At 70.0% G+C, this 112,342-nt stretch carries 116 protein-coding genes (2 of these 116 running past the window's edge); 21 read left to right on the top strand and 95 right to left on the bottom strand.

All coding sequences use genetic code 11. The features are described from left to right. The 4 genes in view from LQ757_RS05550 to LQ757_RS05535 are tightly spaced (at most 3 nt apart) and all read left to right on the top strand, a layout consistent with a single transcriptional unit that may run on beyond the window. Positions 1-1,554, top strand: the 3' portion of a protein-coding gene (locus LQ757_RS05550; protein ID WP_231046175.1) for an FtsX-like permease family protein. 1,524 nt of this gene lie to the left of the window's left edge; 1,554 of the gene's 3,078 nt are visible here — the last part of the coding sequence; the start codon falls outside the window, past its left edge; it ends in the stop codon at positions 1,552-1,554. Continuing rightward, positions 1,551-4,352 carry an FtsX-like permease family protein gene (locus LQ757_RS05545; protein ID WP_231046174.1) on the top strand — a complete coding sequence of 934 codons (2,802 nt, stop codon included), beginning with the start codon at positions 1,551-1,553 and terminating at the stop codon, positions 4,350-4,352. The genes LQ757_RS05550 and LQ757_RS05545 overlap by 4 nt, the downstream gene beginning before the upstream one ends. A 3-nt stretch (positions 4,353-4,355) precedes the next feature. After that, entirely contained in the window at positions 4,356-5,456 is a 1,101-nt protein-coding gene (locus LQ757_RS05540) for an ABC transporter ATP-binding protein (protein ID WP_231046173.1), read from the top strand. After that, positions 5,453-6,145 (top strand): ABC transporter ATP-binding protein, encoded by a 693-nt coding sequence (locus LQ757_RS05535; protein WP_231046172.1) that lies wholly within the window; start codon positions 5,453-5,455, stop codon positions 6,143-6,145. Before LQ757_RS05540 ends, LQ757_RS05535 begins: the two co-directional genes overlap by 4 nt. 100 nt (positions 6,146-6,245) lie before the next feature. On the opposite strand, the gene ddaH is transcribed toward LQ757_RS05535, so the two are convergent. The 7 genes from ddaH to LQ757_RS05500 all read right to left on the bottom strand — a co-directional run bounded on the left by ddaH (position 6,246) and on the right by LQ757_RS05500 (position 14,433). Further along, positions 6,246-7,505 carry a dimethylargininase gene (ddaH, locus tag LQ757_RS19300; protein ID WP_304504428.1) on the bottom strand — a complete coding sequence of 420 codons (1,260 nt, stop codon included), beginning with the start codon at positions 7,503-7,505 and terminating at the stop codon, positions 6,246-6,248. A 29-nt stretch (positions 7,506-7,534) separates the two neighbouring features. Continuing rightward, positions 7,535-8,626, bottom strand: coding sequence for a Glu/Leu/Phe/Val dehydrogenase family protein (locus tag LQ757_RS05525; protein ID WP_231046171.1), 1,092 nt, complete (start codon positions 8,624-8,626; stop codon positions 7,535-7,537). A gap of 113 nt (positions 8,627-8,739) precedes the next feature. Further along, positions 8,740-10,350 carry a bifunctional phosphoribosylaminoimidazolecarboxamide formyltransferase/IMP cyclohydrolase gene (purH, locus tag LQ757_RS05520; protein ID WP_231046170.1) on the bottom strand — a complete coding sequence of 537 codons (1,611 nt, stop codon included), beginning with the start codon at positions 10,348-10,350 and terminating at the stop codon, positions 8,740-8,742. Next, positions 10,347-10,940 (bottom strand): phosphoribosylglycinamide formyltransferase, encoded by a 594-nt coding sequence (gene purN / locus LQ757_RS05515; protein WP_231046169.1) that lies wholly within the window; start codon positions 10,938-10,940, stop codon positions 10,347-10,349. Before purN ends, purH begins: the two co-directional genes overlap by 4 nt. Positions 10,941-11,005: 65 nt before the next feature. Beyond that, on the bottom strand, positions 11,006-12,286 hold the full coding sequence (locus LQ757_RS05510) for a cell division protein PerM (protein ID WP_231046168.1): 1,281 nt from the start codon (positions 12,284-12,286) through the stop codon (positions 11,006-11,008). 31 nt (positions 12,287-12,317) lie between these two features. Further along, entirely contained in the window at positions 12,318-13,844 is a 1,527-nt protein-coding gene (locus LQ757_RS05505) for a hypothetical protein (RefSeq protein WP_231046167.1), read from the bottom strand. Positions 13,845-13,899: 55 nt separating this feature from the next. After that, the gene (locus tag LQ757_RS05500; RefSeq protein ID WP_231046166.1) at positions 13,900-14,433 is read right to left on the bottom strand and encodes a hypothetical protein; all 534 of its coding nucleotides are present in this window, start codon (positions 14,431-14,433) and stop codon (positions 13,900-13,902) included. A 374-nt stretch (positions 14,434-14,807) separates the two neighbouring features. Here LQ757_RS05500 and LQ757_RS05495 point away from each other — a divergent pair, with 374 nt between their 5' ends. Next, on the top strand, positions 14,808-16,625 hold the full coding sequence (locus LQ757_RS05495; protein WP_231046165.1) for a hemagglutinin: 1,818 nt from the start codon (positions 14,808-14,810) through the stop codon (positions 16,623-16,625). A 161-nt stretch (positions 16,626-16,786) separates the two neighbouring features. Here the strand turns inward: LQ757_RS05495 and sucD are convergent, their stop codons facing one another. The 7 genes from sucD to LQ757_RS05460 form a co-directional block, all read right to left on the bottom strand. Beyond that, positions 16,787-17,689 (bottom strand): succinate--CoA ligase subunit alpha, encoded by a 903-nt coding sequence (gene sucD, locus LQ757_RS05490; RefSeq protein ID WP_231046164.1) that lies wholly within the window; start codon positions 17,687-17,689, stop codon positions 16,787-16,789. 25 nt (positions 17,690-17,714) lie between these two features. Further along, positions 17,715-18,881 (bottom strand): ADP-forming succinate--CoA ligase subunit beta, encoded by a 1,167-nt coding sequence (gene sucC / locus LQ757_RS05485; RefSeq protein WP_231046163.1) that lies wholly within the window; start codon positions 18,879-18,881, stop codon positions 17,715-17,717. A 149-nt stretch (positions 18,882-19,030) separates the two neighbouring features. Continuing rightward, the gene (locus LQ757_RS05480) at positions 19,031-19,324 is read right to left on the bottom strand and encodes a helix-turn-helix transcriptional regulator (RefSeq protein ID WP_231046162.1); all 294 of its coding nucleotides are present in this window, start codon (positions 19,322-19,324) and stop codon (positions 19,031-19,033) included. After that, positions 19,321-20,175 carry an ABC transporter permease gene (locus LQ757_RS05475; RefSeq protein ID WP_231046161.1) on the bottom strand — a complete coding sequence of 285 codons (855 nt, stop codon included), beginning with the start codon at positions 20,173-20,175 and terminating at the stop codon, positions 19,321-19,323. Before LQ757_RS05475 ends, LQ757_RS05480 begins: the two co-directional genes overlap by 4 nt. Continuing rightward, the gene (locus tag LQ757_RS05470; RefSeq protein ID WP_231046160.1) at positions 20,172-21,089 is read right to left on the bottom strand and encodes an ABC transporter ATP-binding protein; all 918 of its coding nucleotides are present in this window, start codon (positions 21,087-21,089) and stop codon (positions 20,172-20,174) included. The genes LQ757_RS05475 and LQ757_RS05470 overlap by 4 nt, the downstream gene beginning before the upstream one ends. Positions 21,090-21,194: 105 nt before the next feature. Continuing rightward, positions 21,195-23,663 carry an ATP-dependent helicase gene (locus LQ757_RS05465; protein ID WP_231046159.1) on the bottom strand — a complete coding sequence of 823 codons (2,469 nt, stop codon included), beginning with the start codon at positions 23,661-23,663 and terminating at the stop codon, positions 21,195-21,197. 106 nt (positions 23,664-23,769) lie between these two features. Next, positions 23,770-24,837 (bottom strand): glycerophosphodiester phosphodiesterase family protein, encoded by a 1,068-nt coding sequence (locus LQ757_RS05460; protein ID WP_231046158.1) that lies wholly within the window; start codon positions 24,835-24,837, stop codon positions 23,770-23,772. A gap of 155 nt (positions 24,838-24,992) precedes the next feature. Between LQ757_RS05460 and LQ757_RS05455 the strand changes: the two genes are divergently transcribed. Both LQ757_RS05455 and LQ757_RS05450 read left to right on the top strand, forming a co-directional pair. Beyond that, complete coding sequence (locus LQ757_RS05455; protein ID WP_231046157.1) at positions 24,993-25,805, top strand: Bax inhibitor-1/YccA family protein; 813 nt, start codon at positions 24,993-24,995, stop codon at positions 25,803-25,805. Between the two features lie 499 nt (positions 25,806-26,304). Beyond that, entirely contained in the window at positions 26,305-28,188 is a 1,884-nt protein-coding gene (locus LQ757_RS05450) for a cell wall-binding repeat-containing protein (protein WP_231046156.1), read from the top strand. Between the two features lie 84 nt (positions 28,189-28,272). Here LQ757_RS05450 and guaA read toward each other — a convergent pair whose 3' ends face one another. Genes guaA through LQ757_RS05435 form a run of 3 tightly spaced genes read right to left on the bottom strand, consistent with a single transcriptional unit; the run spans position 28,273 to position 30,947 of the window. Next, entirely contained in the window at positions 28,273-29,865 is a 1,593-nt protein-coding gene (guaA, locus tag LQ757_RS05445; RefSeq protein ID WP_231046155.1) for a glutamine-hydrolyzing GMP synthase, read from the bottom strand. After that, on the bottom strand, positions 29,862-30,341 hold the full coding sequence (locus LQ757_RS05440; RefSeq protein WP_231046154.1) for a DUF3817 domain-containing protein: 480 nt from the start codon (positions 30,339-30,341) through the stop codon (positions 29,862-29,864). Before LQ757_RS05440 ends, guaA begins: the two co-directional genes overlap by 4 nt. Before the next feature lie 9 nt (positions 30,342-30,350). Next, the gene (locus LQ757_RS05435; RefSeq protein WP_231046153.1) at positions 30,351-30,947 is read right to left on the bottom strand and encodes a TetR/AcrR family transcriptional regulator; all 597 of its coding nucleotides are present in this window, start codon (positions 30,945-30,947) and stop codon (positions 30,351-30,353) included. Between the two features lie 109 nt (positions 30,948-31,056). Here LQ757_RS05435 and LQ757_RS05430 point away from each other — a divergent pair, with 109 nt between their 5' ends. Continuing rightward, positions 31,057-31,467, top strand: a complete 411-nt coding sequence (locus tag LQ757_RS05430; RefSeq protein ID WP_231046152.1) for a VOC family protein — start codon at positions 31,057-31,059, stop codon at positions 31,465-31,467. Between the two features lie 33 nt (positions 31,468-31,500). On the opposite strand, the gene LQ757_RS05425 is transcribed toward LQ757_RS05430, so the two are convergent. The 6 genes from LQ757_RS05425 to LQ757_RS05400 all read right to left on the bottom strand — a co-directional run bounded on the left by LQ757_RS05425 (position 31,501) and on the right by LQ757_RS05400 (position 38,692). Further along, a complete protein-coding gene (locus LQ757_RS05425; protein WP_231046324.1) occupies positions 31,501-32,367 on the bottom strand; it encodes a S1C family serine protease in 867 nt (288 codons plus the stop codon). Positions 32,368-32,502: 135 nt separating this feature from the next. Next, positions 32,503-33,321, bottom strand: a complete 819-nt coding sequence (locus LQ757_RS05420; protein ID WP_231046151.1) for an SURF1 family protein — start codon at positions 33,319-33,321, stop codon at positions 32,503-32,505. Then, complete coding sequence (locus tag LQ757_RS05415; protein ID WP_231046150.1) at positions 33,321-33,845, bottom strand: cation:proton antiporter regulatory subunit; 525 nt, start codon at positions 33,843-33,845, stop codon at positions 33,321-33,323. The genes LQ757_RS05420 and LQ757_RS05415 overlap by 1 nt, the downstream gene beginning before the upstream one ends. Before the next feature lie 90 nt (positions 33,846-33,935). Beyond that, the gene (locus LQ757_RS05410; protein WP_231046149.1) at positions 33,936-35,666 is read right to left on the bottom strand and encodes a glycerol-3-phosphate dehydrogenase/oxidase; all 1,731 of its coding nucleotides are present in this window, start codon (positions 35,664-35,666) and stop codon (positions 33,936-33,938) included. Between the two features lie 191 nt (positions 35,667-35,857). Continuing rightward, a complete protein-coding gene (locus LQ757_RS05405; RefSeq protein ID WP_231046148.1) occupies positions 35,858-36,982 on the bottom strand; it encodes a GuaB3 family IMP dehydrogenase-related protein in 1,125 nt (374 codons plus the stop codon). A gap of 9 nt (positions 36,983-36,991) precedes the next feature. Further along, complete coding sequence (locus LQ757_RS05400; RefSeq protein ID WP_231046147.1) at positions 36,992-38,692, bottom strand: ABC-F family ATP-binding cassette domain-containing protein; 1,701 nt, start codon at positions 38,690-38,692, stop codon at positions 36,992-36,994. Positions 38,693-38,807: 115 nt separating this feature from the next. On the opposite strand from LQ757_RS05400, the gene LQ757_RS05395 reads away from it, so the two are divergent. Next, positions 38,808-39,968: a MalY/PatB family protein gene (locus LQ757_RS05395; protein WP_231046146.1), complete on the top strand. Its 1,161-nt coding sequence runs from the start codon at positions 38,808-38,810 to the stop codon at positions 39,966-39,968. 223 nt (positions 39,969-40,191) lie between these two features. On the opposite strand, the gene guaB is transcribed toward LQ757_RS05395, so the two are convergent. Beyond that, on the bottom strand, positions 40,192-41,694 hold the full coding sequence (gene guaB / locus LQ757_RS05390) for an IMP dehydrogenase (protein ID WP_231046145.1): 1,503 nt from the start codon (positions 41,692-41,694) through the stop codon (positions 40,192-40,194). 362 nt (positions 41,695-42,056) lie between these two features. Between guaB and LQ757_RS05385 the strand changes: the two genes are divergently transcribed. Genes LQ757_RS05385 through LQ757_RS05370 form a run of 4 tightly spaced genes read left to right on the top strand, consistent with a single transcriptional unit; the run spans position 42,057 to position 45,945 of the window. Then, positions 42,057-43,289, top strand: coding sequence for a branched-chain amino acid ABC transporter permease (locus tag LQ757_RS05385; protein WP_231046144.1), 1,233 nt, complete (start codon positions 42,057-42,059; stop codon positions 43,287-43,289). Positions 43,290-43,300: 11 nt separating this feature from the next. Continuing rightward, a complete protein-coding gene (locus LQ757_RS05380) occupies positions 43,301-44,281 on the top strand; it encodes a branched-chain amino acid ABC transporter permease (protein ID WP_231046143.1) in 981 nt (326 codons plus the stop codon). A gap of 1 nt (position 44,282) precedes the next feature. Beyond that, the gene (locus LQ757_RS05375) at positions 44,283-45,179 is read left to right on the top strand and encodes an ABC transporter ATP-binding protein (RefSeq protein ID WP_372459630.1); all 897 of its coding nucleotides are present in this window, start codon (positions 44,283-44,285) and stop codon (positions 45,177-45,179) included. Further along, entirely contained in the window at positions 45,166-45,945 is a 780-nt protein-coding gene (locus LQ757_RS05370; protein WP_231046141.1) for an ABC transporter ATP-binding protein, read from the top strand. The genes LQ757_RS05375 and LQ757_RS05370 overlap by 14 nt, the downstream gene beginning before the upstream one ends. Before the next feature lie 546 nt (positions 45,946-46,491). Here the strand turns inward: LQ757_RS05370 and LQ757_RS05365 are convergent. The 4 genes from LQ757_RS05365 to groES all read right to left on the bottom strand — a co-directional run bounded on the left by LQ757_RS05365 (position 46,492) and on the right by groES (position 49,501). Further along, positions 46,492-47,796 carry an ABC transporter substrate-binding protein gene (locus LQ757_RS05365; RefSeq protein WP_231046140.1) on the bottom strand — a complete coding sequence of 435 codons (1,305 nt, stop codon included), beginning with the start codon at positions 47,794-47,796 and terminating at the stop codon, positions 46,492-46,494. 266 nt (positions 47,797-48,062) lie between these two features. Further along, positions 48,063-48,983, bottom strand: coding sequence for an EamA family transporter RarD (gene rarD / locus LQ757_RS05360; RefSeq protein ID WP_231046323.1), 921 nt, complete (start codon positions 48,981-48,983; stop codon positions 48,063-48,065). A 51-nt stretch (positions 48,984-49,034) separates the two neighbouring features. Beyond that, a complete protein-coding gene (locus LQ757_RS05355) occupies positions 49,035-49,172 on the bottom strand; it encodes a hypothetical protein (RefSeq protein ID WP_231046139.1) in 138 nt (45 codons plus the stop codon). Between the two features lie 32 nt (positions 49,173-49,204). After that, entirely contained in the window at positions 49,205-49,501 is a 297-nt protein-coding gene (gene groES, locus LQ757_RS05350; protein ID WP_017203655.1) for a co-chaperone GroES, read from the bottom strand. Between the two features lie 147 nt (positions 49,502-49,648). Here groES and LQ757_RS05345 point away from each other — a divergent pair, with 147 nt between their 5' ends. Beyond that, positions 49,649-50,836, top strand: a complete 1,188-nt coding sequence (locus LQ757_RS05345) for a class I SAM-dependent methyltransferase (protein WP_231046138.1) — start codon at positions 49,649-49,651, stop codon at positions 50,834-50,836. A 67-nt stretch (positions 50,837-50,903) separates the two neighbouring features. Here the strand turns inward: LQ757_RS05345 and LQ757_RS05340 are convergent, their stop codons facing one another. From LQ757_RS05340 to glmS, 10 genes are all read right to left on the bottom strand, one after another. After that, positions 50,904-51,398 (bottom strand): hypothetical protein, encoded by a 495-nt coding sequence (locus LQ757_RS05340; protein ID WP_231046137.1) that lies wholly within the window; start codon positions 51,396-51,398, stop codon positions 50,904-50,906. A 17-nt stretch (positions 51,399-51,415) separates the two neighbouring features. Continuing rightward, positions 51,416-52,216 carry a DUF4190 domain-containing protein gene (locus LQ757_RS05335; RefSeq protein WP_231046136.1) on the bottom strand — a complete coding sequence of 267 codons (801 nt, stop codon included), beginning with the start codon at positions 52,214-52,216 and terminating at the stop codon, positions 51,416-51,418. Positions 52,217-52,267: 51 nt separating this feature from the next. Further along, positions 52,268-52,690: a DUF4190 domain-containing protein gene (locus tag LQ757_RS19370; RefSeq protein WP_231046135.1), complete on the bottom strand. Its 423-nt coding sequence runs from the start codon at positions 52,688-52,690 to the stop codon at positions 52,268-52,270. 154 nt (positions 52,691-52,844) lie between these two features. Continuing rightward, positions 52,845-53,900: a tRNA (adenosine(37)-N6)-threonylcarbamoyltransferase complex transferase subunit TsaD gene (gene tsaD / locus LQ757_RS05325; RefSeq protein ID WP_231046134.1), complete on the bottom strand. Its 1,056-nt coding sequence runs from the start codon at positions 53,898-53,900 to the stop codon at positions 52,845-52,847. Next, complete coding sequence (rimI, locus tag LQ757_RS05320) at positions 53,897-54,478, bottom strand: ribosomal protein S18-alanine N-acetyltransferase (RefSeq protein WP_231046133.1); 582 nt, start codon at positions 54,476-54,478, stop codon at positions 53,897-53,899. Before rimI ends, tsaD begins: the two co-directional genes overlap by 4 nt. After that, positions 54,475-55,110 carry a tRNA (adenosine(37)-N6)-threonylcarbamoyltransferase complex dimerization subunit type 1 TsaB gene (gene tsaB, locus LQ757_RS05315; protein ID WP_231046132.1) on the bottom strand — a complete coding sequence of 212 codons (636 nt, stop codon included), beginning with the start codon at positions 55,108-55,110 and terminating at the stop codon, positions 54,475-54,477. The genes rimI and tsaB overlap by 4 nt, the downstream gene beginning before the upstream one ends. A gap of 16 nt (positions 55,111-55,126) precedes the next feature. Continuing rightward, positions 55,127-55,621: a tRNA (adenosine(37)-N6)-threonylcarbamoyltransferase complex ATPase subunit type 1 TsaE gene (gene tsaE, locus LQ757_RS05310; RefSeq protein ID WP_231046131.1), complete on the bottom strand. Its 495-nt coding sequence runs from the start codon at positions 55,619-55,621 to the stop codon at positions 55,127-55,129. Next, positions 55,621-56,769: an alanine racemase gene (gene alr / locus LQ757_RS05305; protein ID WP_231046130.1), complete on the bottom strand. Its 1,149-nt coding sequence runs from the start codon at positions 56,767-56,769 to the stop codon at positions 55,621-55,623. Before alr ends, tsaE begins: the two co-directional genes overlap by 1 nt. Next, entirely contained in the window at positions 56,766-57,134 is a 369-nt protein-coding gene (locus LQ757_RS05300; protein ID WP_231046129.1) for a holo-ACP synthase, read from the bottom strand. The genes alr and LQ757_RS05300 overlap by 4 nt, the downstream gene beginning before the upstream one ends. A 19-nt stretch (positions 57,135-57,153) precedes the next feature. Beyond that, complete coding sequence (glmS, locus tag LQ757_RS05295; RefSeq protein WP_231046128.1) at positions 57,154-59,004, bottom strand: glutamine--fructose-6-phosphate transaminase (isomerizing); 1,851 nt, start codon at positions 59,002-59,004, stop codon at positions 57,154-57,156. 115 nt (positions 59,005-59,119) lie between these two features. On the opposite strand from glmS, the gene coaA reads away from it, so the two are divergent. After that, positions 59,120-60,076: a type I pantothenate kinase gene (coaA, locus tag LQ757_RS05290; protein WP_231046127.1), complete on the top strand. Its 957-nt coding sequence runs from the start codon at positions 59,120-59,122 to the stop codon at positions 60,074-60,076. 53 nt (positions 60,077-60,129) lie between these two features. Here coaA and glmM read toward each other — a convergent pair whose 3' ends face one another. The 16 genes from glmM to LQ757_RS05210 form a co-directional block, all read right to left on the bottom strand. Then, positions 60,130-61,491: a phosphoglucosamine mutase gene (glmM, locus tag LQ757_RS05285; RefSeq protein WP_231046126.1), complete on the bottom strand. Its 1,362-nt coding sequence runs from the start codon at positions 61,489-61,491 to the stop codon at positions 60,130-60,132. A gap of 23 nt (positions 61,492-61,514) precedes the next feature. Beyond that, entirely contained in the window at positions 61,515-62,000 is a 486-nt protein-coding gene (rpsI, locus tag LQ757_RS05280) for a 30S ribosomal protein S9 (RefSeq protein WP_231046125.1), read from the bottom strand. A 43-nt stretch (positions 62,001-62,043) separates the two neighbouring features. Next, the gene (gene rplM / locus LQ757_RS05275) at positions 62,044-62,490 is read right to left on the bottom strand and encodes a 50S ribosomal protein L13 (protein WP_157423236.1); all 447 of its coding nucleotides are present in this window, start codon (positions 62,488-62,490) and stop codon (positions 62,044-62,046) included. Between the two features lie 136 nt (positions 62,491-62,626). Then, positions 62,627-63,571 carry a tRNA pseudouridine(38-40) synthase TruA gene (gene truA / locus LQ757_RS05270; protein WP_231046124.1) on the bottom strand — a complete coding sequence of 315 codons (945 nt, stop codon included), beginning with the start codon at positions 63,569-63,571 and terminating at the stop codon, positions 62,627-62,629. Positions 63,572-63,836: 265 nt separating this feature from the next. Next, positions 63,837-64,373, bottom strand: coding sequence for a 50S ribosomal protein L17 (rplQ, locus tag LQ757_RS05265; protein WP_231046123.1), 537 nt, complete (start codon positions 64,371-64,373; stop codon positions 63,837-63,839). A 43-nt stretch (positions 64,374-64,416) separates the two neighbouring features. Continuing rightward, positions 64,417-65,403: a DNA-directed RNA polymerase subunit alpha gene (locus tag LQ757_RS05260; protein ID WP_231046122.1), complete on the bottom strand. Its 987-nt coding sequence runs from the start codon at positions 65,401-65,403 to the stop codon at positions 64,417-64,419. Positions 65,404-65,535: 132 nt separating this feature from the next. Next, the gene (gene rpsK / locus LQ757_RS05255; protein WP_092668574.1) at positions 65,536-65,934 is read right to left on the bottom strand and encodes a 30S ribosomal protein S11; all 399 of its coding nucleotides are present in this window, start codon (positions 65,932-65,934) and stop codon (positions 65,536-65,538) included. Positions 65,935-65,966: 32 nt separating this feature from the next. Further along, entirely contained in the window at positions 65,967-66,347 is a 381-nt protein-coding gene (rpsM, locus tag LQ757_RS05250; RefSeq protein ID WP_231046121.1) for a 30S ribosomal protein S13, read from the bottom strand. 162 nt (positions 66,348-66,509) lie between these two features. Beyond that, entirely contained in the window at positions 66,510-66,623 is a 114-nt protein-coding gene (rpmJ, locus tag LQ757_RS05245) for a 50S ribosomal protein L36 (protein WP_056734976.1), read from the bottom strand. Positions 66,624-66,692: 69 nt separating this feature from the next. Then, positions 66,693-66,914 carry a translation initiation factor IF-1 gene (gene infA, locus LQ757_RS05240; protein WP_011186713.1) on the bottom strand — a complete coding sequence of 74 codons (222 nt, stop codon included), beginning with the start codon at positions 66,912-66,914 and terminating at the stop codon, positions 66,693-66,695. A gap of 194 nt (positions 66,915-67,108) precedes the next feature. Further along, the gene (locus tag LQ757_RS05235; RefSeq protein WP_231046120.1) at positions 67,109-68,260 is read right to left on the bottom strand and encodes a mannitol-1-phosphate 5-dehydrogenase; all 1,152 of its coding nucleotides are present in this window, start codon (positions 68,258-68,260) and stop codon (positions 67,109-67,111) included. Beyond that, entirely contained in the window at positions 68,257-68,697 is a 441-nt protein-coding gene (locus LQ757_RS05230; protein WP_231046119.1) for a PTS mannitol transporter subunit IIA, read from the bottom strand. The genes LQ757_RS05235 and LQ757_RS05230 overlap by 4 nt, the downstream gene beginning before the upstream one ends. Positions 68,698-68,830: 133 nt before the next feature. After that, on the bottom strand, positions 68,831-70,441 hold the full coding sequence (locus LQ757_RS05225; RefSeq protein WP_231046118.1) for a PTS mannitol transporter subunit IIBC: 1,611 nt from the start codon (positions 70,439-70,441) through the stop codon (positions 68,831-68,833). Between the two features lie 19 nt (positions 70,442-70,460). After that, entirely contained in the window at positions 70,461-72,140 is a 1,680-nt protein-coding gene (gene ptsP / locus LQ757_RS05220) for a phosphoenolpyruvate--protein phosphotransferase (protein WP_231046117.1), read from the bottom strand. Between the two features lie 42 nt (positions 72,141-72,182). After that, on the bottom strand, positions 72,183-72,449 hold the full coding sequence (locus tag LQ757_RS05215) for an HPr family phosphocarrier protein (RefSeq protein WP_231046116.1): 267 nt from the start codon (positions 72,447-72,449) through the stop codon (positions 72,183-72,185). An 88-nt stretch (positions 72,450-72,537) separates the two neighbouring features. Beyond that, positions 72,538-72,849 (bottom strand): PTS sugar transporter subunit IIB, encoded by a 312-nt coding sequence (locus tag LQ757_RS05210; RefSeq protein ID WP_231046115.1) that lies wholly within the window; start codon positions 72,847-72,849, stop codon positions 72,538-72,540. Positions 72,850-73,073: 224 nt separating this feature from the next. On the opposite strand from LQ757_RS05210, the gene LQ757_RS05205 reads away from it, so the two are divergent. Next, complete coding sequence (locus tag LQ757_RS05205) at positions 73,074-74,963, top strand: BglG family transcription antiterminator (protein WP_231046114.1); 1,890 nt, start codon at positions 73,074-73,076, stop codon at positions 74,961-74,963. A 58-nt stretch (positions 74,964-75,021) separates the two neighbouring features. Here LQ757_RS05205 and map read toward each other — a convergent pair whose 3' ends face one another. From map to rpsJ, 23 genes are all read right to left on the bottom strand, one after another. Beyond that, positions 75,022-75,849, bottom strand: a complete 828-nt coding sequence (map, locus tag LQ757_RS05200) for a type I methionyl aminopeptidase (protein WP_308195564.1) — start codon at positions 75,847-75,849, stop codon at positions 75,022-75,024. Positions 75,850-75,854: 5 nt separating this feature from the next. After that, positions 75,855-76,478 (bottom strand): adenylate kinase, encoded by a 624-nt coding sequence (locus LQ757_RS05195; protein ID WP_231046113.1) that lies wholly within the window; start codon positions 76,476-76,478, stop codon positions 75,855-75,857. Beyond that, a complete protein-coding gene (secY, locus tag LQ757_RS05190; protein WP_231046112.1) occupies positions 76,475-77,797 on the bottom strand; it encodes a preprotein translocase subunit SecY in 1,323 nt (440 codons plus the stop codon). Before secY ends, LQ757_RS05195 begins: the two co-directional genes overlap by 4 nt. Positions 77,798-77,913: 116 nt before the next feature. Further along, on the bottom strand, positions 77,914-78,564 hold the full coding sequence (gene rplO / locus LQ757_RS05185; protein ID WP_231046111.1) for a 50S ribosomal protein L15: 651 nt from the start codon (positions 78,562-78,564) through the stop codon (positions 77,914-77,916). After that, complete coding sequence (rpmD, locus tag LQ757_RS05180; protein WP_130353506.1) at positions 78,564-78,749, bottom strand: 50S ribosomal protein L30; 186 nt, start codon at positions 78,747-78,749, stop codon at positions 78,564-78,566. Before rpmD ends, rplO begins: the two co-directional genes overlap by 1 nt. Then, the gene (gene rpsE / locus LQ757_RS05175) at positions 78,749-79,447 is read right to left on the bottom strand and encodes a 30S ribosomal protein S5 (RefSeq protein WP_308195563.1); all 699 of its coding nucleotides are present in this window, start codon (positions 79,445-79,447) and stop codon (positions 78,749-78,751) included. Before rpsE ends, rpmD begins: the two co-directional genes overlap by 1 nt. Next, positions 79,444-79,803, bottom strand: a complete 360-nt coding sequence (rplR, locus tag LQ757_RS05170; protein ID WP_231046110.1) for a 50S ribosomal protein L18 — start codon at positions 79,801-79,803, stop codon at positions 79,444-79,446. The genes rpsE and rplR overlap by 4 nt, the downstream gene beginning before the upstream one ends. Positions 79,804-79,805: 2 nt before the next feature. Next, positions 79,806-80,342, bottom strand: a complete 537-nt coding sequence (rplF, locus tag LQ757_RS05165; protein ID WP_231046109.1) for a 50S ribosomal protein L6 — start codon at positions 80,340-80,342, stop codon at positions 79,806-79,808. A 6-nt stretch (positions 80,343-80,348) separates the two neighbouring features. Further along, a complete protein-coding gene (gene rpsH / locus LQ757_RS05160) occupies positions 80,349-80,747 on the bottom strand; it encodes a 30S ribosomal protein S8 (protein WP_231046108.1) in 399 nt (132 codons plus the stop codon). A 129-nt stretch (positions 80,748-80,876) separates the two neighbouring features. Next, a complete protein-coding gene (gene rplE / locus LQ757_RS05155; protein WP_231046107.1) occupies positions 80,877-81,470 on the bottom strand; it encodes a 50S ribosomal protein L5 in 594 nt (197 codons plus the stop codon). Then, entirely contained in the window at positions 81,470-81,829 is a 360-nt protein-coding gene (rplX, locus tag LQ757_RS05150) for a 50S ribosomal protein L24 (RefSeq protein ID WP_231046106.1), read from the bottom strand. The genes rplE and rplX overlap by 1 nt, the downstream gene beginning before the upstream one ends. A gap of 3 nt (positions 81,830-81,832) precedes the next feature. Then, complete coding sequence (gene rplN / locus LQ757_RS05145; protein WP_156999952.1) at positions 81,833-82,201, bottom strand: 50S ribosomal protein L14; 369 nt, start codon at positions 82,199-82,201, stop codon at positions 81,833-81,835. Between the two features lie 32 nt (positions 82,202-82,233). Further along, complete coding sequence (gene rpsQ, locus LQ757_RS05140; protein ID WP_231046105.1) at positions 82,234-82,539, bottom strand: 30S ribosomal protein S17; 306 nt, start codon at positions 82,537-82,539, stop codon at positions 82,234-82,236. 2 nt (positions 82,540-82,541) lie between these two features. Continuing rightward, positions 82,542-82,871, bottom strand: coding sequence for a 50S ribosomal protein L29 (rpmC, locus tag LQ757_RS05135; RefSeq protein WP_231046104.1), 330 nt, complete (start codon positions 82,869-82,871; stop codon positions 82,542-82,544). Further along, a complete protein-coding gene (gene rplP, locus LQ757_RS05130) occupies positions 82,871-83,290 on the bottom strand; it encodes a 50S ribosomal protein L16 (protein ID WP_022889731.1) in 420 nt (139 codons plus the stop codon). Before rplP ends, rpmC begins: the two co-directional genes overlap by 1 nt. A 2-nt stretch (positions 83,291-83,292) precedes the next feature. Beyond that, entirely contained in the window at positions 83,293-84,045 is a 753-nt protein-coding gene (gene rpsC / locus LQ757_RS05125) for a 30S ribosomal protein S3 (RefSeq protein WP_231046103.1), read from the bottom strand. Next, positions 84,045-84,410, bottom strand: a complete 366-nt coding sequence (gene rplV / locus LQ757_RS05120; protein WP_130353516.1) for a 50S ribosomal protein L22 — start codon at positions 84,408-84,410, stop codon at positions 84,045-84,047. The genes rpsC and rplV overlap by 1 nt, the downstream gene beginning before the upstream one ends. Before the next feature lie 25 nt (positions 84,411-84,435). Continuing rightward, entirely contained in the window at positions 84,436-84,717 is a 282-nt protein-coding gene (gene rpsS, locus LQ757_RS05115; RefSeq protein WP_056734934.1) for a 30S ribosomal protein S19, read from the bottom strand. A 12-nt stretch (positions 84,718-84,729) separates the two neighbouring features. Next, on the bottom strand, positions 84,730-85,569 hold the full coding sequence (gene rplB / locus LQ757_RS05110; RefSeq protein ID WP_231046102.1) for a 50S ribosomal protein L2: 840 nt from the start codon (positions 85,567-85,569) through the stop codon (positions 84,730-84,732). A gap of 17 nt (positions 85,570-85,586) precedes the next feature. Further along, positions 85,587-85,889 carry a 50S ribosomal protein L23 gene (gene rplW, locus LQ757_RS05105; RefSeq protein ID WP_231046101.1) on the bottom strand — a complete coding sequence of 101 codons (303 nt, stop codon included), beginning with the start codon at positions 85,887-85,889 and terminating at the stop codon, positions 85,587-85,589. Beyond that, positions 85,886-86,545, bottom strand: a complete 660-nt coding sequence (gene rplD, locus LQ757_RS05100; RefSeq protein WP_231046100.1) for a 50S ribosomal protein L4 — start codon at positions 86,543-86,545, stop codon at positions 85,886-85,888. The genes rplW and rplD overlap by 4 nt, the downstream gene beginning before the upstream one ends. A 3-nt stretch (positions 86,546-86,548) precedes the next feature. Next, a complete protein-coding gene (rplC, locus tag LQ757_RS05095; protein ID WP_231046099.1) occupies positions 86,549-87,205 on the bottom strand; it encodes a 50S ribosomal protein L3 in 657 nt (218 codons plus the stop codon). Between the two features lie 8 nt (positions 87,206-87,213). Continuing rightward, complete coding sequence (gene rpsJ / locus LQ757_RS05090) at positions 87,214-87,522, bottom strand: 30S ribosomal protein S10 (protein WP_017201594.1); 309 nt, start codon at positions 87,520-87,522, stop codon at positions 87,214-87,216. A gap of 504 nt (positions 87,523-88,026) precedes the next feature. Here rpsJ and LQ757_RS05085 point away from each other — a divergent pair. Next, positions 88,027-88,482 (top strand): OsmC family protein, encoded by a 456-nt coding sequence (locus LQ757_RS05085; RefSeq protein WP_231046098.1) that lies wholly within the window; start codon positions 88,027-88,029, stop codon positions 88,480-88,482. Positions 88,483-88,540: 58 nt separating this feature from the next. Here LQ757_RS05085 and LQ757_RS05080 read toward each other — a convergent pair whose 3' ends face one another. From LQ757_RS05080 to LQ757_RS05050, 7 genes are all read right to left on the bottom strand, one after another. After that, positions 88,541-89,779, bottom strand: coding sequence for an acyltransferase family protein (locus LQ757_RS05080; protein WP_231046097.1), 1,239 nt, complete (start codon positions 89,777-89,779; stop codon positions 88,541-88,543). 260 nt (positions 89,780-90,039) lie between these two features. Continuing rightward, entirely contained in the window at positions 90,040-91,230 is a 1,191-nt protein-coding gene (gene tuf, locus LQ757_RS05075; protein ID WP_231046096.1) for an elongation factor Tu, read from the bottom strand. A 112-nt stretch (positions 91,231-91,342) separates the two neighbouring features. Continuing rightward, entirely contained in the window at positions 91,343-93,457 is a 2,115-nt protein-coding gene (gene fusA / locus LQ757_RS05070; protein ID WP_308195562.1) for an elongation factor G, read from the bottom strand. Between the two features lie 82 nt (positions 93,458-93,539). Then, positions 93,540-94,010, bottom strand: a complete 471-nt coding sequence (gene rpsG / locus LQ757_RS05065) for a 30S ribosomal protein S7 (protein ID WP_231046095.1) — start codon at positions 94,008-94,010, stop codon at positions 93,540-93,542. Continuing rightward, a complete protein-coding gene (rpsL, locus tag LQ757_RS05060) occupies positions 94,010-94,384 on the bottom strand; it encodes a 30S ribosomal protein S12 (RefSeq protein ID WP_022889720.1) in 375 nt (124 codons plus the stop codon). The genes rpsG and rpsL overlap by 1 nt, the downstream gene beginning before the upstream one ends. A 300-nt stretch (positions 94,385-94,684) precedes the next feature. Next, entirely contained in the window at positions 94,685-95,332 is a 648-nt protein-coding gene (locus LQ757_RS05055; protein WP_231046094.1) for a spermidine/putrescine ABC transporter substrate-binding protein, read from the bottom strand. A 75-nt stretch (positions 95,333-95,407) separates the two neighbouring features. Next, positions 95,408-95,884, bottom strand: a complete 477-nt coding sequence (locus LQ757_RS05050) for a DUF6121 family protein (protein ID WP_231046093.1) — start codon at positions 95,882-95,884, stop codon at positions 95,408-95,410. A 121-nt stretch (positions 95,885-96,005) separates the two neighbouring features. Here LQ757_RS05050 and LQ757_RS05045 point away from each other — a divergent pair, with 121 nt between their 5' ends. Further along, complete coding sequence (locus LQ757_RS05045; protein ID WP_231046092.1) at positions 96,006-96,632, top strand: hypothetical protein; 627 nt, start codon at positions 96,006-96,008, stop codon at positions 96,630-96,632. Between the two features lie 3 nt (positions 96,633-96,635). Continuing rightward, on the top strand, positions 96,636-97,382 hold the full coding sequence (locus LQ757_RS05040) for a hypothetical protein (RefSeq protein WP_231046091.1): 747 nt from the start codon (positions 96,636-96,638) through the stop codon (positions 97,380-97,382). Between the two features lie 29 nt (positions 97,383-97,411). Here the strand turns inward: LQ757_RS05040 and LQ757_RS05035 are convergent, their stop codons facing one another. Continuing rightward, positions 97,412-97,744 carry a hypothetical protein gene (locus LQ757_RS05035; protein ID WP_231046090.1) on the bottom strand — a complete coding sequence of 111 codons (333 nt, stop codon included), beginning with the start codon at positions 97,742-97,744 and terminating at the stop codon, positions 97,412-97,414. Next, positions 97,741-98,025, bottom strand: coding sequence for a hypothetical protein (locus tag LQ757_RS05030; protein ID WP_231046089.1), 285 nt, complete (start codon positions 98,023-98,025; stop codon positions 97,741-97,743). Before LQ757_RS05030 ends, LQ757_RS05035 begins: the two co-directional genes overlap by 4 nt. A gap of 160 nt (positions 98,026-98,185) precedes the next feature. Here LQ757_RS05030 and LQ757_RS05025 point away from each other — a divergent pair, with 160 nt between their 5' ends. Then, positions 98,186-98,809 (top strand): TNT domain-containing protein, encoded by a 624-nt coding sequence (locus tag LQ757_RS05025; RefSeq protein WP_231046088.1) that lies wholly within the window; start codon positions 98,186-98,188, stop codon positions 98,807-98,809. 6 nt (positions 98,810-98,815) lie between these two features. On the opposite strand, the gene LQ757_RS05020 is transcribed toward LQ757_RS05025, so the two are convergent. The 9 genes from LQ757_RS05020 to LQ757_RS04980 all read right to left on the bottom strand — a co-directional run bounded on the left by LQ757_RS05020 (position 98,816) and on the right by LQ757_RS04980 (position 112,110). Beyond that, on the bottom strand, positions 98,816-99,331 hold the full coding sequence (locus tag LQ757_RS05020; RefSeq protein WP_231046087.1) for an Imm61 family immunity protein: 516 nt from the start codon (positions 99,329-99,331) through the stop codon (positions 98,816-98,818). Then, positions 99,328-99,972, bottom strand: coding sequence for an immunity protein Imm33 domain-containing protein (locus LQ757_RS05015; protein ID WP_231046086.1), 645 nt, complete (start codon positions 99,970-99,972; stop codon positions 99,328-99,330). The genes LQ757_RS05020 and LQ757_RS05015 overlap by 4 nt, the downstream gene beginning before the upstream one ends. A gap of 56 nt (positions 99,973-100,028) precedes the next feature. After that, positions 100,029-104,519 (bottom strand): glycohydrolase toxin TNT-related protein, encoded by a 4,491-nt coding sequence (locus LQ757_RS19365; protein ID WP_231046085.1) that lies wholly within the window; start codon positions 104,517-104,519, stop codon positions 100,029-100,031. 27 nt (positions 104,520-104,546) lie between these two features. Continuing rightward, positions 104,547-104,858, bottom strand: coding sequence for a WXG100 family type VII secretion target (locus LQ757_RS05005; protein ID WP_231046084.1), 312 nt, complete (start codon positions 104,856-104,858; stop codon positions 104,547-104,549). Continuing rightward, positions 104,851-105,480, bottom strand: coding sequence for a WXG100 family type VII secretion target (locus LQ757_RS05000; protein ID WP_231046083.1), 630 nt, complete (start codon positions 105,478-105,480; stop codon positions 104,851-104,853). The genes LQ757_RS05005 and LQ757_RS05000 overlap by 8 nt, the downstream gene beginning before the upstream one ends. 62 nt (positions 105,481-105,542) lie before the next feature. Then, positions 105,543-105,836: a WXG100 family type VII secretion target gene (locus LQ757_RS04995; protein WP_056010942.1), complete on the bottom strand. Its 294-nt coding sequence runs from the start codon at positions 105,834-105,836 to the stop codon at positions 105,543-105,545. Positions 105,837-105,931: 95 nt separating this feature from the next. Next, complete coding sequence (locus tag LQ757_RS04990) at positions 105,932-106,507, bottom strand: FHA domain-containing protein (protein WP_231046082.1); 576 nt, start codon at positions 106,505-106,507, stop codon at positions 105,932-105,934. Positions 106,508-106,634: 127 nt separating this feature from the next. Next, the gene (locus tag LQ757_RS04985; RefSeq protein ID WP_231046081.1) at positions 106,635-110,978 is read right to left on the bottom strand and encodes a type VII secretion EssC family protein; all 4,344 of its coding nucleotides are present in this window, start codon (positions 110,976-110,978) and stop codon (positions 106,635-106,637) included. A gap of 22 nt (positions 110,979-111,000) precedes the next feature. Continuing rightward, a complete protein-coding gene (locus tag LQ757_RS04980; RefSeq protein ID WP_231046080.1) occupies positions 111,001-112,110 on the bottom strand; it encodes an Ig-like domain-containing protein in 1,110 nt (369 codons plus the stop codon). Between the two features lie 108 nt (positions 112,111-112,218). Here LQ757_RS04980 and LQ757_RS04975 point away from each other — a divergent pair, with 108 nt between their 5' ends. Then, positions 112,219-112,342, top strand: partial view of a hypothetical protein gene (locus tag LQ757_RS04975; RefSeq protein ID WP_231046079.1) — the start only. 428 nt of this gene lie beyond the right edge of the window; 124 of the gene's 552 nt are visible here — the first part of the coding sequence; it begins with the start codon at positions 112,219-112,221; its stop codon lies beyond the right edge, outside the window.

Below are 112,342 nucleotides of genomic sequence, written 5' to 3'. Positions count from 1 at the left end.
GCGCGGCGCGCGGCGCTCTACGCGTCGGCGTCGTTCGTGACGATGCTCGCGGTCGCCGGCCTCACCCTCACCGCGGCCTTCGCGGGCGCGTGGCAGGCGGTCGACCGCCAGATGTCGGCGCTCACCGCTGGCGGCGAGGTGCGAGTGGCGTTCGCCGGCCGCGACCTCGTGCGCGGTCCCGACCCGCTCGCCGTCACCGATCCGTTCGCCGAGGACGACGCCATCACGGCCGACGCCCCGGTGTTCCGCGGCGAGATCCGGCTCGGCTCCGATCCGGCCACGCTCGTCGCGGCGCCGGTCGGCGAGCTCGCGCAGGCGGCGCCCGGCACCGGCGCCGATGCCGTCGGCGACCCGCTCGCGGCGTCGTCGGCGGCGGCGGGCGCCGCACTTCCCGAGGGTGCGTCGAGACTCGCCGTCGACGTCACCGTGCAGGCACCGGCCGGTACCGGCGGGCGGGTTGCGGTGTCGACCTGGGTGCTCACCTCAGACGGCGCCGCGACGCGCCTGCCCGCGGGCGAGATCGAGATCGCCGCGGGCACGGGCACGGTCGAGTCCGAGCTGCCGGATGCCTCGGGGCTGCGCCTCATCGGCCTGCAGGCGTCGCTCGTGGGCGCCCCGGGGGCCGATGACGTGCGCGTCGAGTTCGACGGCATCGCGGTCCACGGCACCGCGGTCGACGGCACGTCCGACGACGGCGTCGCGACCGACCTCGCCGTCGACAGCCCGGTCGCGCTCTCGTCGACCGAGCCCGAGGCCCGTGCGAAGCTGACGACCGGTGGCAGCGACCCGCTGCCCGTCGTGCTCGCCGATGAGCTCGCCACGCGCATCTCGGCCGAGGTCGGCGACCGGTTCGCCTTCCGCGTCGTCACGGGCGGTGCCGAGCTCGAGGCCGTCGTCGCCGGCACGGTGCCCGTCGTGCCGACGGCAGGCACGAACGCCGTGTTCGTGGACCTCGGGGCGCTGAGCCGTGCGGCCTTCGACGAGGGCAGCGGCGTGCCGGCGTTCGGGGAACGGTGGCTCGCGACATCCGACCCCGATCGCGTCGCGAGCACACTCGAAGCCGACCGGCGCACGGCGCTGTCGGCGACGACGCGCGCCGACGTGTCGTCGGCGACCCTGATCGGCCCCGCCGTCACCGCCTTGTGGGTGGGATGTGCCGGTGCGCTCGCCCTGGCGCTGATCGCGCTCGTCGCGCTCGCGAGCGCACTCGGCTCGGCGCGATTCGGCGAGGTCGTCGTGCTGCGCGCACTCGGGGTCCCCGCACGCACCCAATCGCGTTCGAGAGCGGCCGAACTCGCCGTGACGGTCGGCACCGCCATCGCCATCGGAGGCGCCATCGGCGTCGCGACGGCCCTCGTCACCGCGCGGGAACTCGCGCACGCCGCGGTCGCCGGCACCCCGTCCTCGGTCGTGGCGCCGTTCGCGATCGGGTGGGGGCCGTGGCTCGCCGTGCTCGCAGGGTTCGTGGTGCTCGCCGCAGTCGTCATCGTGTTCGCCGCCCGCTCGGTGCGGCGACTCGCCGCCCGCCCCGGCCTCAGGCAGGAGGAACGATGAGCGCGCGACACCACTCCCACCTCTCGTCGCCGGGGCTCATGCGACGGCAGTTCTTCGCGGCGCCGGTCGCGTCGATCCTGCTCGCCCTGCTCGTCCTCGCCGGGGCACTGCTCGCGACCGCGGTACCGCGCGCCGTCGCCGCGATGCACACCGCGGCCCTCGGCGAGCGGCTCGCCGAGTTCCCGGCTCGCGAACTCGACGTGCTCAACTCCACGCGCGCACAGCCCGGGCTCGGCCCGTCGGCGACGGGGACCACCCTGCCCGACGGCGTCGACGCGGTCTGGGGCGGGCAGGAGGAGCACCTGGCGGACATCCGCGCCCGCATGCCCGAGCCGCTCGCCGCGGTCACCGGCGACCCCCTGACGGTGCTGTTCACGGCCCCATCCGATGCCCTGCCCGCAGGCGCGGCCCCCGGGTCGATCTCGTACCAGCTGTCCACGGGGTTCGACCCTCGGCTGCGCGAGCACGTCACGCTCACGAGCGGCGAATGGCCCGCGGTGCTCATCGGTGACGCACCGGCCCCACCCGTGATCGAGGGTGGATTCACCGGCCCGCCCGCACCGGCGCCGACCGATGAGCCGATCGAGATCATGCTCGCCGATCCCGTCGCCGCCGAGATGGCCTGGGAGCTCGATGAGGTGCGCACGGTGCCCGTCGGCGGCGAGCGCCAGGAGGTCCGGCTCGTCGGCACCTTCGCCGCAGTCGACCCCGACGACGGGTTCTGGACCCACGTCCCCGTCGCGCTCGAGCCCTCGGTCGCGTTCTCGGCCGACGGGAACCTGCGCATCACGGGTACGGGGTTCGCCGACCCGAACTCGTGGGCCGCGTACGTGCAGACCCAGCCGCAAACGACGATGGACTCATGGTTCCCGACGCTGGCCGATCGGGTGCGCGCCGACGAATCCGCCGAGCTGCGGGCAGCGATCGACGAATTCACGAGCGAGGCGTACCCGCTCGGCACGGGCTTCGGCGACTTCGCCTTCTCGCCCGTCGGCGAAGTGACGTTCTCGACCGGGCTCGACGATGCGCTGGAGTCGGCGGCGCTCGCGGCCGGCGCCACCGATGCGGTGCTCGCGACGATCGCGTCGGGCCCGATCGGCGTCATGGTGGCGGTGCTCCTGCTCGGTGCGCGCGTGGTGTTCGAGCGGCGGCGCACGGGGCTCGAGCTCGCCGCAGCCCGCGGCGCGTCCGACGGCGCGCTCCGGGGCGTCCTCGCGTTCGAGGGCCTGGTCATCGGCTTGCCCGCCGCGCTCGTCGGCGGCGCCCTCGGAATGCTCCTCGTGCCCGCCGACGCAGGCCCCGCCGGGTGGATCGTCGCCGCGGTGTTCGCACTCACCCCCGCGGCGCTGCTCGTCGCGTCGGTGCCCGCACTCAGCCCCCTCCGGCGCGCTCGCGCCGATGTGCGCGTGCGCGGTGGAGGCCGTCGACGGTGGATCGCCGAGGCGGCGGTGGCGATCATCGCGATCACGGCGGTGGCGCTGCTGCTGCGGCGCGGCCTCGCGACGTCGGCCGCCGAGGTCGGCGTCGACCCGCTGCTCGCGGCCGTGCCGCTGCTGCTCTCGCTGCTCGTGTGCCTCATCGTGCTGCGGCTCTACCCCCTGCCGCTCGCAGCCCTCGTTCGCCGCACGACCCGGAGGCGCGACCTCGTGCCGTTCCTCGGCTCGGCCAGGGCCCTGCGCGACCCCTCGGCGGGCATCGTGCCGGTGCTCACCGTCGTCGTCGGCGTCTCGGTCGCGGTGTTCTCGGCGGTCCTGCTCGGCACCGTGCAGACCGGTGTCGCACGCGCCGCCGACGCCCGGGTCGGTGCCGACGCGGCGGTCACCGGAACGCCGTTCACACTCGAGCAACAGGCCGCGTTCGCCGACGTGCCCGGCGTCGAGGCGATCGCACCGGTGTACTCGACCGCGCCAAGCACGATCGAGATCGACGGCCGCGTGCGCACGACGACGCTCATCGTGGTCGACGCCGACGAGATGCGGCGGGTGCAGGCGGGGCGCGCCGGCGCGACGCCGCTGCCGGACGGGCTCCGCGAGGGCGGCGGGGGTCCCGTGCCCGTCGTGATCTCGCAGTCCGTCGCCGACTCGATCGAGGGCGCCGAGACCGTCGAGCTCGACGGCGAGGAGTTCGAGGCGCTCGCGGTCGTCGACGGCCGCACCGCGTACTCGCCGCGCGCGAGCTGGGTGCTCATGGACCGCTCGCACGCCGACTCGTTCGCCGATTCGTTCGTGCCGCGCACCGTCCTCGTGCGGTTCGCGCCGGGTGCCGATGCCGACGCCGTCACCGCGTCGCTCGTCGAGATCGCAGGCCCTGAGGCGACGGTGACGACCCCGTCGATGCTGCTCGACGACCTGCGCTCGGTCTCGACGACGAGCGGCCTCATGGTCGCGCTCATCGCTGCGATCGTGCTCTCGAGCCTGCTCACCGCCCTCGCGATCGTGCTCACGCTCGTCGTCGGGCGGCCGGCGCGCGAACGTCTGCTGCCACTGCTGGCGACCCTCGGCCTGCGCCGACGCGGCGAGCGTGCGCTCGTCGCGTGGGAGGTCGGGCCCGTCGTCGTCGTCGCGCTCATCGCGGGCGCGCTGCTCGGCGCCGCGCTGCCGTTCGTCGTGCTGCAGGGCGTCGACCTGCGCTCGTTCACCGGCGAGGACGCGCAGCCCACGGTCGTCTTCGACCCCGGGCTCATCACGGCGGTGCTCGCGGGCGCCGTGCTCGTCACGGCCGCCGCCGTGCTGCTCGCGACGCGCATCGGCGGCGACGTGAACGCATCGCGTGCGCTGCGCGCCGAAGAGGAAGGATGAACCATGGCCACCGCATCCGAACCGCACATCCTGTGCACCGACCTCGTTCGCATCTTCACCGCCGATGGCGTCGAAGTGCAGGCGCTGCAGGGCCTGAACCTGCGTGTCGACGCGGGCGAGATGGTCGCGGTGGTCGGCGCGTCGGGTTCGGGAAAGTCGACCCTGCTGACCATCCTCTCGGGTCTCGACACCGCCACAGCGGGTGTCGCCCGCGTCGCGGGCCACGACCTGCTCACCATGGGCTCGCGCGAGCGCGTCGCGTATCGGCGCCGCACCGTGGGCTTCGTGTGGCAGCAGACCTCGCGGAACCTGCTCCCCTACCTCACGGCCGCCGAGAACATCGCGCTCGCGATGAACGTCGCCGGCGGTCGCCGCGGCGCGGCACGGGCGGCCCGCATCGACGACCTGCTCGGCCTGCTCGAGGTCGGCGACGCGCGCGACCGCCGACCCGGCGAACTGTCGGGCGGGCAGCAGCAGCGCGTCGCGATCGCCGTCGCCCTCGCGAACGAACCCCTCGTGCTGCTCGCCGACGAACCGACCGGCGAGCTCGACGAATCGACGTCGGCGGCCGTGCTCGAGGCGATGCGCGGCGTCAACCTCGAGCTCGGGGTGACCACGCTCATCGTCACGCACGACCCCGGAGTGTCGGGTCATGTGCGCCGCACCGTGCAGATCCGCGACGGCCGCACCTCGACCGAGGTGCTGCGCTCGACCCGCGTCGACGAGCACGGGCAGGAGCAGCACATCGCCGAGGAGTTCGCCGTGCTCGACCGCGTCGGCCGGCTGCAGCTGCCGCACGACTTCGTGCAGGCGCTCGAGTTGCGCGACCGGGTCCGCCTCGCGCTCGAGCCCGACCACGTCGGCGTGTGGCCGGGTGACGAGGGGCGAGCGGATGTCCCCCACTCGGCGACCCCGCAGGCCGGGGCCTCCGACACGCCGAGGCGGCGCCCGCGGCACGCGGCCGGGACATCCGATGCCGAACCGGCGGCCGGGACATCCGATGCCGATTCCCGACCCGAGAACGCGGCCGCGGCCGCGACACCCGACACCGAACCGGCGGCCGGGACATCCGATGCCGATTCAGGACCCGAGGAGGAACGATGACCTCATTGCGCGCCGAATCCGTGAGCCGGGTGTTCGAGGGTCGCGGCGGTGCCGTGCATGCCGTCGATGACGTGTCGCTCGAGGTGCGACCGGGCGAGCTGCTCGTCGTCACGGGCCGCTCGGGCGCCGGCAAGACGACGCTCCTGAACCTGCTCGGCGGGCTCGATCGGCCCACGTCGGGCCGGGTGGTGCTCGGCGACGACGAGTTGTCGACGCTCGACGAAGACGCGCTCGCGACCGTGCGACGCGACCGGCTCGGCTATGTGTTCCAGTCGTTCGGACTTATCCCCGTGCTGTCGGCGGCCGAGAACGTCGAGGTGCCGCTGCGGCTCGCACGCATGGACCCGGCCGAGCGCGAGGCGCGGGTCGCCGAATCGCTCGAGCTCGTCGGCCTCGCGGCGCACGCCGCACAGCGCCCCTACGAGCTCTCGGGCGGTCAGCAGCAGCGCGTCGGCATCGCGCGGGCGCTCGCCGCGCGCCCACAGGTGCTGCTCGCCGACGAGCCGACCGGCCAGCTCGACAGCGGCACCGCCGCGACCGTCATGGACCTCATCGGCGAACTCGTGCACGCCCGCGGAGTTTCGGCCGTCGTGACGACCCATGACGCCGCACTCGTCAGCCGCGCCGACCGCGTGCTCGAACTGCACGACGGCCGGGTGCGCGCGCCCGACCGCGGCGCCCCTCGCTGATCGGTTTCGCCGGCGCGGGTCGCAGGATGAACTGAGCGACACGCCGAGTCGCCCCCGGCGAGTCGCTCAGATCATCCTTCAACTCGGCGAGCGCGACCCGTCAGCGCACGCGCACCGACAGGCACGTGACGCAGCCCTCGAGCTTCTCGAACTCGCTGATGTCGACGGTCACGACGCGGTAGCCGAGCGCCGACAGCATCGCCGCCGTCTGCGGTGCCGAGGCCGACATGAGGAGCGACGTGGGGCTGAGTTCGACGACCGCCACGCCCTCGGGCTCGGGCACGGGCATGAAGGTCGCGAACACGCTGGTCACGTCGAGCAGTGCGGGGTCGCCGATGATCGTGCCGTCGGGCAATGCCGTCGCCGCGCTCTTCAGGTGCAGCGCCTTCGTGATCGGCACCGCGACCACCTGGTAGCCGTGCGGCGTGAGCAGCTCGCGCAGCTGCCGGATGCCCTCGGCATTCGTGCGCGACGACGCGCCGACGTAGACGACGGGCCCGACCTTCAGCACGTCACCGCCCTCGAGCGTTCCCGGCGATTCGATGCGCTCGACGGTGATGCCCGCGATCGAGCGCACCGTGCGCTCGACGGCCTCGGTCTCGGGCCTGCGCGACTCGGCGCCCGGGCTCGTGATCACGGCGAGGTCGCCGAACATCACGACGGTGTCCTCGACGAACGCCGAGTCGGCCAGTTCGGGCGCGGCATCGATCTCGAGGGTCTCCCAGCCTTCGGCCGCGAGCGCGGCGCAGTAGTTGTCCCACTGCTCGTCGGCGAGTTCCTGGTCGACGGGACGGCGCTCGAAGTGCGTGAGCTCGCCCTCGTCGAGATTCGACGCGGGGATGCGCACGAGCGCGATGCGGCGCGGCGGCCACTCGGGCGTGTGACCGAGGATGCCCCGCATCACGCGCGGCGCGATGAAGACCTCGGCGAGGATCACCGCGATGATGAAGATCAGGTTGAGGCTCACGAGCGAGCTGACCACGAAGATGAACAACGCCCCCGAGAAGGGGTTGCGCGATGTGGCTCCCACCGTGAACGTCGTCGCGATGAGCGCCGCGAGGCATGCCGACGCGAACCCTGTGAGCAGGGCGAGGAACCACGCGCGCGTCGCGCCGAGTGCGTTCGCGACCACGAGCAGCACCCAGGTGATCGTGGCCGTGAACGCGAAGTGCCCGAAGACCTGCCCGAACACCGTGGGCGCCTGCCCGTTGCCGATGAAGAACGCGAGCACCGCCGCGGCGAGCGCGGTCAGCGCGACCGCCGCGGCGGAGAGCAGCACCGCCACCGTGCGTCGCGCCGGGCTGGCCTCGGGTGTGTACCGGGCAGGGGCGGACGAGGGTGACGGAACGGGGGAGGTCATGGCACGAGCCTACTGGCCGCGCCGGGCCCTCATCGTGCGGCGTCGAGGCGCGCGCGGGCGAGGCGCTCGGCGGCTTCGAGGGTCGTCGCACCGCGCTGCTCGGCGTCGCGCAGCACCGAGGCGACCGTGTCGCCGATGCCCGCGATGCGCGCGTCGAGCGCGGCCTGATCGGCGTCGGGTTCGCTCGCGACATCGAGGTAGATGACCCCGCCGGCGTTCGCGACGAAGTCGGGCGCCCACACGATGCGCCGCTCGGTGAGGAGTCGTGCGACGTCTCGCGAGGCGAGCTGGTTGTTCGCTGCACCGACCACGGCACGCACCCGGAGCTCGTCGACGACTTCGGGCGTCAGCACGCCGCCGAGGCCGCACGGCACGAACACGTCGGCATCGACGCGGTGCGCGTCGGCCGGGTCGACCCACGTGGCGCCGAGCTCGTCGGCGAGCGCACGCTTGTCGACCGCGACATCGGTCACGGTCAATCGCGCGCCGGCGGCCGCGAGGCTGCGCGCGAGGCGACCGCCCACCTGGCCGAGGCCCGAGATGACGAGGTGTCGGCCGGTCGCGTCGGTCGAGCCGAACACGTGGCCGAGGGTGGCGATGATCGAGGCGTGCACGCCCGCGGCGGTGGCGTCGGCGGGCTCGCCGACCCCGCCCTGCTCGGCCGGAAGGCCGCAGACGTGCTCGGTGCGCTCGTGCACCACGGCCATGAGCTCGGCGCTCGTGCCGACGTCTTCGGCGGTCATGTAGGCGCCACCGAGGGACTCGACGGCGTCGCCGAGGTCGAGCATCGCGTCGCGCTTCTGGTTCTCGTCGAGCGTGACGCCCGCGGGGATCGCGACGACCGACTTGCCGCCGCCGCGTGCGAGACCGGCCGCGGCGTTCTTCAAGGTCATCGCCTGCGAGAGGCGCAGGGCGTCGGCGAGGGCGTCGGTCCAGTGGCCGTAACGCCAGAGGCGTGCGCCGCCGAGGGCCTGGCCGAGCCGCGTCGAATGCACGGCCACGACGATCGTGAGGCCCGAGCGAGGGCCGCGGGTGACGAGCACCCGTTCGTGGTCGGGCGCCTCGGTGGGAAGTGCTGCGTTGACCTCGGCTGCAGGGGCCGGGGCGTGTGTGATCGTCATCGATCGTTCTCCTCGAATCATCCGCTTCGTGGGCGGAACCGTGCCCGCGCCTCGTGAGCGCAGGTTCACTTCAAGGGTACCGCCGCGCGCATGCCGCGGCGCGCCTGCGAGCGTCAGTGGAAGAAGTGCCGCTCGCCCGTGAAGTACATCGCGATGCCGGCCTCGCGGGCCGCCGCGATGACCTCGTCGTCGCGCACCGACCCGCCGGGCTGCACGACCGCGCGCACCCCGCCATCGATGAGGATCTGCAGTCCGTCGGCGAACGGGAAGAAGGCGTCGGATGCCGCGACCGAGCCGGCGGCGCGCTCGCCCGCTCGCTCGACCGCGAGCTTGCACGAGTCGACCCGGTTGACCTGCCCCATGCCGACGCCCACCGAGGCCCCGCCCGAGGCGAGCAGGATCGCGTTCGACTTCACGGCCCGGCACGCGGTCCATGCGAACTCGAGGTCGGCGAGGGTGGCGTCGTCGACCGGCTCGCCCGCTGCGAGGGTCCATTCGGACGCCGGTGAGAAGTGGCGGTCGGCCTGCTGCAGGAGCGCACCGCCCGACACCTGACGCAGCTCGACCGCAGTGGGGGTGAACCCCTCGGGCAGCGTGAGCAGTCGGATGTTCTTCTTCTGCGTGAGCAGCTCGACGGCCTCGGCCTCGAACGCGGGAGCCACGAGCACCTCGGTGAAGATCCCCGAGACGGTCTCGGCCATCTCGCGGGTGACCGTGCGGTTGGCGGCGATCACGCCGCCGAACGCGGAGACCGGGTCGCACTCGTGCGCGCGCCGGTGGGCGTCGGCGATGGGGTCGGATGCCCCGAGCGCGGCGATCGCGATGCCGCACGGGTTCGCGTGCTTGATGATCGCGACGGCGGGCTCGTCGAAGTCGAAGGCGGCCCGCACGGCCGCGTCGGCGTCGACGTAGTTGTTGTACGACATCTCTTTGCCGTGCAGCTGCACGGCCTGGGCGATGCCGGGGCGACCGCCCATCGATGAGTAGATCGCGGCCTTCTGGTGCGAGTTCTCGCCGTAACGCAGGTCGGCGTCCTTCGTCCACGTGCCGCCGACCCACGCAGGGAAGGGCGACTCGTCGGCGGGCTGGTCGGGGGCGATGACGCTGCCGATGTACGACGCGACGGCCACGTCGTATGACGCCGTGTGCCGGAACGCCTCGCGGGCCAGCGACGCGCGCTGCGCGAGCGTGGTCCCGCCCTGCTCGACCGCGGCGATGATCTCGTCGTAGCGATCGGGTGAGACGACGACGGCGACGTTGGCGTGGTTCTTCGCCGACGCGCGCACCATGGCGGGGCCGCCGATGTCGATCTGCTCGATGACGGCATCGGGCGCGGCGCCGGCCGCGACGGTCTCGGTGAAGGGGTAGAGGTTCACGACGACGAGTTCGAAGGGCTTGATGCCGAGCTCGGCGAGCTGGCGCTCGTGGTCTTCGAGCCGCAGGTCGGCGAGCAGGCCCGAGTGCACCCCGGGGTGCAGCGTGCGCACGCGACCGTCGAGATGCTCGGGGTATCCGGTGACCTCGGGAACCTGCGTGACCGGCAGGCCGGCCGCCGCGATCGCCGCACCGGTGCCGCCGGTCGAGACGATCTCGACGCCCGCGCCCACGAGTGCGGTCGCGAGCTCGACGAGTCCGCGCTTGTCGCTCACGGCGACGAGCGCACGGCGAACGCGCACGAGGTCGCGTTCGCGGTAGAGGCTCGGGTCGATCGAATGGGTGCTCATGATCGTGCGAGTTCCTTCAGGTCGAGGTGCGAGTTGGCGATGTCGAGCACGGCCTCGATGAGCAGGCGCCGCTCGACGGGCTTGATGCGGTCGTGCAGGGTCGACTCGGTGTCGTCGGGCAGCACGGGGATGCGCTCCTGCGCGATGATCGGGCCGCCGTCGACCGAGTTGTCGACGACGATGAGGCTCGCGCCGGTCTGGTCGACGCCCGCGGCGAGCGCGTCGCGCACGGCGTGCGCACCTGGGAACTCGGGCAGGTAGGCGGGGTGCGTGTTGATGAGGAACGGCGAGAACGCGTCGACGACGGCGGGCGGCACGAGGCGCATGAGGCCCGACAGCACGACGAGGTCGGGCTCCCAGCGGCGCACCTCTTCGATGAGGGCGGCGCCCCAGGAGTCGCGGTCGGGGTACGCGGTGAACGGCACACTGAAGGTCGGGATGCCGAACTCCTCGCCGAGCACGAGGCCGTCGGCCTGCCGGTCGGCGCCGATCGCGACGACCCGGGCCGGGAACTCGGCGTCTTCAGCGGCTTCGAGCAGGGCCCGGAGGTTCGACCCTCCGCCGGAGATCAGCACGACGAGCTTCTGCACCCCTCGAGCCTACCGGCAGCCGTCAGGCCCCGAATGCCGTGGACCACGGCTCCGCCGCGGTCGACCTATCGACGTGGCGCCGTCACGCGCCGACGCGCACTCGGCCCCTTCGTCTGCACTCGGGCCGCGAACCCGCCCGAGATCGAGCCGATGCCCACGGTTGCGGCCGCGATGCCCGCGACCGCCCATACGTCGGGCCCGACGCCGGCGAGCCGCCCCGGGCCGACTGCGCCGCCCGACCACCACGCGAGCAGCCCCATGACGAGCGCCGCGACGAGCGCCGCCCCGGCGCCGACCGCGATCGGGCGCCACCACGGCATTACATCGACCGGCGCCACCGGGCCGGCCCCGGGCCATCCGCTCGGCGGTTCACCAAGCACGAGCCGGGCACCGATGAACGCGGCGAGCACGGGCACGAGCAGCCAGAGCACGCCGAAGACCGGCGCCGCGCCGGGGATCGCCCCGAGCAGCGGAATGCCGGGCACGGGCCCGAGCAGCGTGCCCCCGGGTGCCACGATCGTGCCCGTGCCGAGGGCGAATCCGGGGCCGAGCATCCATGCAGCGGTCCACACGACGAGGTTCGGCAGGAACGCGAGCTCACCGACGACGAGCGCGATGCTGCCGTCGATGCCCGCGCCGAGCGACTGCGAGAGCCCCGCGATCGTCGCATAGTCGAGCGTGATCAGCACCGCCACGAACACGGCCGCGACGCCGAGCAGCGCGAACGCGGCCCCCGCACCGATGCGCACTGCCGCGCCGATCGCGTCGAGGACGCCGGGTGGCAGCTGACTGAGTCGTTCGCGGAGGAATCCGCCCGCGATGTCGGTCGGGGACGGTTCGCGCAGGGTCTCGGCCACCGCGCCGATCGCGACGCCGATCGCCACCGTGAACGCGGGCAGCAGCGTCGCCTGCCCGACCGAGGCGCGCGCGACGTCGGCGCCGGCGACGAGCGCCAGAGCGCAGCCCACCGCTGCGTACACGACGACCGCGGCGACCGACCCCGTGATCGAATGCCCGCCGGCGGCCGACCGGCGGCCGATCCGACGGCCCGCGGCAACCGAGAGCAATGCGAAACCGAGCAGCGCGATCGTGATCGGGAACGGCTCGCCGGCTCCGGGAAGGCCGAGGCCGCCCGCCGTCACCGGGTCGAGCTGCACGGTGAGATCGACGCCGTGGCCGAGCAGCCACACGTCGGCCGCGGCGCGCAGGAACACGGTCGCGTCGACCGCCAACCCGTACTGCACCGCCCAGAGCAGCATGAGCGGGACGAGGGCGATGCCGAGTCCGATGAGCGCCGCGACGGCGGCCTCGAGTGCGGCCAGCAGGGCGATCGTCGTGCGTCTCATTCCTCGGGGAGCCTATCCCGAGGCGGCCGCCTCAGCCGACAGGACGTGCGGGGTCGGCGCGATGCTCGGCGGCTTCCGCCCGGTCGCCGCCGTCGAACACCGCCGTGTCGCCGGGCGCGACAGCGGAATCGGGATCGATGCCGGCGGTGTCGGATGTCGCGACGCCGGCGGTCTCGTCGCGCTCGGCTCGTTCCTGCTCGAGCTCGGCGACCTCGGCCGCCGGCCGGCGGAGCAGCTCGACGAGCAACAGGGCCACGAGCGCCAGGACCACCGTGAGCACGACGGTGCTCGTCGCGAGCGGTCGCGAGAACAGCACGACGACGGCCGCGACCACTGCGATGGCGACGTAGGCGACGGTGCGCCAACGGTCGAGGGCGACGCCGAACGATCCGGTCGTGACCCCGTGCGAGGCAGCCGCGCGACGCGCCGCCGCGAACCCCGACTCGGCGAACCCGCGCGCCGCGCGTGCCGGCCGCCACGGCCCCGAGAACCAGGCGATCACGGCGACGAGCAGCCCGAGCACGAAGAACGCGACGATCGTCGACTGCATGAGCACGATGAGGTCGTCGTAGATCGCTTCGGCGGCATCGGCGGGCATGATCGACGGACTCACCGCCCCGACGAAGTACAGCCGGCCGATGCCGAGCCCGCTCGCCATGAGCAGCATCGTGAGCGCGAGGCCGCCCGCCGTCCACACGATCGCCCGCGATCGGCGCTTGGCCACGAGCACGCCGACGACGAGGAATGCGAGCACGATCCAGGGCAGCCACGTGCCCGCGGCGACCGCGAGCTGGTAGACGGTGCGGACGGTCACCAACGCGTCGGCCTGGGCGACGACGATGCTGCGCTCGATCACCGGGATCTGCGCCGCGAAGTCGACCCCCTGCTCCTCGAGTCGCTGCTTGACCGCCTCGATGATCGGGCCCAGTTGCACCGAGAGCGTGCCGTCGCCGCCGATCTCGAGGGCGGCGTTCGGGTCGCCCTGGATCGCGGCGACCGCCTGTCGGTGCGACGCCCGCAAGGCGGCCGCCCAGATGTCGGCGAACGCGGGCGACGTGATCACCCGGTCGACCACACTGTCGACGAGTGACTGCAACCCCTGGGCGGCGGGTGCCTCGAGGAGGCCCAGCGCCGCCTCGGCGCGCGGCGGCAGGTCGAGGGCTCGGATGCCGTCGAAGACGTCGGAGGTCAACTGCGGGATGTCGACCTGCTCCTCGATCGCCGCCGTGACCTGGTCACTGATGTACGCCTGCACGGCCGGGTCTTCGGCGAGCGGCGCGAACGTGGCCACGAACCGGTCGGTGTCGACGAGTTCGAGCCGCGCCCAGCCGCTGATCACCGCGACCGGCGCGAGCAGCAGGCCCACGACGACGAGCACGATGGCAGCAGCCGTGCGGCCACGGCCACGGCCGCGTCTGGTCGGCGCGGCCGGCTCGGTCGTCGCGGTGAAGTCCTCACCGAGATCGGCCGTGGCGGTGGAATCGGCGCGCAGCCGCGCGTTCTCTGCCTCGAGTAGCGCCACACGCGCCTCGAGTTCGGTCTTGGTCATGGCAGCCATGAGGACCCCCCTCTGCGATGAGGCTAGCGCCCACGGCGGCCTGGGCGCATCACGTTCAATGGATGAATGCCTTGAGTCCGATCATCACGATGCCGAACGCCGCGGTCGCGAGGGCGCCGAGGATCTGCATCGGCCACGGCGAACCGCGCCGCCGGAAGGCGATGAATCCCAGGACGGCCAAGACGACGACGCCGGCCCACAGCGCGACCCAGAGCGCCAGTGCATCGTCGATCGCACGGGTCGCGCCGAGCAGCAGGATGAACAACGGAATGAATGCCGACAGCAGCAGACCGAGCGATCGCCGCAGCGAGGCGGTGAAGGCCTCACGGAGGCCCAGGTCCTCGTGCTCGTCGAGACCGTGGCGCGCGACGGTTCCGGCGTACACGTGCGCCGCCCAGAACACGATGACGGTCGCGAACACCTTCCAGAACACGGGCCAGACGGTCGCCTCGCCGGCGCTGGCCACGACGATCATGCCCGATACGAGGATGACCCCGTACACGGCTTCCTCGGTGATGAACGCGGAACGCACCAGGAACGCGGCCGTCTCATTCCCCGACTTCGATCGCGAGGATCCGTCGACACTCATGACGCCATGGTACTGATCGCATCACCTGGGTTGGCCCCTGTTTTGGGGATACTGAGTTTTACTCGATTTGTTTCGAGCGGCGCCACCCCGGGAGTAACGTGCGGCGTGAGCCCTGAGACTCCTCTCGGGTCCCGATGCGCCCAGTCGATGACCACACCCGAGCCGACTGGGACCGACAGTCACCCGCACGTTCATCGCGCCCGCGCACCGCCGCACCGTCTCCTTCGAGAGGACGCCGTCCGATCCGACCGGATCGGACTATCCCCGATCAGGAGGCGATGATGCCCCACACAACCCGAGCCCGAGCGTCCGAGAAATCCACACGGACGCGACGGACCCTCGCTGCAGGCGCGGCGAGCTGTCTGGCTGCAGCAATGATCATGGTCGCGGGCCCGGCACTCGCGGCGGACGGCCCGTTCGACATCAACGGCGAAGTGCCGGATGCCGGCACCACCGAGATCTCGGATCTGTTCGGAAACGTGAAGGAGCTCGGACCGCTCAACTCGAACACCACCAAGATCGGCGTCATCCACAATGACGCCGTGCCCACTCTGGGCGAGACCAACCCGAACTCGCAGGTCGACCTGCGCCGAGCCTGGCTGGACGTCGAGCGGGAGGCCGTCACCAACGACGATTGGCTGTACTTCGCCTGGGAGCGTGACAAGAACACGGGCAGCGGCTTCATTTCTTACGAATTCATGCAGGAGGAGGCGCCAGCCGCCTGCGACTACGATGGGTCGACCACTGCTGAACTGATCGCCGACTGCAATCCCTGGGCCAACCGTTCCGACGGCGACTTCATGATCCTGTGGGATCAGCAGGGCGGCAGCCTCGATCTGTTCCTGCGGGTCTGGGACGACAGCACGGGCACCCTGCTGCTCGGCGCGCCGACCGCACTCAATGCCACGGTGTCGCAGGCCGCCTACAGCGCGGACGGGTTCCGTGGTGAGGCCGCCGTCAACCTCACGGACACCATCTTCGGCGGGTCCACCGCGTGCCTCTCGTTCGCCAACACCATTCCGAGCACGGTGACCGGAAACTCAGACACCGCGGATTACAAGGACACGATCCTGGCGACGACACCGCCGATCAGCAACTGCACGACGACCACGGTGACCACGCCGAAGACCGGCGCCGGGGGCAACATCCCCGTCGGTGGCCTGTCGATCGGCACCGGCGTCGTGGCGGTGACGGACTCTGCTGAGGTCAGCCTGATCGGGGGCACTGCCACTCCGGCAGGCTCGGTGGCGTTCCACCTGTGCAAGCTGGACGCACCCGCCCTGTGCACCACCGGCGGCACGAGCGTCGGGTCGACGAACCTCACCGGTGCGGCGTATCCGGTGACCGTTTCGTCGCCGACCGCCTACGTGACCTCCGCCGGCCGGTACTGCTGGCGCGCGGAGTTCAGTGGCGACTCCGAGAACGGCATCCCCGGGTCCAGCGACTCGAGAGCGTCGGAGTGCTTCACCGTGAACCCGGTGACGCCGACCCTGGCGACCAGCGCTGGTGCTGATGTCTTCCTCGGCAACGCGGTCACGGACTCGGCCACACTGGGCGGGACGGCCACCCAACCGGCTGACCCGGTCATCAACCTGACCGGCACTGCGGGTCCGGCGGCTGGAGGAACGATCACCTTCGAGCTGTACGGGCCGGATGACTGCACCACGCTGGCCTACACGTCGCCGACGGTGGCAGTCAGCGGTAATGGCACCTACAACTCGCCTGCTCCGCAGTTCGTGCCCACCGCTCCCGGCGAGTACCACTGGGTTGCGGTGTACAGCGGAAGCCCGCCGAACACCAACGGCACCACCCACAACGCCGCGTGCACCGACGTGAACGAGGATGTGGTGGTCAACACCGTGCCCTCGTCACTGACGAGCGCGCAGAGGTGGGTGCCGAACGACTCGGTGACCGTGACGGCCGCCGCGGGCGGCAACCTGGCGGGCAACGTCGACTTCGAGCTGTTCGCAAACGCGACGTGCAGCGGCACCGCCATCTTCTCGCAGCTGAACGTCAGCGTGTCGGGAGCCTCGCCCCAGACGGTATTGACGAACAACACGACGGCTCAGCTGGCGAGTGGATCGTTCTCATGGCGAGTCAACTACGACAGCACCAACCCGGCGCAGGAGGACATCGCCGCCAGCTGCCACGAGACGTCGGTGCTGAGCATCGACAACGACATCAACGATTGATCGGAGGGAGACACCCGTGATCGGGAGGAGGCATCCGCTCGATCGCACCTGACACGGAGGGCCCCGTCGGCATCGCCGACGGGGCCCTCTCATGCGAGCAGCGGATGTCGCGACATCCGTTCGTTCGTTACAGTGCGGCGACAGCGCCCACGCTCCGCCGCTTACAGTGCGGCGTAGACCTCGCGCAGCAGCTGCGCGGTCTCGCTGGGCGTCTTGCCGACCTTGACGCCGGCGGCCTCGAGGGCCTCCTTCTTGGCCTGGGCGGTGCCTGCCGAGCCCGAGACGATCGCGCCCGCGTGGCCCATCGTCTTGCCCTCGGGCGCGGTGAACCCCGCGACGTAGCCGACGACGGGCTTCGTGACGTTGGCCTTGATGAAGTCGGCCGCGCGCTCTTCGGCGTCGCCGCCGATCTCGCCGATCATGACGATCGCCTTCGTCTCGGGGTCGGCCTCGAACGCGGCGAGCGCGTCGATGTGCGTGGTGCCGATGATCGGGTCGCCCCCGATGCCGATGGCGGTCGAGAAACCGAGATCGCGCAGCTCGTACATCATCTGGTAGGTGAGCGTGCCCGACTTCGACACGAGGCCGATCGGGCCCTTGCCGGTGATGTTCGCCGGGGTGATGCCGACGAGCGACTCACCGGGGCTGATGATGCCGGGGCAGTTCGGGCCGATGATGCGGGTCTTCTCGCCCTTCTCCTTGGCGTAGGCCCAGAACTCCGCAGAGTCCTGCACGGGCACGCCCTCGGTGATGATCACGAGGAGGGGGATCTCGGCATCGATGGCCTCGACCACGGCGTCCTTCGTGTACGCCGGGGGAACGAAGGCGATCGAGACATCCGCACCGGTCTTCTCGATAGCCTCGGCGACCGACGCGAAGACGGGCAGCTCGACGGGGTTGCCGTCCTTGTCGGTGTGCAGCACCGTGGTGCCCGCCTTGCGGGCGTTCACGCCGCCGACCACCTGGGTGCCCGCCGCGAGCATGCGCGCGGTGTGCTTCGAGCCCTCGCCGCCGGTGATGCCCTGGACGATGACCTTGTTGTCCTTGTTCAGGAAGATCGTCATTGTTGGAGTCCTGTTCCTCTCGCGACTACGCGGCGTTCGCCAGCTCGGCGGCCTTGTCGGCGCCCTGGTCCATGTTCTCGGCGAGGGTGACGAGCGGGTGCGCCGCCTCCTCGAGGATGCGACGACCCTCTTCGACCTTGTTGCCGTCGAGGCGCACGACGAGGGGCTTGTTCGCCTCCTTGCCGAGCTCGGCCAGTGCGCCGACGATGCCCTTGGCGACCTCGTCGCATGCGGTGATGCCGCCGAACACGTTCACGAACACGCTCTTGACCTGCGGGTCGCCGAGGATGATCGACAGGCCGTTGGCCATGACCTCGGCCGACGCGCCGCCGCCGATGTCGAGGAAGTTCGCGGGCTTGACGCCGCCATGGTTCTCGCCGGCGTAAGCCACGACGTCGAGGGTCGACATGACCAGGCCCGCGCCGTTGCCGATGATGCCGACCTCGCCGTCGAGCTTGACGTAGTTGAGGTCGAGCACCTTGGCCTTCGCCTCGAGCGGGTCGGCCGCCGCCTTGTCCTCGAGCAGCGCGTGGCCGGCGTGACGGAACTCGGCGTTCTCGTCGAGCGAGACCTTGCCGTCGAGGGCGATGATGTTGCCGTCTTCGTCGAGGATGAGGGGGTTGACCTCGACGAGCGTCGCGTCCTCGCCCTTGTACACCTCGTAGAGCTTCACGAAGACGTCGGCGACCGTGTCGACGAGCTCGGCCGGGAAGTTCGCGGCGACCGCGATCTCGCGGGCCTTCTCAACGGTCACGCCCGCGATGGGGTCGACCTCGATGCGCGCGAGCGCCTCGGGCTTCTCGACCGCGAGCTGCTCGATCTCCATGCCGCCCTCGACGCTCGTGAGCGAGAGGTACGAGCGGTTGGCGCGGTCGAGCAGCACCGAGAAGTAGAACTCCTGCGCGATGCGGGCGCCGCCCGCGACCATGACGCGCTTGACGACGTGGCCCTTGATATCCAGCCCGAGGATGGCCTTCGCCGCCTCGTACGCCTCATCGGGGTTCTTCGCGACCTTGACGCCGCCGGCCTTGCCGCGGCCGCCGGTCTTCACCTGGGCCTTGACGACCACGACACCGCCGAGCTTCTCGGCCGCGGCGCGCACCTCATCGGGCGTGTCCGCGATGATGCCCGGGAGCACCGGCACCCCGTAGTGTTCGAACAGGTCTCTGGCCTGGTACTCGTAAAGATCCACGCTCTACTTCCAATCGATCCGCACGCGCGGTCGCGCACAGGGGCTGGTGGGTGATGGACCCGGCCTTGAATCTCTCGAAGTCGAGATACTGCACGGGCCGACGACCATGCTACTCCCCTTGTCGGAAGCCCCGGAATCGAGTGACGTGCCTATCGTCCGAGATGCGCGGGACCGATGCGCGCGAACTCGTCGAGCGAGAAGACGAACTCGACGGGGACCTCGAAGAACCGTGCGATCCGCAGCGCGAGGTGCAGGCTCGGGTTGAACTCGCCGCGCTCGAGATAGCCGACGGTCTGGTAGTGCACGCCGATCGCCTCGGCGAGCTCGCGTCGTGAGACGCGGCGTTCGGCACGCAGCATCGCGACCCGGTTGTGCACGACGTCGGCTCGGTCGGCCCGATCAGGACGACCGCTCGCCCCTCTCTCGTCCCCGGCGACGCTCATACGCGCTGCAGCGCCGCCTGGCGCCGCGCCTCGATCGCCGAACCCGTCTCACGACGGGCGACCCGCCGCAGCAGCACCGGCGCGAGCAGGATTCCGGCGACGGCCCATGCTCCGACGACCGCGAACGCGATCGCGAGTTGCCAGCCGCCGCCGAGCTCGAACGCCCCGGCGCCCTCGGGAAGGAAAGCGCTGCGGAACGCGTGCCCGATCCAGTAGAGCGGAGATCCCTGCCCGATGACCTGCACCCACGCGGGCATCGTGGAGAGCGGCTGGATGAGCCCCGAGACCAAGGCGAGGGCGCCGACCGCGAGGAAGCCCCAACCGCCGACAGACCGGGGGTTTCGGAAGACGGTGCCGATGACGAAGCCGAACGTCGTCAGCGCGATGGTGCCGAGGATCAGCATTCCGGCGATCACCGCGAGTCCCGCGCCGTCGACGCCGAGCGATCCGCCCAGGATGACGGCGGCGATGACGATCGTCAGCACGATCGTCTCGATGAGCTCGCACATCGTGCGCGTGAGGATTCCGGTCGAGTAGGCCCGCAACCCGTTCGGGAGTGAACGGGATCGGATGAGCGTGCCGTCCTCACGTTCGGTCACGACGACGGTGGCGAGGCCGTAGCAGGTGATGAAGAGCAACTGGATCGTGAGGATGCTCGGCACGATGAACGAGGCGACAGCCACGCCGGGCGCGATCTCGGTGTCGCGATTGAGCCACAGGACGACGCCCACGATGGCGAGGCCGATGACCATGAATGCGGTCTCGCTCGGGGTGCGGAGCGAGATCCAGTGCTCGGTGATTCCGCGTCGGATCCCCGCACGTACGGCGTTGGCATTGGCGTTGGTGTTCATGCGGTCTGCACCTCACCCTGCGGGTCTCCGACGGGCACGGCCTCACTGCGGGCGACCATCGCGAGATAGGTCTCTTCGAGCGTCTGCGCACGCACTTGCAGCTCGGTGATGTCGGTGCCGGGTCGGTCGAGCAGCTCGCGCACGAACGGCACGGGATCGGCGGCGCTGTGCACGTGCCGCACTCCATCTTCACGCCACGTGATCTCGCTCGCACCGGCGACCTCGCCCGCGAGTTCCGCGGCGCTGCCGTTGGCGACGATGCGCCCGCCGTCGAGGATCAGGATCCGACCGGCGATCTTCTCGGCCTCGGCGAGGTCGTGTGTGGTGAGCAGCACTGTCGTTTCGTCGAAGTCGCTCAGCCGGTGGATGAGTTCGTGGAACTCGTGCCGGGCGACCGGGTCGAATCCCGACGTCGGCTCGTCGAGGAAGAGCAGTTCGGGCCTGCCGACGATGCCGATCGCCACGTCGAGCCGGCGACGCTGTCCGCCGGAGAGCGACCGCACCTGTGCGTCGCGGTGGGCGGCGAGTCCGACGAGTTCGAGGAGTTCCGCGGCCGGGTACGGACCTGGGCGATCGGATGTCGCGTACGGCTCGTACATCGCACCGAACTGTTGGAGCAACTGTCCGACGCGCCACCGGCCGTGGTCGCGCCACGATTGAAGGACGACGCCGACCTTCGCCCGCCACGCGTCGCCCGCGCGCTCGGGATTCTCGCCGAGCACCGAGACCTCGCCGCCAACCCGCTGGCGGAAGCCCTCGAGGATCTCGATCGTCGTGGTCTTGCCCGCACCGTTCGGACCGAGGAGCGCGACGACCTCGCCGCGATCGATCCGCAGGTCGATGTCGTCGAGCACGGTTCGACCCGAGTACTCCATGCGAAGGCCGCGCACGTCGACGACCGGTTCGGGAGTCATATCGCCCTCGCTCTCCAACAATGGAGCACTATGAGATGTAGCATCAATACTACATTTGTACGCATTCCGGTGCCAGTGATGTCCACAAGATGGACCTCAGTGGATTCAGAGCTTCTCGATCGGCGCGATCTTGATCAGGAGCTTCTTCTGCCCCGCGGTGTCGAAGGTGACGTGCGCGATGCGCTTCGTGCCCTCGCCCGTGACCTGGGTCACCCGGCCCTCACCGAAGTCGGAGTGGCGGATGCGGTCGCCGGCCTCGAGGGTGAGGTCGCCGTTGTCGCGCACGTTGCCGGTGACGCGGTTGGCCCACTCGGCCTTGGGCTTATCGGAGCGGGTGACGCTGAACCGCTCGAGGTCGCGGTCGCGGGTTCCCCACGCTCCGCCCGGCCTGCGCGCGTTGAGCGCCCGCGGCTGCGTGCCGCCCCGGCTCGTGGCCATGCCGGGCGACTGCCGCCAGTCGATGAGCCCTTCGGGGATCTCCTGCAGGTACCGCGACGGCATGGCCACGGCAACCTCGCCGAACTGCGCCCGGCTCATCGCGAGCGAGAGATGCAGCCGCTTGCGCGCGCGGGTGATGCCGACGTAGAAGAGGCGCCGCTCTTCGGCCGGGCCGCCCGGCTCGGAGGCCGACATCTGGTGGGGCAGCAAGCCCTCTTCGAGGCCGGTGAGGAACACCGCGTGGTACTCGAGGCCCTTCGCGGTATGCAGGGTCATGAGCGAGACGGTGCCCGACGCGTCGTCGATCTCGTCGGCGGCGGCGACGAGCGACACCTGGGTGAGGAAGTCGACGAGGGTCGCCCCGGGGTTCTCGCGGTCGAAGTCGCGGGTCTGCGCGACGAGCTCTTCGACGTTCTCGGCCCGGGTCTCGTCTTGCGGGTCGCGGCTGTTGCGCAGGGTCTCGAGCAGGCCCGAACGCTCGACGAGGAACACGAGCACGTCGGAGACCTTCGACGCGCCCTGGTTGGTGCCGGCCGCCATGCCCTCGGCCGACGGAACGAGCATCGCCGCCGCCTCGTCGAGCACCGTGGCGAGCGCCGTGATGGCGCCCGTGACCTTCGGCCCGAGCCCGAGACCCGATGCCTCGCGCATCGCCGCGCGGAAGGACAGCTCGTTCTGCTCGGCGAAGCTCGCGATCGCCGTCTCGGTCGCCGGGCCGATGCCGCGCTTGGGCGTGTTCAGGATGCGCCGCAGCGCGAGCTCGTCGAGCGGATTCGCGACCGCGATGAGGTAGGCCATCGCGTCCTTGATCTCGGCACGCTCGTAGAACTTCGTGCCGCCCACCACGCGGTAGGGCAGCGCTGAGCGCACGAAGATCTCTTCGAGTGCACGTGTCTGTGCGTTGGTGCGGTAGAACACGGCGATGTCGCGGTAGGCGACGCCGGCGCGGTGCAGCGACTCGATCTCGTCGGCCACGAACTGCGCTTCGTCGTGGGCGGTGTACCCCGTGTAGCCGATGATGGGGTCGCCGTCGCCGTCGGCCGTCCACAGCTTCTTGTCTTTGCGGTCGAAGTTGTTCGAGATGACCGCGTTGGCCGCCGACAGGATGTTCTGCGTCGACCGGTAGTTCTGCTCGAGCAGCACGACCTTGGCGCCGGTGAAATCGCGCTCGAACTCGGAGATGTTGCGGATGTCGGCCCCGCGGAACGCGTAGATCGACTGGTCGGAGTCGCCGACGACGGTGAGGCTCGCCCCCGGGATCGCCCCGGAGTCGTCGGTGATGCCCCGCACGAGGATGCCGTGCGCGTCGAGCTCGTCGACGATCTCGCGCGGCACCGGGCGGGTGAGCTCGCGGATGAGCGAGTACTGCGCGTGGTTCGTGTCTTGGTACTCGTCGACGAGGATGTGCCGGAAGCGTCGCTGGTAGAGCGCCGCGACCTTCGGGAACGCACGGAAGAGGTACACGGTCTCGGCGATGAGGTCGTCGAAGTCGAGCGCGCTCGCGTCGCGCAGCCGCCTCGTGTACTGCCGGAAGATCTCGAGGAACATGACCTCTTGCGGGTCGTTCGTGTTCGCGTTGCGCGCGTACGTCTCGACGTCGGCGAGCTCGTTCTTGAGCTTCGAGATCTTGGCCTGCGCGCTCGCGGGCGTGAACCCGAGGGTGTCGGCGTCGAGCTCTTTGATGATGCGCTTGAGGATCGTGCGCTGGTCGGCGGAGTCGTAGATGGTGAACGTCGAGCTGAGCCCGATGGCCTCGGCCTCGCGCCGCAGGATGCGCACGCATGCGGAGTGGAATGTCGAGATCCACATTCCGGATGCCCCTTCGCCGAGCAACTGCTCGACGCGCTCGCGCATCTCGGCGGCGGCCTTGTTGGTGAACGTGATCGCGAGGATCTGGCTCGGCCACGCCTCACGGCTCTCGATGAGGCTCGCGATGCGATGCGTGAGCACGCGGGTCTTGCCCGAGCCCGCGCCCGCGACGATGAGCAGCGCCTGCCCGCGGTACTCGACCGCCTCGCGCTGCTGGGGGTTGAGCCCGTCGGTGAGGCGTGAGCCGGTGGAAGTGGGGGCACCAGCGGATGCCGGCGGCGCCTCGCGCCAGCCGGCCGGGTCGTCGGGGTCGAGGATCAGCGTCATGTCCTGTCAATTCTAGGCGCGGCCGCTGACACCCTCCCTCCGCCGGTCGAGTAGCGCGAAGCGCGTATCGAGACCCGCACTGGTCTCGATACGCTCGCTTCGCTCGCTACTCGACCGGCGGAAGCGCCGCCGCCCGCACGTCGACCCCGAGGTCGGGGTGGTCGACGAAGATGCCGTCGACGCCCGTCGCCAGCACCTCGGCGAACTCGGCTGCCCAATCACCGTAGGCGGCGCGCACGCTGCTGCGGCGGAACCTCGGCTCGAGGAACCGATTCTCGGGGCGGAGGGTCCACGTGTACACCTCGAGGCCGGCGGCGTGCGCGGCCTCGACGAGTCGTGCCCCGGTCAGGGGCCCGGCGTGCGGGTTACCCGCGGCAGGGTCATCCGTCGCCTTCGACGCGGCGACGAGACGCGCCTTGCCGACGCTCACGCCGTCGAACCGCCCGCCGAGGGCCTCGAGCCCGGCGGCGGTGACGAACGCGTCGTACTTCGGCGCCCGGCGGCCCTGGTCGAGCACGAGATCCCACGGGGCCCCGCGGCCCTCGATGAGGAAGACCCGCTTGCCCCGGATGCCCCGAGCCCCGAGCCGGTCGAGCAGGGTCGGTTCGAACGCCTCCATGATGAGCCGGTCGTCGCCCGCGCCCCAGCCGGCGGCGTCGAGTTCGGCCGCGAACAGCTCGTCGAGCGGCAGCCCCAACGCCGCGAAATGGGCGGCGTGCTTGAACTCTGCGACCATGCGGATGAGCCGGCGCTGCTCGTCGGCGGCGGTGTCGATGAGCGCGAACAGCTCTCGTAACCGGATGATCGGGTAGCGCCCGTCGAAGCTCGCGCTCGCCTGCCTGAGGCCGCCGAGGCGCTCGCGTGCGCGCAGCGTCGAGAGCTCGGCCCAGGTGAAGTCCTCGGTGAACCACCCGGTGAGGGCGACGCCGTCGACCTCGCGCGTCGTGCGCCTGCCGGCGAATTCGGGCCGCGTCGCGACATCCGTCGTGCCCGAGATCTCGTTCTCGTGACGCAGGACGAGCACGCCGTCGCGCGTCGCGACGATGTCTGGCTCGACCGCGTCGGCGCCGAGCGCGAACGCGAGTTCGTAGGCCGAGCGGGTGTGCTCGGGACGGTAGCCGGACGCCCCGCGGTGGCCGATGACGAGTGGCGGCACTGCGGGCGTGGGCGGCATGCGCCCAGCGTAGCCAGCGGCGGGGAACGAGCAGGGGAATCCAACGCAAACTCGCGGCGTTGTCCCACCTATCGCGGGTAGATTGTTCTGAACGGCACGGATGCCGCATCCGCGCCGATCCCCCGCACCGAGCCCAGCCGAAAGCAGAGGAACCCATGGCTCTCGACAATCCCGCATTCGCGCGGAACTCCGCCTTCTCGCAGCAGGGAGCCGTGGCCGGAGCGCAAGACCTCTCGGCACAGCAACTGCAGGAGATGTACAACCAGCCCGCCACGCCGCCCGCCGGCGAGACGATGGCCATCGACACGACCATCCAGAAGTCGGTCGCGGGCTTCGGCCTGCTGCTCGTGGGTGCGGCCATCGGCTGGGTCACCGTGCAGTCGCTGCCGTTCCTGTGGATCGGCGCCGGCATCGTGGGCTTCGTGCTCGCCCTCGTGAACACGTTCAAGCGTGAGCCGTCGCCTGCGCTGATCCTCGCCTACGCAGGCGTGCAGGGCGTCTTCGTCGGCGGCATCTCGGCGTGGTACGAGATGTCCTTCGGCGGCGGCATCGTCGCGCAGGCCGTCATCGCCACCCTCGTGGTGGTCGGCGTCACGCTCGCGCTCTTCGCCTCGGGCAAGATCCGCGCGTCGAAGAAGGCCACGAAGATCTTCCTCATCGCCATGGTCGGGTACCTCGTGTTCTCGCTCGTGAACTTCGGCCTCATCCTGTTCGGTGCGACCGACGACCCGTGGGGGCTCCGCGGTCAGGACATCTTCGGTATCCCTCTCGGTCTGATCATCGGCGTCTTCGTCGTCATCATGGCGGCCTACTCGCTCGTGCTCGACTTCGACTTCATCCAGCAGGGCGTGCGCAACCGCGCCCCCAAGAAGTACGAGTGGATGGGCGTGTTCGGCATCATGGTCACGGTCATCTGGCTCTACCTCGAGATCCTGCGCATGCTCGCGATCATGCAGTCGAGCGACTGACTCCCCTCGTCGGTCGAGTAGGCGCGCAGCGCCGTATCGAGACCCGAACGGCCGCCTCCGGGCGGCCGTTCGTCGTTTCCACAGGGCTCTTCGTGCCCGGCACGTTGCTCGCCCGCGCGCCGAGTCGAAGGAGCAGCTGGGCCGACACGCCGGCTCGTGCCTCGACCGACTCGGCGTGTCGCCCGAATCTTCCTGCAATTCGTCATGAGCGGACTCGCTGAACTGGTCGGCGCCGAGCATTCAGCAGAGCCTTCCCAATGCACCCCCGACTGTGATGAGATTCTCGAGGCATCCCGCGGCGTTTCGCTCGGCGGCAGCCCGTCCCCTGCGACCCGAACACCCGGAGACCCGATTGCGCCGCCGCCCTTCACCTCGACCCGCTCTCCGACGCGCAGTTCGACCATTCGCGCTCCGCATTGCCGCGGTCATTGTGGTCGCGCTGGCCCTACCGCCCACGACGGCCGCCGTTGCAACAACCGCCGCACCCTCCGATCCCGAAGTGAGCGCTATCGCCGCCGGGACCGGATCGATCTCCGGAAAGGTCACCCTGAGCGACGGCAGGCCGCTGTCAGGCGGGAGGGTGTGGGCATGGGACCGGGCGAAGGTCTCACCCGTGACTGCGCGCACCGCCTCCGACGGGAGCTACAGCATCACCGGCCTCGCGCCCGGCTCGTACACACTCGAGTTCTCGCTCGGCGACCGCACGGATCTGGTCGACTACGTGCCCGAGTACTGGAAGGACACCTACTTCCAGTCGAAGGCCACATCCTTCTCCTTGGCGGCCGGTCAGGCGCTCACGGGCATGAATGCGCAGCTCGCGCTCGGATCCACGGTGTCGGGCAAGGTTCTCGGACCCGACGGAAAGCCGCCCGCCAGGGCCGACGTCGATGTCGTGGCCCTCGACGGGGAGACCCTCGATCTCGACAACACCGTCGGAAACGTCGCCGCCGATGGGACCTTCACGATCCGCGGCATCCCCGCCGGCACCTGGACGCTGCTGTTCTGGGGCAGGAGTCCAACCGGCGAGCCGTACGTCATCGAATACTGGGGCGACCGGCCGTACCGCTCGCAGGCGACCAGGATCACGTTCACGGCTGGGTCGATGCACACGGGCATGGACGCCAAGCTCGCCCGCGGGGCCACGATCTCAGGGCGCGTGACGGGCCCCCACGGCGAACCCGTCGCGGGTGCCGACGTGAACTTCGAATCCGCCCACTCCTGGGCGACGGGCGTAGCCGCGCAGGAGGCAGACGTCGGGTTCCACCGGACCGACGAGGACGGCTACTACACGATCCAGGGCGTGCCACCGGGCCTCTGGCGTCTCTACTTCTATCCGCCCGAGGGGTCGGGCCTCCGAATCGAATGGTGGAGCGATCGACCGTGGGGAAATCCGAACCCCATCCGAGTGCTTCCGCAGGCAACGGTGACCGGGAGAAACGCGAAGCTCACGTACGAGTCGAAGACGCACCCCTGGGGCAACGTCTCTCGCATCGCCGGCAGCGACCGCTATTCGACCGCGGCCCGGGTCTCCGCGTCGGAGTTCGCTCCCGGGGTTCCCGTGGCGTTCATTGCGAGCGGCGCAACCTTTCCCGACGCCCTCTCAGCCGCGCCGGTTGCGGCGACGTCGGGCGGACCGATCCTGCTCTCGCCCCAGAACTCGTTGCCCGATGTCGTCGCCGACGAACTCCGCCGTCTGAAGCCCAAGCGCATCGTAGTGCTCGGCGGAACCGGCGCGATCAGCGCCGCCGTCGCGATCAAGCTCGCCCTGCTCACCCCGGGCTCCATCACGCGAATCGGTGGCGCTGACCGTTATGCGACCTCTGCCGCCCTCTCGAAGTCGCGATTTGCACCGGGGGTACCAGTCGCCTACCTCACGAGCGGGTCGAAGTTCCCCGACGCCCTCTCCGCTGCACCTCACGCTGCGCTGAGCGACGGGCCGATCCTTCTGACTGGGGACGGCGACCGACTTCCGGCCGCCATTGTCGCCGAGCTGAAGCGTCTGAAACCCGAGTCCATCGAGATCATCGGCGGCGGTGTCGTCGGCCCGAATGCTCATACGCAACTCAATGCGCTCGTTCCCGGCTACACCCTTGGCACCCACGGCCGCGACCGCTACGAGACCTCCGCTCTCCTCTCCGACTGGTTCGACTACGGAGTCTCCGTGGCCTATGTCGCCAACGGCATGGAGTTCCCCGACGCACTCGCGGGCGGGCCGGTCGCCGGCATCAGCAGCGGGCCGGTGCTGCTCACGAGCCGCGACAGCCTGCCGAAGTCCGTCGCCGATGCGCTCAAGCGCCTGCGCCCCGACAAAATCGTGATCCTCGGTGGCACGGGCGCCGTCTCCGCCAAGGTCGAGTCCCAGCTCAAGGCGCTCTCCGGCTGAGCGCAGCGCCCGCGATCCGCGCCCCTCGCACCCTGAAGGGCGCCAGCCACGCGGCCGGCGCCCTTCGCGCACATCAGGGAGCACTCACTCCCACTCGATGGTCCCCGGCGGCTTCGACGTGACGTCGAGCACGACCCGGTTGACCTCGGGCACCTCGTTCGTGATGCGATTGCTGATACGGGCGAGCACGTCGTAGGGCAGCCGCGTCCAGTCCGCGGTCATCGCGTCTTCCGACGAGACCGGCCGCAGCACGATCGGGTGGCCGTAGGTGCGGCCGTCGCCCTGCACGCCCACCGAGCGCACGTCGGCGAGCAGCACGACCGGGCACTGCCAGATCTCGCTGTCCAAGCCTGCGTGAGTCAGCTCTTCACGCGCGATCGCGTCGGCCTGACGGAGCAGATCGAGACGCTCACGGGTAACCTCACCCACGATGCGGATGCCGAGGCCTGGCCCCGGAAACGGCTGGCGGCCGACGATCGCCTCGGGCAGGCCGAGCTCGCGTCCGATGGCGCGCACCTCGTCTTTGAAGAGCGTGCGCAGCGGCTCGACGAGCTCGAACTGCAGGTCTTCGGGCAGGCCGCCCACGTTGTGGTGCGACTTGATGTTCGCGGTGCCCGTGCCGCCGCCCGACTCGACCACGTCGGGGTAGAGCGTGCCCTGCACGAGGAACTTGATCGGCTCCCCCGAGGCGGCGGCCTCGGCGATGAGGTCGCGCTCGGCCTGCTCGAACGCACGGATGAACTCGCGCCCGATGATCTTGCGCTTCTCCTCGGGGTCGCTGACCCCGGCGAGCGCGTCGAGGAAGACATCGGCGGCGTCGACCGTGACGAGTCGCACTCCGGTGGCTGCCACGTAGTCCTGCTGCACCTGCTCGCGCTCGCCCTTGCGCAGGAGCCCGTGGTCGACGAAGACGGCGGTCAGCTGGTCGCCGACGGCCTGCTGCACGAGCGCCGTCGAGACCGCCGAGTCGACCCCGCCCGACAGCGCCGAGATCACGCGCGCCGAGCCCACCTGCTCGCGGATGCGCGCGACCTGCTCGGCGATGACGTTGCCCGAGTTCCAGTCGGCGGGGATGCCGGCGGCGCGGTGCAGGAAGTTCTCGATGACCTGCTGGCCGAACGCCGAGTGCTTCACCTCGGGGTGCCACTGCACGCCGTAGAAGCCCTGCTCGTCGTTCGCGAAGGCCGCGACGGGCGTCGTGGCGGTCGAGGCGAGCACCTCGAATCCCTCGGGCGCCCTCGACACCGAGTCGCCGTGGCTCATCCACACGATCTGCGCCTCGGGCTGGCCCGCGAGCAGCGCGTTGTCGTCGTCGGTGCGCGCGGTGACGGCGGTCGAACCGTACTCGCGGTGGCCGGTGTGCGCGACCTCGCCGCCGAGCTGCTGCGCCATGACCTGGAAGCCGTAGCAGATGCCGAGCGTCGGCACCCCGAGCCGCAGGATGCCCTCGTCGAGCGCGGGCGCGCCTGCCTCGTAGACCGACGACGGCCCGCCCGAGAGCACGATGCCCACCGGGTTCTTGGCCGCGACCTCGGCTGCCGTGATCGTGTGCGGCACGATCTCGGAGTACACGGATGCCTCGCGCACGCGCCGCGCGATGAGCTGGGCGTACTGCGCGCCGAAGTCGACGACGAGCACCGGCCGCTGTTCGGTCGACGGCTGCTGCGGTTCGGTCACTGCTGTGCCTCCACGGATTCGGCGGTGCTGGACGGGACGGCCTGGCTCGCGTCATCCGTTGACGCCTCGGGCTCACGCGACGCGAGGTACGCACGCACCTCGCGCCCGATGCGCGCCTCGAGGAAGAACGAAAGGAACGGGATGATGCCGCCGAGCGCGATGAGGATGAAGCGCGGGAACCGCCAGCGCATGAGGCTCCAGAGGCGGAAGTCGCTGAACAGGTACAGCACGTAGAACCAGCCGTGGGCGATGAGGATGCCGGTCGAGAGGTTGACCGCGGTCACCGTGTCGACCGGCACGAACGCGAGGAACCCCTGCGGCCCGGCGAGCTCGAGCTCGAGCCCGAAGGCGTACTTCATGATCATCTCTGCGCAGAGCAGCAGCAGCATGACACCGGTGATGACCGAGGCGACCTGGTAGAGGCGAAGCGCCCCGCGGATGCGCGGCAGATCGGCGAGTTTGGGCTCGAGGGGCATGCGAACAGTCTACGTGCCGCGTGCGGGCGCGAGACCGCGCAGCATGCGGCGCACCATGTCGACCGCCGCATCGATGCCCCGCTCGGGGTCGTGGGCGCGCGCGTTCACGAGCGCGACCTCGTTGAGCGCGCCCGACAGCAGTGCGGTCACCGTGTCGAGTTCCCGATCCTCGATGACGCCGGCCTCGACGAGTTCGGCCACCCCGGCATCGAGGTGCCGCGCGCTCGTATCGAGGTCGCCGTCGCGCCAGGCATCCCAGCCGAGGACCGCGGGCCCGTCGACGAGCAGGATCCGCCGGACCTCGGGCGCGAGACTCGCCTCGAGGAACGCGCGGCAGCCGGCGAGGAAATCGTCGAGCACGTCGTCGTGCCCGGATGCCGCGTGCTCGACGGCCTCGGCCACCCCCGCCTGCGCCTGCTCGACGACGGCTCGGAACAGCCCCTGCTTGTTGCCGAAGTGGTGGTAGAGGGCTCCTCGCGTGAGCCCGGCTTCGGCGACGAGGTCCTCGAGCGCGACGCCGGCGTAGCCCGACTCCGCGAAGCTGCGTGTCGCGATGCGCACGATCTCGGCGCGAGTGCGGTCGCGCTGTTCGGCCTTCGTCGCCATCGGGACCCTTCTCGAAGCACTTGACATACACACTGTACGTCAGTCAGAGTAGCAATACATACAGACTGTACGTATCTTTACGATGACGTACCGACGAAGGGACCGACCGATGCTCCGCAGCTGCTACCCCGTCCTCTGCACCCCCGATGTCGCCGCGAGCGCGTCGTTCTACCGAGAGCACTTCGGATTCGAGTCGGCGTTCGAGGCTGACTGGTACGTGAGCCTTCGGCACCCCGACTCGGGCGACGAGCTCGCCCTGCTCGACCTCGCTCACCCATCGATGCCGGCCGGCTACGGCGAGGCTGCGCGGGGTGTGCTCGTGAATCTCGAACTCGACGACGTCGACGCCGTCGCGGCCCGGCTCGAGGCGGCCGGCGTACCGGTCGTGCAGCCGCTGCGCAGCGAGCCGTTCGGCCAGCGCCACGTGATCGTCCGCGACCCTGGCGGCGCGCTCGTCGACGTCATCACCGAGATCCCGCCGGCACCCGAATTCGCCGAGGCGTTCGGCATCGACGCCTGAATCCCGCGGTCCGCGAGGCATCCGGTCGACGGATCAGGATGCGTCGACGAGCTCCCGCGGAACGACGAACACGTCCACGAGCGCGCCGTTGCGCCAGACCGTCATCTCGACCTGGCGATCGATCGCGTCCTCGACCATCAGCCGCTGGATCGACGTCGACGTCACCACGTCGTTCCCGTCGAGCGAGACCACGATGTCGCCGCGGTGGATGTCCGCGAGCGCGGCAGGGCTGTCGGGGGCGACGCCCGCCACCTGCAATCCGGTCGGCGAACCGATGCGCGCCGCGAGCTCGGGCGCGAGCTGCACCTTCGCCCCGACGATGCCGAGCCACGCCCGCCGCACGCGGCCGGTGCGCGTGAGTGTGGCGATGATGTCGCGCGTCGCTCGGTTGATCGGCACCGCGAGCCCGAGTCCGATGCCGGCGACGGCGGTGTTGACGCCCACCATGCGGCCTGCACCGTCGGCGAGCACACCACCCGAATTGCCGGGGTTCAGCGCTGCGTCGGTCTGGATCACCTCGTCGATCACGCGGCCCGACGCCGTCGGCAGTGATCGGCCGAGGTTCGAGACGATGCCGGCGGTCACACTGCCCGCGAGGCCCATGGGGTTGCCGAGCGCCACGACGAGCTGCCCCACCCGCAGTCCCGCCGCATCGCCGAGAGGAACCGGACGCGGAACCGGGCCACGCGCGCGCAGCACGGCGAGGTCGGAGAGCACGTCGCGGCCGACCACGTCGACGCCCACGGCGGTCCCGTCGCCGAACGTCGCCTCGGCGGACCGTGCACCCGCGACGACGTGGGCGCTCGTCAGGAGCACCCCGTCGTCGGATATGACGCTCGCGCTCCCGGCGCCCTCGCCCCGCGACGTGCGCACGGCGAGGCTCGCGACGCTCGGCAGCATGGTGCTCGCCACGCGAGTGACGACCGCGGAGTATGCGTCGAGCGGATCCTCGTTGCTCGGGGCTTCGGTGCTCACACGCCAATCATCCGCCCGCAGACCGTCATGTCGGCCGCGGTTCGCCCGAGGCGGAATCGCTCAGGAATCCGCCTTGGGCCCGACCGGTTCGGTTCGCCCGGCTCCGGAGTCGGCTTCGGCCTCGGCCGCCTCCTCACGCTCGCGCTCGACGGCGTCGCGCACGAGCCGGTACCAGAGGTACACGGCGAAGCCGGCGAACACGACCCACTCGACGGCGTAGAAGATGTTGAGCCAGTTCAGCTCGACCGACTGCTCTGGTGGCGGCGAGGAGATCGCGTCGAGCCCCACGACCGGTTCGGCCGAGGTCACGTAACCGAAGTACACCGGACGGTCGTCGTAGTCGGCCCACAGGTTGATGAGCTGCGCGACCGCGACCGTCGTCATGGCGAACGGGTCGCCGCCTTCGTCGGGCACCACCGGCGCCTCGCTCGGCAGGAAGCGCCCGGTCACGGTGACGACCTCGGTGGGGGCGACGCCGGCGTCGAAGCGATCGGCGGCGTCGCGCGCGGTCTGCTCGTCGGCCGCCCAACCGAGGGCGACGGGCAGACCGCCGGCAGGGCCATCCGTCACCTCGAGGTGCGCGACCGGCCAGAATCCGGCGACGCCGTCGTTCAACCGGCCCTCGACGAGGACGGTGTCGCCGGGCACGAACGTGCCCGACACCTCGACCATCTGGCCGGTGGCGGACTGCTCGGTCGGCTTGTCGGGCACCGCGAGACCCGAGAACGGCCGGATGTCTTCGGTGGGCCGCTCCTCGACGGTCGCCTGCACGACCGCACGTTCGACCTGCCACTGGCCGAGCGCCGCGAACGCGGCGGCGATGCCGAGGGCGAGCAGCAGCGCCAGCACCCACCGGGGGCGCAACATCATCTTGAGCATCAGGCGTCGGGACTCTCGTCGGGGCGTTCAGCGGGCCTGACGGCGAGACCGTCGCCGTGACGAACCGCTCGGAACAACGCGTCGATTCCCTGCGCGGGACCCGCCGCCACAATCGTGTCGCCCGCACGGACGACGAAGTCGCCGTTCGGCGACGGGTGCGCGTGGTCGCCGCGCACGAGCGCCACGAGGGCGACCCCGTCGACGGCGGGCACCACGCCGATGGGCCGATCGACGATCGCGTCATGCTCGTCGATCGCGAACCAGTCGATGGGCAGCCCGGGCAGGTCGTCGAGCTCGGCGATGGACTCGACCACGCGGGTGCCGCCGAGCAGTTCGGCGAGGGTGCGGGCCTCGTCTTCGTCGAGGCGCAGGGTCACTGCGTGACGGTCGCCTCGCCCGTGACGGGCGACGAGGTCGCTCGAGCCCGTGCGGTGCGCGACGACCGCGAGCTCGACCCCGTCGACCGTCGCGAACGAATGCATCACGCCGATTCCGGGCAGGGTGACCCGGCGAACCTCGACCATGCCTCCAGTCTAGGCGGGCGGTGCTCCGCCGACCGCCCGCGGGCGCCCTGCCTCGACCCGAGGCGCGGGCGCCGGCGCCGACGGTGCGCCTCAGTCGACCTTGACGATGTCGGGCGCCTCGAGTCGCACGCGGTCGGCCGACTCGTCATCGGGCTGCTCCTGGGAGGCGCGCTCGGCGGCCACGCGCTGCAGGTAGCGCTCGACCTCGAGGGTCTCACGCGCCTTGTCCCACCCGAGCACCCGACCCATGAGCTTCGCCGCGACGGGCGCGGCCGAGACGCCCCGGTCCCATGCCTCGATCGAGATGCGGGTGCGACGTGCGAGCACGTCGTCGAGGTGCAGCGCACCCTCGTGCGATGCCGCGTAGACGACCTCGGCGCCGAGGTAGTCGTCGGCACCCGGCAGCGGTTCGCCGAGCTTCGGATCCGACCGGATGAGGTCGAGCAGCTCGTCGGTGAGCGTGCCGTACCGGTTCAGGAGGTGTTCGATGCGCACCTTGTGCACGTCGAACGCGCGGGCGATCTTTCCGCGCTTGTTCCAGGCGGCCTGGTACCCCTCGGCTCCGAGCAACGGGATGTCCTGCGTGGTCGACGGCGGCACCTTGCCGTCGAGCGCGTCGACGGCGGCGTCGATCGCGTCCTTCGCCATGACCCGGTAGGTCGTCCACTTGCCTCCGGCGATCACGACGAGCCCGGGCACCGTGTGCGCCACGAGGTGTTCGCGCGAGAGCTTCGAGGTCTGGTCGCTCTCACCCGCGAGCAGCGGGCGCAGGCCGGCGAACACGCCCTCGACGTCTTCGCGGGAGAGCGGCACCGCCAGCACCGCGTTCACGTGCTCGAGCAGGTAGTCGATGTCGGCGGCCGTCGCCGCCGGATGGGCCTTATCGAGATTCCAGTCGGTGTCGGTCGTGCCGATGATCCAGTGCCGGCCCCACGGGATGATGAAGAGCACGCTCTTCTCGGTGCGGAAGATCATTCCCATGGCCGACTGGATGCGGTCGCGAGGCACCACGAGGTGGATCCCCTTCGACGCGCGCACCTTGAAGGTGCCGCGCTCGCCGACCATGCGCTGGGTGTCGTCGGTCCAGACTCCGGTGGCGTTCACAACCTGCTTGGCGCGCACCTCGAAGCGCTCGCCGGTCTGCAGGTCGTGCGCCTTCACGCCGACCACGCGCTCGCCGACCTTGAGGAACCCGTCGACCTTCACTCGGCTCGCGACGTGCGCGCCGTAGAACGACGCCGTGCGTGCGAGCGATGCGACATAGCGGGCGTCGTCGACCTGGGCGTCGTAGTACGTGAGCCCGCCGACGAGGGTGTTCGGGGCGAGTGATGGGATCGCCTTGTGCACCTGGCGCCTCGTGAGGTGCCGGTGGTGCGGTACGCCCGGGGGGCGCCCGCCGGTGTAGCTGAAGATGTCGTAGAGCATCATGCCCGCGCCCACGTAGAGCCGCTCGAAGAAGCGCGTCTTCACCGGGTAGAGGAACCGCACGGGCTTGACGAGGTGCGGCGCGAGCCGCTGCAGCAGCAGGCCGCGTTCGATGAGCGCCTCGCGCACGAGCCTGAAGTCGAGCTGTTCGAGGTAGCGGATGCCTCCATGCACGAGCTTCGACGATCGACTCGAGGTTCCGGACGCCCAGTCGCGCGCCTCGAGCAGCCCCGTCGAGAGACCGCGAGTGACCGCGTCGAGCGCCGAGCCGGTGCCGACGATGCCGCCGCCCACCACGAGGATGTCGAGTTCTTTCTCTTTCAGCCGCGCGATCGCGGCCTCGCGCTCGTCGGGCCCGAGCTTGCTCGAACGCGTCACCGACTTCAGTCTCGCCATCGTGCCACCTCATCCCCGCGGCCTCGCGGCCGCGCCGCGTGATCGATTCCCACGCTACCCGAGCTTGTGCGGGTTGAGGAGGCCGCGGAGCGCCGGTCTCGAAACCGGTGGGTTGAGGAGGCCGCGGAGCGCCGGTCTCGAAACCGGTGGGCTGAGGAGGCGCGCAGCGCCGTCTCGAAACCGGCGGGCGCCTACGATCCCAGGTACGGCTCGACGATGACCTCGACGCGCTGGAACTCCTTCAGGTCGGAGTACCCGGTGGTCGCCATCGAGCGGCGCAGCGCGCCCACGAGGTTCGCCGTGCCGTCGGCCGCGGGAGCGGGGCCGTACAGCACCGCTTCGAGCGACGCGACCTGACCGACGTGCACCCGCTTGCCACGAGGCAGCTTCGAGTGGTGCGCCTCGGCGCCCCAGTGGTAGCCGCCGCCGGGCGCATCGGTCGCGCGCGCGAGCGCCGCACCGAGCATGACCGCATCGGCACCGCACGCGATGGCCTTGACGATGTCGCCGGATGCCCCGACCCCGCCGTCGGCGATGACGTGCACGTAGCGCCCGCCCGACTCGTCGAGGTAGTCGCGGCGCGCACCTGCCACGTCGGCGACCGCGGTCGCCATGGGGGCGTGGATGCCGAGCGTGGCCCGCGTGGTCGAGGCCGCTCCCCCGCCGAAGCCGACGAGCACGCCCGCGGCACCCGTGCGCATGAGGTGCAGGGCCGCCGTGTAGGTGGCGGCACCGCCGACGATGACGGGGACGTCGAGCTCGTAGATGAACTTCTTGAGGTTCAGCGGCTCTTGGTTCTTCGACACGTGCTCGGCCGAGACCGTGGTGCCGCGGATGACGAACAGGTCGACGCCCGCGGCGACGACGGTCGCGTAGAGCTCCTGCGTGCGCTGGGGCGAGAGCGCTCCGGCGACCGTGACGCCCGCAGCGCGGATCTCGGCGAGTCGTGCGGTGACGAGCTCGGGCTTGATCGGCTCGGCGTACAGCTGCTGCATGCGCTCGGTCGCCTGCTCAGGCGCGAGGTTGCGGATCTCGGCGAGCACCGGCTCGGGGTCTTCGTACCGCGTCCAGAGACCCTCGAGGTCGAGCACGCCGAGCCCGCCGAGCTTGCCCATCATGATCGCCGTCTGCGGCGAGACCACGGAGTCCATGGGGGCGGCGAGGAACGGGATGTCGAACTGGTAGGCGTCGATCGACCAGCTCACCGAGACGTCTTCGGGGTCGCGGGTGCGACGGCTCGGCACGATCGCGATGTCGTCGAACGCATAGACTCGACGGCCCCGCTTGGAGCGGCCGATCTCGATCTCCTGGGTCACCGTTCAACCCTATCGAACCCGTGCGACGCGCCCCTCGTCCCAGACCGGGACATCCGTCTCGGCGACCTCGCCGTCACTGCGGAACACGACGAACCGATCGAAGCTGCGCGTGAACCAGCGGTCGTGGGTGACCGCGAGCACGGTGCCGTCGAAGCGCAGGAGCGCGTCCTCGAGCGCCTCGGCCGAGACGAGGTCGAGGTTGTCGGTGGGCTCGTCCAGCAGCAGCAGCGTGGCACCCGAGAGCTCGAGGATGAGGATCTGCAGGCGCGCCTGCTGGCCCCCCGAAAGCGACTCGAAGCGCTGCTGCGCCGCTCCCGCGAGCCCATACCGGTCGAGCGCCGAGCTCGCCGCCTCGCGGGCCATGCCGTCGCGGTTGGCGTCGCCGCGATGCAGGATGTCGAGCAGGGTGCGCCCGCGGAACTCGGGATGCTCGTGGTTCTGCGCGAACCACCCGGGCACGACACGCGCCCCGAGCACCGCCCGGCCCTCGTGCGGCACCCGCGTGAGCGTCTCGCCGACGGTCGTGACGTGTCCGAGCGTGCGGTCGGGCTCGGTGCCGCCACCCGCGAGCAGTCGCAGGAAGTGCGACTTGCCCGAACCGTTCGACCCGAGCACCGCCACCCGGTCGCCGTACCAGACCTCGAGGTCGAACGGGCTCATGAGCCCGGTGAGCTCGAGGCCCTCGCACACCACGGAGCGCTTGCCCGTGCGGGCGCCGCGCAGCCGCATCGAGACGGCCTGCGCTGGTGGGCGCTCCTCGGGCGGTCCGGCCTCCTCGAACTTGCGCAACCGGGTGATCGCAGCCTGGTACCGCGATGCCATGCCGTCGTTGTAGGTCGCCTTCACCTTGAGCGTCGCGACGAGCTGCTTGAGCGCCGCGTGCTGCTCGTCCCAGCGTCGGCGCAGCTCGTCGAGCCGCGCGAAGCGGTCGTCGCGGGCCGCATGGTACCCCTCGAAGCTGCCGCCGTGCACCCATGCCGTGTTCCCGGCCGCACCGACCTCGAGCGTCACGATGCGGTCGGCCGCCCGCGCGAGCAGCTCGCGGTCGTGCGAGACGAGCATCACGGTCTTCGCCGTCGCGCGCAGCTGCGCCTCGAGCCAGCGCTTGCCGGGCACGTCGAGCGAGTTGTCGGGCTCATCGAGCAGCAGCACCTGCTCGGGCCCCCGCAGCAGCGCCTCGAGCGCCAGGCGCTTCTGCTCGCCGCCTGACAGCGTGGAGAGCTCGCGCCACTTCGCACGCTCGAATGGGATGCCGAGCGCCGCCATCGTGCAGTGGTCCCAGACGACCTCCTGGTCGTACCCACCGGCCTCGGCGTACTCGGCGAGCGCGGTCGCGTAGCGCATCTGCGTCTCGGTGTCGTCGAATTCGATGAGCGCGTTCTCGGATGCCTCGAGCTCGAGTGCCGCGTCGCGCACGCGTCGCGGCGCCACCGAGACGAGCAGGCCCGCCACGGTCTCGTCGGCGCCCGCGACCGTTCGGCCCGTGCCCACGAACTGGTCCATCACCCCCAGCCCTCCGTCGACCTGCACGCTGCCCTCGTCGGGCCGGAGGTCGCCGCGGATGATGCGCAGCAGCGTCGACTTGCCCGCGCCGTTCGCGCCGATGAGCGCGGTCGTGCGCCCCTCGGTCACGCGGAACGCGAGGTCGGCAAGCAGCGGCCGCCCGTCGGGGAGCGAGAAGGAGACGCCGTTGACGTCGATGAAGCCCATGCGTGTGATTCCGTTCGATTCGCGACATCCGCCGCGGCGCACTGAGGCAGCCGATCAGCCTATCGCGTGGTGCGCCGCCGTGCCACTCCGCTCGCTTCTGCGGCAAGCTGGAGTCATGCATCGCATCGCAGCTGAGCCGCTCGACGTCCTCCGCAACCGCACGAGCGCGAAGTGGCGCAGTTACGCCGACGATGTGCTGCCGCTGCCCGTCGCCGAGATGGACTACCCCCTCGCCGAGCCGATCGCGGCCGCGCTGCAGGCCGCCATCCGGCGCTCCGACACGGGGTACCACGCGGGCAGCCGGCCTGTCGCCGACGCCTTCCAAGGCTTCGCCTCGACCCGGCTCGGCTGGCAGGTCGACCCCGCCCGCGTGACGTGCACCGCCGACGTCAGCATGGGCATCGTCGAGGTGCTGCGACGAGTCACGAGCCCCGGCGACGGGGTGATCATCACGCCGCCCATCTACCCGCCGTTCTTCGATCTCGTCACCGAGGCGTCGGCCGTCGTCGTCGACGTGCCCATGTTCGGCGGCATCGACGAGGGCTGGTCGCTCGACCTCGAGGGCATCGATGCCGCGTTCGCCGCCGGGGCGAAGGCGATGGTGCTGTGCAACCCCCACAACCCGATCGGCCTCGTGCCCTCTGCGTCGCAGCTGGCCTCGCTCGCCGAGATCGCCGCCCGGCACGGGGCGACGATCGTGTCCGACGAGGTGCACGGGCCGCTCGTGCAGCCCGGCGTCGACTACACGCCGTTCCTCATGGTGTCCGACGCGGCCCGCGAGCACGGCGTCGCCATCACGTCGGCGTCGAAGTCGTTCAACATCCCCGGGCTGAAGGCGGCGCTCATCGTCACCGCGAGCGAGCGGGGCGACCGGGTGCGCACGGCCCTGCCGTACGAGGTCGAGTGGCGAATGGGGCAGTTCGGCGCGATCGCCTCGATCGCCGCGTTCACCCAGGGTGGGCGCTGGCTCGACGGCGTGCTCGGCAGCCTCGACGACAACCGGCGTCTGCTCGCCGACCTCATCAGCGAGGAGCTGCCGGGCGTGCGCTACCGCATGCCCGACGCGACGTACCTCGCGTGGCTCGACCTGTCGGCGCTGGGCTGGGGCGACAACCCCGCCAGGTACGCGCTCGAGCACGCGAAGGTGGCGCTCGGCATCGGCACCGAGTTCGGGGCGACCGTCGGCCGCGGACACGTGCGGCTCAACTTCGCGTGCACGCCCGAGGTGCTCGACGAGGCGATCACCCGTCTCGCCGAGGCGAGGACCGAATCGTGACGTCGCGCACTCGAGACTGACCGCGGCACGCTTCGCAACGCTGGCGCGTCGCGAGCGCTACGGCTGCCGCCCTCCTGCAGGAAGCGCGTCGCTCCGCGCCCCGCTGACCTGCAGCGCGCACGCTTCGCAGCGCTGGCGCGCCGCGAGCGCTACGGCTGCCGCCTTTCTGCAGGAAGCGCGTCGCTTCGCGCCCCGCTGACCTGCAGCGCGCCGCTCCGAGTTGCTACCTGGTGTAGTTCGGCGCCTCCACCACGATCTGCACGTCGTGCGGGTGCGACTCCGCGAGACCCGCGGGGGTGATGCGCACGAACTTGCCCTTGGCCTTCAGCTCGGCGATCGTGCGGGCGCCGACGTAGAACATCGACTGGCGCAGCCCGCCGATGAGCTGGTACGCGACCGCCGAGAGGGGACCGCGATAGGGCACCTGCCCCTCGATGCCCTCGGGGATGAGCTTGTCGTCTGACGGGACATCCGCCTGGAAGTAACGGTCCTTCGAGTACGACGTCTTCTGGCCGCGCGTCTGCAGGGCGCCGAGCGATCCCATGCCGCGGTAGGCCTTGAACTGCTTGCCGTTCTGGAAGACGAGCTCGCCGGGGCTCTCGGCCGTGCCCGCGAGCAGTGAGCCGAGCATGACGGTGTCGGCGCCCGCGACGAGCGCCTTCGCGATGTCGCCCGAGTACTGCAGGCCGCCATCGGCGATGAGCGGAACCCCGGCGGGCTTCGTTGCCTTGGATGCCTCGTACACGGCCGTGATCTGCGGAACGCCCACGCCCGCGACGACGCGGGTGGTGCAGATCGAGCCTGGGCCCACGCCCACCTTGACGGCGTCGGCGCCCGCGTCGACGAGGGCCTTCGCGCCCTCGTAGGTCGCGACGTTGCCGCCGATGACGTCGATGTGCGCGAACGTCGGGTCGGACTTCAGGCGACGGATGATGTCGAGCACGCCCGCCGACTCCCCGTTCGCCGTGTCGACGACGAGCACGTCGACCCCTGCGTCGCGCAGCGCCTCGGCGCGCTCCCACGCGTCGCCGAAGAAGCCCATCGCCGCACCGACGCGCAGACGGCCCTCGCTGTCTTTCGTGGCGTTCGGATACTGCTCGGACTTGTCGAAGTCCTTCACGGTGATGAGACCCGTGAGGTACCCTTCGTCGTCGACGAGCGGAAGCTTCTCGACCTTGTGCTCGGCGAAGATGGCGAGCGCCTCATCGGGGTTCATGCCGACGCGCCCCGTGATGAGCGGCATCTTGGTCATGACGTCGCTGACCCTCGTCGTGGACTTCTCGAACTCGGCGACGAATCGCATGTCGCGGTTCGAAATGATGCCGACGAGCTTGCCGTCGCCGTCGACCACGGGCAGGCCGCTCACCCGGTAGGTCGCGCACAGGGCGTCGACATCGGCGACCGTCGAATCGGGAGTCGTCGTCACCGGATTCGAGACCATGCCGGACTCGCTGCGCTTGACGCGGTCGACCATGTCGGCCTGATCGGCGATCGAGAGGTTGCGATGCAGGATGCCGATGCCGCCCTGACGGGCCATGGCGATCGCCATGCGGGCCTCGGTCACGGTGTCCATGGCGGCCGACAGCAGTGGAGTCGCGACCTGGATGCGGCGAGTGAGCTGCGAAGCCGTCTCAGCCTCGCTGGGGATCACGTCGGTGTGACCTGGCAGGAGGAGGACGTCGTCGTATGTGAGTCCCGTGAATCCGAACGGATCTGCCTGATCCATGACTTCCCTTCGTGTCGTGCCCGAGTCGGTGTCGCGCTCGAGAATCGGCGCGATCGAGGTGCAAGGCGGTGCATCAATGTTAAGCGAGTTTGCGTCATGGGCATTCCCCGGATAACAATCGAGGGCTGATTGCGTCATGTGCGAAACACATGAGACATAATCGGCACGTACTGTCGACGACGTTGTCAGCAGTAAGGACCGGTCCCGGAGGTCCACAGGCCTCCGGACCCCTTGGAGGTGCAGTGGAACCCACGCAGTCAGTCGCCAAACGGTCACCCGGGAGGTGGCTCATAGTCCTCGCAGTCCTGTTGTCCGCACTCACCCTGTCCGGCATCGCAGCGTCCCCTGCGATGGCGGAGGATGTGAGTGCGGCATCAGCGACCGAGACACCAGAACCGACTCCGGCTCCCGAAGAGGAATTCGAGTTCCACTTCCGCGGGAACGTGCAGTTCGACGGCGAGCCGCTCGAAGGCGTCGTCATCCGCGTCGAAGGCGGCGGCTTCGAAGCCGACACCGAAACCGGCCCCGACGGCCGCTGGGAGATCGGCGTGCCCGAGAAGGCGACGTACACGGTTTCGCTCGACGAGGACACCCTTCCCGAGGGCGTCGTCGTCGCCGAGGGCGGAGCGAGCCGAGAGGCCGAGTTCGGCCTCACCCGCAACGCGTCGGTGAACTTCTTCCTCGGTGAGGGGGTGCGCACGACGGTCAGCTTCTTCGACCAGTTCCTGCAGCGCACGGTGAACGGCCTGAACTTCGGGCTGCTGCTCGCACTCGCGGCGATCGGCCTCTCGCTCATCTTCGGAACCACCGGCCTGTCGAACTTCGCCCACGCCGAGCTCATCACGTTCGGCGCCCTCATGGTGCTCAGCTTCGGAGTCGACCTCGCGTGGCCGCTGTGGGCCGCGATCGGAATCGCGCTCGTGCTGAGCGCTGCACTCGGCTGGGGGCTCGACGCCGCCATCTGGAAGCCGCTGCGGCGCAAGGGCGTCGGGGTGATCCAGCTCATGATCGTGAGCATCGGTCTCTCGCTCGCCCTGCGCTACACGTACCAGTACTTCTACGGCGGCGCGACGAGGCAGTTGCCGGGCGCGACGCTTCCCTCCGACATCCGGATCGGCCCGATCGCCCTCTCGTGGGTCGACGTCGTGAGCATGGCGGTGAGCGTCGTCGCGATCCTCGCGGTCGCATACTTCCTGCTGCGGACCCGCATCGGCAAGGCGACGCGCGCGGTCTCCGATAACCCGGCGCTTGCCTCCGCGAGCGGCATCGACGTGAACTTCGTGATCCGCATCGTCTGGGTGCTCGGAGCGGGGCTCGCCGGCCTGTCCGGCATCCTCTGGGCGTACTTCCGACCCGGCGTGAGCTGGGACATGGGGTTCCAGATCCTGCTGCTCGTGTTCGCCGCCGTCACGCTCGGCGGGCTCGGCACAGCCTTCGGCGCGCTCGTGGGCGCCGTCATCGTCGGCCTCTTCGTCGAGCTGTCGACGTTGTGGCTGCCCAGTGACATGAAGTACGTGGGGGCGCTGGTCATCATGATCCTCGTGCTCCTGTTCCGGCCGCAGGGAATCCTCGGTCGCCGAGAGAGAATTGGATAGGAGGCCCGCACATGGATTGGGGAGCAATCTTCGGAAACGCGGCCGTCGAGCTGATCAGCCCGACCACCGCTGCCTACGCCCTCGCCGCACTGGGTCTGGCGATCCACTTCGGCTTCACCGGCCTGCTGAACTTCGGCCAGGCGGGATTCATGCTGCTCGGCGCCTACGGCTACGCGATCCCGGCCATCCACCTGGGCTGGCCCTTCTGGGCCTGTGTGCTCACGGCGCTCGTCGCTTCGGTGATCTTCGCGCTCATCCTCGGTATTCCGACACTGCGGTTGCGCGCCGACTACCTGGCGATCGTGACGATCGCCGCGGCCGAGGTGTTGCGGCTCATCTTCACGACGAACGAGTTCGATGCGGTCACCGGCTCGGCGAGCGGGCTCTCGAACTACCAGGGCGACCTGCTCGCGCTCAACCCGTTCCCCGCGGGCCGCTACGGTTTCGGTCCGTTCGTCTTCGACAACCGAGTGTGGTTCTTCCTTCTGCTCGCGTGGATCGTCCTGGCGCTCGCGGCGGTGTTCACCTGGCTCATCATGCGCAGCCCTTGGGGGCGCGTCGTCAAGGGCATCCGTGAAGACGAGGATGCGGTGCGCGCGCTCGGCAAGAACGTGTACTCGTACAAGATCCAGAGCCTCATCCTCGGCGGCGCCCTCGGTACCCTGGCGGGCATCGTCTTCGTCCTACCACGGGCGGTCGTGCCGTCGTACTTCCAGCCGTCGCTGACGTTCTTCATCTACGCCATCCTGCTGCTGGGCGGCGCGGCGACCATCCTCGGACCGATCGTCGGATCGATCGTGTTCTGGGTGCTGCTCTCGTTCTTCTCGGGCTTCATCTCCCGCGCGGTCGAGGCGGGCTGGTTGCCGTTCATGACGCAGGTGCAGGCCGGCCAGCTGCGGTTCATTCTCGTCGGGGTCGCGATCATGTTGATCGTGGTGTTCATGCCGCAAGGCATCCTCGGAAACCGGAAGGAGCTTGCTTTTGTCAAGTGAAATCACCTCCTCGAGGCCCGTGAAGTCCATCGGTCTCCACGTCGGCGACGCCGCTCCGGGCGTCAAGAAGGTCGACCCGATCCTCATCGCCGACGGCGTCAAGCGCACGTTCGGCGGCCTCACGGCCGTCGACGTCGACCACGTCGAGATCCCGCGCGGGGCCATCACGGCCCTCATCGGGCCCAACGGTGCCGGCAAGACCACGTTCTTCAACCTGCTCACGGGCTTCGACAAGCCCGACACCGGCAGCTGGTCGTTCGACGGTCGCTCACTCGCCCACGTCCCGGCCTACCGGGTCGCGCGCATGGGGCTCATCCGCACGTTCCAGCTCACGAAGTCGCTCGCGCTGCTGTCGGTCATGGAGAACATGAAGCTCGGCGCGAAGAACCAGGTCGGCGAGAACCTGTTCCGCTCGCTCATCCCCGCGATCTGGCGCAAGCAGGACACCGAGATCGAGGTCAAGGCCATGGACCTGCTGACCCGATTCAAGCTCGACGCCAAGAAAGACGACTACGCGGCGAGCATGTCGGGCGGGCAGCGCAAGCTGCTCGAGATGGCGCGGGCGCTCATGAGCGATCCCACCCTCGTCATGCTCGATGAGCCGATGGCAGGCGTGAACCCCGCGCTCAAGCAATCGCTGCTCGATCACATCCTGGGCCTGAAGGCCGAGGGCATGACCGTGCTCTTCGTCGAGCACGACATGCACATGGTGCGGCACATCGCCGATTGGGTGATCGTGATGGCAGAAGGGCGTGTGGTCGCCGAGGGCGACCCGCACACGGTGATGGAGGATCCCGCCGTCATCGACGCCTACCTCGGCGCCCACCACGACATCGATCTGGGCGCCGACTCGGAGCACGTCGAAGCACTGAAGGAGCTCATCGATGACGAACAGTAGTCCCACAGCCGCAGCCGCTGTCGCCGAGCCGCCCGCCGAGGACCTCGTCGTCGAGGTGCGGAACGTGATCGCCGGGTACCTTCCCGGGGTGAACATCCTCAACGGGTGTTCGCTGAAAGCCGCGCAAGGTGAGCTCATCGGCATCATCGGCCCGAACGGCGCCGGCAAGTCGACACTCCTGAAGTCGATCTTCGGGCTCGTCAAGGTTCGCGAGGGTGGAATCTACCTCCACGGCGAGGAGATCACGAACCTCAAGGCGAACAAGCTCGTCGGTCAGGGTGTCGGCTTCGTCCCGCAGACGGAGAACGTGTTCCCCTCGCTCACCATCCAGGAGAACCTCGAGATGGGGCTCTACCTGAAGCCGAAGGGGCTCAAGGAGCGTCTCGAGTTCGTGACCGAGATCTTCCCCGAACTCGGCAAGCGGCTCACGCAGCGTGCCGGCTCGCTGTCCGGCGGTGAACGCCAGATGGTGGCCATGTCGCGCGCGCTGATGATGGGCCCGCACGTGATGCTGCTCGACGAGCCATCGGCCGGCCTCTCGCCGGTTCGTCAAGACGAGGCCTTCATGCGCGTCAAGGAGATCAACCGTGCCGGCGTCACGACCATCATGGTCGAGCAGAACGCCCGCCGCTGCTTGGAGATCTGCGACCGTGGGTACGTGCTCGACCAGGGCCGCGACGCGTACCACGGCACCGGCCGCGAGCTCCTGAACGATCCCAAGGTGATCGGCCTCTACCTCGGCACGCTCGGGCAGGACGAGGAGTAGTTCGAAGTACGAAGAGGGGGCGGTCCGCTACGGCGGATCGCCCCCTCTTTCGTGTATCCGCTCCGTTTGCGCAGTGCGCGGCGCACCGCGCGTTCCCCCGTACCCGAGCCTCTGCCGCGCTGCACGGCGTACGCGACGCACCAGGCGACTCCCGGGCTGCTTCGGGACGTCCCAGCCCGCCGAGAGTGCACTCGCGGCCCTCTCATGGGGCGGGGAGTGCACGTTCGACGAGCAGAGGCACGCTGGAGCGTCCCAGCCCACCGAGAGTGCACTCCCCGCCCTCCCATAGGGCGGGGAGTGCACGTTCGACGAGCAGAGAAGGCACGCTGAAGCGTCGCAGACCCACCGAGCGTGCACTCGCGGCCCTCCCATAGGGCGGGGAGTGCACTCTCGATGGATGGGATGCGGGAGACAGGGAGCGACATCCACACGGTGGCAATCGCCGCCTCTTGCGCCCGGTCGGGGCAGCCCGCACCGTCTCGACGCGCGGGCACACGAAAGCGGGGCCCCGGCCGTAGCCGGGGCCCCGCTCACTCACTCAGCGGATCAGCCGTCGCCGATGCGCGAGTAGGTGTTGTCCTCGTTGAACTGGAAGATGCCGATCGTGGCTTCGGTCGGGTCACCGTGCTCGTCGAAGGTGACCGGACCCGAGGGGCCGTCGTAGTCGATCTGCTGGCCCTGTTCGAGCAGCGCGACACCTTCTTCGAAGGTTGTGACCTTCTCGCCTTCACCGCTGCCGCCCGAGACCTGACGCAGGTACTTGGCGATCTCGGCGCCATCGGTGCTGTTGGCCGCGTAGGCCGCGAGCGAGATGAGCGTGACCGCGTCGTACGACTCAGCCGCGTAGCTGTAGTCGGTCAGCGCGGGGTCGACGGTGAGGAGCCGGTCGGTGAAGTCACCGAGGGTTCCGACGTCGAGGCCCGGCAGGGTGCCCTTCGCACCGGTGATGAGACCGGGCGTGAAGTCGGCGCTGTAGTCGGCGAGGTTGCCGTCGACGAAGTAGACCTTGTCGCCGGGGTAGCCCGTGCCGACCAGTGCCGGGGTGATGACCTTGGCCTGGTCGAACGTGATCAGCGCGATCGCGTCGGGGTTGGCCGCCGTGACCTCGGTGATCTGCGCGTCGAAGCTCGAGTCGCCCTCGTTGAAGAGCGCCTCAGCGACGACCTCGCCGCCGGCAGCCTCGAAGGCGTCGCGCGTGAACTGCGCGAGACCCGTTCCGTAGGGGTCGTTCAGCACGATGAGGCCGAGCGTGGCGTTGCCGTCTTCGGCGATCAGGTTGCCGAGCACCTCGCCCTGCAGGACGTCGGACGGTGCCGTGCGCCAGTACAGGTCGTTGTCGTCGTAGTCGGTGAAGTCAGCCGACGTGTTCGCCGGCGAGAACTGCACGACGCCCGCAGCGACGATCTGGTCGATGACGGTCTTCGAAACGCCCGACGAGGCCGCGCCCACGATGGCCGAGACGTCCTGCGAGAGCAGGTCGGTCACCGAGACGGTGGCGATGTCGGTGGTGGTGTCGCCCGAGTCACGGAAGACGACCTCGACGGCGAGGCCGGAGCCGGCGCCGTTCACGTCGTCGGCGCCGAGCTGCACGCCGGCTTCCTCGGGCGGGCCGAGGAACGCGAGCGCACCACTCTGCGGGAGGATCGTACCGAGCTTGAGCGCGAGATCGCGCTCACCCTCGGCGATGGGCAGGGCGTCGCCGGCGTCACCAGTCGGTGTTTCCGTCTCGGCCGGCGGCGTTCCGCCCTGGGCGCACGCAGTGAGGAGGAGGGTGCTGACGCCGGCGATGGCGAGACCCGTCCAGGCTGCGCGAGCCGAGCGCTTGGCCGAGGCCTTCGCGAATACGCTCATGTTGCTCCTTGGGACTGAAGGAAATTGGTACACAATTCAGCGCCGTGGTGACGCCGTTGTTCGACAGTATTCCGGGCATTCGACGGAAACAAGATGCCGCGGTCACAACCGTGTAACACCGTCGGAATCGTTACCTTCTCGACATTCAACTCCCGCTTCGGCGCAGGGATTCGTCGCGAATGCCGCTCGAGACGCGCGGATCGCGCGTCAGGGCCATCGGCGCATCCACCCCCGGAATGGGGGTCATCGGAGACGCCATTCGACGGTCAGACGGGCTCCGCCACGACCCGTCGTGACACCCGCACGCCGCGCAGCAGGTCGACCGTGAGCACGGTGAGCGCGAGCCACACGAGACCGAACCCGATCCACCGCTCGGGCGGCATCGGCTCCTGCAGCACGAACACGCCCACGAGGAACTGGATGAACGGCGCGAAGTACTGGATGAACCCCATGTAGATGAGAGGAAGCCGGCGCGACGCCGCGGCGAACAAGAGCAGCGGCACCGCGGTGACCGCGCCAGCCGACACGAGCAGCACCGTGTGCCAGACGCCCTCGGTGCCGATCGTGAGCCCCGTGGTCATGCCGACGAACACGAGCTGGATGATCGCGAGGGGCGCGAGCCACGCGGTCTCGAGCGTGAGCCCCGACACCGCGTCGACCTTCGGGCCGACGCGCTTCTTGATGAGCCCGTAGATGCCGAACGAGAACGCCAGCACGAGTGCGATCCACGGCAGCTGCCCGTAGCCGATGGCAAGCACGATGACGGCCACGACCGAGATACCCACCGCGACCCACTGCGTCGCGTTCAGTCGCTCGCGAAGCACGATGACCCCGAGCAGCACCGTCACGATCGGGTTGATGAAGTACCCCAATGCCGCTTCGACGACCTGCCCGCTGAGCGTCGCGTAGACGTAGGTCTGCCAGTTGACGAAGATGAGCAGCCCGGCGAGCCCCATGGTGAGCACGACCCGACGGTCGCGCAGGAGCGCCCCGAACGGCCGCCACGCGCGGGTCACTGCGATGAGCAGGGCGCAGAACACGAGCGAGAACAGCACCCGCCACGCGACGATCTCGAACGGCCCGGTGGGCGCGAGGGCGATGAAGTAGATGGGCAGGATGCCCCACAGCCCGTAGGCGCCGATGGCGTAGAGGAGGCCCGACCGGCTGATGCCGCCGACGTGCTTCACCGGCGCGTCGGTCGCGGGCGACGGTGTGGAGGGTGATGACACCAGCACAGACTACGCCCGCCCGCCGACGCCGAGGCGCCCGCCCGGCTGCCGTTCATCGTCGACATCCGGTCGTGCACGGCGCACGATGCGGGTGACGGATGCCGCGACATCCGTCACCCGGAGACGACGAAGCCCGGGCACCCTCACGGGTGCCCGGGCTTCGAGTCGGATCGAGTCGCTCAGCGAACGACGACGGCCAGCACGTCGCGCGCGGAGAGCACGAGGAACTCGTCGGCGCCGAACTTGACCTCGGTGCCGCCGTACTTCGAGTACAGGACGCGGTCGCCGACGGCCACGTCGAGCGGAACGCGGTTGCCGTTGTCATCGATGCGGCCGGGGCCCACAGCCACGACCTCGCCCTCCTGGGGCTTCTCCTTCGCGGTGTCGGGGATGACCAGACCGGAAGCGGTGGTCTGCTCGGCCTCGACCTGCTTGATGACGATGCGATCCTCGAGCGGCTTGATGGAAACCGACACGGTTGACCCCTTTTCTAGAGTTGAGAACTGTCTTGAGGAAGACTTGGGTTAGCAGCCTCAGAGCGAGAGTGCTAAAGCGAGTCTATTCGTGATTTGGCACTCGTGCAACGTGAGTGCCAGCCGGCGGGCGGGTGCTAGCGTGGCCGGGTGGATCGCGCCGAGCTCGTCGAACTGCTCTCGCCCGAAGGCCTGCGGCTGCTCGACGGCCTGCCCGAGTGGGACGTGAAGGCCGACATCGTGAAGACCGTCGCCGAACTGCGCAAGCAGGGCCATCCGCCCGGTCTCGTCGCGACCGTGCTCAGCCAGGCGAAGCTGCGGCACCGCGCCCGGGCCAAGTTCGGCCCGTTCGCCTCGCGCATGCTGTTCACCGAACCCGGGCTCGAGCAGGCGACGCGACTTCAGGTGGCGGCGCTGCACGCCGGCCGCTTCGCTCGTGCCGATATCGGGCACGTCGCCGACCTCGGCTGCGGCATCGGCGGCGACGCCCTCGCGATGGCGGCCATCGACCTCGAGGTGACCGCTGCCGAAGCCGACGAGGTGACCGCCGCGATCGCGGCGTACAACCTCACCCCGTTCCCGCGGGTACGGGTGCTGCACGAACGCGCCGAGCAGGTCGCACTCGGCGGAATCGGGGGCGCCTGGCTCGATCCGGCTCGCCGTACGACCGCGGGCGGCACCACGACGAGGATCGCCGACGCCGCCGACTACTCCCCCAGCCTCGACTTCGCCTTCGGGCTCGCCGACCGCATGGCCGTCGGTGTGAAGCTCGGCCCGGGGACCGACCGAGACGTGATCCCGGCCGGCGCCGAAGCCCAGTGGATCTCGGTCGACGGCGACGTCGTCGAACTGGGGGTGTGGTTCGGCCAGGTGGCCCGGCCGGGAGTCGGCCGCGCCGCCCTCGTCATCCGCGGCGACTCAGCACACGAGCTGACCGCGCCCGCCGATGCCGAAGACGCTCCCGACGGCCCGCTCGGAGACTACCTCTACGAGCCCGACGGTGCGATCATCCGCGCGCGCCTCATCGGCGATCTGGCGCGCGCCAACGGCGCGTGGATGCTGAGCCCGGGCATCGCGTACCTCACCGCCGACACGGCGTTCGACTCGCCGTTCGCGCGCGGGTTCCGCGTCGTCGAACGGATGCCCGCCGACGAGCGGCAGCTGCGCCAGGGCCTGCAGGCGCGCGGCATCGGCACCCTCGAGATCAAGAAGCGCGGCATCGACGTCGACCCGGCGGCGCTGCGCACTCGCCTGAAGCTGCGCGGCGCCGAGCGCGCCACGCTCGTGCTCGCACGCGAGCAGGGCCGGCATGTGGCGTTGCTCGTCGAACGCCTGTAGCCCGAACACCGCTAGCCCGAACGCCGACGGCCGCGGCGACCCGACCGCCGCGGCGACCCGGCCGGGCTCAGTTCGGCAGTGCCCCGAAGACGATCGCGTAGTAGCCGATCCACACCGCCGAGAACACGAGCCCGGCGAGCCCGGTGCCGATGCCGACGAACGAGAGCACGCGGCCCTCCGCTTCGCGACGAAGGCCCAGCACGCCGAAGACGATCGCGGCGATCGAGAGGGGCAACATCCACCCGACGAAGAGCGAGGCGACGGCGCCGATGGTGCCGGCGACGGCGGCCACCCAGCTGTAGACGCGCCGTTGGGTCTGCTCTTCGGCGGCTTCGACCAGATCGCCGCCCGGACGATGCACGATGAGCAGCTGACCGGTCGAGATCCGCTCGAGTTGCCCGGTGTCGAACGGCACGTCGAACTCGCGCACGGCCGGGTTCGCGCGGAGCGTCGGCTCAGCCGGGGCGTCGGCGACCGGCGGCACGGATGACCCGGCCTCGCCCGCCTCGACGCCCCGGCCGGGCTCCCCGCCCTGGGGCGGAACCTGCTCGCGGTCGGTCATGCGTTGTGCTCCAGGATTCAGAACGACGTGCTGCCCATGTTGCTCGCCCCGAGCAGGAGCCCCCACAGGATGAACGAGAGCAGTGCGATGCCGAGGCCGACGAAGCCGAGCACGATGCCGGTGAGCCACATGCCCTTCGCTTCGGACTCTTTGCGCTTGCCGATGAAGCCGAGCACCACGGCCGCGCCGGGGATGAACAGCTGCATGAAGCCGCCGACGAACGGGATGAACACGACGAACGAACCGACGATGCCCACGATTCCCGCGATGAGCGAGATGAGGCTGTAGACCGGCGTCGGCTTGCTCGGTGCCGTGCCGTAGGCCGGCGCGACGTAGCCGGGCGAACCGTAACCGCTGGTCGGAGCCGACGGAGCGCCGTAGCCCGACGGAGTGCCGTAACCCGTCTGCGCCCCTGCCGCGGGCGCTCCGTACGCCGGGGCTGCCGGTGCTGCAGGTGCCCCGTAGGCCGGCGGAGCGGGTGGCGCAGGCGCCGCGGGCGCCCCGGAGCCCGGCGGAGCGGGCGGTGGCGGCGTCGCGGCGCCGTAGCTCGGCGGCGCGGGCGGGGCGGGCGGCTCGGGTGCCGCGGGCGGCTCGGGTGCCGCGGGCGGCTCGGGCGCCGACGGCACGTCGGGCACCGACGGCGCGGACGGGGCTCCCGGGAACTCGGGCTCCGACGGCTCGCCTGGGAGCGTCGGCTCGGGCTCGGAGGGGAACGTCGGCTCCTCGGGAGCCGGCGGAACCACCGGTTCGTCAGGCTCGGTGGGGATCGTGGGCTCCTCGGGAACCTTCGGTGCGTCGGGGTTCTTCGGATCGCTCATGGGCGGGCGCTCCTCTCAATGGTCGCTTGCGGGTTCGGCCGGAAATCGCACTCAGTTGACGTAGAGGTCCGGGTTGGCCGCGACCGCCGCGAAGAAGATCACCACGAAGACGATCGTGAGGATGATCGAGAGCACGATGCCGATGTAGCCGATGATCAGGCCGGCGATCGCCATGCCGCGACCCTGCTCGCCGGTCTTCTTGATCTGGCTGAGCGAGATGTGGCCGCAGACGATGCCCACGATGAACCCGATGCCGGTGAAGATGCCGACGAGCGACGCGACGAGTGAGACGATCGCGAGGGTATTGGTCTTGCCGCCGGGCTGAGCGCCCTGCCCGTAGGCGGGAGCGGCCTCGCCGTATGCGGGGGCCGCGGGCGCACTGTATGCGGGCGCGGCCGGCGCGCCGGCCGGCGGGGCCGGAGGCACGGGCGGAACGCCGCCTGCGGGCTGGTCGGGAAGATTCGGATCGGTCACTGTGGTCCCCTTGATGCACTCAGTGAGCGAACCGCCGGACGGCGGATCGCGCGGGCACGGCGATGCGCCGCGACACCCTTGGTCGTACGACCTCACACTATCGCGCGGCGCCCACCGTGCACAGGGATCGCCTCATTCCCGGGCGCGGCACGCCTCAGGCGACGCGGATCTCGGTCACGGGAAGCGTGGAGTCCGCGCCGAACCCGAGACCCGACGGCGGATGCCCGGCCATGACCAACTGCGACCCGAGCGCCGCGATCATGGCGCCGTTGTCGGTGCAGAGCGAGAGGGGTGGCACGCGAAGGTCGATGCCCGCGGCATCCGTTCGTTCTTCGGCGACCTCGCGCAGCCGCGCGTTCGCGATGACCCCGCCGCCGAGCAGCAGTCGCGGCACGCCGAGGTCGGTGCACGCGGCGATGGCCTTGGTGACGAGCACGTCGACGACCGCCTCGCGGAAGCTCGCGGCGACGTCGGCGAGCGGCACCGGTTCGCCCGCCGCCTCGCGCTGCTCGACCCACCGGGCCACGGCCGTCTTCAGGCCCGAGAAGCTGAAGTCGTAGCGGTGCGCGGCCTGGTCTTTCGGCTGGGTGAGGCCGCGCGGGAACCGGATCGCCTTCGGATCGCCGCCGATGGCTGCGCGGTCGATCTCGGGGCCGCCCGGGTACGGCAGGCCGAGCAGGCGGGCGACCTTGTCGAACGCCTCGCCCGCAGCGTCGTCGATGGTCTCGCCGAGCAGCTCGACGTCGCTGACGAGATCGCGAACGAGCAGCAGCGACGTGTGCCCGCCCGAGACGAGCAGCGCGACGGTCGGGGTCTCGAGGGGATCGGCGGTGTCGAGCAGGTCGGCGCCGACGTGGCCGACGAGGTGGTTGACGGCGTAGATCGGCACGTCGAGCGAGAGCGCGAGCGCCTTCGCTGCGCCGACGCCCACCATGAGGGCACCGGCGAGCCCGGGCCCGCTGGTGACGGCGATCGCGTCGAGGTCGTCGAGCGAGACGGATGCCTCTTCGAGCGCCGCCAGGATCGTGGGACCGAGCGCCTCGAGGTGCGCCCGCGCGGCGACCTCGGGCACGACACCGCCGTATCGGGCGTGCTCGTCCATCGACGAGGCGATGGTGTTGGCCAGCAGTGTCGTGCCGCGCACGATGCCGACACCGGTCTCGTCGCACGAGGTCTCGATGCCGAGGATGAGCGGTTCGGCGCGGTTCATCGGGTCCCCTCGCGTGACGTGCCGCTCGCGCCCGACGCGGCGGCACCCGCACCGCCGGCAGCGCCCGACGCGTCGGCGGGCCGTGCGACCGCGGGCTTCACGACGAGTCGCATCAGCACGGCGTCGACGCCGCCGCGGTAGTACCTCGGCCGCACGCCGATCTGCTCGAAGCCGAGCGAGTCGTAGAGGGCTCGGGCGATGGGATTGTCGGCCCGCACCTCGAGGAACAGCTCGGTGACGTGCCGACGACGCGCCGCCGTGATGAGCGCGTGCATGAGGCCTCGGCCGAGGCCCATGCCGCGGCTGGACGGGTCGACGGCGATGGTCTGGATGTCGCCCTGCTCGCTTCCCGACGGCGCGAGGAGGCCCGCGTACCCGCGCAGGGCGGGGCCCGGCTCATCGGCCGCATCGCTCGCCGTGATCGGCTCGTCGACCGCGACGAGGTAGTAGCCGTGCGGGCTCTCGATCTCGCGCCGCATGGCGTCTTCGGGCCACGCGTCGTCGGTGAACGTCTCGCGTTCGAGGCGCATGATCGCGTCGAGGTCGGAGAGTTTCGCGCGGCGCATGAGCACGCTCACTGGAGCACCCGCTTTCCGGGAGAGGGCGTCACGTCGGGTGCGCGCAGGTAGAGCGGCGCGTCGGCGGCCAGCGGCAGCCGCCCGGCGGCGAACGCGAGCTCGGCGAGCATGCCGACCGCGCCGGCCGAGACGATCGTCGCGTCGAAGCGGATGCCCCGTGCCTCGGGCACTGCGTCGCGGGGGGCGAGTTCGGGGCCGAGCACGCGCACGGGCAGCCCGTCGTCGTCGAGGCCGTCGTACTCGGAGACGGCGAACTCGCGGCGGCGCGCGTCGGTGACGACCTGCAGGGGGCCGGTGTCGCCGGCGCGGTAGCGGCTCCACGCGATCGCATCGTGGCTGACCACCGGCACGAACGGGCGGTCGATGCCGAGGGCGAACGCGTGCGCCGCCGCGATGCCGACGCGGAGGCCCGTGAACGGGCCGGGGCCCATGCCCGCCGTGACGCCCGAGAGCCTGCTGCCGCTGATGCCCGCCACCGCCAGTGCCTCGTGGATGAAGCCGCCGATCACCTCGGCATGGCGCATGGTGTCGTCGGTGCCGGTCTCGGCGAGACAGCGCAGCTCGCCACTGGCACCGTCGCGGCCGACCACCGCGACACTCGTGCCCGTCGAGGTGTCGATCGCGAGGAGCATGAGAGCAAGCCTACGCTCACGCGGCGTAGGGGCCGCCCGCCCAGCGGGGCCCGAATCCGCGCACCGTGATCGTGCGCGGCTCGTCGGCGTCGAGCTCGTCGCTGCTGAGGGGGTCGGCCGCCATGCTCGCGCCCATCGGGCGCTCGATGACGATCTCGAGACGCGAGTCGCTCACGTCGTCGACGAGTCCGGCACCCCACTCGACGACGACGACCGAGCCGGCGAAATCGAGGTCGAGGTCGTCGACGAGGGCGGCATCGCCGAGCCGATAGGCGTCGACGTGCACGAGCGGGGCGCCGCCAGCGAGGTTCGGGTGGGTGCGGGCGAGCACGAAGGTGGGGCTCTGCACGGGGCCGCGTACGCCGAGCCCGGCGCCGATGCCGCGAGTCAGCGTCGTCTTGCCGGCGCCGAGCGCACCCGTGAGCACCACGAGGTCGCCGGCCCGCAACTGCGCGCCGAGCTCACGGCCGAACGCCTCCATGGCGTCGGTGTCGACGACATCGAGCCGCATCAGGCGCCGCCGACGTAGCGGCGCGGTACCCGCGGCCCGATGCGCGTGACGATCTCGTAGCCGATCGTGCCGGAGGCCTCGGCCCACTCGTCGGCCGTCGGGGCGCCGCTCGCCGGGTCGCCGAACACGACGACTTCGTCGCCCACGGCGACGGGCGCGTCTGCGACGTCGACGATGAACTGGTCCATGGCGACCCGTCCGACGACGGGTCGGCGCGCGCCCGCGAGCAGCACCTCGGCGCCGCCGCCCGTCGCATGGCGCGGAATGCCGTCGGCGTATCCGAGCGGAACGAGGGCGAGGGTCGTGGGAGCATCGGCGTGCCAGAGGTGGCCGTAGGAGGCGCCTGTCCCCGCCTCGACATGCCGCACGGCGGCTACGCGCGCCCGCAGCGTCATCGCGGGGGTGAGTCCGAGGTCGGTGCCGGTGGTGCCGTCGCCGAAGGGAGTGAGCCCGTAGGCGGCGATGCCGATGCGCACGAGGTCGAAGCGGGCGCGCGGATCGCGGATCGCCTGCTCCGACGAGGCGAGATGGCGGACGGCGGGAGTCAGGCCGGCCGCCACGGCGTGGGCGAGCGCCCGCTCGAACACCGCGATCTGGGCCGCGTCGACCTCACGCGAGGTGTTGGCGAAGTGACTGAAGACGCCGATCACCGTCAGGCGCCCGTCACCCTCGAGCTCGGCCGCGCGCGCCACCACACCGGGCCAATCGGCTTCGGGCACGCCGTTGCGGCTGAGCCCGGTGTCGACCTTCAGGTGCACCTCGGCGGCCGCGCCCGCCGGCGTGCCCGCGGCGGCGGCCCGCTCGAGCTGGTCGAGGCTCGACACGCCGATCTCGACGCCCGCGCCGACGGCGTCCGCGAAGTCGGCATCGGGATCGTGCAACCACGCGAGGATAGGCGCGTCGATGCCGGCCCGCCGCAGCTCGAAGGCCTCGTCGAGGTCGGCGACGCCGAGCCGTGTCGCGCCGCCCGCGAGCGCCGCCCTCGCGGCTTCGACCGCGCCGTGCCCGTAGGCGTTCGCCTTGACGACGGCCATGACCTCGGTCGGCGCCACGCGCTCGGCGATGGTGCGCACATTGCGGGCGATGGCGTCGAGGTCGACGACCGCCTCGCGGAAGGGCGGGTTGCCGCCGGCGTCGGCGCGGCTCATGGTCGCTCGTCCCCGAGCGACTCGAGCACCACGAACGCGCTCGCGATGCCGGCGTCGTGACTCATCGACAGGTGCACCCGGTCGATGCCGAGGTCGCGAACGTGCCCGGCGAGGCCGCCGGACAGTTCGAAGTCGGGGTTGCCCTCGATGTCCTGGACGATGATCATCTCGTGCCAGCGGATCACGGCGTGACCGCCCAGGGCCTTGATGAGCGCCTCCTTCGCCGCGAAGCGGGCGGCGAGCGAGCGAGCAGGCCGATGCCGTTCGCTCTCAGCGAACAACCGCTCGAGCAGCGCAGGAGTGCGTTCCACCGAGCGCTCGAAGCGCACGATGTCGACCACGTCGATGCCGATGCCGGCGATCACGCCGCGCCCGCCCCCTGCATCACTCGACCGTGACCGACTTCGCGAGGTTGCGCGGCTGGTCGACGTCGAGTCCCTTCGCCTGCGAGAGCTCCATCGCGAAGATCTGCAGCGGGACCACCGCGAGCAGCGGCTCGAACAGCGGAGCCGCGAGCGGAATGCGCAGCACCTCGTCGGCGAACGGCAGCACCGCGGCGTCGCCGGCCTCGGCGATCGCGATGACGCGCGCGCCGCGAGCCCGGATCTCCTGGATGTTCGACACGACCTTCGGGTGCAGGTTCGCCGAACCGCGCGGACTCGGCACGACGACGAACACGGGCTGACCGGGTTCGATGAGGGCGATGGGGCCGTGCTTCAGCTCGCCCGCGGCGAAGCCCTCGGCGTGGATGTACGCGAGCTCCTTGAGCTTCAGCGCACCCTCCATGGCGATCGGGAACCCGACGTGGCGGCCCAGGAAGAGCACCGAGCGTGTGTCGGCCATCCAGTGCGCGAGCTGCTCGACCTTCTCGGACTCGCCGAGCACGGACGCCAGCTTCTCGGGCACCGCCTGCAGCTCGGCGAGCTGCGTCGCGAGCTCGGCGGCCGACAGGGTGCCGCGCACCCGCGCGAGGTGCAGTCCGAAGAGGTAGAGCGCCGCGATCTGCGCCACGAAGGCCTTCGTCGACGCCACCGCGACCTCGGGCCCCGCGTGCGTGTAGACGACCGCGTCGGACTCGCGCGGGATGGTGGCACCCTGCGTGTTGCAGATCGAGATCGTGCGGGCACCCTGCTCGCGGGCGTACTTCACGGCCATGAGCGTATCCATGGTCTCGCCCGACTGGCTGATCGAGACGACGAGCGTGTCTTCGTCGAGCACGGGCTCGCGATAGCGGAACTCGTGGCTCAGCTCGACCTCGACGGGCACTCGCGACCACTGCTCGATCGCGTACTTCGCGACCATGCCGGCATAGGCGGCGGTGCCGCACGCGATGACCGTGATACGACGGATCGAGCGGAGCTCGTCGTCACCGAACGACGCGAGTTCGGGGATGACGACCTGGTCGTCGACGACCCGGCCGCGCAGGGTGTTCGCGACCGCCTCGGGCTGCTCCGACACCTCTTTGCGCATGAACGACGACCATCCGCCCTTCTCGGCGGCCGAGGCATCCCACTCGACGTCGAACGGCTCGACCTCGACCGGCTCGCCCGCGAAATCGGTGACGGCGACCTGGTCGGCGGTGATCTCGACGATCTGGTCCTGGCCGATCGCCACCGCGCGCTTCGTGAACTCGACGAAGGCGGCGACATCGGAGCCGAGGAAGTTCTCGCCGTCGCCGAGCCCGATCACGAGCGGCGAGTTGCGGCGGGCGCCGACGACGACGCCGGGCTCCTCGCGGTGCACCGCGAGGAGCGTGAACGCGCCGTCGAGGCGCGACACCGTGTTGCGGAACGCCTGGCGCAGGTCGCCCGTGGCCCGGTACTCCTTGCCGAGCAGCACGGCGGCGACCTCGGTGTCGGTCTCCGACTCGAACGTGAGGCCCTCGGCGAGCAGCTCGTCCTTCAGCTCGGCGAAGTTCTCGATGATGCCGTTGTGGATGAGCGCGAGGCGGCCCTCGTCGCCGAGGTGCGGGTGCGCGTTGCGGTCGGTGGGGCCGCCGTGGGTCGCCCAGCGGGTGTGGCCGATGCCGGTGCCGCCGCGGTGCAGCGGGTTCGCCTGGAGTTCGTCGGCGAGCACCTGCAGCTTTCCGGCGCGCTTGGCCGTCTCGATGGAGCCGTCGTCATCGACGACGGCCACCCCAGCCGAGTCGTAGCCACGGTATTCGAGGCGGCGCAGGCCACCCATGAGCACGTCGAGGCTGTTGCGCTCTCCGACATATCCGACGATTCCACACATAGGGGCGATTGTAGTGGCGCGAGGCTGTGCACTCGCCCCGTCGGCCGACACCACCCCTGCGCACTCGCCCCGCCGGCCGACGGGGCGGCGCTGCCCGCCGCACTACAGTGGAACGGTGCCCGATCAGCAGAGCCCGTCGTCGCACACGGCGCACCTCTCTCCGTTCGTCGAACTCGATCGAGCCGATTGGGCGGCGCTCGCGCCGTCGATGCCCTCGCCGCTTCGCGAGACCGAAGTCGTGCAGCTCCGCGGCCTCGGCGAGCCCCTCGACCTGCGCGAGGTCTCCGAGGTGTACCTGCCGCTCAGCCGGCTGTTGAACCTCTACGTCGGCGGCACGAAGTCGCTGCACAAGGTCACGAGCGAGTTCCTGCGCGAGCGGTTCGAGTCCACGCCCTTCGTGATCGGCGTCGCGGGCTCGGTCGCGGTCGGCAAGTCGACCATCGCCCGCCTGCTGCGCGAGCTGCTCGCCCGGTGGGAGCACACCCCGCATGTCGAGCTCATCACCACCGACGGGTTCCTCTTCCCGAACGCCGAGCTCGAGCGGCGCGGCCTCATGGCGCGCAAGGGCTTTCCCGAGTCGTACGATCGGCGCGCCCTGCTGCGGTTCGTCAGCGAGGTGAAGGCCGGGGCCGCCGAGGTGCGGTCGCCGTTCTACTCGCACCTGGCCTACGACATCGTCAAGGACGCGCACATCACGGTGCGCCGTCCCGACGTGCTCATCGTCGAGGGCCTCAACGTGCTGCAACCGCCCGGCCCCGGCCACCGCCTCGCGGTGAGCGACCTGTTCGACTTCACCATCTACGTCGATGCCCGTACGAGCGACATCGCCCGCTGGTATGAAGAGCGGTTCCTCAAGCTGCAGCGCGGCGCGTTCGCGAACCCGCGCTCGTACTTCCACCGCTACGCCAGCCTGTCCGACGTCGAGGCGCGGCAGCGCGCACGAGAGATCTGGCAGTCGATCAACGAACCGAACCTGCTGCAGAACATCCGGCCGACCCGCTCACGCGCGTCACTCGTGCTCCGCAAGGGCGCCGACCACGCCGTCTCGAGCGTGCTGCTGCGGAAGCTCTGAAACGACGAGCGGATGCCCCGTGAGGGACATCCGCTCGATCGGAACGCCCGGTCTCAGACGGCGAGGCGCTCGCGCACGACGTCGGCGAGCGTTGCCGCGTGGCGCTCGGCGGTCTGCTGGTCGGATGCCTCGACCATGACCCGCACCATCGGCTCGGTGCCCGAGGGGCGAAGCAGCACCCGGCCCGAGTCGCCGAGTTCGGTCTCGGCCGCAGCGACGGCGGCGGCGATGCCTGCGTCGTCGTGCAGCGAGTGGTGGTCGACGCCGCGCACGTTGACGAGCACCTGGGGGTAGACCGTCATGACCGAAGCGAGATCGGCCAGCGTTCTGCCGGTGCGCGCCATCTCGGCCACGAGGTGCAGCCCGGTGAGCACGCCGTCGCCCGTCGTCGCGTACTCCGACATGATGACGTGACCCGACTGCTCGCCGCCGAGCGCGAGCTTCTCGGCGCTGAGCGCTTCGAGCACGTAGCGGTCGCCCACTTTCGTCTCGACGACGCGGATGCCGTGCTCGGCCATCGCGCGCTTGAGCCCCAGGTTCGACATGACCGTGACGACGAGCGTGTCGTCGGTGAGCTTGCCGCGCTCTTTCATCGAGAGGGCGAGGATCGCCATGATGCGGTCGCCGTCGACGATGTCGCCCGCGGCGTCGACCGCGAGGCAGCGGTCGGCGTCGCCGTCGTGCGCGATGCCCACGTCGGCGCCGTGCTCGAGCACGGCGGCCTGCAGCTTGTCGAGGTGCGTCGAGCCGACGCCGTCGTTGATGTTGATCCCGTCGGGGTCGGCGCCGATGACGACGACCTCTGCGCCGGCGTCCCGGAAGGTCTCGGGCGAGACCCCGGCCGCCGCGCCGTGGGCGCAGTCGAGCACGACCTTGATGCCGTCGAGGCGGTGCGGCAGCGTGCCGAGCAGGTGCACGACGTATCGGTCTTCGGCGTCGGCGAAGCGCTGGATGCGGCCGACGCCGTCGCCGATGGGGGCGAGCTTCTGCTTGCCGAGGTACGACTCGATGCGGTCTTCGACGACGTCGGGCAGCTTGGTGCCGCCGAACGAGAAGAACTTGATGCCGTTGTCGGGCGCCGGGTTGTGCGACGCCGAGATCATCACGCCGAAGTCGGCCTTGATGGAGTCGATGAGGTACGCCGTCGCGGGAGTCGGGATGACCCCGGCATCGAGCACATCGACGCCGGAGCTCGCGAGACCGGCCGACACCGCGGCGGTGAGGAACTCGCCGCTGACGCGCGGGTCGCGCGCGACGACCGCCACGGGGCGGCGGCCCGCCGCGCGGAGTTCGTCGGCGTGGCGCCCCTGGGTAAGGACGGCAGCAGCCGCCTGGGACAGGCCCAGGGCCAGGTCAGCCGTGAGTTCACGGTTGGCCAGGCCCCGGACACCATCGGTTCCGAAAAGCCGAGGCATAGAGGAGAGCCCGGAAGCGCGGGTCAGCGCTTCGAGAACTGCGGAGCCTTGCGCGCCTTCTTGAGACCGGCCTTCTTGCGCTCGATGACGCGAGCGTCACGCGTGAGGAAGCCCGACTTCTTGAGCGTCGGACGGTTGTTCTCACGGTCGATCTCGTTGAGCGCACGCGCGATCGCGAGACGCAGCGCGCCGGCCTGGCCCGAGGGGCCGCCACCGGTGATGCGAGCGATCACGTCGTACGAGCCGGTGAGCTCGAGCACGGTGAACGGGTCGGTGATGAGCTGCTGGTGCAGCTTGTTGGGGAAGTAGTCCGCGAACTCACGGCCGTTGACCGTGATGGTGCCGGCGCCGGGGACGACGCGCACGCGGGCGATGGCCTGCTTGCGACGGCCGACGGCCGCACCCGAGACGTTGAGCACGGGACGGGGGGTGGCCGGAGCCGCCGCCGGGGCGCTCTCGGTCGTGTAGCTCTCGGGAGCCGCTTCGATCTGGTCTGCGATCTTCGCCATTGTGGTGTGAATCCTTATTTCGAGAACGTCGAGGGTGCCGGAATTACTGGGCGACCTGGGTGAGGGTGTACGGCTTGGGCTGCTGGGCCGCGTGCGGGTGCTCGGGGCCGGCGTAGACCTTGAGCTTCTTGAGCTGGGCCCGGCCGAGGGAGTTCTTCGGGAGCATGCCGCGGATCGCCTTCTCGACGGCGCGGACGGGGTTCTTCTCGAGGAGCTCGGCGTAGCCGACGGCCTTGAGCCCGCCCGGGTAGCCCGAGTGGCGGTAGGCCTTCTTCTGCTCGAGCTTCTGGCCGGTGAGGGCCACCTTGTCGGCGTTGACGATGATGACGAAGTCACCGGTGTCGACGTGGTTGGCGAAGATCGCCTTGTGCTTGCCGCGCAGCAGGGCTGCGGAGTGGCTCGCGAGACGACCGAGCACGATGTCGGTCGCGTCGATGACGACCCAGTCGCGCTGGATCTCGTTCGACTTCGGGGTATAGGTGCGCGTCACGGAAGTGCTGCTTTCTGATCGAGTGAGGGGTTCGTGAATCCCACTCCGGGGGGAGTTCGACCGCGACGCGGACGAACGCCCTGGTGGAGGGCTCAACATCGGGCACCGCTGCAGAGAACGGCACCAAAGGGAGAGCTTAGCCGATGAGCCCGTCTACGTGCAATTCGCGTCGTGCCCGCGTCTGCCCGGCGCGTGCCTCGAGTTCGTGGTCGTCGGGGTAGCCGATCTCGGTGAGGGTCAGACCCTTCGCCGGCATCACCTTGAATGCGCTCGTGCGCTCGCCGGCGGCGAGCAGTCCGGCCGGGTCGCCGACCTCGAGCCGCCCCTCCCCCACCGCCACCGCGGCGCCCACGAGCGCGCGCACCATCGAGTGGCAGAACGCGTCGGCCTGCAGCGACGCCACGAGCACGCCGTCGTCGCGCCGCGCCCACCGGTAGTCCTGCAGCGTGCGGATGGTGGTCGCCTCCTCGCGCGGCTTGCAATACGCAGCGAAGTCGTGGAGCCCGCAGAGCCCCCGGGACGCGGCATCCATCGCCTCGACGTCGAGGTCGCGGGGAAACGTGACGGTACGGTGCCGCGCGAGCGGATCACGGCGAGCGGATGCATCGGCCACGCGATACTCGTAACGCCGCCACACGGCCGAGAACCGCGCATCGAAGCCCTCGGGCGCCTGCTCGACGTGCGTGACGACGACGTCGGCGTCGTGGCCCAGGATGCCCGTGAGCCGGCGGGCGAGCACAGCCGCGGGAGCGGAGTCGTGCTCGGGGTGGCCGCGGCGGGCGCGGGTCACCGACGCGAGCGCGTCCACGGGCACGTCGAGGTGCGCCACCTGGCCCAGCGCATGCACGCCGGCGTCGGTACGCCCGGCGACCGTGAGCCTCGGGACCACGCCCGTGCGCCGGAAGAGCGTCGCGAGGGCCTCCTCGAGCACGCCCTGCACCGTGCGCAGGCCGGGCTGCCGGCTCCACCCGCTGAAGTCGGTGCCGTCATAGGCGATGCCGAGTCGCAGCCGTACGACCGGGGCCTCGTCGAGGGCGTGGCCCGCGACATCCGTCGTGTCGATGGGCTCGTTCTCGGGCATGCGTCCAGCCTACGGCGGCCGCACAGCCTCCCTTGGCCTTCTGCGCCGCCGACCCGACCTGCCTCCACCCGCCCTGACCCGCCCGCCGTCCTCTCCGAAATGTCGGATGACGCGGGCGAAGCGGCGCCGACCGGTGGACCCGAGCCGGCGTGTCGGTGTCGCAAGCCGACATCTCGGAGGCAGATCGAGCACCAGCAGAGCGGGCTGCAGGAACGACGAAGGGCCCGGATGCCGCGGCATCCGGGCCCTTCGCGAGGGATCGAGACTACTTGGCCTCGGCGGCCTCGGCCTCTTCGGCGGGCGTCTCGGCGGACTCCTCCGACGCCTCGGCGCCGGCGGCCTCGTCGACCGTGGCCTCGGCCTCGGTCACAACCTCTTCGGCCGGAGCCTCGTCGGCGACGGGCGCCTCGGCGGCGGGCTTGGCAGCGCGCTGCTTCTTCACGACCGGCTCGAGCACGAGCTCGATGACCGCCATGGGCGCGTTGTCGCCCTTGCGGTTGCCGATCTTCGTGATGCGGGTGTAGCCGCCCTCACGGTCGGCGACCTGCGGTGCGATCACGGCGAAGAGCTCGTGCACGACCGACTTGTCGCCGATGACCGCGAGCACGCGACGACGGGCGTGCAGGTCGCCGCGCTTCGCGAAGGTGACGAGACGCTCGGCGAGCGGACGCAGGCGCTTGGCCTTCGTCTCGGTGGTGGTGATGCTCTTGTGGGTGAAGAGCGCAGCCGCGAGGTTCGCGAGCAGCAGCCGCTCGTGCGCGGGTCCGCCTCCGAGGCGGGGGCCCTTGGTGGGCTTCGGCATGGTTCGTTATCTCCAGGTAGTGAGGGGTCGGGCAGGCCGGGGCCTAGTTCTCGTCGTCGAAGCCCGTGTAGAAGTGGGCGCCGTCGAAGCCGGGAACCGAGTCCTTCAGCGACAGGCCCATCTCGGTGAGCTTGTCCTTGACCTCGTCGACCGACTTCTGGCCGAAGTTGCGGATGTTCATGAGCTGCGACTCGCTCAGGGCGACGAGCTCGGACACCGTGTTGATGCCTTCGCGCTTGAGGCAGTTGTAGCTGCGCACCGAGAGGTCGAGGTCTTCGATCGGGATCGAGAGCTCGCTCGAGAGCACGGCGTCGACCGGCGCGGGGCCGATCTCGATGCCCTCGGCCGCGGTGTTCAGCTCGCGTGCGAGACCGAACAGCTCGGTGAGCGTGCGGCCTGCCGAGGCGATCGCGTCGCGCGGCGTGATGGCCGGCTTCGACTCGACGTCGACCACGAGGCGGTCGAAGTCGGTGCGCTCGCCGGCACGGGTGGCCTCGACGCGGTAGGTGACCTTGAGCACCGGCGAGTAGATCGAGTCGACCGGGATCTGGCCGGCCTCGGAGTACTCGTTGCGGTTCTGGCTGGCCGAGACGTAGCCGCGGCCGCGCTCGATCGTGAGCTCGAGTTCGAACTTCGCCGAGTCGTTGAGCGTCGCGATGACCAGGTCGGGGTTGTGCACCTCGACACCGGCGGGGGCCGAGATGTCTGCTGCGGTGACCTCACCGGCGCCCTGCTTGCGCAGGTACGCGGTGATGGGCTCGTCGTGCTCGCTGGAGACGACCAGGTTCTTGATGTTCAGGATGATCTCGGTGACATCCTCCTTCACACCGGGGACCGTCGAGAACTCGTGGAGCACGCCGTCGATGCGGATGCTCGTCACGGCCGCGCCGGGGATCGAGGAGAGGAGGGTGCGGCGAAGCGAGTTACCGAGGGTGTAACCGAAGCCCGGCTCGAGGGGCTCGATCACGAAACGCGAACGGAACTCCGAGATGTTCTCTTCGGTGAGCGTCGGGCGCTGTGCGATCAGCACTGTTGATTCCTTTCGGCAGGGTGTCCGCTATATGACACCTGCGAGGTCGAGGATCTTGAGTTGTGTGAGAACGGATGCCGCGTGGCCGGGCGGGCGCGCATGGCGGCCCGCCCGGCCCGCGGCTCGGAGTGCTTAGACGCGGCGGCGCTTCGGCGGGCGGCAGCCGTTGTGCGCCTGGGGCGTCACGTCGTTGATGCTGCCGACCTCGAGGCCTGCGGCCTGGAGCGAGCGGATCGCGGTCTCACGGCCCGAGCCGGGTCCCTTGACGAACACGTCGACCTTCTTCATGCCGTGCTCCTGCGCCTGGCGGGCTGCCGACTCTGCGGCGAGCTGCGCGGCGAACGGGGTCGACTTGCGCGAGCCCTTGAAGCCGACGCCGCCGGAGGAGGCCCAGCTGATCACGGCACCGGTGGTGTCGGTGATCGAGACGATCGTGTTGTTGAACGTCGACTTGATGTGGGCCTGGCCCACGGCGATGTTCTTCTTTTCCTTCTTGCGCGGCTTGCGAGTAGCCGCCTTGGGTGCTGCCATGTGTGAAATCTCCTAGGTCTGGCGACGAGCGGTTACTTGCGGCCGGGCTTCTTCTTGCCGGCGACGGTGCGCTTCGGGCCCTTGCGGGTGCGAGCGTTGGTCTTGGTGCGCTGGCCGCGGACCGGGAGGCCGCGACGGTGGCGCAGGCCCTCGTAGGATCCGATCTCGACCTTGCGGCGGATGTCGGCGGCCACCTCGCGGCGGAGGTCGCCCTCGACCTTGAAGTTGGCCTCGATGTAGTCGCGCAGGGCGACGAGCTGGTCGTCGCTGAGGTCCTTCACGCGGATGTTGCCGTCGATGCCGGTCTCGGCGAGCGTGGTGAGCGCTCGCGTGCGGCCGACGCCGTAGATGTAAGTCAGTGCGATCTCCACGCGCTTCTCGCGCGGGATGTCGACTCCTGCCAGACGTGCCATGTGTGGCTTCTCCTGTTTCGAAGTGGAGGTGTGGAGCAGTGCCGGTGCCCGGGCCTCCAACCCGAGGTGTCACCCGCGTGAGCGGGTTCTGGCATTGCCGATGCGGTGTTCAGTTGTGGATGTCGCGGGGCACGCACTCGGCGCGCCCCGCACGTCTGGCGACTAGCCCTGGCGCTGCTTGTGGCGCGGGTTCTCGCAGATGACCATCACGCGGCCGTGGCGGCGGATGACCTTGCACTTGTCGCAGATGCGCTTGACGGAGGGGTTGACCTTCATGGTGGTTCCTTGGAATTCGCTGTCCTCGTACCCGCGGGGTGCCGCGGGCCGTTACTTTCCGAGCAGCCCTTACTTGTAGCGGTAGACGATGCGGCCGCGCGTCAGGTCGTATGGGCTCAACTCGACGATCACGCGGTCCTCGGGGAGGATGCGGATGTAGTGCTGGCGCATCTTTCCTGAGATGTGCGCGAGAACCTTGTGCCCGTTCGTGAGTTCCACCCGGAACATCGCGTTGGGGAGAGCCTCGATGACCGAGCCTTCGATCTCGATGACGCCGTCTTTCTTGGCCATAGCCTCACTATCGCTTGGAGTTTGGGATGCTGGTCGTGCGATGATGCTGCATGCGATCGCGTCAGCCCGACGCCGTCTGACCGAGTCGTCAGGCATGCCGAAGCGGGCGTGCAGAACACCAAGGGTCAACTTTAGGCGATTCCGTGCGATTTCGCCAGTCGAGCCGCGAACGCCCCGATTCGCTCGTATCGCGCCTATCGCGAGGCTGCCGCTGCGGCCACCGCTTCGACGAGGCCGTCCTCCAGCGGATGTCCCGGGGCGATGCCCATGACGTCGTGCACGATCTGCACGGGCCCGCGTGTGTGCAGCATGCGGCGCAGCTGCACGCTCTCGGGGTCGGCTGGCACGTCGAACCGCAGCGCCGCACCGACCGCCGCGAGCAACCCGTCGACCGGCGACCCCCGCTCGGCGAGTTCGGCGGCAGGCGCGACGAAGCGCTCCTGACGGCCGAGCTTGCGAAGCGGCTGCCGCCCGACCCGCTCGACGGTGTCGGGGAGGTCGGGGTCGCGGAACCGCTGGAGGATCTTCGCGCGGTAGGCCGCCTGCTCGGCCTCGGTGAACTCGTGCTTGTCGACGATGAGGGCGCTCGTCTCGCCGAGCACGCGTTCGACGGCGGCAGCGACGGCAGGGTCGGCGAGCGCGTCGCTGATGCGCGTATGCCCGGCGAGGAATCCGAAGTACGCCGTGGCGGCGTGCCCGGTGTTCACCGTGAACAGCTTGCGCTCGATGTACGGGGCGAGGTCGTCGACGAAGTGCGCGTCGGGGATCACCGGTGGCGCATCGCCGAACGGCGGCCGTTCGATCGCCCACTCGAAGAACGTCTCGACCGTGACGTCGAGCCCCGCACCGGGCGCCTGGGCAGGCACGATGCGGTCGACCGCGGTGTTCGCGAACACCGCGCGCGCCCCGAGCGTCGTCCAGTCTTCGGCACCGGCGAGTGCGGCGACCTCATCGCGCAGCAGGTCGGTCGCGTTGATCGCGTTCTCGCACGCCATGACCGCGAGGGGCGGCGCGTCGGCGGCACGGGCACGCAGTGCCGCCAGCACGTGGGGGGCGATGAACCTGAGGATGGCAGGACCGACCGCCGTGGTCACGACGTCGGCGGTCGCGAGCTCGCGGGCGAGGCCCGCGGCATCCGTCGCACTGTTCACCGCGCGATAGCTGTCGACGACGCGATCACGCGCGCCGACGCCGACCTCGTGCACCGTGTAGCGATCAGATGCCGCGAGCTCGTCGATCAGCGCACCGTTGACGTCGGCGAACACGACCTCGTACCCGGCGTCGTGCAGGATGAGTCCGACGAAACCGCGCCCGATGTTGCCGGCGCCGAAGTGCACGGCCTTCACGACGCGTTGACCTCGGAGAGCAGCGCGTGCAGCTGCTCGGCGGACGTCGCGTCGACGAGGCGTTGCACCTCGTCGTCGTCCGAGAAGATGATCGCGATCTTCGAGAGGATGTCGAGGTGCTCGTTCTCGATGCCGGCGATGCCGACGACAAAGCGGGCCTCATCGCCGCCCCAGTCGACCGGCTCGTCGTACCGGATGACCGAGAGCGCCGACCGGCGGATCGCGTCCTTCGCCTCGTTCGTGCCGTGCGGGATCGCGAGCAGGTTGCCCATGTAGGTCGAAACCGACTGCTCGCGCTCGAGCATCGAGTCGACGTAGGCGGGGTCGACGGCCCCGGCTTCGACGAGGATCGCGCCCGCCTCGCGGATCGCGTCGTCGCGGCCGGCCGCGCGGGGGGCGAGCCGCACGTTGGCGGCGGGCAGGATCTCTTCGGTCATCGGTTTCCCCTTCTGGTTCGACTGGAACGGCTTCGACTGGAACGGCTTCGACTGGAACCGCCAACGCCGCGGCGGCCTCGGGATCCGAGACTGCCGCGGTGCCGGGTTGCCGCTGCATGCGCGGCGTGATCGATCAGCGCACGCCCTCGCTCTCGAGCAGGTGCACGATCTCGTCGTACTTCGGCGAGTTCATGAAGTTCTCGACCGAGACGTGCAGCGCGCTGGGCGACTGCAGCTTGGCGCGATCCGTCAGGTCCTGGTGGGTGATCACGAGGTCGACATCATCGTTCAGGTTCGCGATCGCCTTGTTCGTGACGTCGACGCTGTCGATTCCCGCCTTCTTGATCTTGTTGCGGAGCACGGTGGCGCCCATCGCGCTCGAGCCCATACCCGCGTCGCATGCGAAGACGATGGTGTGGATGGGCTTGCGTTCGAACGCCGCGGTCTCGCCCTCGTCGAGCAGCGCTCCTCCGGATGCCACGCCGGCGGCGGCGAGGTTGTCGAGCACGCTCGAGGACTTGCCCTTGTTCGCCTCGGTCTGCGCGATCGCCGCACTCAGGTCGCCGGCATCGGCGTTCTCGAGATCGCGCTTCCGGCTCGCCCGGAGGATGATCGACGCGATCAGGAACGAGACCGTCGCGGCGAGCACCACCGACAGGATGACGCCGACGTAGCTGTCGCTGGCGGTCTGGATGATCACGGCGATGATGCTGCCCGGCGCGGCCGGGGCCCGCAAGCCGCTGTTGAATACGACGTTCGTGGCGACACCCGTCATGCCGCCCGCGATCGCAGCGACGATCAGCAGCGGCTTCATGAGCACGTACGGGAAGTAGATCTCGTGGATGCCGCCGAAGAACTGGATCACGATCGCACCCGGGGCACTCGCTCGCGCGAGGCCGACCCCGAAGAACGTGTAGGCAAGCAGGATGCCGAGACCGGGCCCGGGGTTCGCCTCGATGAGGAACAGGATCGACTTACCCGTTTCGAGCGCCTGCTCGGTGCCGATCGGGGTGAACACACCGTGGTTGATGGCGTTGTTGAGGAAGAGCACCTTGGCGGGCTCCACGATGATGCTCAGCAACGGCAGGAGCGACAGCGCGACGAGCCAGTCGACGATCGCACCGAGCGCCTGGCTGACCCAGGACACCGCAGGGCCGAAGCCGAAGAATCCGACGACCGCGAGCAGCATGCCGACGATGCCGGCCGAGAAGTTGTTCACCAGCATCTCGAAGCCGGCCTTGATCTTGTTCTCCCAGATCGAGTCGACCTTCTTCATGATCCACGCGGCGAGCGGACCCATGACCATCGCGCCGAGGAACATCGGGATGTTCGTGCCGACGATGACGCCCACCGTCGCGATCGAGGCGACCACCCCACCGCGTTCGCCGTACACCATGCGACCGCCGGTGTTCGCGATGAGGAGCGGCAGCAGGTAGGTGATCATCGGGCCGACGAGCCCGACGTACTGCTGGAAGGTCACCCCGTCCTCGGTCTGAGCGAGCGCCGTCAATGCGCCGGGCCAGCCGATCTCGTCAGCGCTGCCGAACCCGCCGAGGATCGGCGAAACCGGTTCCCACCAGCCGAGCCAGCCTGCGGGGATGAACAGCGCGGTGATGAACCCCCACGCGATGAACGCCGCGATGTTCGGCATGATCATGCCGCTCAAGAAGGTTCCGAACTTCTGGACTGCGACGCGGGCTCCCCCCGGCCGCTTCGCGTCACTCGACGTCGATGTCGATGTCATGGCGATGCCTCTCTGGTGATCACGGCGCTGCTTGGGGCGCCGTGGTGATCTCGGATGCGACGGCCTGTGCCGCCGCTCGGGCTTCGGCCGCTCCCTCAGCGGCCAGGGCTGCCCCGGCGAGCGACTTCGCATCGTCGGGGCTGTACCGCGCGAGGGAGGCGCGGACATCTGCGAGTGCCGATGGCGACATCGACAGGCTCGTGGCGCCGAGGCCCACGAGCACGACGGCGAGCAGCGGGTCGGCGGCGGCCTCGCCGCAGATGCCGACGGGCTTGCCGAGTTCGGCCCCGGCACGGCCCACGTCGGCGATGAGACGCAGCACGGCGGGATGCCAGGGGTCCTGCAGCTTGGCGACGGTGCCGAGCAGGCGGTCGGCGGCCATCGTGTACTGCGTGAGGTCGTTCGTGCCGATGGAGGCGAAGTCGCACGCGGCGAGCACTCGGTCGGCGATGAGCGCGGCCGACGGCGTCTCGACCATGACGCCGGCGACGCGGATGCCGAGCTCCTTCGCGAGCGCGGTGAAGTACCGCGTCTCGTCGACGGTGGCGACCATCGGCGCCATGACCCAGAGTTCGGCGTCGGTCGCCGCGTCGGCTGCGGCGAGCGCCGTGAGCTGCTCGCGCAGGATCACCTCGGAGTGCCGCAACGCGCGGATGCCCCGGAGCCCGAGTGCCGGGTTCTCCTCGGCGGCATCGTTCAGGAACGAGAGGGGCTTGTCGGCTCCGGCGTCGAGCACGCGGACGACGACCTTCTTCCCGGCGAAGGCGGTCAGCAGCTTCGTGTACTGCGCCTGCTGGTCGGTGACGCTCGGCGCGGTGTCGGCGTCGAGGAAGAGGAACTCGGTGCGGAACAGCCCGACGCCCTCGGCGCCGAGCCGCAGGGCCTCGGGGGCACCGTCGGCGGAGCCGAGGTTCGCGAGCAGGGGCACGGACGTGCCGTCGGCGAGGGCGCCCGGCGTCACGGGTGCCGCCTCGAGCGCCGCGCGCTCCGCGATCCGCGTCGTGGCCGTGGCGATCTCGTCGGGCGACGGGTCGGACACCACGAGGCCGTTGGCCGCGTCGACGATCACGGTGTCGCCGTCGGCGAGGCCCGTGGCATCCGCTGCACCGACGATCGCGACGATCGACTTCTCGCGAGCGAGGATCGCCGTGTGCGAGGTGGGGCCGCCGTCGACCGTCACGAGCCCCAGCACCTTCTCCAGGTCGAGGGTGGCGGTGTCGGCCGGGGCCAGATCGCGGGCGACGAGGACGAACGGATGACCCGGATCGGGCACTCCCGGTGCGGGGAGCTTCAGCAGGTGCGCGATGACGCGCTGCGAGATGTCGTCGAGGTCGGCGGCGCGCTCGGCCATGTACCCGCCCATGCCGGCGAGCAGGTCTCGATACGAGGCGAACGCCTCGAAGACCGCGCGCTCGGCGGTCTTGCCGTTCTCGAGCCGGTTCGCGACCTCGTCGACGAGGCTGGGGTCCTCGGCGATCATCGCCTGCGCCTCGAGCACGTCCTGTGCGGCCCCGCCGGCTTTCGCGCCGCGGCTCATGAGCTCGGCCGCGACGACCGACATCGAGGCCCTCGCCCGCTCCCCCTCGAGCTTCGGGTCGAGGTGGCTCGGCCGGTCGACCGGTTCGGGCAGCGGCTCGGCCATGCGCACGACCGGCCCCACCGCGACCCCTTGGCCGATGCCCGTTCCCGTGATCTGCATCACACGCCCCTTCTCATCGGTTCGGCAGGCGTACGCCCGGCGCTACTCGTCGTGGTCGGTGAGCAGCAGGTCGACGAGCCCGTCGAGCACCGTCTGCTCATCGCCGCCCTCGACGACGAGCGTGACCTCGTCGCCGTGGTCGATGCCCTGCGAGATGACCGCGAGGATGCTCGCCCCGTTGACGGGCTTGCCGCCCGACTTGGTGATCGTGACGGCGGCGCCGGAGGCGGCAGCGGCCTGCGTGAAGAGCTTGGCCGGGCGGGCGTGCAGGCCGTGCGTCGATCCGATTCGTACCGTGCGTTCAACCATGTTCCGCGTCCCCATCGCTGGTGCCGGCTCCCTCGTCCACCGTATCCCCCGGCCACGCGTGAGGGAGCCTGTACAGCCGCGTGGCGGTTCATGATCGGGCACCCGCGGTCGCGAGGGCCAGGTCGAGTGCGTCCTCACCGTCGAGAGCGCTCGACGCGCCCGATGGCAGGATGGCGATCGGCACGGATGCCGCGACCGCGCGTTCGCGCAGGGCGCCGAGCTGCTCGGCGAGGTGTTCGCCCACGAGCAGCACGTCTGCACCCGGGAGGACCTCGTCGAGGGCCGACGCGCTCGATGCCTGCGCGCGTACGGAGAGGCCGCGGGCGGCCGCGGCGCGGCGGATGCGATGCGCGATGAACGTGCTGGAGGCGCCGGCGCCGCAGACCACGATGATGCGCATCGCCTGTGCCTCCTCGCAACCGGCATCCCGGTCGTCGTCGATCGTGTCGGTCGCAGCGTCAGCCGCTTGCGACGATTCTGCTCCTCGAGCGCGCACGACTCCACCAGATCAGCTTCCGCACCCCCGGAAATTCCGTTGCGATCGCCACCGGGCGTCCACGGCGGGTGGTTGACTTGCTGCACCGCCCGGCGCCGTGTGGCTCGGGCAGCGACCCGGGAGCAGTGTTGGCCGAGAAGTGGGAGCGACTCGTCGAGATCCTCGCCGAGTACGGCGGGTGGACGACCGCGGCCGCGCTCGCCGAGCGACTCGACGTCACGCCCCGCACGATCCGCAGCTACGTCACCCGGGCGAACGCCGACGGGGCGACGCTCATCGTCTCGGGCCCGCACGGATACCGGCTCGACCGCGCCGCCTGGGCCGCGCGCGGAGCCTCCCGCGCACCCGACACCACCCCGGCCGCCCGCGCGGCCGCACTCATCCGCTCGCTCGTCGACGCTGACGAGGGCCTCGACGTATACGAGGTCGCACATCGCCTCTACGTGAGCGAGGCGACCGTCGAGGCCGATCTCCGGCGCATCCGCGCCCGCCTCGAGGGCACGGGGCTCACGCTCACCCGCCGCGGCCCGGTGGTGACGATGGCGGGGCCCGAGTCGGCCCGACGGCGGCTGCTCGGCGCGCTGTTCCGCGAGGAGTCCGCGCGCGGGGCGGACGCGTTCGACCGGCTCCGCCGGGAGTTCCCCGAGCTGCCGCAGTTCCGGGCGTCGCTCGTCGCTCGGCTCGCAGAGGCCGGCTACGCCCCCAACGAGTACGGCCTCGGCGACGTGCTGGCGCACATCGCGATCGCCCTCGACCGCGCCGCGCACGACCACCCGATCGACGACGCGACGGCCTCCGCAGCGACATCCGATTCGTCGCGCCTCGAGGACCTGCTCGACTCCCTCATCCGCGAGCACTTCGGACGCGCGATCGGCGACGCCGAGCTCGGGCACCTCGCCCGCCTGCTCGGCACCCGCGCCGCGACGCGACTCGCGACTCCGGGGCGTCGGACTCCGCTCTCGACGCGGGCAGACCTCGTGCAGGCCATCGTGTCGCGCGCGGCCGACGAGTACCTCATCGAACTCGACGACGACGACTTCATCGAGCGGCTCGCGCTGCACGTCGACAACCTCGTGGCGCGGGCGAGCGAGGAGCGCTACTCGCGCAATCCGTTGACGGCGACGATCAAGTCGGCGTACCCGCTCACCTACGACCTCGCCGTGTACATCGCGAGCGAGCTGGCGCAGAGCGAGGGCATCGTCGTGAACGAAGACGAGATCGCGTACATCGCGATGCACGTCGGGGCGTACCTCGAGCAACGGCGCGCCGCACTCGAGCGCGTGCGGGTGGCAGTCGTCGCCCCCGCCTACCACGACGTGCACACCGTGCTCGCCGAACGGGTGCGCGGCGAGTTCGGGCCCGACGTCGAGCTCGTCGAGCTCATCGACCGGTCCGACGTCGACTGGGCGACGGTGCGGGCGGAACTCATCGTGTCGGTGATCGAGCCGACCGCACCCGTCGAGCACCTCGTGCGCATCTCGCCGTTCCCGACCGACGACGACCTCTCCCGTGTCAGGGCCGAGGTCTCACGCATCCGTCGCGCGCGCCGGCAGGCACGTCTCGCGGCGGCCCTCTCGCGCTACATCGCACCCGACCTGTTCGTGCGCGGCATGCGCGGTCACGACCGCGAAGGGGTCATCACGGTGCTCGGCGAGCGCATGATCGCCGCCGGCGTCATCGATCGCGCCTATCTCGAGGGCACCCTCGAACGCGAGCGCATGTCGTCGACCGCGTTCACCGAGCACCTCGCGGTGCCGCACGCCATGACCATGACGGCCACGCGCACCGCGATCGCGATCGCGATCGACGAGGTCCCGATCGACTGGGACGGCGCGCGCGTCAACGTCGTGGCGCTCATCGCCTTCTCGGGGGCCGGCCGAGCCGAGTTCCAGGAGGTGTTCGACCAGTTCGTCGAGACCTTCTCGGAGCGCGACAACGTACAGCGGCTCGTGCACGGCGCCACCGACTACCAGGGGCTGCTCGCCGAGCTGTCGCGGCTCATGGAGCCCGAAGGCTAGCCCGCAGCTGAGGGAGCCCGAGGGAAGGCCAGTCCGTGCGGCGCATGGAGCCCGAGCGTCAGCCGATCGGAACGGGTTCGATGCCGAACGGGGCGAGCCCCGCTGCGCCGCCGTCCTCGGCGGTGAGCACCCAGATGCCGCCCGCGTGCACGGCGACGCTGTGCTCCCAGTGCGCGGCGTCGGCACCGTCGGAGGTCGTCACGGTCCAGTCGTCGTCGCGCACGAACGTGTCGGTCGCACCGGCGACGATCATCGGCTCGATCGCCACCACGAGCCCGGGCTTCACCGCAGGTCCCCTGCGGTCGACGCGATAGTTGAACACCGGCGGCTCCTCGTGCATCGAACGGCCGATGCCGTGCCCCACGTAGTCGGTGAGGATTCCGAAGTCGCCCGCGTCGAGGACGAAGTCCTCGATCGCCCCGCCGACCTCGTTCAGGTGCGATGCGCGAGCGAGCGCCGCGATACCGTGCCACAGCGCGGCCTCGGTCACACCCGAGAGCTGCTCGCGTGCCGCCACCACGTCGGGCCGGGACGGGTCTGGCAACACCACGGTGAATGCGGCGTCGCCGTTCCAACCGCTGACCTCGGCCCCGCCGTCGACCGAGACGATGTCACCTGGGCGGAAGGGGCGGTCGCCGGGAATGCCGTGCACGACGTCGTCGTTCACCGAGACGCACAGCGTGTGGCGGTAGCCGGGGACGAGCGTGAAGTTCGGTACCCCTCCGGCCCCCCGGATGACCTGCTCGGCCACCGCGTCGAGCTCGAGCGGCGTCGCACCGGCGGTGAGGCGTTCGCGTGCCCGCGCGAGCGCGCTCGCGGTTGCGCGCCCGGCATCGACCATCGCGCGGAGTTCGGCCGGGGACTTGTAGGGAGAGCGGCGGAACACCGGAGTCAGGCGGCGGCGCCGGGGTGGCGCGGTGCGAGCCCGCGGGCCGAGAGCGCCTCGAAGATGCGGTGCGTGACCTCGTCGAGCGTGCCGACGCCGTCGATGCGAACGACGACGCCTCGGCTGCGGTACACATCGAGGATCGGTGCCGTCTCGCGCTCATAGATCGCCAGGCGGTTCGCGATGACCTCTTCGGTGTCGTCGGTGCGTCCCTGCTCGATTGCGCGCTGACGCAGGCGGGCGATGCTCTCGTCGCGCGGGACGGCGAGCTCGATAACCGCGTCGAGCGACTCGCCGCGACCCTCGAGGAACGCGTCGAGGTGCTCGACCTGCGTGCGATTGCGGGGGTAGCCGTCGAGCACGAACCCGGCCGCAGCATCGGGCTGGCTCAGGCGGTCGCGCACGAGTTCGCTCGTCAGGTCGTCGGAGACGAGATCGCCCGCCTCGATGATCTCCTGAACGCGCTTGCCGAGCTCGGTGCCGCCCGAGACGTTCGCCCGGAAGATGTCACCGGTCGCGACCTGCGGCACGTCGTAGGCCCCGGCAACGAGCACGCCCTGGGTTCCCTTGCCGGAGCCCTGGGGGCCGACGATCAGGAATCGAGCCGATCCGGTTGCAGGTGCCGTCATCGCAGAAGCCCTTCGTAGTGTCGCTGCTGGAGCTGGGCGTCGATCTGCTTCACCGTCTCGAGGCCGACGCCGACGATGATGAGGATCGAGGCGCCGCCGAAGGGGAAGTTCGCGTTGGCGCCGACGAGGGCGAGCGCGATGAGCGGGATCAGCGCCACGACACCGAGGTAGAGCGAGCCCGGCAGCGTCACTCGCGTGAGCACGTAGTCGAGGTACTCGGCCGTCGGCCGGCCGGCGCGGATGCCGGGGATGAAGCCGCCGTACTTCTTCATGTTCTCGGCCACCTCGTCGGGATTGAAGGTGATCGCCACGTAGAAGTACGTGAAGCCGACGATGAGGAGGAAGTACAGGAGCATGTAGAACGGGTGGTCGCCCTGCGTGAGGTAGTTGCTGATCCAGGTGACCCACGCCTGGGGCTCCTCGCCCGGCGCCGGCTGGTTGAACTGGGCGATGAGGGCCGGCAGGTACAGCAGCGACGAGGCGAAGATGACGGGCACGACGCCGGCCATGTTGACCTTGATCGGGATGTACGTGTTGTTGCCGCCGTACGTGCGCCGGCCGACCATGCGCTTGGCGTACTGCACCGGGATCCGCCGCTGCGACTGCTCGACGAACACGACGGCCACGACGATCAGCAGGCCGATCGCGAGCACCATGGCGAACACGTCCCAGCCGCGCGAGATGCCGATCGCCCAGAGCGAGCCGGGGAAGGTCGCGGCGATCGAGGTGAAGATCAGCAGCGACATGCCGTTGCCGATGCCGCGCTCGGTGATGAGCTCGCCCATCCACATGATGAGGCCGGTGCCCGCCGTCATGGTGATGACCATGAGCAGGATCGCGTACCAGGCGTCGTTGGTGATGAGGGCCGAGCACGCCGGGTCGGTCGACGGGAACAGCGCGCCCGAACGGGCCACGGTGATGAGCGTCGTCGACTGCAGCACGCCGAGGGCGATGGTCAGGTAGCGCGTGTACTGCGTGAGGCGCGCCTGGCCTGCCTGGCCCTCCTTGTAGAGGGTCTCGAAGTGGGGGATCACGACGCGCAGCAGCTGCACGATGATCGACGCGGTGATGTACGGCATGATGCCGAGCGCGAAGACCGAGAGCTGCAGCAACGCGCCACCCGAGAAGAGGTTGACGAGGTCGTAGAGCCCCGAAGCGCCGCCCTGGTTGGCGGCGAGGCACTGCTGCACGTTGCCGAAGTCCACGAACGGCGCCGGAATGAAGGAGCCCAGTCGGAACAGGGCGACGATGCCCAAGGTGAATCCGATCTTGCGGCGAAGATCCGGCGTGCGGAAGATCCGCCCGATGGCGTTGAACACTCGTCCTCCTGTTGCTCCGTCGTGGAGTCAGTCCTTATGCGGCTCGAGCCTGTCGAGACCCCCGTGAATCATACGCGAGGTCCCGACAGGCTCGGGCATTCAGTGCTGCAGCGGTCTCAGTTTACCGAGCCGCCGGCGGCGACGATCTTCTGCTCGGCCGAGCCGGAGACCTTGTCGACGGCGACGTTCAGCTTGACCTGGATGTCACCGTTGCCGAGCACCTTGACGCGCTCGTTCTTACGCACGGCGCCCTTCTCGATGAGGTCGGCGACGGTGACGTCGCCGCCCTTCGGGTAGAGCTCGGCGAGCTTGTCGAGATTCACGACCTGGTACTCGACACGGAACGGGTTCTTGAAGCCACGCAGCTTCGGCGCACGCATGTGGTACGGAAGCTGGCCACCCTCGAAACCGGGGCGGATGTTGTTGCGGGCCTTCGAACCCTTGGTGCCGCGACCGGCCGTCTTGCCCTTCGAACCCTCACCGCGTCCGACGCGGGTCTTGTCCTTCTTGGCGCCGGGAGCGGGGCGAAGGTGGTGGACCTTCAGCACCTGCTCACGCGGCTCCGCGACGTCGGCCTTCTTGGCGGAAGCCTTCTTCGCGGGCGCCTTCTTCGCGGGCGCCTTCTTCGCGGTCGCCTTCTCGCCCGTGGCCTTCGCAGCAGCAGCCTTGGGGGCTGCGGCCTTCTCGGCGGCGGGCTTCGCGGCTGCCTTCTTCGCCGGAGCCTTCTTGGGCTCGGCGGCCTCGGCGGCCTTCTCGTTCTCTGCCATTAGTCGATCTCCTCAACCTTCACGAGGTGGGCGACGGTCTTGACGTAGCCGCGGTTCTGCGGGGTGTCGTCACGAACGACCGAGTCGCCGATGCGCTTGAGTCCGAGGCTGCGCAGCGTGTCGCGCTGGTACTGCTTCTCGCTCACCTTGGACTTGATCTGGGTCACCTTGAGCTGCTTGGCCATCAGGCACCTGCCTTCGCTGCTGCGGCGGCCTCGGCCGCCTGGGCCTCGGCACGCAGGAGACGGGCGGGGGCGACCTCGTCGTAGTCGAGACCACGACGGGCTGCCACTGCGCGCGGCTCCTCGAGCTGCTGCAGGGCCTCGACCGTGGCGTGCACGATGTTGATGGTGTTCGACGAGCCGAGGGACTTCGAGAGCACGTCGTGGATGCCGGCGCACTCGAGCACCGCACGCACCGGACCACCGGCGATGACACCGGTACCGGGCGACGCCGGGCGCAGCAGGACGACACCGGCCGCGGCCTCACCCTGCACGGGGTGCGGGATGGTCGCGCCGACGCGGGGGACGCGGAAGAAGTTCTTCTTCGCCTCCTCGACGCCCTTCGAGATCGCGGTCGGAACCTCGCGCGCCTTGCCGTAGCCGACGCCGACGAGTCCGTTGCCGTCGCCCACGACGACGAGCGCCGTGAAGCTGAAGCGGCGACCGCCCTTGACGACCTTCGACACGCGGTTGATGGTCACGACGCGCTCGAGGAACTGGCTCTTCTCGGCGTCACGACCACCGCGGTCGCGGCCCTGGTTGCGGTCACGGCCGCCGCCGCGACGACCGTCGCGCTCGTTGCGGGCCGGCTCCGAAGCGGCTGCCGTCTCGACGGGTGCCTCTGCGGTCACCTCGGTCTCCTTCGTAATGTTCTCGCTCACAGGTTGAGCCCTGCCTCTCGCGCTCCATCGGCGATCGCTGCGACACGACCGGCGTACTTGCTGCCGCCGCGGTCGAAGACGACGGCCTCGACACCGGCCTGCTTGGCCCGTTCTGCGACGAGCTCGCCGACCTTGCGGGCCTTGGCGGTCTTGTCACCGTCGAACGCGCGGAGGTCTGCCTCCATCGTCGACGCGGAGGCCACGGTGCGGCCCTTCGAGTCGTCGACGACCTGCACGAAGACGTGGCGGGCCGACCGGGTGACGACGAGACGGGGGCGGACCTCCGTGCCGACGATCTTCTTGCGAAGGCGGGTGTGGCGGCGCGCACGCGCAGCCGACTTGGTCTTCACGGCCATGATTACTTACCAGCCTTTCCGGCCTTGCGACGCACGACCTCGCCGGCGTAGCGGATGCCCTTGCCCTTGTAGGGCTCGGGCTTCTTGATCTTGCGGATGTTGGCGGCGGTCTCACCGACGGCCTGCTTGTCGATGCCCGCGACCGTGAGCTTGTTGTTGCCCTCGACCGTGAACGTGATGCCGGCCGGAGCCTCGACCACGACGGGGTGCGAGAAGCCGAGCGCGAACTCGATCGACGAGCCCTTCTGCTGCACGCGGTAACCGGTGCCGACGATCTCGAGGCCCTTGGAGTAGCCCTGGGTCACGCCGATGATCTGGTTCGCGATGAGCGTGCGGGTGAGTCCGTGCAATGAGCGCGAGGCGCGCTCGTCGTCGGGGCGGCTGACGAGAACCTGGTTCTCCTCGACCTTGGCCTCGATCGGGGCGGCGACGACGAGCGAGAGCTCGCCCTTCGGGCCCTTGACCGAAACGGCCTGGCCGTCGATCGTCACGGTGACGCCGGCGGGGATGTCAATGGGGAGTCGTCCAATACGCGACATCAGTTGCTACCACACGTAGGCGAGGACTTCCCCACCCACGCCCTTCTTCTCGGCCTGGCGGTCGGTGAGCAGACCGCTGGAGGTGGACAGGATCGCGACGCCGAGGCCACCGAGGACCTTGGGCAGCTCGGTCGACTTCGCGTAGACGCGGAGGCCGGGCTTCGAGACGCGCTTGATGCCGGCGATCGAACGCTCGCGGTTGGGGCCGAACTTGAGCTGCAGGGTGAGGGTCTTGCCGACGCGGGCGTCGACGACCTCGAAGTCCGCGATGTAGCCCTCGTTCTTCAGGATCTCGGCGATGTGCGCCTTGAGCTTGGAGTTCGGCATCGACACGGTGTCGTGGTGCGCGGAGTTGGCGTTCCGCAGACGGGTCAGCATGTCAGCGACCGGATCGGTCATCGTCATGTCAGTCGTTTCCTTACGTTCACCAGGTTTCAGGACCCGTTACACGGGGACTGACCTGTGGTGTCGGTTCCAGCGGGTGCCGGGACCGGGGTCGGATGCCGCAGAGCGCGCCCTGCGGCATCCGGAGTTTCAGTTGGCCGCGTCGGCCGACTTGAACGGGAAGCCGAGCTGCTTGAGCAGCGTGCGTCCCTCGTCGTCGCTCTTGGCGGTGGTCACCACGGTGATGTCCATGCCGCGGACGCGGTCGATCTTGTCCTGGTCGATCTCGTGGAACACGCTCTGCTCCGTGAGGCCGAAGGTGTAGTTGCCGTTGCCGTCGAACTGGCGGTCGGACAGACCGCGGAAGTCGCGGATTCGGGGCAGCGCGAGCGAGAGCAGGCGGTCGAGGAACTCCCACATGCGGTCGCCTCGCAGCGTGACGTGCGCGCCGATCTGCTGGCCCTCGCGCAGCTTGAACTGCGCAATGGACTTGCGGGCCTTGGTGACCTGCGGCTTCTGGCCGGTGATCTTCGTGAGGTCGGCGATCGCGCCGTCGATGACCTTGCCATCGCGCGCGGCCTCGCCGACACCCATGTTCACGACGATCTTCACGAGGCCCGGCACCTGGTGCACGTTGGTGTAGCCGTGCGCCTCGGTGAGACTCTTCATGATCTCGTTCTTGTACTTCTGCTTGAGGCGCGGCTGGATCTTGCCAGCCGGCGCGGCAGTAGCGGTGTCAGTCATCACAGGTCCTTACCTGACTTCTTCGCGTAACGAACGCGGATCGTCTTCTCGACGCCGTCCTTCGTCACGACCTCTTCACGGAAGCCGACGCGGGTCGGCTTCTTCGTCTCGGGGTCGACGAGCGCGACGTTCGAGACGTGGATCGGGGCCTCGTGGGTCTCGATGCCGCCCGTCTTCGTGCCGCGCTGCGTCTGGCCGACGCGCACGTGCTTCGTGACGAAGTTGATGCCCTCGACGACGACGCGGTTCTCGGCGACGATCACCTCGAGGACCTTGCCCTGCTTGCCGCGGTCTCCGCCGCGGGCCTGGCTGCGGCCCGAGATGACCTGCACGAGGTCACCCTTCTTGATGTTGGCCATGGCTTAGATAACCTCCGGTGCCAGCGAGATGATCTTCATGAACTTCTTGTCGCGGAGCTCGCGACCGACCGGTCCGAAGATGCGGGTGCCGCGGGGGTCACCGTCGTTCTTGAGGATGACCGCGGCGTTCTCGTCGAACTTGATGTAGGAGCCGTCGGGACGACGGGTCTCCTTGACGGTGCGGACGATGACGGCCTTGACCACATCGCCCTTCTTGACGTTGCCGCCCGGGATGGCGTCCTTGACGGTCGCGACGATGACGTCGCCGAGGCCGGCATAGCGACGCTTCGAGCCGCCGAGAACGCGAATGGTGAGCAGCTCCTTGGCGCCGGTGTTGTCGGCGACCTTGACTCGTGATTCCTGCTGAAGCACTTCGAACTCCTTCTCTCAAGCAAGCCCGGGGCTTACTTGGCCTTCTCGACGATCTCGACGAGACGCCAGCGCTTCGTGGCGCTGAGCGGGCGGGTCTCGGTGATGACGACCAGGTCGCCGATGCCGGCGGTGTTCTGCTCGTCGTGCGCCTTGACCTTCGAGGAGCGACGCATGACCTTGCCGTACAGCGGGTGCTTCACGCGGTCCTCGACCTCGACGACGATGGTCTTGTCCATCTTGTCGCTGACGACATAGCCGCGACGCACCTTGCGGTACGGGCGCTGGGCGACGGCCGTCTCGGCGACCTCGGCCTCGGGGGCCTTCTTGGTCTCAGCCATGATCAGGCCTCCTTCGTCTCTGCCTCGGCGGCAGCATCAGCGGATGCCTCGGCCTTGGCCTTCTTCGTCTTCTTCTCGGTCTTGGCGGGCGCCGCCTCGACCGGTGCGGGAGTGGCACGGATGCCGAGCTCGCGCTCACGGATGACCGTGTAGATGCGAGCGATGTCGCGCTTGACGGCCTTGACGCGGCCGTGGCTCTCGAGCTGGCCGGTGGCCGACTGGAAGCGCAGGTTGAACAGCTCCTCCTTGGCCTTCTTCAGCTCGTCGACGAGTCGCTCGTCTTCAAACGTGTCGAGCTCTGCGGGGCTGAGCTCCTTGGTTCCGACGGCCATTATGCGTCGCCCTCCTCGCGCTTGATGATGCGTGCCTTGAGGGGCAGCTTGTGGATGGCACGGGTCATCGCTTCACGAGCGAGCTCTTCGGAGACGCCCGAGACCTCGAAGAGGACGCGGCCCGGCTTGACGTTGGCGACCCACCACTCGGGCGAACCCTTACCGGAACCCATGCGGGTCTCGGCGGGCTTCTTCGTGAGCGGACGGTCGGGGTAGATGTTGATCCACACCTTGCCGCCACGCTTGATGTGACGGGTCATCGCGATACGAGCGGACTCGATCTGACGGTTGGTCACGTAGGCGGGGGTCAGGGCCTGGATGCCGTACTCGCCGAAGGAGACCTTCGTGCCACCGGTGGCCTGGCCGGAACGGCCGGGGTGGTGCTGCTTGCGGTACTTGACTCGACGGGGAATCAACATGGTTATGCCTCAACTCCTGCTGCCACCGGCTCCTGCGCCTTGGGCGCACGGCGGGGGCGGTCACTGCGGTCACCGCGCGACGGCTTCTGCGAAGCCTGCTCGCGGGCGAGCTCCTTGTTGGTGATGTCGCCCTTGTAGATCCAGACCTTCACGCCGATGCGGCCGAAGGTGGTCTTGGCCTCGTAGAAGCCGTAGTCGATGTTCGCGCGCAGGGTGTGCAGGGGCACACGGCCTTCGCGGTAGAACTCGGAACGGCTCATCTCGGCGCCGCCGAGGCGGCCCGACACCTGGATGCGGACACCCTTGGCGCCGGCGCGCTGCGCGCCCTGCAGGCCCTTGCGCATCGCGCGGCGGAACGCCACACGAGCCGAGAGCTGCTCGGCGATGCCCTGGGCGACGAGCTGCGCGTCGGCCTCGGGGTTCTTCACCTCGAGGATGTTGAGCTGGATCTGCTTGCCGCTCAGCTTCTCGAGGTCGGCGCGGATGCGCTCGGCCTCGGCGCCGCGGCGGCCGATCACGATGCCGGGACGGGCCGTGTGGATGTCCACGCGGACCCGGTCGCGGGTGCGCTCGATCTCGATGCGCGAGACACCGGCGCGGTCGAGCGACGTCTGGAGCAGGCGACGGATCTTGACGTCCTCAGCGAGGTAGTCGGCGTAGCGCTGTCCGGGCTTCGTCGAGTCGGAGAACCACCGCGACACGTGGTCGGTGGTGATGCCGAGACGGAAGCCGTACGGGTTGACCTTCTGACCCATTACTTCGTACCCTCCTCGGGCGTGGCGAGCACGACAGTGATGTGGCTCGTTCGCTTGTTGATGCGGAAGGCACGACCCTGCGCGCGCGGCTGGAATCGCTTGAGGGTGGTGCCCTCATCGACGAATGCGCGGCTGATGTAGAGGTCCTGCTCGTCCAGGTAGGTGTTCGAGGCGTCGGCCTTGACGCGAGCGTTCGCGATGGCCGAGGCGACGAGCTTGTACACCGGCTCGCTCGCACCCTGGGGTGCGAACTTCAGGATGGCGAGTGCCTCCTGTGCCTGCTTGCCGCGGATCATGTTGACGACGCGGCGGGCCTTCATGGGGGTCACGCGGATGTGTCGCACGCGTGCGATCGACTCCACCATTTCTTTCCTCCTTCACGCCACCGCGTCAGCGGCGGCGGCCCTTCTTGTCGTCCTTCACGTGTCCACGGAAGGTGCGGGTGGGGGCGAACTCGCCGAGCTTGTGACCCACCATGGTCTCGGTGACGAACACCGGGATGTGCTTGCGGCCGTCGTGCACGGCGATCGTGTGCCCCAGCATGGCGGGGATGATCATCGAGCGACGCGACCAGGTCTTGATGACGTTCTTCGAACCGGCTTCGTTCTGGGTGACGACCTTGCGAAGCAGGTGGTCGTCGACGAAGGGGCCCTTCTTGAGACTGCGCGGCATCTTCTTCTACTCCTACTTGCGCTTCTTGCCGACGGTGCGACGACGGACGATGAGCTTGTCGCTCTCCTTGTTGGGGCGACGGGTGCGGCCCTCGGCCTGACCCCAGGGGCTGACCGGGTGGCGACCACCGGAGGTCTTGCCCTCACCACCACCGTGGGGGTGGTCGACCGGGTTCATCGCGACACCGCGGACGGTCGGGCGCACGCCCTTCCAGCGCTTGCGGCCGGCCTTGCCCCAGTTGATGTTCGACTGCTCGGCGTTGCCGACCTCGCCGACGGTCGCGCGGCAGCGCGCGTCGACGTTGCGGATCTCGCCCGACGGCAGGCGGAGCTGCGCGTAGGGGCCGTCCTTGGCGACGAGACGCACCGAGGCGCCGGCCGAGCGGGCCATCTTGGCACCGCCACCGGGGCGCAGCTCGATGGCGTGCACGACGGTACCGGTGGGGATGTTGCGCAGCGGCAGGTTGTTGCCGGGCTTGATGTCGGCGTTCGGGCCCGACTCGACGATGTCGCCCTGGGCGAGCTTGTTCGGAGCCAGGATGTACCGCTTGGTGCCGTCGACGAAGTGGAGCAGCGCGATGCGGGCGGTGCGGTTGGGGTCGTACTCGATGTGAGCGACCTTGGCGTTCACGCCGTCCTTGTCGTTGCGACGGAAGTCGATCACGCGGTACTGGCGCTTGTGGCCACCACCGATGTGACGCGTCGTGATGCGGCCCTGGTTGTTGCGGCCACCGGTCTTCGACAGGGGGCGGAGCAGCGACTTCTCGGGCGTCGAGCGGGTGATCTCCGCGAAGTCGGCGACCGACGAACCGCGACGACCGGGGGTCGTGGGCTTGTACTTACGAATAGCCATGTGCTTTCCTCTGCTCCCTAGCCGACAGCCGTGAAGATGTCGATCGAGCCGGACTTGAGGGTGACGATCGCGCGCTTGGTGTCCTTGCGCTTGCCGATGCCGAACCGGGTGCGGCGGGTCTTGCCCTGACGGTTCAGGGTGTTGATCGACGCCACCTGGACGTTGAAGATCTTCTCGATGGCGAGCTTGATCTCGGTCTTGTTCGAGCGGGGGTCCACGATGAACGTGTACTTGCCCTCGTCGATCAGGCCGTAGCTCTTCTCGGAGACGACCGGCGCGAGGATGATGTCGCGCGGGTCCTTGTTGTGTGCGGCGCTCATGCCGAGACCTCTTCCTTCTTCGCCGACTTCGCGGCCACGAAGGCCTCGAGCGCGGCGCTGCTGAAGACGATGTCGTCGGAGACGAGCACGTCGTAGGCGTTCAGCTGGTCGACCGGCAGCACGTGCACGGTCGGGATGTTGCGCACCGCGCGCTCGGCGAGCTCCTCGTCGCGCGTGAGCACGACCAGGTAGCGCTTGGCCGGCGCGATCGCACCGAGGAGCGCGACGGCGTCCTTCGTCTTCGGGGTCTCACCGGCGACGAACTCGGAGACCGCGTGGACGCGGCCGCCGCGAGCGCGGTCGGAGAGGGCGCCGAGGAGAGCGGCAGCGATCATCTTCTTGGGGGTGCGCTGCGAGTAGTCGCGCGGCTGCGGGCCGTGCACGATGCCACCACCGGTCATCTGGGGGGCGCGGATCGAACCCTGACGGGCGCGACCGGTGCCCTTCTGCTTGAACGGCTTGCGACCGGCGCCGGAAACTTCGCCGCGGGTCTTGGTCTTGTGCGTGCCCTGGCGTGCCGCGGCGAGCTGCGCGACGACGACCTGGTGGATGAGCGGGACGTTGGTCTGCACGTCGAAGAGCTCGGCGGGCAGCTCGACCGAGCCGGACTTCTTGCCGGTCGCGTCGAGCACGTCGATGGTGTTGGCGGTAGCCATGGACTACGCCCCCTTCACTGCGTTGCGGACGAAAACGAGACGGCCGCGCGCACCGGGAACCGCACCCTTGACGAGCAGGAGGCCCTTCTCGGCGTCGACGGCGTGCACGCGGAGGTTGAGCACGGTCACGCGCTCGCCGCCCATGCGACCGGCCATGCGCATGCCCTTGAAGACACGGCTGGGGGTCGACGAGGCACCGATCGAACCGGGCTTGCGGTGGTTGCGGTGGGCACCGTGCGAGGCGGATACGCCCTTGAAGTTGTGGCGCTTCATGACACCGGCGAAGCCCTTGCCCTTGCTCGTGCCGACGACGTCGACGAGCTGGCCTGCTTCGAAGGTGGCATCGACCGTGAGCTCCTGGCCGAGCTCGTAGCTCGAAGCGTCGGCGGTGCGCACCTCGGCGAGGTGGCGACGCGGGGTGACGCCCGCCTCACGGAAGTGGCCGGCGGCAGGCTGGTTGACCTTGCGCGGGTCGATGGCGCCCGCCGCGATCTGCACGGCTTCGTAGCCGTCCTTCTCGGGGGTGCGAACCTGGGTGACCACGTTCGGAGCGATCTCGATGACAGTGACCGGAACGAGCTTGTTGTTCTCGTCCCACACCTGGGTCATGCCGAGCTTGGTGCCGAGCAGACCCTTCACGTTCTTGGTAGCGGAAGACATCTGTTACCTCAGAGCTTGATCTCGATGTTGACGTCGGCGGGGAGGTCGAGACGCATGAGCGAGTCGACGGCCTTCGGCGTCGGGTCCACGATGTCGATGAGGCGCTTGTGGGTGCGCATCTCGAAGTGCTCGCGGCTGTCCTTGTACTTGTGGGGCGAGCGGATGACGCACACCACGTTCTTCTCCGTCGGAAGCGGCACGGGGCCGACGACCGTGGCGCCCGCGCGGGTCACCGTGTCGACGATCTTGCGCGCCGAGGTGTCGATGACCTCGTGGTCATACGACTTCAGTCGAATGCGGATCTTCTGTCCCGCCATCTCGAACTCTCTCTCTGTCAAGGCGTCTTACCCCTTCCGAGGGCATCGGACGCCGCGTAGTCACTCCGTGTGAAGCACCACTGTTCTTCTGTCAAAGGCCGGTGATCGAGCCTGTCGAAACCACCGTTCGGGATGTCCCGGGGCGGTGCCCTCGACACGCTCGACCTTCGAGCCTCACCGACGCGCGCGCGGACACAGGGGACCCATGGCCGCGAGGTTGTCGGTTTGTCTGTTCTCCTGCCTGCGGCCTAGCCTGACCCCAGTCCTGTTCTCTCTCGAGAACGCCGCGGGTGGCTATGCACTGCCTGACAGTGATCCGATCAGCGCGCACGAATGCACGCGTTCGAAATGTTGAACTCAACGAGTTTGCCACAGTCGGGGCATCCGTGCAACCCGGGCGTGTCGCGCCCGGCGGATCTCCCAGCGACGTCGCAGGAAGGGGCGTCCACGCCCCGTCGGTGGCCCATGATGGAGTCAGCATCGCCCACGACGACAGGAGGCCACATGAGCGAGCACGCGCACCAGGTGAGCGAGCGGATCGGCCCGGGGAGCGTCTCGGTCACCCGCACCGGCAGCCGCAGCTACGAGGGGCTCAACGAACGCGGAGCGACGGTGCGCATCGGAGGCTCCGAGCTCGAGGGCGAGCACTTCACGCCCGGCGAACTGCTGAAGATCGCGCTCATCGGCTGCGCCGGCCTCAGCACCGACCGGGTCGCCGCCCGCCGGCTCGGCGACGAGTACGCGATCACGATCTGGGCGCACGGGGTCAGCGACCCCGACGAGAACCGCTACACGCGCATCGAGGAGGAGCTGCTCGTCGACCTGGGCGGGCTCGACCCGAGCGATCGTACGAAGCTGATCGACATCATGGAGCGGGCGATCGAGCGCGGATGCACCGTGGCTCGCAGCATCGAGGACAGCATCGACCTCGTCACCACGATCGACGGCACGCCCGTCTGAGCCCGCGGGGTCGCAGACGCACGTCGCGGCTGGTTTCCGGCGGAGCGGATCGGCCGGCTCAGTCGGCCGGGGGCCGTTCGGCCTCGTCGCCCTCCGGCGTCTGCTCGCACGCGACCATGTTCTCCGCGGCGACGCTCGGCGCGACGAGGCCGGCACCGACGATCACCGCGATGGTGGCCGCGAGCCCGCCGATGAGCACGCGGGACCGCATGCGGATGCCGTGCGCGCCGTGGCGGAACGGGTCTTCGATCCATCGCTTCGACAGGCCCGCGACGACGAGCGACACGACCACGAGCAGCACCATGAGCCACGGCGGGCTCGGCACGCCGGTGATGTACGGCGTGAACATGAAGATCGGCCAGTGCCAGAGGTACAGCGAGTACGACACGTCGCCGACCCACTGTACCGGCCGCAACCCAGCCACGCGCGCGGTCGACATGGGGCCCGCCGGCATGCCCGCCCAGATGACCGCCATCGTGCCGACGACGGGGATGAGCACGACGAGCCCGGGGAACACCTCAGGCGAGCGGAAGGTCACGATCGGCACGACGATGAGCACCAGCCCGATCCACGAGACCACGGTGCGGAGGCGGTCGTCGCCCGGCCACGGCCTGCTCGCGACGATCGCGAGGATGCCGCCGACACCGAACTCCCACGTACGGGCGAGGGTCGAGAAGTAGGCGAGGTTGACGTCGTGGGCGGAGAGCACGAGCGAGTGGACGAACGAGGCGACGGTGACGACGCCGAGCACCGCGAGCACGGTACGCACGGAGGCGGCGCCGCGGCGGGCCGCTATCCAGAGCGCGACGACGATCAGCAGCGGCCAGAACAGATAGAACTGCTCTTCGACCGAGAGCGACCAGAAGTGCTGCACCGGGGTGGACTCGAGGTCGGCGCGCTGCGGGATCTGCGAATCGATCGCGAGCTGCCAGTTCTCGTAGTAGAGCGTGCTCGCGACGATCTCGCGGAACCAGCTCGCCCATTCCCGCTGCGGCACGAAGAGCAACGTCATCGCCGAGATGACGAGGAGCGCGGCGACCGCGGCCGGAAGGATGCGCCGCGCACGCCGCATGTAGAAGTTGCGCAGCGAGATGCTGCCGCGCTGCTCGGCCTCGCGCATCAGCAACCCCGTGATGAGGAATCCCGAGACCACGAAGAAGACGTCGACGCCCATGTAGCCGGCGGGAGCCACGGCCGGCCAGCCGTGATGGAAGACGACCGCGCCGACGGCCACGGCCCGAAGTGCTTGGATTTCGGGCCGTGCGGTGGATCTGGCGGGTGGCGGTGGTGCGGCCATCCGTACCAGCGTAAACGCGAAGTCCCCTCAGGAAGAACCCGGGTTCGTAATCCGTGTACCCGGAATGGGGGACGAATGCCGGCGGCGACGACGAAGGGGGCCGGGCCCGAACATCGGCGGCGCCGCCCCGACCCCCACCGGGCGACGACGAAGGGGGCCGGGTCCTCAATCGGGCGGCGCCGTCCCGACCCCCACCCGGCGACGACGAAGGGGGCCGGGCCCGAAGGCCCGACCCCCTCACAGGTCGCGTATCGCGAAGACTACTTGATGATCTTCGTGACGGTACCGGCGCCCACGGTGCGGCCACCCTCGCGGATGGCGAAGCCGAGGCCCTCCTCCATGGCGATCGGCTGGATGAGCTCGACCGTCATGTCGGTGGTGTCGCCGGGCATGACCATCTCGGTGCCCTCGGGCAGCGTGATGACGCCGGTGACGTCGGTGGTGCGGAAGTAGAACTGCGGACGGTAGTTCGCGTAGAACGGGTTGTGACGGCCGCCCTCGTCCTTCGAGAGGATGTAGGCAGTGCCCTCGAAGTTGGTGTGGGGGGTCACCGAGCCGGGGGCCACGACGACCTGGCCGCGCTCGACGTCTTCACGCTTGGTACCACGGAGCAGGAGACCGCAGTTCTCGCCGGCCCATGCCTCGTCGAGCTGCTTGTGGAACATCTCGATACCCGTGACGGTGGTCTTCTGCGTCGGGCGGATGCCGACGATCTCGACCTCGGAGTTGATCTTCAGCGTGCCACGCTCGGCGCGGCCCGTGACGACCGTGCCACGGCCGGTGATGGTGAAGACGTCCTCGATGGGCATGAGGAACGGCTTGTCCTTGTCGCGCACCGGGTCGGGGATGTTGTTGTCGACGGCCTCCATGAGGTCGAGGATCGACTGGACCCACTTCTCGTCGCCCTCGAGCGCCTTGAGGCCCGAGACGCGGACGACCGGAGCGTCCTCGGCGAAGCCCTGGCTGGCGAGCAGCTCGGAGACCTCGAGCTCGACGAGCTCCAGGATCTCCTCGTCGTCGACCATGTCGGCCTTGTTCAGCGCGACGAGCAGGTACGGCACGCCGACCTGCTTGGCGAGCAGCACGTGCTCACGCGTCTGGGCCATCGGGCCGTCGGTCGCCGCGACCACGAGGATCGCGCCGTCCATCTGCGCCGCACCGGTGATCATGTTCTTGATGTAGTCGGCGTGACCCGGGGCGTCGACGTGCGCGTAGTGGCGCTTCGGCGTCTCGTACTCGACGTGCGAGATGTTGATCGTGATGCCGCGCTGACGCTCTTCGGGAGCGGAGTCGATCGACGCGAAGTCGCGCTGCACGTTGGTGGCCGACGGGAACTTGTCGGCAAGCACCTTCGAGATCGCTGCGGTGAGCGTGGTCTTGCCGTGGTCGACGTGACCGATCGTTCCGATGTTGACGTGCGGCTTGGTCCGCTCGAACTTGGCCTTAGCCACTGTGGGTCCTCCTCAGGACTCGTGTAGGCACCCCGGGCGCTGGATTGCGACCGGTGTGCTACGGGGGTTGTGTTGATATGTTACGCGAACCGGGTGGCTCGTGCGGGCAGGGCTATTCGCCCTTGTTCTTCTGGACGATCTCGTCGGCGACAGCCTTCGGGACCTCCGCGTAGCTCTCGAACTCCATCGAGTACACGGCGCGGCCCGAGGTCTTCGACCGCAGGTCGCCGATGTAACCGAACATCTCCGAGAGCGGGACGTGCGCACGCACGACCTTCACACCGGCGGCGTCCTCCATGGACTGGATCTGACCGCGGCGCGAGTTCAGGTCGCCGATGACGTCGCCCATGTACTCCTCGGGAGTACGGACCTCGACGCTCATCAGCGGTTCGAGCAGAACGGGGTTCGCCTTGCGAGCGGCCTCCTTGAAGCCCATCGACCCGGCGATCTTGAACGCCATCTCCGAGGAGTCGACGTCGTGGGCGGCGCCGTCGAGCAGGATGCCCTTGACACCGACCATGGGGTAGCCCGCGAGGATGCCGTACTGCATGGCGTCCTGGAAGCCGGCGTCGACCGAGGGGATGTACTCGCGCGGAACGCGGCCACCGGTGACCTTGTTCTCGAACTCGTATGTCTTCTCGGACGTGACCTCGAGGGGCTCGAGCGCGAACTGGATCTTCGCGAACTGGCCCGAACCGCCGGTCTGCTTCTTGTGGGTGTAGTCGTGCTTCTCGACCGCGCGACGGATGGTCTCGCGGTAGGCCACCTGCGGCTTGCCGACGTTGGCCTCGACCTTGAACTCCCGCTTCATGCGGTCGACGAGGATGTCGAGGTGCAGCTCGCCCATGCCCTTGATGACGGTCTGGCCCGTCTCGGGGTTGAGCTCGGTGCGGAACGTGGGGTCCTCTTCGGCGAGCTTCTGGATGGCCGTGCCGAGCTTCTCCTGGTCGGCCTTGGTCTTCGGCTCGATCGCGACCTCGATCACGGGGTCGGGGAACGTCATCGACTCGAGCACGACCTGGTTGTCGGGGTCGCACAGGGTGTCGCCCGTGGTCGTGTCCTTCAGGCCGATGACCGCGTAGATGTTTCCCGCGGTGACCGAGTCGACGGGGTTCTCTTTATTGGCGTGCATCTGGAAGATCTTGCCGATGCGCTCCTTCTTGCCCTTGGTCGAGTTGATGACCTGGGCACCCGAGTCGAGCTGACCCGAGTAGACGCGCACGTAGGTGAGGCGACCGAAGAACGGGTGCACGGCGACCTTGAAGGCGAGCGCCGCGAAGGGGTCGTTCGCGTCGGGGTGACGCTCGATGACCTCTTCTTCGTTGCGGGGGTTGCGGCCCTCGATGGCGGGCACGTCGAGCGGCGACGGGAGGAAGTCGACGACCGCGTCGAGCATGGGCTGCACGCCGCGGTTCTTGAACGCCGAGCCGCAGAGCACGGGGTAGATCTCGGAGTTGACGACCATCTTGCGGATGGCGCTCTTGATCTCGTCAACCGTGAGCTCTTCGCCCCCGAAGTACTTCTCGAGCAGCGCGTCGTCGGTCTCGGCGACGGTCTCGAGCAGGGTGTGGCGGTACTCGTCCGCCTTCTCCTTGAGGTCGGCGGGGATCTCCTGCACCTCGTACTTGGCACCCATCGTCACGTCGCCCTTGGCGTCGCCGGGCCACACCAGGGCCCGCATCTCGATGAGGTCGACGACGCCGATGAAGTCGTTCTCGGCGCCGATCGGCAGCTGCAGCACGAGCGGCTTCGCACCGAGGCGCGAGACGATCGTGTCGACCGTGAAGTAGAAGTCGGCACCGAGCTTGTCCATCTTGTTGACGAAGCAGATGCGCGGCACGTTGTACTTGTCGGCCTGGCGCCAGACGGTCTCGGACTGGGGCTCGACGCCCTCCTTGCCGTCGAACACGGCGACCGCGCCGTCGAGCACGCGGAGCGAGCGCTCGACCTCGACCGTGAAGTCGACGTGGCCGGGGGTGTCGATGATGTTGATCTGGTTCTTGTTCCAGAAGCAGGTCACGGCGGCGGACGTGATCGTGATGCCGCGCTCCTTCTCCTGCTCCATCCAGTCGGTCGTCGAGGCGCCGTCGTGCGTCTCGCCGAGCTTGTGGTTGACGCCCGTGTAGAACAGGATGCGCTCGGTGGTGGTGGTCTTGCCGGCATCGATGTGCGCCATGATGCCGATGTTGCGGACCTTGCTCAGGTCGGTGAGCACGTCTTGTGCCACGGGGGTTCCTCCGGAGGATTCAGGCGGGGAAGGGAGTGCGAGCGGATGCCCCGACACGTGGCCGGGACATCCGCTCAGCCCATTACCAGCGGTAGTGGGCGAAGGCGCGGTTCGACTCGGCCATCTTGTGCGTGTCTTCGCGGCGCTTGACCGCGGCACCGAGGCCGTTCGAAGCGTCGAGGATCTCGTTGGTGAGACGCTCGGTCATGGTCTTCTCGCGACGAGCCTTGGCGTAGCTGGTGAGCCAGCGCAGCGCCAGGGTGTTCGCGCGGTGGGGCTTGACCTCGACGGGGACCTGGTAGGTCGAGCCGCCGACGCGGCGCGAGCGCACCTCGAGGGTGGGGCGCACGTTGTCGAGCGCCTTCTTGAGGGTGGCGACCGCGTCTTGACCCGACTTGGCGGCGACGTTCTCGAGCGCGTCGTAGACGATGCGCTGCGCGAGGTCCTTCTTGCCGTCGATGAGGATCTTGTTGACGAGCTGGCTGACGACCGGCGAGCCGTACACCGGGTCGGCGACGACGGGGCGCTTCGGAGCGGGACCCTTGCGAGGCATTACTTCTTCTCCATCTTCGCGCCGTAGCGGCTACGAGCCTGCTTGCGGTTCTTCACGGCCTGCGTGTCGAGCGCGCCGCGGATGATCTTGTAGCGCACACCGGGGAGGTCCTTCACACGACCGCCGCGCACGAGCACCATCGAGTGCTCCTGCAGGTTGTGGCCCTCACCGGGGATGTAGGCGGTGACCTCGGTGCCGTTCGAGAGCTTCACACGGGCGACCTTGCGGAGCGCGGAGTTCGGCTTCTTCGGGGTGGTGGTGTACACACGCGTGCACACGCCGCGCTGCTGGGGGTTGGCCTTCAGGGCGGGAGCCTTGGTCTTGGTGACCTTCGGCGAGCGACCCTTGCGGACCAACTGCTGAATGGTTGGCACTGCTTCTCCTTGTTTTGCTGCACGGTGACAGCGTTGATGGAATTCACATCACGACCCACCGACCCTGCAGAACTGCAGCGCCTTCAACTGGTGGGTATGCCGTGGGGGCGACCCGTCGGGTGCCCGTGGAGTGTGCGACCGACGCCTGCCCGCCTCCTGCCGACGTCGTTCACGATGGAATGTCGCAGCCGAACGGCGGGCATGAGTCAAGCGCGCGTCAACGCGCACACCCGATCAATGGTAATGCCGCGTAACCTTGCGGTCAAATGACGGTCGGATGCCCCGTGCCCCGCCTCTTCGTCACCCGAGCCAGCCGGGCGAATCGAGTTCGCGGTCGAGGTCGGCGAGCAGGTCTTCGATCTGCGGTTCGACGAACTCCGCGACGGCGACGGCGATGCGCTCGCGGTGGTGGGTCAGTTCGCTGCAGATGCGGCGGCCGAGCTGTTTGGCGAAGTCGTCGGCGAGTCGCACCTCTTCGCGCAGCGCCTCCTTCTCGTCCATGGTGAAGGGTCTCGGCGCGGGTTCGGCGGCCTCGGCGGCCGCGTCGGCCTCGAGTCCGGTGAGGGTGAAGAGGAACGGCTGGTCGGGCACCGGCTCGGGGTCGAGCTCGAGCCCGAGGAACTCGGGGTCGAGCCCCTCACCCGCCCGGTACGGCCGACGCGCCTTGCGCTCCTCGGCGAGACGGATCTCGCGGTGCAGCATCGGAAGGTTGCGTGCGGTGTAGTCGTCGACGGCGAGGTCGATGATGCCCTTCATGCGCATCGAGAAGGCGTGCTGCACCGGGTGGGGCACGTCGACCTCGAGACCCGCGGCGGCGAGGATCGGCGAGCCGAAGCAGCGCTGGCAGAGTCGCACCCGCGCGCGGTGGGTGCCGGGTCGCCACCGCGGCAGCCAGGCGAGCCAACGGTCGACCTCGTGGCTCACGCGCGCCTCGACGGAACCCTCCACGGTGTTCACGATACTGCGACGGATGTCCCGCAGGGCCGACCGGGTGAACGGGTGGCGCGTCGTAGGAGCATCCCGTCATTCATCCTCGTCGCGCTCCCAGGGCCAACGGGGGCGCCGGGCGCCTCCCTGCTCGCCCCGCGAGACGAGCACCGCGAACGAGGTGACGAGTGCCGCGAGCGCCGGGATGAGCAGCCCGAACCAGCCGACGGCGAAGCCGAGGCCGAAGAGCATGCTCGCGAGCGCCGTGCCGGTGGCGAGTGAATAGCCGACGACCGCGACGACCAGGGCGGCGAGCCAGGTCCAGAGCGCCGCGAGCAGCACGGGGCCCGCCATCCGCTGTGGCCGGCGGAGCGCCCGGCCGAGGTGCAGCAGCAGCGCGACGACCGCGGCCGCGACGATCGCAGGCCCGACCAGCAGCCCGGCGTCGGGGCTCGCGATGACCTCGGCGTCGGTGAACAGGCTCACGAAGCCGAAGGCGCACACGACGAACGCGAGGTACCCCGCCGCCGCGAACGCGGCGACGACCCAGGCCGAGCGCCGCAACTGGTCCATGGGTCCGAGCCTACGCACCCCGATGCCGCCGAGGGTCGTCGCGGACCCCGCCCGTCCGACGTCGGGCCCGCGCGACGAATCGGTAGGGTCGATGCGACGCCCCGATTCCGAAAGGCCGACCGTGAAGCCGACCGACGCCGTCCTCAGCACGATGCCCGAGCAGTTCCGCCTCACCCGCTCGACGGCTCGCACCGCGATCTTCGCGACGCTCGCCGCGGCAGCGCTCATCGGCCTCGTGCTCGCCGTCGTCGAGTTCGATGCGATCGTGGTCGACTCCTCCGACATGACCGGGCGACGTGCCGGCATGAGCGGCCTCGTCGCGCCGGGCACGGTCGTGCTCACGGCGTTCTTCGCGTTCCTGTTCGGATGGCTCGCCATCAGCGGCTCGTACACGTGGCAGCTGCTCCCCTCGGGTGCGCCGCTATCGCGTCGCGTGTTCCGCATCGACTGCGACGCTGAGACTGCCGGCCGGTGGCATGCCGCGTTCGCGAGCGGCGACCCGGCGCAGTACCTGCCGATCGGCAGCCACAAGAAGGGCGAGACGTTCGTCGGCATCTTCGTCTCGACCGACGAGCAGGTCGCGTTCGTCACCGTGGCGCACGGCACCGGGGCGTCGACGCGCACGTGGCCGCTCATCACACTGCGCGATCGTGCGTACGTGCAGTTGAAGAGCCTCGCAACCGCCGACTTCGGCAGGCCCGCCCAGCGTGGCGCCGCCGGTTCGATCGACCCCTTCCTGCGGGGCTGACCCGTGGAGGTCGTTCCCACGGGTGAGCCTGCCCGCTCCGAGGTGCCGCTCGACCTTGCGAAGGTGCAGACCGCCGGGAGATGGAACTCGGGATTCATCGTCGTCGGCGTGCTGCTCTTCCTCGTGTCGCTCGTCGGCATCTGGGCGATGGGCGCGACGGGCTTCGGGTCGTGGTTCACGATCACGCTCGTCGCCGTGTTCGCCGTGGCATCCGCGGGCCTCGTGGTGACGAGCGTGCTGCGCCGGCGCATGCTCCTCTTGCTCGTGGGTGACTCGGCATCGGCATGCACGATCACCGAGCGCGGCCTCACCCTCGCCGGTGCACCCGAGATCGAGTGGCACGAGCTCGTCTTCGTCGCGGTGCTCAACGATCGCCCCCGAACGAACCGACTACGCTCGGTGCCGATCTACGGCTGGTTCGGGCGGCTCGCCCTCAAGGCCGGCAATGGGACGGTGCTCTGCGAGCTCGCGGTCCGCGACGGCGAGTCGCTGCGGCGACGCTGCGCCTCACCCGCGGCGGCGAGACGCATCACGCTGTACGGCCGGTGGCCCGACGGCTCCCGCCGTGGCGTGCTGCCGCTGCTGCTCGACGCTGTGCTCTCAGAGCAGTCGACCCAGGATGTCGTGGGGGCCCTGTTCGCCGCAGCGGCCGCACACGACATCCCCGCGATCCTGCACGAGTCGCCGCTCGACAGCCTCAGATGGAAGGCTCCGCAGCTCGACCCGGAGTGGCCCGCCGAGGCGCGCTGACCGCAACGGGCGGCGGCGCGTGCGGCGGCTCACCAGCCGGGAACGCCCTGGCAGGCCTCGCCGAGCGCGTTGAAGCCGATGTTCGGGTCCTTGAAGAGCGCCCACGCACCGGCAGCGTCGCCGGCTCGTGCAGCGGCATCCATTCGATGCAGCGTCGCGACCGCGACCGGATGCCAGTCGAGGTAGGCGGGCTCCGCGATGCCGGCCGTACCGGCGGCGAGCACCGCCCGCACCGCCTCGATGCGCTCGGCGAGCTGCGGCACCGCCGACGGCTTCATGGTCGCGAGGATGCCGGTCTCGACGAGGTCGAGCACGGGTTGGCGCAGCTCGTCGCAGCGCGAGGCGAGGGCGTCGCTCGTCATTCGGGTTGCCCGGCCGCGCCGTCGATCACGAACTTCTCGGGCGGCGTGCGCACGCCGTCGAGGAACGCACCGAGACCTGCCTCGAAGTTGACGGCGGAACCGACGAAGAGCACCGACTCGTCGGGCGCGACGTAGATCTTGCCCCCGCCGCGGATCGCGTGCACGATGCACACGCCTGCATCGTCTGCGAGCTCGACGACGTTCAGCCGGGTGTCGGGGGTGAGCTTCGCGAAGTACGCGGTTCCGACCTCGGTGAGTCGTTGGATGTCGATCGCGGCCATCGGAGGGCGCCCCTTTCGAGAGTCTCGGTACCCGCGGAATCCTATCGGGTCGCACCGTTCCGGGCGCCGGGGAGCACTCCCCATGCGGCCCGGCGACATGGGCAGCGCTGCCCATGCCCGCGCCGGTCGCCGCCCACCGCGAACGGATACGCTGGACGGCATGTTCGACGAACTCCGGCAGCAGCTCGACGCGCGCGGCATCCTCCGCGCCGCGGTGATCCTCCCCGGTGACGACGTGCAACCGGTCGAGGGTGCACTCGAGATCCGCGCGCTCGACGGCGGCTTCGAGCTCGCGACGCTCGACTACGGGCGCGCGGCGCCCCTCGCCCGCGACGACACCGAGGCCGGCATCGCCCGCCTGCTGCTCGAGTACGTCGATCGACCGCTGCCCGCCCCCCGTGCGATGCCCCTCGCGGAGTTCGAACAGCTCGCGGCGGCGGCGGCCGGGCACTACGCCGAGCTCCGAGAGCGTCTCGCCGGCGGGACCCTGCTCATCACACTGCCCCCGCAACTCGCGCTCGACCGCATCGGCGCGCTCGACGGCGTGCTGCTCTTCCCGGCCGGCACGTCGGTCGAAGCGCGCGCGCTGCCGCCCACCGCCCTCGTCGACGGGGCCGAACTCTATCGGTTCGTCACGTCGGGCGACGTGCTCGTGCGCGCCGATCTCGTGCAGCCGTGGTTCGGTCAGCCCGGTGGTGCGCTGCGATTCGCCCTCGCCGAGGACTTCCGCGGCATCCGCGACCTCGTGGTCGCCGGCGCGCTCGAGCGCATCGAACTCGCGTAGCAGTTGTCACGCGGTCGGGAACATCGAGCCCCCGTCGGCATCGAGCAACGCGTCGATGAGCGTGCGCTCGGACGCATCGGCGTACCGGGCGAACTGCACTGCGTCGCGTTCGCCCGCGGAGCCGGCACGAAATCGAGCCGAGACCGCGTCGCCCTGCTCAGACCAGGCGAGCTCGGCATCGTCGCGGAGCACGAATCCATCGGGTAGGGCTGTGCGATCGAACGGCAGCGCAACGCGTCGCATCCCCAGCGTCGCCCGCACCGTCACGCCGATCGAGCGCAGGAGGTATCGGCGCACTGCCGCGAGCGACGTGCTCGACATCAGCAACCGGGGAGCGGCGCCTCCCTGCTGCAACGTCAGCTCGAATCGACCATCGCGCTCTCGCAGCTCGTAGAGCTGCTCCAGGTCACCGATCCGCAGCATCGCGTCGTTCGCGGGGAAGAGGGTCATCCGGCCTTTCGCCGCGAACTCGACGAGCGCGGCATCGGCGCCGGGGTCGTGTGCGCCCTGGTCGATGCTCACAGCGGGCCGCGGACCGCGACGGTGTTGCCCTCGAGCTCGATGATCGCGTCGATCCTCGACTCGCTCACGATTGCACCGTAGCCCTCGGGCAGCGCCAGCGCGCGCGCGATGTGCTTGTTGATGCCGAGGGTCTGGTAGGCGGGCCAGCGCACGAACTCCGCGGGATCACGCTGCTGGTCGGGCTGCGGGAAGACGTCGACGTACCAGCCGGAGTCGTCGGGTGCGTCTCGGCGCGACGTGCGGCTCATGACGAGTCGCTCGGCACCCTCGATGCCTCGGTAGCAGAGCACCGAGTCGGAGAAGTGAATGGGTCGAGCCGCCGCATCGGGCACCGCGCGGGCCACCGTGACCTGCCCGTTCAGCACCCAGAGGGCGAGGGTGAGGTCGGTGACCCAGCCGACGTGCTCGGGCGTCTTCGTGGCGAAGTCGGGGGCCGCGACGTCGAACCGCCCCTCGCCCCGTTCGACGAGCATGAACGGAGCCCACCCCGCCTGGATGCTGAACCCGTCGACGAGCTCGGCGGAGTGCGACTCGAACAGGTCGAGCACCGCGGCGGCCTGGGTCACGAGGGAGTCGGCGGCGTTGACCGCGACGAGAGCAGCGCCGATCTGCCTCGAGAACTCGCTCAGCTGAAGGGTCACGTGGGGTTCCGTTCCGGTCGAAGGTCTCTCTCGATGATGTCAGAGTCGCTCTCGCGTCAGCCGCGCAGCAGCTCGTCGATGTGCGCCTGCACGGCCGCCTCAGCCTGCTCGCCGATGCGAGACCAGGCAGCCGCGACGTGCGCCGGAACCGGGGCTCGACCCTGGTGGCCGCCGGCCGCGAACCACTCGGCGAACGTGCGTCCACCCTTCGAGGAGTTCGATCCCCCCTCGAGGCCGACGAAGTTGTCGGCGAGGTTCACGACCTCGAGCATCTGCGGCCACGTGAGATCGCGGAAGCCCGGCATGTCGACGATCTGCACGAGCGGGTGGATGTGATCGGCCTGCAACGACGTCGCGCTCACGTTCGTGTAGATCGGGTCGTGCCCGGGCGAAGCCTGGTTGACCATGACACGAAGCTCGGGCGTCGGGGTGAGGTCGCGAAGTTCACGGGCGAGTTCGGGGCCGTTCAGCCCGTCGGTCTCGGGCGAGTTCGGTGTCGAGAGGCTTCCGGCTGGGGTCAAGCCCTCACCGGTCGCCTCGATCCGCGACTCGCGTTCGATCTCGGCACGGACGTCGTCGGGGATCGGTGCGTCCGAGTCGATCCCACGGCTCGCGAGCTCCGCATCGAGCTCGGCCAGCATCGCATCGATGCTCTGGGCCGACCCGCGCGTCCGATGACCGCGATCCGCCTGCGGCTCGATCGGCTCCGACGGCTCGGCGTGCCCCTCGGGTGCTGCGGCACGGGATGGCGCGTCGGCTTCGGGCTGGCGCAGGATGCCTCGGTCGAGGAGTTCGTCGACCGACATGGGGTTGCCGTCGGCGTCGAGGATGCGGACCTGCAGTCCGCCGCCGTCGCGACCGAACGCCGGTGCGATCTCGGAGACCTCGATGCGCGTGCCGGCCGGCATGGCGCTGCCGAGGTCGTAGGTGAAGTAGGGACTGCTGAGATTGCTCGGCGGCAGCGCCCGGTGCTCGAACGGGGTGCCGGGGAACGAGAGGAAGTCCCCGGCAGGGCCGCCCATGCGGTCGAGTTGATCGCCGTAGTTCGCGATGAACGCGTCGAGGTCGTGGAACTCCACGAACGAGCCGGGCGTGCCGCCGTCGTTGCCGGGATAGATCGGCCGACCATCGGCGTTCGTGTAGCGGGACTCCCATTCCTCGCGCGTGAACGGCGAACCGTCGGGGCCTCGGCCGTAGGGCGCGTCGGGGTCGGAGATCAGGTGCGCGATGTCGGTCGGAATCGTGCCCGGGTGAGCGTAGGGGTCGGCCAGGTGGCCGCTCTCCCCCGGCGCCCGCACGTCGCCGTAGTTCGGGTCGATCGGGTTCTCGGGGGTCCGATCGGGCACCCGCTCCCAGCCGGGGCCGCTCTCGGCGCCCGACAGAACCGGGTCGCCGGCGCCCTCGAGGGGCGGCTCCGCGTCGGGGCTCGTGCTGCGGTCGCCGGACATCGCAGGCTGGGGGGTCGCCGGGGTGCTCGTCTTGGGCGTTGAAGCGTCGGGCACCGAGGCATCGGGGGTCGAGGCATCGGGCGTCGACGCGTCGGGCGTCGACGCCGTCGACGTCGTCGGCGCTGCGGGTGCGACGTGCTCGGGCGGGATCGATGCGTCCCAGGTCGTCGCGTCAGGCTCATTCGGGGGCCATGGGCTCATCGTGCCGGGCTGGGCGTCGACGACCCACACGTTCGTGCCGTCGAAGTAGGCGTTGAACCAGTGGCCGTCGCCGTGTGAACGGTCGATGCCCACCACGCAGTGGGAGCCCGGGCCGAGCGCCCGCAGTGACGCCTCGATCTGGTCGGGCGTCATCGGCGTCTGCGGGTTGCCCGTGCGCGCCTCCATTTCGTCGATGTCGAGCGTTCCGGTGGGCGCCTCGGCGCTCGGCGACCCGTTGAAGAAGTCGTTCATGTTCGCCGAGGTGTTGCCGCAGTTCGTGGCGTACCCGTTCGACGGATCACTCGGGTCGTAGTTGGGGTTGATCTGATTGAGCGCCGCCAGGATCTCCTGCGGCGTGCGCTCGGTGCGGTTGTTCGCCGACGTGTCGGGGGTGCTCGCGGGCGCGTCGTCGTTGCCGTCGGCGGCGGCAGAGGCGTCGTCGGGGGTGCCGGCCTCGGTGGGCGCGTTCGCGTCGGCCGGCGCGTTCGCATCAGCCGGAGCACTCGGATCAGCAGGCACGCTCGCATCGGCCGCGCTCGGCGAGGCGGGCGCGATCGGCGAGGAGGGCGTGCTCGGCATCGACGGCTTCGCACCGAGCGGCCCGGGCTTCGCGAGCAGTGCGGCACCACCGGCGGCGGCCGCAACCGCACTGCCCGCTGCGGCGACCTCGTCGGGCTGGGGGCCCTCGGCAGGGGTCGAGCCGTCACCGGCGTCGGCCGACGACTCGGCATCGAGCGTGCCCGCTGCGGGACCGTTGGCGACGTCGAGTCCGTCGGCCGGCAGTTCGACATCGGCGTCGGGCACGGTCGCGTCGGATTCGGGCTTGGATGAACCGGCACCGGATGCCGCAGGGACGGGCGCGTCGGCGTCGGGACCGTTCGGTGCGTCGGCGGCCGGCGCCTCGGGCGCGGCGGGAGCGTCAGGCGCGGATGCCTCGGGGCTCGCAGCATCGGGAGTGTCCGCGTCAGGCGTGGTCGGCGCATCCGGCGTCCCCGCATCCGGCGTGGCCGGCGCGTCCGGCGTCCCCGCATCCGGCGTCCCCGCCTCCGGCGTGCCCGCCTCCGGCGCGCTCGGCGCATCCGGCGTCCCCGCATCCGGCGCGCTCGGCGCATCCGGCGTGCCCGCCTCCGGCGCGCTCGGCGCATCCGGCGTGCCCGTCTCCGGTGCACTCGGCGCATCCGGCGTGCCCGTCTCCGGTGCACTCGGCGCATCCGGCGTGCCCGCGTCCGGTGCGCTCGGCGCATCCGGCGTGCTCGGAAGGTCGGGCCCGCTGGACCCGTCGGCCGAAGGCAGGTCGATGCCCGATGCGTCACCGCCCGCCGGCGTGCCGGCGTCGCCGGAACCGGGGGTCGGGGCATCCGACGGCACCTCGACCGACGTGCCGCCCCCGCTCTGCGTGCTCGCGCCACCGGTACCCGGGGTCGGCGCGTCGTTCGAGACGTCGACCGTGCCTGCGCCGCCGCCCTGGTTCGACGAGCCGGTGCCGGTGCCGCCGGCCGGGATGCCGCTGAGGTCGGGGGCGTCGACGTTGGAGCCGGACCCGTTGCCACCGGGCCCGGTGGGCGCGTTCGGCGCGCCGACATTCCCGCCGGGTCGACCCGCGAGGGCACCGCCGAGCAGCGCGCCGGCGGCCATCGAGCTCAGCGGGCTGAACGGCGTGCCGTTGAGTCCCGCCTCGGCCGCGCCGCTGACGAGGCCGTCGATCGCGCCGCCGCCGGTCTCGACGCCGATGTGCGTGAGCCGCTGCAACGCGCCGGGGTTCACGTTCGAGGTGAGGCGACCGCCGACGCGCGAGGCGCCGCCGCCCGCGGCGCCGCCGGCGGCCGCCGACAGCGCAGCGTTGAGCACGTTCTGCGGCTGGTAGTTCGGGTCGAGGGCGCCGCGGACCTGGTTGAACGACGCCGTCGTGATCGCGCTCGCGAGTCCCGCCGACAGCGTCTCGCGGATGACCATCGCACCGGCTCGGATCGCGATCCGCGCCATGCGCAGGGCCGCCATGACGAGCACGCGCAGCTTCTTGCAGAGTGCGGCGATCTTCAGCGCCCAGCGCATGACCGTGGTGGCGATCTTCAGCGCCATCGCGGCCGCGCCGGCTCCGAACGTGACGGCGCCGAGGAGCGCGCCGAGGCCGATCTCGATCGCGATCTCGACGGCCATCTGGGCGATGAACCAGCCGATCTCCTCCCACGCCTTGTTGACCGAGTCGATCATGCTGCGCGCGAAGCCGCCCATCGACGAGGCCGATTCCGAGACCTTGCCGAGGGTGGTCGAGAGCGACCGCTGGCACGAGAGCATGCTCTGCTGCTGCGGCAGCGTCATCGCCGACACGTTCGTGAACCCGGCGTCGACCTGTCCCTGGATGCGGGTGATGTCGCCCGAGAGCGTGTTCCACGCCGACTCTGCGCTGCCGAGCTTGCCGGTGTCGGCGTCGGGAAGCATGACGCCGAGCTTGGCGAGCGCGTCTTGGAGGAACTCCCCGAACTCGCCGAGCGGGGTCTCGGGGCCCTTGCCGAGCGCGGTCGGCACGCTCGCCGAAGGCTCGCTGATGGTCGCCGTCGCCTCGGGGAAGCTCGACGACGAGGCCGGCTTGAACGCGCCGACGAGTTGGGCGCCGTCGTAGGCGCGGGCGGAGTTGCCGAGGGCGGCGTCGACGACCTTGAGCGAGTTCGCGATGCCGAGCGCGCCCTTGAGCACGTCGACGGCGTACTGGTCGTACCCGGGCTCGCCGTCTTGGCCCTGCGCGAAGACCTGGGCCGACTCCTCGTCGCCGGCCATGCCGCCGGTCGAGCCGAGCGCGGACTCGCAGGCGCGCACCGCCTGGCTGAGCGAGTTGGCGATGCCGTAGAGGCTGTCGCCGTCGGTCACCAGACGTGCGGGATCAAGCTGAACCGAAGCCACCGTGGTTCCTTCCTTCGTCGAAGCCGTCTAGCCGTTCAACGCCGCGGCGAGCTTCGACCACGCTTCGTCCAACGATTCGATCGTCTCGGTGTACGCCGTGTGCGCACCCGAGACCTGGTCCTGCAGCCCCTCGGCCGCGAGCGTCATCGCCTCGGCCCCGAGCTGCCATTTCTCGAACATGCCGAGGAAGTTCGCCATCGCAGGACCCTGCCATTCGGCGGGAAGCATGTATGCGAAGCCGGCAGCGCCCTGCTTCAGCGCCGTGCAGTAGCTCACGAGCTCGCCGAGCGTGTCGGCGAGCGCCTTGAGTTCGGCGGTGTCGGCCTGCTGTTCAGCCATCGTTGCGCTCGCTTTCGATCAGGGCGGCGGATGCCTCGCCAGGGGCGTCCCCGCGGAACTGGTCGCCCTCGGGGCCGTCGGGGATGAGGAACACGCCCTCGCCGATCGAATCGTCGTCGCCGTCGCCGTCGGTGTCGGCCGGACCCGACTTCGTGCCCTGGCCGGCGCCCGGGCGGCCGATCGCGCCGCCGCCGAACTGCTCGACCTCGTCGTCGCCGGCGTAATCGCGCCCGAAGAACTCGGCCATGTCTTCGGCTCGGTCTTCACCGCGGGCGACGCGCGCTCCGAGCGTGCCCTGCGACGACCGCAGGGCCGCCACGGCGGGGGCGCGACCCGTGAACGAGCGCTGCACCCCGCTCTCGTTCTGGGTGTACGAGCCGTCGGCGGCGATGAGGCCCGCCTGCAGTGCCGCGAGCGACTGGCGCACGAAGCCGGCGGTCGTCATGAACGTCGCCCAGCCCTCGGAGAAGCTGTCGGCGTCTTCGCCCTTCCAGCTCACGTCGACCGTGCGCTTGACCGCGCCGTCGACCGTCGACAGGTTCGTGTCGAACGTCGAGATCACGGTGCCGAGCAGTGCGGCGACCTCGCTGAGCGCCGCGGCGCGTACCCTGAATGCGACCATCTCACCCCTCCGAGAACGTTCGGCCGGCGCGTCTCACGCGCCGACCGAACCCGTCTGAACCGTCAGCCGTTGAACGTGCCGGCGATCGCGTTCTCGCTGTCCTCGTACGACAGCGCGGCCTGGTTGAGCAGGTCGCTGATGCCCTGGAGGGACTCCTTCAGCTGCAGGCCCGCCTGGTCCCACTGCGAGTAGAGCTCGTTGAAGCTCTGCGAGGCGGTGCCCGACCAGTCGCCCGAGATGAGGCCCTCGACGAGCGACTTCAGGTTCGACAGCTGCGACTCGATCGACTGCGAGCCGCTCGAGAGCTGCCCGGCGACGCCGGCGAGGGAGTCTGAAGTGACGCGGATCTCCGCCATGGTTTCCTCCGTGGATCAACGAGAATCTTGGGTGTGCTCAGTACGCTACCAACCGGGCACCGGCGGTCGAATGGGGAGCCCTCCCCATCCCACGGTCAGGCGGCGCGGATGGCGAAGCTGATGTCGCCGACCCAGACCGTGTCACCGGGCACGACCTCGACGCGCGTACCGGCGCTCTCGAGCTGCGCCACGGCACCGTTTCGCTCGACGCCCGATCCGTTGCTCGAACCGGCGTCGCCGACCGTGATGACCCCCTCGGCGAGGTCGAGGAACAGGTGCACGCGCGACACCGACCGGGTGTCGTCGGCGACCTCGATGGCCTGCACCCCCATCGCGAGCGCGGTGTCGGCGGGCTTGCGGCCGATGACGGCGCTGCCGCCGACGATCACGCGCTGGCCCGTGGAGAACGCGAGCTCGATGCGCTCGACCGGCACCGCAGCGGCCTGCGGTTCAGGGCGCGTCGCCGAGGGCGTATCGGATGCCGTTGCGGGGCGCTGCTGCCACGGGAGCGTGCCCGGCAGGGGCACCGGCTCGATGCGCGACGCGGGGTGCGGCGCCGATGGCGCGGGAGCCTCGGCGGCGGCCGGGGCCGCGGGGCGCGCGAACTGCGCCGGCACCGGAGGACGTGCCGGCTCCTGCGGGATGAGCTGGCCGCATTCGAGGCAGTACATGCTGTTCGGCTGAAGGGTTGCGTCGCAGTAGGCGCAGCGCGCAGAAGCCACTGATGTCGTCCCTTCGTCGAGGTGCGCGGGCGGCGCGCACAACGGCACCAAGTCTACGACGGGTCATCCGACGCGTTCATTGGCGGATGTCGGGGACCCGCACCGGCAGCCACCCCGCCGCCGTGGTGAGCACGCCCGCGCCCGCCGACGCCCGGCCGAGCATGAACTTCGGGATCGGCGAGCCGACGACCTGCGTGCCGTTGATGGCGCTCTCGGGTCGCAGCACGAGCGCGCGGCGCGACTTCTTCGCCTCGACGATCGGGCCGCCGAACAGGGTCGACACCGCCTCGGTGTCGGCCGACACGATGAAGGTCGCGCGATGCTTGATGCCCGTGAGGGCGTGCTCGATCGGCGCGTTCTTGTACTGCTCGGCATCGTCGACGACGACCGTGACCCGTTCACCGAGCCCGTCGAGCACGTCGTCGAGATGCGCCGGCGACGTGTCGCCCGCGGCGATGACGGGGATCGAGTGCCCGGCTGCGACATCCGTCAGGATCGACTGGCGCGACGACACGACGAGGATGGGCTCCTTGCGCCACGCGAGCTGGTGCACGACCGCGGCGAGCGCCGACGACCTGCCCGACTTGCGGCTGCCGGCGACGACGAAGCCGCCCTCGGCGGGCCAGTCGAGCGTGAAGCGCGAGAGCTGGTCGCCGCCCACCGCGACGACCGGGCCTTCGGCGGGACCCGACTCGCCGAGCGGCAGTTCGTACGACGCCGTGAGCGCGAGATACGTCGGCAGCGGGTCGACACGGAACGGCCGCGGCAGCTCCGCGAGCTGCGGGAAGCGGTCGAAGTGGTCGCGCACCCGCTCGACGGTGCGGCGCAGCGCGGTGGTCTGCGCCTCTCCGCGGGTGTCGCGCACGAGCACCGCGAGCTGGGCCTCGTTGCCGGCGGATCCGTAGAGCACGCGCCCCGGCGGGAGGTCGAGCGGGATGTCCTTCGCAAGGATTCCCGCGGTGCGGTAGTCGCTGATGTCGCGCATCGGCAGCACGTACTGCTCGTCGATGAACGACGTGATCTTGTCGCCCGAGATGCCCCGGTCGCCCGTGATGAGCACGCGCACGCCGACCGCCGGGCCCTCACGGAGCACGCGCATGAACTGGTCGCGGAACGTGATGAGCTGGTCGGCGTTCATCGTCGAGAGCATGCGCTCCCAGCCGTCCATGGCGACGATCGTGTAGGGCAGCGCCTCGGCGGGAGCCGACTGCGCGCGCTGCTCGCTGATGTGGCCGACGCCCGCCGCCGAGAGGATCGCCTGCCGCCGGCCGAGCTCCTCGAGCAGGCGCTGGATGAGCCGCGGCAGGCGGTCGGCGTCGAGCTGGGTCACGACCGCGCCGCAGTGCGGGGCGTCGACGAACGGCAGCAGCGCGCCGTTGCCGAAGTCGATGACGTAGAGGTGCAGGTCGGCCGGAGAGAACTGCTGCACGACCTGGGCGAGCGAGGTGCGCAGCGCGGTCGTGCGACCCGACATCGAACCGCCGAGGAACAGCAGGTGCGAGCCCTCGGCGACATCCCAGGTGAGGCTGCGCTGGGACTGCTCGCCCGGCACGTCCTCGAGGCCGAGCACGATCGAGGTCTGCGGGATCTGCTGGTCCTCGAACCGGTCGAGGGGCAGCACCGCGGGCAGCGGCAGCAGCCACGGCGACGGGTTCTTCGCGATGCCGAGCTGCTGGGTCGCCGCGGTGATGAGGTTCACGAGGGCGCGCAGGTCGGTGTCGTCGTGGTCGGTGTTGGCGGCGTGCGTCGCGGCCGCGGCCGGGAACTTCGCCGGGAAGCCGAGCGAGGACCACTCGAGCGGCGCCTTGCGCGGCAGCTGCTTGACCGAGCGCGCAACGCCGGGGCGGATGCCCGCGACGCGCGCGGTCTGGAACCCCTGCGGGGCGGCCGACGGCCCGAGGCGGACGTAGCCGCGGCCCGGCGTCGCGGCGCTGATGAGCGCCGCCTCGCCCGATCCGAGCACATCGGCCGAGTCGGCCCGGTCGGTGACGCGCAGCGCCACCCTGAGGTTGATGTTGGACTGCATCTCGGGCGTCACGACGCCCGAGGGGCGCTGGGTCGCGAGCACGAGGTTGACGCCGAGCGAGCGGCCGACGCGGGCGATGCGGACGAGGCCGTCGATGAACTCGGGCAGTTCGGTGCGCAGCTCGGCGAACTCGTCGATGACGATCATGAGGCGGGCGAGTCCGCGCTTCGCCGCGGTCTCCGCGTCCTTCGCCCACGCCCCGTCGACGTCCTTCGCGTTCATGTCGCGCAGCACGCGCTCGCGGCGCTTCAGTTCGGCGTCGAGCGAGGCGAGCGCACGTTCGGTCTCGCGGGCATCGAGGTTGGTCACCATGCCGACCGTGTGCGGCAACCGCTCGCAGTCGGCGAACGCGGACCCGCCCTTGTAGTCGACGAGCACGAAGTTCAACGCGTCGGGGCGGTTCGCCATCGCGAGGCTCACGACGAGCGCCTGCAGGAACTCCGACTTGCCCGAGCCGGTCGTGCCGGCGACGAGCGCGTGCGGGCCGTCGCGCGAGATGTCGAGCGCGAACTCGCCGTCGGCGTTGGCGCCGACGACCACGAAGGTGTTGCGCGGCTGGGTCTGCCAGCGCTTCACGAGGTGCGACGGGTCGTCGAGGTCGATCTTCAGCAGGTCGACCATACGCACGCTCGTCGGCAGCATCGCATCGTCGCCCACGCCGCTGACGTGCCGGATCGAGCAGAGGCTGCGGGCCACCTGCTCGGCGCGCGCGAGCGAGAGCCCGTCGACCAGCACCGTCGGGAAATACTCGGAACCCGTCTCGAACCTGGCGAGCGCCGCGTCGGCCCCGTCGATGACGACGACGCTCTTCGCCTCTTCGGGCAGTCGCGCCCGCTCGGTGTCGAGTGCGATCACGTGGATGTGGTGGGCGGTGCCGTGCTCGAGAATCGGCACCATGCCGGGGAGCATGCGCAGGTCGCGCGCGCCGTCGACGACGATGACGAGATCGCCGGGCGCCTCGGCGCCGCGCTGGCCGGCCACGCGCATGCGCAGCTCGAGTGCGACGGCGGCTTCGCGCAGGCGCTCGCGGCGCGAGTCGTCGGTGTTGCCGAACATCGCCGGCACGCGGCCCGCGGGCTGTGCGTGCGGCAGCCACTGCGCCCAAGCCCACGCCTCGGCATCGGCGTCGTCGCAGAGAATCATGATCTCCGCGTCGCGCGGCGAGCGCAGCGTCGCGAACGAGGCCAGCATCGCCCGGGCGACGCTGCGCGCCGCGTCGGCGGGTCCGGCGATGCCGACGACGCCCTTGCGCAGGTCGGCGGCGACCGGCACCGGCGTGACGCCCACGCGCGGCGTGATCGTGCGGTCCTTGCCGCCGCCCTCGAAGCGCACGTCGAGCGCGACCTCGGTGACGCCCACACGCAGCAGCAGTGCGTCTTCATCGCCGCGGCGTCGCTCCCAGAGGCGCGCCGACGGCGCCGTGGCGATGTCGGCGACGACGACCGGGTCGGGCAGCCGGTACCACGCCGCGATGCGCTGGATGCGGGCGAGCTCGGCGATGCGGCGCCCCGCGGCCTTCACGTCGTCGATCCACTGGCCCTCGGTCTGCAGCCCCTTGCGCTTGGCCATGCGCCGGTTCGCCATGAACGACCCGATTACCATGATCGGGCTCGCGGCCGCCATGAGCAGCATGATCGCGCGGCCGAAGACGATCGCCATCGTCACGCCGAGCACGACGGGGATGATCGCCGACAGCCACGGCATGGGCGACTGGTCGGGGTCGGCGGGCTTGTCGCCGGGCAGCTGCACGACGGGCTGCTCCTGCGCCGGGCGGATGCGCGAGGGTCGGTTGAACCCACGGGCGCCGAGCGCGTCGCGGGTGAGGTCGGCGTCGGGCATGGGGGCGACGCCGATGCGCAGCATGCTGTTGCCGAGCTGCAGGAGGTCGGCCGGCACCACATCGACGGGCGCTTCGACCGCTTCGCCGTTCACCCAGATCGGGAGCCCGGGAGCCGCCGGCGTGACCGTCGCGGTGAGCGGGGCGGTGCGCCCGTTCTCGCCGACGGCGGTCGGGCTCACGGCGAGGGTCGCATGCAGCGGCGCGAGCGACGGGTCCGCGATCGCGATCGTCGCGTTCGACGCCGAACCGATGGCGAGGGTCGCGCCGCGGGTGATCGGCACCGACTCCCCCGCGAACGGTCCACCCACGATTTCGAGGCGCAGGGTGCCGGGCGCGACCTGGTCGGTGCGCTGCCGGTCGGCGGGCAGGCGCGCGCCCGACAGCACGGTGGACTCGCCGAGCGGTGCATCGCCGGGTGCCGTCGGGTCGAGCAGCGTCGAGGGGACGCCCAGCGACTCGGCGGCCTCGCCGACCGTCGTGGCCTCGTCGACCTCGAGCAGCCACGAGCCGCTCGCGCTCCGGGCCGGATCGTCGACCGTGATGCGTACCGTCATGCGTTGCGTCCTCCTTCAGCGCTCAGCGCGCGCCGACCCGATCGAGTGTGCCGATGAGCGGGGCGAACACGCCGCCGCGGGATGTCTGTTCGCGTTCGACGGGAACGCGCGGCACCACCCGCGTCGCGACGCCGTCGTCACTGCCGGAACCCAGCACCGGCACCGGGCCCGTCTGCGGCAGGTCGGATGCCTCGCCGACGACGGTGACCGAACCGCTCGCCTGCTCGCCGTCGGCCGAGACGACGCGGAAGCTGAACTGGTCGACCGCGACATCGTTCGCCGACGTGTAGCGCGCGGTACCGTCGGCGGCGCACGTCACGCTGCCGTGGATCGCCGCGCCGCACCCGGCGAGGTGCGCTTCGGCCCCGTCGGAGGCGAAGGCGAGCGCCGCGAGGTCGACGGTGGCCGATCCGTCGGCGTCGCGCGGCGTGAAGACGCTCTGCGCGATGAGCGCCTCGGGGCCCGGCCGGTAGACGGGCACGACGACCTTCGCGTCGGTCGACCACGTGCCGAAGTCGTCGGCGAAGCGGGCCACGAGCTCGGCATCACCCGTGAAGTCGCGCGCCGGGCGGAACACGAGATGCGTGGGTGTCGCGGCGAGCGATCCCGCCTCGGCGGGGAGCACGGCGACCCCGGCGAGCGCGCCGCCCTCGGCGCAGACGATGCACTCGACCCCGAGGTCGCTGATCGGCACGAGCAGCACCGATCCGGCCGCGACCGGACCGGGTGCGCGTCGTGAGGCGAGCGTCGGCGCCTCGGGAGCGGCGAGCGTCACCCGGTACTCGAAGACCATCGACGTGCGGCCGTTGCTCATCGACACCGGCAGGGTGACCGGCACGGCCTCGGGATCGTATTCGGTCGCCGACAGCATGATGCGGCCCTCGTCGCACGCGATGACCAGATCGGATGCCGCTGCCGGCCCCGCGCAGTCGCTGATGCGCCACCCCTGGGCGGGCTCGATCGTCGCGGTGCCGAGATAGGGCACGGCGACCGAGGTGGGCGATGAGCTCGACGGGGTCGTGGCCTCTTCGGCGCTCGCCGACGCCGGGACGACGAAGGCTGCGAATGACAGGGCGAGAACGCCGGCGGAGGTCGTCACGGCACGAACGACCGAGCCGATCACCCCCGCCATCGTGCTCCCGTCGTCCCGTCTCGGGCGTCCGAGCACCCGATATAGCATGGTACGCGGTCGCCAGCGGCCGATCAGCCCCGCCATCTGCGCGGTCGACGAAGGGGAGCGATGTCCGACGAACTGCGGCCGCCGGTCGCCGCGCGCGCCATGGTCGGCACCGCTCCCGGGCAGCCGCGGCTCGACACAGCGGGCGTCGTGAGACCGCTCGGCACGACCCCGTCGGTGCTGCCCG

This window comes from Agromyces cavernae, from assembly GCF_021044935.1.
Taxonomy (GTDB): domain Bacteria; phylum Actinomycetota; class Actinomycetes; order Actinomycetales; family Microbacteriaceae; genus Agromyces; species Agromyces cavernae.
This window is presented reverse-complemented; position numbering and strand designations above follow the sequence as displayed.

Excerpts from the sequence above, each read along its gene's own strand:
- LQ757_RS05545 (WP_231046174.1), top strand. The coding sequence starts at position 1,551 with ATGAGCGCGCGACACCACTCCCACCTCTCGTCGCCGGGGCTCATGCGA.
- LQ757_RS05540 (WP_231046173.1), top strand. The coding sequence starts at position 4,356 with ATGGCCACCGCATCCGAACCGCACATCCTGTGCACCGACCTCGTTCGC.
- LQ757_RS05535 (WP_231046172.1), top strand. The coding sequence starts at position 5,453 with ATGACCTCATTGCGCGCCGAATCCGTGAGCCGGGTGTTCGAGGGTCGC.
- ddaH (WP_304504428.1), bottom strand. The coding sequence starts at position 7,505 with ATGACCTCCCCCGTTCCGTCACCCTCGTCCGCCCCTGCCCGGTACACA.
- LQ757_RS05525 (WP_231046171.1), bottom strand. The coding sequence starts at position 8,626 with ATGACGATCACACACGCCCCGGCCCCTGCAGCCGAGGTCAACGCAGCA.
- purH (WP_231046170.1), bottom strand. The coding sequence starts at position 10,350 with ATGAGCACCCATTCGATCGACCCGAGCCTCTACCGCGAACGCGACCTC.
- LQ757_RS05510 (WP_231046168.1), bottom strand. The coding sequence starts at position 12,286 with ATGAGACGCACGACGATCGCCCTGCTGGCCGCACTCGAGGCCGCCGTC.
- LQ757_RS05505 (WP_231046167.1), bottom strand. The coding sequence starts at position 13,844 with ATGGCTGCCATGACCAAGACCGAACTCGAGGCGCGTGTGGCGCTACTC.
- LQ757_RS05500 (WP_231046166.1), bottom strand. The coding sequence starts at position 14,433 with ATGAGTGTCGACGGATCCTCGCGATCGAAGTCGGGGAATGAGACGGCC.
- LQ757_RS05495 (WP_231046165.1), top strand. The coding sequence starts at position 14,808 with ATGATCATGGTCGCGGGCCCGGCACTCGCGGCGGACGGCCCGTTCGAC.
- sucD (WP_231046164.1), bottom strand. The coding sequence starts at position 17,689 with ATGACGATCTTCCTGAACAAGGACAACAAGGTCATCGTCCAGGGCATC.
- LQ757_RS05480 (WP_231046162.1), bottom strand. The coding sequence starts at position 19,324 with ATGAGCGTCGCCGGGGACGAGAGAGGGGCGAGCGGTCGTCCTGATCGG.
- LQ757_RS05475 (WP_231046161.1), bottom strand. The coding sequence starts at position 20,175 with ATGAACACCAACGCCAATGCCAACGCCGTACGTGCGGGGATCCGACGC.
- LQ757_RS05470 (WP_231046160.1), bottom strand. The coding sequence starts at position 21,089 with ATGACTCCCGAACCGGTCGTCGACGTGCGCGGCCTTCGCATGGAGTAC.
- LQ757_RS05465 (WP_231046159.1), bottom strand. The coding sequence starts at position 23,663 with ATGACGCTGATCCTCGACCCCGACGACCCGGCCGGCTGGCGCGAGGCG.
- LQ757_RS05460 (WP_231046158.1), bottom strand. The coding sequence starts at position 24,837 with ATGCCGCCCACGCCCGCAGTGCCGCCACTCGTCATCGGCCACCGCGGG.
- LQ757_RS05455 (WP_231046157.1), top strand. The coding sequence starts at position 24,993 with ATGGCTCTCGACAATCCCGCATTCGCGCGGAACTCCGCCTTCTCGCAG.
- LQ757_RS05440 (WP_231046154.1), bottom strand. The coding sequence starts at position 30,341 with ATGCCCCTCGAGCCCAAACTCGCCGATCTGCCGCGCATCCGCGGGGCG.
- LQ757_RS05435 (WP_231046153.1), bottom strand. The coding sequence starts at position 30,947 with ATGGCGACGAAGGCCGAACAGCGCGACCGCACTCGCGCCGAGATCGTG.
- LQ757_RS05430 (WP_231046152.1), top strand. The coding sequence starts at position 31,057 with ATGCTCCGCAGCTGCTACCCCGTCCTCTGCACCCCCGATGTCGCCGCG.
- LQ757_RS05425 (WP_231046324.1), bottom strand. The coding sequence starts at position 32,367 with ATGCTGCCGAGCGTCGCGAGCCTCGCCGTGCGCACGTCGCGGGGCGAG.
- LQ757_RS05420 (WP_231046151.1), bottom strand. The coding sequence starts at position 33,321 with ATGCTCAAGATGATGTTGCGCCCCCGGTGGGTGCTGGCGCTGCTGCTC.
- LQ757_RS05415 (WP_231046150.1), bottom strand. The coding sequence starts at position 33,845 with ATGGTCGAGGTTCGCCGGGTCACCCTGCCCGGAATCGGCGTGATGCAT.
- LQ757_RS05410 (WP_231046149.1), bottom strand. The coding sequence starts at position 35,666 with ATGGCGAGACTGAAGTCGGTGACGCGTTCGAGCAAGCTCGGGCCCGAC.
- LQ757_RS05400 (WP_231046147.1), bottom strand. The coding sequence starts at position 38,692 with ATGGGCTTCATCGACGTCAACGGCGTCTCCTTCTCGCTCCCCGACGGG.
- LQ757_RS05395 (WP_231046146.1), top strand. The coding sequence starts at position 38,808 with ATGCATCGCATCGCAGCTGAGCCGCTCGACGTCCTCCGCAACCGCACG.
- guaB (WP_231046145.1), bottom strand. The coding sequence starts at position 41,694 with ATGGATCAGGCAGATCCGTTCGGATTCACGGGACTCACATACGACGAC.
- LQ757_RS05380 (WP_231046143.1), top strand. The coding sequence starts at position 43,301 with ATGGATTGGGGAGCAATCTTCGGAAACGCGGCCGTCGAGCTGATCAGC.
- LQ757_RS05370 (WP_231046141.1), top strand. The coding sequence starts at position 45,166 with ATGACGAACAGTAGTCCCACAGCCGCAGCCGCTGTCGCCGAGCCGCCC.
- LQ757_RS05365 (WP_231046140.1), bottom strand. The coding sequence starts at position 47,796 with ATGAGCGTATTCGCGAAGGCCTCGGCCAAGCGCTCGGCTCGCGCAGCC.
- LQ757_RS05340 (WP_231046137.1), bottom strand. The coding sequence starts at position 51,398 with ATGACCGACCGCGAGCAGGTTCCGCCCCAGGGCGGGGAGCCCGGCCGG.
- LQ757_RS05335 (WP_231046136.1), bottom strand. The coding sequence starts at position 52,216 with ATGAGCGATCCGAAGAACCCCGACGCACCGAAGGTTCCCGAGGAGCCC.
- tsaD (WP_231046134.1), bottom strand. The coding sequence starts at position 53,900 with ATGAACCGCGCCGAACCGCTCATCCTCGGCATCGAGACCTCGTGCGAC.
- tsaB (WP_231046132.1), bottom strand. The coding sequence starts at position 55,110 with ATGCTCCTCGCGATCGACACCTCGACGGGCACGAGTGTCGCGGTGGTC.
- tsaE (WP_231046131.1), bottom strand. The coding sequence starts at position 55,621 with ATGCGGCTCGATGTCGTCGACACCGACGCCATGGAGGCGTTCGGCCGT.
- alr (WP_231046130.1), bottom strand. The coding sequence starts at position 56,769 with ATGAGCCGCGCCGACGCCGGCGGCAACCCGCCCTTCCGCGAGGCGGTC.
- glmS (WP_231046128.1), bottom strand. The coding sequence starts at position 59,004 with ATGTGTGGAATCGTCGGATATGTCGGAGAGCGCAACAGCCTCGACGTG.
- glmM (WP_231046126.1), bottom strand. The coding sequence starts at position 61,491 with ATGCCTCGGCTTTTCGGAACCGATGGTGTCCGGGGCCTGGCCAACCGT.
- rpsI (WP_231046125.1), bottom strand. The coding sequence starts at position 62,000 with ATGGCGAAGATCGCAGACCAGATCGAAGCGGCTCCCGAGAGCTACACG.
- truA (WP_231046124.1), bottom strand. The coding sequence starts at position 63,571 with ATGCCCGAGAACGAGCCCATCGACACGACGGATGTCGCGGGCCACGCC.
- rplQ (WP_231046123.1), bottom strand. The coding sequence starts at position 64,373 with ATGCCGAAGCCCACCAAGGGCCCCCGCCTCGGAGGCGGACCCGCGCAC.
- rpsK (WP_092668574.1), bottom strand. The coding sequence starts at position 65,934 with ATGGCAGCACCCAAGGCGGCTACTCGCAAGCCGCGCAAGAAGGAAAAG.
- rpsM (WP_231046121.1), bottom strand. The coding sequence starts at position 66,347 with ATGGCACGTCTGGCAGGAGTCGACATCCCGCGCGAGAAGCGCGTGGAG.
- rpmJ (WP_056734976.1), bottom strand. The coding sequence starts at position 66,623 with ATGAAGGTCAACCCCTCCGTCAAGCGCATCTGCGACAAGTGCAAGGTC.
- infA (WP_011186713.1), bottom strand. The coding sequence starts at position 66,914 with ATGGCCAAGAAAGACGGCGTCATCGAGATCGAAGGCTCGGTCATCGAG.
- LQ757_RS05230 (WP_231046119.1), bottom strand. The coding sequence starts at position 68,697 with ATGACCGAAGAGATCCTGCCCGCCGCCAACGTGCGGCTCGCCCCCCGC.
- LQ757_RS05225 (WP_231046118.1), bottom strand. The coding sequence starts at position 70,441 with ATGACATCGACATCGACGTCGAGTGACGCGAAGCGGCCGGGGGGAGCC.
- ptsP (WP_231046117.1), bottom strand. The coding sequence starts at position 72,140 with ATGCAGATCACGGGAACGGGCATCGGCCAAGGGGTCGCGGTGGGGCCG.
- LQ757_RS05215 (WP_231046116.1), bottom strand. The coding sequence starts at position 72,449 with ATGGTTGAACGCACGGTACGAATCGGATCGACGCACGGCCTGCACGCC.
- LQ757_RS05210 (WP_231046115.1), bottom strand. The coding sequence starts at position 72,849 with ATGCGCATCATCGTGGTCTGCGGCGCCGGCGCCTCCAGCACGTTCATC.
- LQ757_RS05195 (WP_231046113.1), bottom strand. The coding sequence starts at position 76,478 with ATGACGGCACCTGCAACCGGATCGGCTCGATTCCTGATCGTCGGCCCC.
- rplO (WP_231046111.1), bottom strand. The coding sequence starts at position 78,564 with ATGGCAGAGAACGAGAAGGCCGCCGAGGCCGCCGAGCCCAAGAAGGCT.
- rpmD (WP_130353506.1), bottom strand. The coding sequence starts at position 78,749 with ATGGCCAAGCAGCTCAAGGTGACCCAGATCAAGTCCAAGGTGAGCGAG.
- rplR (WP_231046110.1), bottom strand. The coding sequence starts at position 79,803 with ATGGCCGTGAAGACCAAGTCGGCTGCGCGTGCGCGCCGCCACACCCGC.
- rplF (WP_231046109.1), bottom strand. The coding sequence starts at position 80,342 with ATGTCGCGTATTGGACGACTCCCCATTGACATCCCCGCCGGCGTCACC.
- rpsH (WP_231046108.1), bottom strand. The coding sequence starts at position 80,747 with ATGACGATGACCGATCCGGTCGCTGACATGCTGACCCGTCTGCGGAAC.
- rplE (WP_231046107.1), bottom strand. The coding sequence starts at position 81,470 with ATGACTGACACCGCTACTGCCGCGCCGGCTGGCAAGATCCAGCCGCGC.
- rplX (WP_231046106.1), bottom strand. The coding sequence starts at position 81,829 with ATGGCCAACATCAAGAAGGGTGACCTCGTGCAGGTCATCTCGGGCCGC.
- rpsQ (WP_231046105.1), bottom strand. The coding sequence starts at position 82,539 with ATGGCTGAGACCAAGAAGGCCCCCGAGGCCGAGGTCGCCGAGACGGCC.
- rpmC (WP_231046104.1), bottom strand. The coding sequence starts at position 82,871 with ATGGCCGTCGGAACCAAGGAGCTCAGCCCCGCAGAGCTCGACACGTTT.
- rplP (WP_022889731.1), bottom strand. The coding sequence starts at position 83,290 with ATGTTGATTCCCCGTCGAGTCAAGTACCGCAAGCAGCACCACCCCGGC.
- rpsC (WP_231046103.1), bottom strand. The coding sequence starts at position 84,045 with ATGGGTCAGAAGGTCAACCCGTACGGCTTCCGTCTCGGCATCACCACC.
- rplV (WP_130353516.1), bottom strand. The coding sequence starts at position 84,410 with ATGGTGGAGTCGATCGCACGCGTGCGACACATCCGCGTGACCCCCATG.
- rpsS (WP_056734934.1), bottom strand. The coding sequence starts at position 84,717 with ATGCCGCGCAGTCTCAAGAAGGGCCCCTTCGTCGACGACCACCTGCTT.
- rplB (WP_231046102.1), bottom strand. The coding sequence starts at position 85,569 with ATGGCTATTCGTAAGTACAAGCCCACGACCCCCGGTCGTCGCGGTTCG.
- rplW (WP_231046101.1), bottom strand. The coding sequence starts at position 85,889 with ATGAGCGCCGCACACAACAAGGACCCGCGCGACATCATCCTCGCGCCG.
- rplD (WP_231046100.1), bottom strand. The coding sequence starts at position 86,545 with ATGGCTACCGCCAACACCATCGACGTGCTCGACGCGACCGGCAAGAAG.
- rplC (WP_231046099.1), bottom strand. The coding sequence starts at position 87,205 with ATGTCTTCCGCTACCAAGAACGTGAAGGGTCTGCTCGGCACCAAGCTC.
- rpsJ (WP_017201594.1), bottom strand. The coding sequence starts at position 87,522 with ATGGCGGGACAGAAGATCCGCATTCGACTGAAGTCGTATGACCACGAG.
- LQ757_RS05085 (WP_231046098.1), top strand. The coding sequence starts at position 88,027 with ATGAGCGAGCACGCGCACCAGGTGAGCGAGCGGATCGGCCCGGGGAGC.
- LQ757_RS05080 (WP_231046097.1), bottom strand. The coding sequence starts at position 89,779 with ATGGCCGCACCACCGCCACCCGCCAGATCCACCGCACGGCCCGAAATC.
- rpsG (WP_231046095.1), bottom strand. The coding sequence starts at position 94,010 with ATGCCTCGCAAGGGTCCCGCTCCGAAGCGCCCCGTCGTCGCCGACCCG.
- LQ757_RS05050 (WP_231046093.1), bottom strand. The coding sequence starts at position 95,884 with ATGGACCAGTTGCGGCGCTCGGCCTGGGTCGTCGCCGCGTTCGCGGCG.
- LQ757_RS05035 (WP_231046090.1), bottom strand. The coding sequence starts at position 97,744 with ATGACGAGCGACGCCCTCGCCTCGCGCTGCGACGAGCTGCGCCAACCC.
- LQ757_RS05030 (WP_231046089.1), bottom strand. The coding sequence starts at position 98,025 with ATGGCCGCGATCGACATCCAACGACTCACCGAGGTCGGAACCGCGTAC.
- LQ757_RS05025 (WP_231046088.1), top strand. The coding sequence starts at position 98,186 with ATGTTCGACGAACTCCGGCAGCAGCTCGACGCGCGCGGCATCCTCCGC.
- LQ757_RS05005 (WP_231046084.1), bottom strand. The coding sequence starts at position 104,858 with ATGGCTGAACAGCAGGCCGACACCGCCGAACTCAAGGCGCTCGCCGAC.
- LQ757_RS05000 (WP_231046083.1), bottom strand. The coding sequence starts at position 105,480 with ATGGTCGCATTCAGGGTACGCGCCGCGGCGCTCAGCGAGGTCGCCGCA.
- LQ757_RS04995 (WP_056010942.1), bottom strand. The coding sequence starts at position 105,836 with ATGGCGGAGATCCGCGTCACTTCAGACTCCCTCGCCGGCGTCGCCGGG.
- LQ757_RS04990 (WP_231046082.1), bottom strand. The coding sequence starts at position 106,507 with ATGTACTGCCTCGAATGCGGCCAGCTCATCCCGCAGGAGCCGGCACGT.
- LQ757_RS04985 (WP_231046081.1), bottom strand. The coding sequence starts at position 110,978 with ATGACGGTACGCATCACGGTCGACGATCCGGCCCGGAGCGCGAGCGGC.
- LQ757_RS04980 (WP_231046080.1), bottom strand. The coding sequence starts at position 112,110 with ATGGCGGGGGTGATCGGCTCGGTCGTTCGTGCCGTGACGACCTCCGCC.